This is a genomic window from Alkalihalobacterium sp. APHAB7, assembly GCF_048323755.1.
Classification (GTDB): domain Bacteria; phylum Bacillota; class Bacilli; order Bacillales; family Bacillaceae_F; genus Alkalihalobacterium.
The window spans coordinates 57,672-173,014 of sequence record NZ_JBLWFS010000003.1 but is presented as its reverse complement, the minus strand read 5'-3'; the positions used below and the strand labels follow the sequence as shown (position 1 = coordinate 173,014).

General features: G+C 37.7%; 120 protein-coding genes and 1 other annotated feature (2 of these 121 cut by a window edge). Of the genes, 13 read left to right on the top strand and 107 right to left on the bottom strand.

Annotated features, from left to right (window positions below; all coding sequences use genetic code 11):
* The 14 genes from ACNSTQ_RS04900 to smc all read right to left on the bottom strand — a co-directional run.
* Nucleotides 1–344: the beginning of a hypothetical protein gene (locus ACNSTQ_RS04900; protein WP_418198726.1), read on the bottom strand. The gene continues 1,426 nt to the left of window position 1, outside the view; only the first 344 of its 1,770 coding nucleotides appear in the window; the start codon lies at nt 342–344; the stop codon falls past the left edge of the window.
* Between the two features lie 25 nt (nt 345–369).
* Nucleotides 370–1,149, bottom strand: coding sequence for a ribonuclease HII (locus ACNSTQ_RS04895; RefSeq protein ID WP_418198725.1), 780 nt, complete (start codon nt 1,147–1,149; stop codon nt 370–372).
* 254 nt (nt 1,150–1,403) lie between these two features.
* On the bottom strand, nt 1,404–2,258 hold the full coding sequence (gene ylqF, locus ACNSTQ_RS04890; RefSeq protein ID WP_418198724.1) for a ribosome biogenesis GTPase YlqF: 855 nt from the start codon (nt 2,256–2,258) through the stop codon (nt 1,404–1,406).
* 8 nt (nt 2,259–2,266) lie between these two features.
* Nucleotides 2,267–2,818 (bottom strand): signal peptidase I, encoded by a 552-nt coding sequence (lepB, locus tag ACNSTQ_RS04885; protein WP_418198723.1) that lies wholly within the window; start codon nt 2,816–2,818, stop codon nt 2,267–2,269.
* 125 nt (nt 2,819–2,943) lie between these two features.
* Entirely contained in the window at nt 2,944–3,288 is a 345-nt protein-coding gene (rplS, locus tag ACNSTQ_RS04880; RefSeq protein WP_275117615.1) for a 50S ribosomal protein L19, read from the bottom strand.
* Nucleotides 3,289–3,439: 151 nt separating this feature from the next.
* Complete coding sequence (gene trmD / locus ACNSTQ_RS04875; RefSeq protein ID WP_418198722.1) at nt 3,440–4,120, bottom strand: tRNA (guanosine(37)-N1)-methyltransferase TrmD; 681 nt, start codon at nt 4,118–4,120, stop codon at nt 3,440–3,442.
* A complete protein-coding gene (rimM, locus tag ACNSTQ_RS04870) occupies nt 4,121–4,639 on the bottom strand; it encodes a ribosome maturation factor RimM (RefSeq protein ID WP_418198721.1) in 519 nt (172 codons plus the stop codon).
* A gap of 7 nt (nt 4,640–4,646) precedes the next feature.
* A complete protein-coding gene (locus ACNSTQ_RS04865; RefSeq protein ID WP_418198720.1) occupies nt 4,647–5,045 on the bottom strand; it encodes a YlqD family protein in 399 nt (132 codons plus the stop codon).
* A 95-nt stretch (nt 5,046–5,140) separates the two neighbouring features.
* Nucleotides 5,141–5,383 (bottom strand): KH domain-containing protein, encoded by a 243-nt coding sequence (locus tag ACNSTQ_RS04860; RefSeq protein WP_216828097.1) that lies wholly within the window; start codon nt 5,381–5,383, stop codon nt 5,141–5,143.
* A 69-nt stretch (nt 5,384–5,452) separates the two neighbouring features.
* Nucleotides 5,453–5,725: a 30S ribosomal protein S16 gene (gene rpsP, locus ACNSTQ_RS04855; protein ID WP_216828013.1), complete on the bottom strand. Its 273-nt coding sequence runs from the start codon at nt 5,723–5,725 to the stop codon at nt 5,453–5,455.
* 89 nt (nt 5,726–5,814) lie between these two features.
* Nucleotides 5,815–7,161 (bottom strand): signal recognition particle protein, encoded by a 1,347-nt coding sequence (ffh, locus tag ACNSTQ_RS04850; protein ID WP_418198719.1) that lies wholly within the window; start codon nt 7,159–7,161, stop codon nt 5,815–5,817.
* Between the two features lie 13 nt (nt 7,162–7,174).
* A complete protein-coding gene (locus tag ACNSTQ_RS04845) occupies nt 7,175–7,507 on the bottom strand; it encodes a putative DNA-binding protein (protein ID WP_418198718.1) in 333 nt (110 codons plus the stop codon).
* 107 nt (nt 7,508–7,614) lie between these two features.
* Complete coding sequence (ftsY, locus tag ACNSTQ_RS04840) at nt 7,615–8,616, bottom strand: signal recognition particle-docking protein FtsY (RefSeq protein ID WP_418198717.1); 1,002 nt, start codon at nt 8,614–8,616, stop codon at nt 7,615–7,617.
* 14 nt (nt 8,617–8,630) lie between these two features.
* Nucleotides 8,631–12,197: a chromosome segregation protein SMC gene (gene smc, locus ACNSTQ_RS04835; RefSeq protein WP_418198716.1), complete on the bottom strand. Its 3,567-nt coding sequence runs from the start codon at nt 12,195–12,197 to the stop codon at nt 8,631–8,633.
* A gap of 315 nt (nt 12,198–12,512) precedes the next feature.
* Here smc and ACNSTQ_RS04830 point away from each other — a divergent pair, with 315 nt between their 5' ends.
* The gene (locus ACNSTQ_RS04830; RefSeq protein ID WP_275117622.1) at nt 12,513–12,734 is read left to right on the top strand and encodes a DUF1128 domain-containing protein; all 222 of its coding nucleotides are present in this window, start codon (nt 12,513–12,515) and stop codon (nt 12,732–12,734) included.
* 40 nt (nt 12,735–12,774) lie between these two features.
* Here the strand turns inward: ACNSTQ_RS04830 and rnc are convergent, their stop codons facing one another.
* The 11 genes from rnc to ACNSTQ_RS04775 form a co-directional block, all read right to left on the bottom strand.
* Nucleotides 12,775–13,563: a ribonuclease III gene (rnc, locus tag ACNSTQ_RS04825; RefSeq protein WP_418198715.1), complete on the bottom strand. Its 789-nt coding sequence runs from the start codon at nt 13,561–13,563 to the stop codon at nt 12,775–12,777.
* Nucleotides 13,564–13,708: 145 nt separating this feature from the next.
* On the bottom strand, nt 13,709–13,942 hold the full coding sequence (gene acpP / locus ACNSTQ_RS04820; protein ID WP_418198714.1) for an acyl carrier protein: 234 nt from the start codon (nt 13,940–13,942) through the stop codon (nt 13,709–13,711).
* A 122-nt stretch (nt 13,943–14,064) separates the two neighbouring features.
* Nucleotides 14,065–14,808 carry a 3-oxoacyl-[acyl-carrier-protein] reductase gene (gene fabG / locus ACNSTQ_RS04815; RefSeq protein WP_418198713.1) on the bottom strand — a complete coding sequence of 248 codons (744 nt, stop codon included), beginning with the start codon at nt 14,806–14,808 and terminating at the stop codon, nt 14,065–14,067.
* Nucleotides 14,809–14,815: 7 nt separating this feature from the next.
* The gene (gene fabD / locus ACNSTQ_RS04810) at nt 14,816–15,757 is read right to left on the bottom strand and encodes an ACP S-malonyltransferase (protein WP_418198712.1); all 942 of its coding nucleotides are present in this window, start codon (nt 15,755–15,757) and stop codon (nt 14,816–14,818) included.
* Nucleotides 15,758–15,771: 14 nt separating this feature from the next.
* Nucleotides 15,772–16,770, bottom strand: coding sequence for a phosphate acyltransferase PlsX (plsX, locus tag ACNSTQ_RS04805; RefSeq protein WP_418198711.1), 999 nt, complete (start codon nt 16,768–16,770; stop codon nt 15,772–15,774).
* Nucleotides 16,771–16,898: 128 nt separating this feature from the next.
* Nucleotides 16,899–17,456, bottom strand: a complete 558-nt coding sequence (gene fapR, locus ACNSTQ_RS04800; RefSeq protein WP_418198710.1) for a transcription factor FapR — start codon at nt 17,454–17,456, stop codon at nt 16,899–16,901.
* A gap of 72 nt (nt 17,457–17,528) precedes the next feature.
* Nucleotides 17,529–19,571, bottom strand: a complete 2,043-nt coding sequence (recG, locus tag ACNSTQ_RS04795) for an ATP-dependent DNA helicase RecG (protein WP_418198709.1) — start codon at nt 19,569–19,571, stop codon at nt 17,529–17,531.
* Nucleotides 19,568–20,455 carry an L-serine ammonia-lyase, iron-sulfur-dependent, subunit alpha gene (sdaAA, locus tag ACNSTQ_RS04790; RefSeq protein ID WP_418198708.1) on the bottom strand — a complete coding sequence of 296 codons (888 nt, stop codon included), beginning with the start codon at nt 20,453–20,455 and terminating at the stop codon, nt 19,568–19,570. The genes recG and sdaAA overlap by 4 nt, the downstream gene beginning before the upstream one ends.
* Nucleotides 20,456–20,472: 17 nt before the next feature.
* A complete protein-coding gene (sdaAB, locus tag ACNSTQ_RS04785) occupies nt 20,473–21,135 on the bottom strand; it encodes an L-serine ammonia-lyase, iron-sulfur-dependent subunit beta (RefSeq protein WP_418198707.1) in 663 nt (220 codons plus the stop codon).
* A 280-nt stretch (nt 21,136–21,415) separates the two neighbouring features.
* Nucleotides 21,416–23,098: a DAK2 domain-containing protein gene (locus ACNSTQ_RS04780; RefSeq protein WP_418198706.1), complete on the bottom strand. Its 1,683-nt coding sequence runs from the start codon at nt 23,096–23,098 to the stop codon at nt 21,416–21,418.
* 21 nt (nt 23,099–23,119) lie between these two features.
* Nucleotides 23,120–23,482 carry an Asp23/Gls24 family envelope stress response protein gene (locus ACNSTQ_RS04775; protein ID WP_418198705.1) on the bottom strand — a complete coding sequence of 121 codons (363 nt, stop codon included), beginning with the start codon at nt 23,480–23,482 and terminating at the stop codon, nt 23,120–23,122.
* A 229-nt stretch (nt 23,483–23,711) separates the two neighbouring features.
* Between ACNSTQ_RS04775 and rpmB the strand changes: the two genes are divergently transcribed.
* Nucleotides 23,712–23,900 (top strand): 50S ribosomal protein L28, encoded by a 189-nt coding sequence (gene rpmB / locus ACNSTQ_RS04770; RefSeq protein WP_275117633.1) that lies wholly within the window; start codon nt 23,712–23,714, stop codon nt 23,898–23,900.
* A 219-nt stretch (nt 23,901–24,119) separates the two neighbouring features.
* Here rpmB and spoVM read toward each other — a convergent pair whose 3' ends face one another.
* The 15 genes from spoVM to ACNSTQ_RS04695 form a co-directional block, all read right to left on the bottom strand.
* Nucleotides 24,120–24,200 carry a stage V sporulation protein SpoVM gene (gene spoVM, locus ACNSTQ_RS04765; protein ID WP_075385605.1) on the bottom strand — a complete coding sequence of 27 codons (81 nt, stop codon included), beginning with the start codon at nt 24,198–24,200 and terminating at the stop codon, nt 24,120–24,122.
* 273 nt (nt 24,201–24,473) lie between these two features.
* Entirely contained in the window at nt 24,474–25,118 is a 645-nt protein-coding gene (gene rpe, locus ACNSTQ_RS04760) for a ribulose-phosphate 3-epimerase (protein ID WP_418198704.1), read from the bottom strand.
* Nucleotides 25,119–25,120: 2 nt separating this feature from the next.
* The gene (rsgA, locus tag ACNSTQ_RS04755) at nt 25,121–26,002 is read right to left on the bottom strand and encodes a ribosome small subunit-dependent GTPase A (RefSeq protein ID WP_418198703.1); all 882 of its coding nucleotides are present in this window, start codon (nt 26,000–26,002) and stop codon (nt 25,121–25,123) included.
* An 87-nt stretch (nt 26,003–26,089) separates the two neighbouring features.
* Complete coding sequence (gene pknB, locus ACNSTQ_RS04750; RefSeq protein WP_418198702.1) at nt 26,090–28,075, bottom strand: Stk1 family PASTA domain-containing Ser/Thr kinase; 1,986 nt, start codon at nt 28,073–28,075, stop codon at nt 26,090–26,092.
* Between the two features lie 5 nt (nt 28,076–28,080).
* Nucleotides 28,081–28,833, bottom strand: a complete 753-nt coding sequence (locus tag ACNSTQ_RS04745) for a Stp1/IreP family PP2C-type Ser/Thr phosphatase (RefSeq protein WP_418198701.1) — start codon at nt 28,831–28,833, stop codon at nt 28,081–28,083.
* Nucleotides 28,834–28,840: 7 nt separating this feature from the next.
* The gene (gene rlmN / locus ACNSTQ_RS04740; protein ID WP_418198700.1) at nt 28,841–29,929 is read right to left on the bottom strand and encodes a 23S rRNA (adenine(2503)-C(2))-methyltransferase RlmN; all 1,089 of its coding nucleotides are present in this window, start codon (nt 29,927–29,929) and stop codon (nt 28,841–28,843) included.
* 23 nt (nt 29,930–29,952) lie between these two features.
* Complete coding sequence (gene rsmB / locus ACNSTQ_RS04735; RefSeq protein ID WP_418198699.1) at nt 29,953–31,302, bottom strand: 16S rRNA (cytosine(967)-C(5))-methyltransferase RsmB; 1,350 nt, start codon at nt 31,300–31,302, stop codon at nt 29,953–29,955.
* Nucleotide 31,303: 1 nt separating this feature from the next.
* Entirely contained in the window at nt 31,304–32,239 is a 936-nt protein-coding gene (gene fmt / locus ACNSTQ_RS04730; protein ID WP_418198698.1) for a methionyl-tRNA formyltransferase, read from the bottom strand.
* 45 nt (nt 32,240–32,284) lie between these two features.
* Nucleotides 32,285–34,696 carry a primosomal protein N' gene (priA, locus tag ACNSTQ_RS04725; RefSeq protein WP_418198697.1) on the bottom strand — a complete coding sequence of 804 codons (2,412 nt, stop codon included), beginning with the start codon at nt 34,694–34,696 and terminating at the stop codon, nt 32,285–32,287.
* Complete coding sequence (gene coaBC / locus ACNSTQ_RS04720) at nt 34,693–35,907, bottom strand: bifunctional phosphopantothenoylcysteine decarboxylase/phosphopantothenate--cysteine ligase CoaBC (RefSeq protein ID WP_418198696.1); 1,215 nt, start codon at nt 35,905–35,907, stop codon at nt 34,693–34,695. Before coaBC ends, priA begins: the two co-directional genes overlap by 4 nt.
* A 235-nt stretch (nt 35,908–36,142) precedes the next feature.
* The gene (gene rpoZ, locus ACNSTQ_RS04715; protein WP_418198695.1) at nt 36,143–36,349 is read right to left on the bottom strand and encodes a DNA-directed RNA polymerase subunit omega; all 207 of its coding nucleotides are present in this window, start codon (nt 36,347–36,349) and stop codon (nt 36,143–36,145) included.
* A gap of 1 nt (nt 36,350) precedes the next feature.
* Nucleotides 36,351–36,965: a guanylate kinase gene (gmk, locus tag ACNSTQ_RS04710; RefSeq protein ID WP_418198694.1), complete on the bottom strand. Its 615-nt coding sequence runs from the start codon at nt 36,963–36,965 to the stop codon at nt 36,351–36,353.
* 104 nt (nt 36,966–37,069) lie between these two features.
* Nucleotides 37,070–37,330: an extracellular matrix/biofilm regulator RemA gene (gene remA / locus ACNSTQ_RS04705; protein WP_075385592.1), complete on the bottom strand. Its 261-nt coding sequence runs from the start codon at nt 37,328–37,330 to the stop codon at nt 37,070–37,072.
* Between the two features lie 160 nt (nt 37,331–37,490).
* Nucleotides 37,491–38,372, bottom strand: a complete 882-nt coding sequence (locus tag ACNSTQ_RS04700; RefSeq protein ID WP_418198693.1) for a YicC/YloC family endoribonuclease — start codon at nt 38,370–38,372, stop codon at nt 37,491–37,493.
* A 133-nt stretch (nt 38,373–38,505) separates the two neighbouring features.
* The gene (locus tag ACNSTQ_RS04695; RefSeq protein ID WP_418198692.1) at nt 38,506–41,214 is read right to left on the bottom strand and encodes a cation-translocating P-type ATPase; all 2,709 of its coding nucleotides are present in this window, start codon (nt 41,212–41,214) and stop codon (nt 38,506–38,508) included.
* 147 nt (nt 41,215–41,361) lie between these two features.
* Between ACNSTQ_RS04695 and ACNSTQ_RS04690 the strand changes: the two genes are divergently transcribed.
* Entirely contained in the window at nt 41,362–43,071 is a 1,710-nt protein-coding gene (locus ACNSTQ_RS04690) for an Rqc2 family fibronectin-binding protein (RefSeq protein WP_418198691.1), read from the top strand.
* Between the two features lie 152 nt (nt 43,072–43,223).
* On the opposite strand, the gene ACNSTQ_RS04685 is transcribed toward ACNSTQ_RS04690, so the two are convergent.
* The 46 genes from ACNSTQ_RS04685 to ACNSTQ_RS04460 form a co-directional block, all read right to left on the bottom strand.
* A complete protein-coding gene (locus ACNSTQ_RS04685) occupies nt 43,224–43,880 on the bottom strand; it encodes a class I SAM-dependent methyltransferase (protein WP_418198690.1) in 657 nt (218 codons plus the stop codon).
* A gap of 265 nt (nt 43,881–44,145) precedes the next feature.
* A complete protein-coding gene (gene pyrE, locus ACNSTQ_RS04680; RefSeq protein WP_418198689.1) occupies nt 44,146–44,778 on the bottom strand; it encodes an orotate phosphoribosyltransferase in 633 nt (210 codons plus the stop codon).
* Nucleotides 44,775–45,488 (bottom strand): orotidine-5'-phosphate decarboxylase, encoded by a 714-nt coding sequence (gene pyrF, locus ACNSTQ_RS04675; RefSeq protein WP_418198688.1) that lies wholly within the window; start codon nt 45,486–45,488, stop codon nt 44,775–44,777. The genes pyrE and pyrF overlap by 4 nt, the downstream gene beginning before the upstream one ends.
* Complete coding sequence (locus ACNSTQ_RS04670; protein ID WP_418198687.1) at nt 45,488–46,399, bottom strand: dihydroorotate dehydrogenase; 912 nt, start codon at nt 46,397–46,399, stop codon at nt 45,488–45,490. Before ACNSTQ_RS04670 ends, pyrF begins: the two co-directional genes overlap by 1 nt.
* Complete coding sequence (locus tag ACNSTQ_RS04665; RefSeq protein WP_418198686.1) at nt 46,396–47,172, bottom strand: dihydroorotate dehydrogenase electron transfer subunit; 777 nt, start codon at nt 47,170–47,172, stop codon at nt 46,396–46,398. The genes ACNSTQ_RS04670 and ACNSTQ_RS04665 overlap by 4 nt, the downstream gene beginning before the upstream one ends.
* A gap of 198 nt (nt 47,173–47,370) precedes the next feature.
* Complete coding sequence (carB, locus tag ACNSTQ_RS04660) at nt 47,371–50,559, bottom strand: carbamoyl-phosphate synthase large subunit (RefSeq protein ID WP_418198685.1); 3,189 nt, start codon at nt 50,557–50,559, stop codon at nt 47,371–47,373.
* 19 nt (nt 50,560–50,578) lie between these two features.
* Nucleotides 50,579–51,667: a carbamoyl phosphate synthase small subunit gene (locus tag ACNSTQ_RS04655; RefSeq protein ID WP_418198684.1), complete on the bottom strand. Its 1,089-nt coding sequence runs from the start codon at nt 51,665–51,667 to the stop codon at nt 50,579–50,581.
* Nucleotides 51,664–52,947, bottom strand: coding sequence for a dihydroorotase (locus ACNSTQ_RS04650; RefSeq protein WP_418198683.1), 1,284 nt, complete (start codon nt 52,945–52,947; stop codon nt 51,664–51,666). The genes ACNSTQ_RS04655 and ACNSTQ_RS04650 overlap by 4 nt, the downstream gene beginning before the upstream one ends.
* Nucleotides 52,948–53,838 carry an aspartate carbamoyltransferase catalytic subunit gene (locus tag ACNSTQ_RS04645; RefSeq protein WP_418198847.1) on the bottom strand — a complete coding sequence of 297 codons (891 nt, stop codon included), beginning with the start codon at nt 53,836–53,838 and terminating at the stop codon, nt 52,948–52,950.
* A gap of 195 nt (nt 53,839–54,033) precedes the next feature.
* Nucleotides 54,034–55,332 carry a solute carrier family 23 protein gene (locus ACNSTQ_RS04640; RefSeq protein WP_418198682.1) on the bottom strand — a complete coding sequence of 433 codons (1,299 nt, stop codon included), beginning with the start codon at nt 55,330–55,332 and terminating at the stop codon, nt 54,034–54,036.
* A 177-nt stretch (nt 55,333–55,509) separates the two neighbouring features.
* The gene (gene pyrR / locus ACNSTQ_RS04635; RefSeq protein WP_418198681.1) at nt 55,510–56,058 is read right to left on the bottom strand and encodes a bifunctional pyr operon transcriptional regulator/uracil phosphoribosyltransferase PyrR; all 549 of its coding nucleotides are present in this window, start codon (nt 56,056–56,058) and stop codon (nt 55,510–55,512) included.
* 263 nt (nt 56,059–56,321) lie between these two features.
* A complete protein-coding gene (locus tag ACNSTQ_RS04630) occupies nt 56,322–57,227 on the bottom strand; it encodes an RluA family pseudouridine synthase (RefSeq protein ID WP_418198680.1) in 906 nt (301 codons plus the stop codon).
* Complete coding sequence (lspA, locus tag ACNSTQ_RS04625) at nt 57,227–57,712, bottom strand: signal peptidase II (protein ID WP_418198846.1); 486 nt, start codon at nt 57,710–57,712, stop codon at nt 57,227–57,229. Before lspA ends, ACNSTQ_RS04630 begins: the two co-directional genes overlap by 1 nt.
* A 156-nt stretch (nt 57,713–57,868) precedes the next feature.
* Nucleotides 57,869–58,519 carry a TraR/DksA C4-type zinc finger protein gene (locus tag ACNSTQ_RS04620; RefSeq protein ID WP_418198679.1) on the bottom strand — a complete coding sequence of 217 codons (651 nt, stop codon included), beginning with the start codon at nt 58,517–58,519 and terminating at the stop codon, nt 57,869–57,871.
* Between the two features lie 153 nt (nt 58,520–58,672).
* Nucleotides 58,673–61,435: an isoleucine--tRNA ligase gene (gene ileS, locus ACNSTQ_RS04615; protein ID WP_418198678.1), complete on the bottom strand. Its 2,763-nt coding sequence runs from the start codon at nt 61,433–61,435 to the stop codon at nt 58,673–58,675.
* Between the two features lie 450 nt (nt 61,436–61,885).
* Nucleotides 61,886–62,117, bottom strand: a binding site (T-box leader).
* Between the two features lie 56 nt (nt 62,118–62,173).
* Entirely contained in the window at nt 62,174–62,668 is a 495-nt protein-coding gene (locus tag ACNSTQ_RS04610) for a DivIVA domain-containing protein (RefSeq protein WP_418198677.1), read from the bottom strand.
* A 91-nt stretch (nt 62,669–62,759) separates the two neighbouring features.
* Nucleotides 62,760–63,533 (bottom strand): RNA-binding protein, encoded by a 774-nt coding sequence (locus tag ACNSTQ_RS04605; RefSeq protein WP_418198676.1) that lies wholly within the window; start codon nt 63,531–63,533, stop codon nt 62,760–62,762.
* Nucleotides 63,534–63,546: 13 nt separating this feature from the next.
* Nucleotides 63,547–63,804 (bottom strand): YggT family protein, encoded by a 258-nt coding sequence (locus ACNSTQ_RS04600; protein ID WP_216830856.1) that lies wholly within the window; start codon nt 63,802–63,804, stop codon nt 63,547–63,549.
* Between the two features lie 19 nt (nt 63,805–63,823).
* Nucleotides 63,824–64,270 (bottom strand): cell division protein SepF, encoded by a 447-nt coding sequence (locus ACNSTQ_RS04595; protein ID WP_418198675.1) that lies wholly within the window; start codon nt 64,268–64,270, stop codon nt 63,824–63,826.
* 27 nt (nt 64,271–64,297) lie between these two features.
* Complete coding sequence (locus tag ACNSTQ_RS04590) at nt 64,298–64,972, bottom strand: YggS family pyridoxal phosphate-dependent enzyme (RefSeq protein WP_418198674.1); 675 nt, start codon at nt 64,970–64,972, stop codon at nt 64,298–64,300.
* A gap of 29 nt (nt 64,973–65,001) precedes the next feature.
* Nucleotides 65,002–65,823: a peptidoglycan editing factor PgeF gene (gene pgeF / locus ACNSTQ_RS04585; protein WP_418198673.1), complete on the bottom strand. Its 822-nt coding sequence runs from the start codon at nt 65,821–65,823 to the stop codon at nt 65,002–65,004.
* Between the two features lie 148 nt (nt 65,824–65,971).
* Nucleotides 65,972–66,226, bottom strand: a complete 255-nt coding sequence (locus ACNSTQ_RS04580) for a YlmC/YmxH family sporulation protein (RefSeq protein ID WP_418198672.1) — start codon at nt 66,224–66,226, stop codon at nt 65,972–65,974.
* Between the two features lie 168 nt (nt 66,227–66,394).
* Nucleotides 66,395–67,213: an RNA polymerase sporulation sigma factor SigG gene (gene sigG, locus ACNSTQ_RS04575; RefSeq protein WP_236035179.1), complete on the bottom strand. Its 819-nt coding sequence runs from the start codon at nt 67,211–67,213 to the stop codon at nt 66,395–66,397.
* A 122-nt stretch (nt 67,214–67,335) separates the two neighbouring features.
* Entirely contained in the window at nt 67,336–68,049 is a 714-nt protein-coding gene (gene sigE / locus ACNSTQ_RS04570; protein ID WP_418198671.1) for an RNA polymerase sporulation sigma factor SigE, read from the bottom strand.
* 27 nt (nt 68,050–68,076) lie between these two features.
* On the bottom strand, nt 68,077–69,000 hold the full coding sequence (gene spoIIGA / locus ACNSTQ_RS04565; RefSeq protein ID WP_418198670.1) for a sigma-E processing peptidase SpoIIGA: 924 nt from the start codon (nt 68,998–69,000) through the stop codon (nt 68,077–68,079).
* A gap of 199 nt (nt 69,001–69,199) precedes the next feature.
* The gene (ftsZ, locus tag ACNSTQ_RS04560) at nt 69,200–70,342 is read right to left on the bottom strand and encodes a cell division protein FtsZ (protein ID WP_418198669.1); all 1,143 of its coding nucleotides are present in this window, start codon (nt 70,340–70,342) and stop codon (nt 69,200–69,202) included.
* A 191-nt stretch (nt 70,343–70,533) separates the two neighbouring features.
* Nucleotides 70,534–71,811, bottom strand: coding sequence for a cell division protein FtsA (ftsA, locus tag ACNSTQ_RS04555; protein ID WP_418198668.1), 1,278 nt, complete (start codon nt 71,809–71,811; stop codon nt 70,534–70,536).
* 265 nt (nt 71,812–72,076) lie between these two features.
* On the bottom strand, nt 72,077–72,436 hold the full coding sequence (locus ACNSTQ_RS04550; protein ID WP_418198667.1) for a small basic family protein: 360 nt from the start codon (nt 72,434–72,436) through the stop codon (nt 72,077–72,079).
* Between the two features lie 7 nt (nt 72,437–72,443).
* Complete coding sequence (locus ACNSTQ_RS04545; protein WP_418198666.1) at nt 72,444–73,151, bottom strand: DUF881 domain-containing protein; 708 nt, start codon at nt 73,149–73,151, stop codon at nt 72,444–72,446.
* Nucleotides 73,152–73,155: 4 nt separating this feature from the next.
* The gene (locus tag ACNSTQ_RS04540; RefSeq protein ID WP_418198665.1) at nt 73,156–73,869 is read right to left on the bottom strand and encodes a DUF881 domain-containing protein; all 714 of its coding nucleotides are present in this window, start codon (nt 73,867–73,869) and stop codon (nt 73,156–73,158) included.
* A complete protein-coding gene (locus ACNSTQ_RS04535) occupies nt 73,853–74,632 on the bottom strand; it encodes a cell division protein FtsQ/DivIB (protein ID WP_418198664.1) in 780 nt (259 codons plus the stop codon). Before ACNSTQ_RS04535 ends, ACNSTQ_RS04540 begins: the two co-directional genes overlap by 17 nt.
* Nucleotides 74,633–74,745: 113 nt before the next feature.
* Nucleotides 74,746–75,663: a UDP-N-acetylmuramate dehydrogenase gene (gene murB / locus ACNSTQ_RS04530; RefSeq protein ID WP_418198663.1), complete on the bottom strand. Its 918-nt coding sequence runs from the start codon at nt 75,661–75,663 to the stop codon at nt 74,746–74,748.
* Between the two features lie 236 nt (nt 75,664–75,899).
* Nucleotides 75,900–77,000, bottom strand: a complete 1,101-nt coding sequence (murG, locus tag ACNSTQ_RS04525) for an undecaprenyldiphospho-muramoylpentapeptide beta-N-acetylglucosaminyltransferase (protein ID WP_418198662.1) — start codon at nt 76,998–77,000, stop codon at nt 75,900–75,902.
* Nucleotides 77,001–77,309: 309 nt separating this feature from the next.
* Nucleotides 77,310–78,410 carry a stage V sporulation protein E gene (spoVE, locus tag ACNSTQ_RS04520; protein WP_418198661.1) on the bottom strand — a complete coding sequence of 367 codons (1,101 nt, stop codon included), beginning with the start codon at nt 78,408–78,410 and terminating at the stop codon, nt 77,310–77,312.
* A 101-nt stretch (nt 78,411–78,511) separates the two neighbouring features.
* Entirely contained in the window at nt 78,512–79,870 is a 1,359-nt protein-coding gene (murD, locus tag ACNSTQ_RS04515; RefSeq protein ID WP_418198660.1) for a UDP-N-acetylmuramoyl-L-alanine--D-glutamate ligase, read from the bottom strand.
* Nucleotides 79,871–80,848: a phospho-N-acetylmuramoyl-pentapeptide-transferase gene (gene mraY / locus ACNSTQ_RS04510; protein ID WP_418198659.1), complete on the bottom strand. Its 978-nt coding sequence runs from the start codon at nt 80,846–80,848 to the stop codon at nt 79,871–79,873. It abuts the gene before it with no gap.
* 19 nt (nt 80,849–80,867) lie between these two features.
* Entirely contained in the window at nt 80,868–82,226 is a 1,359-nt protein-coding gene (locus ACNSTQ_RS04505; protein WP_418198658.1) for a UDP-N-acetylmuramoyl-tripeptide--D-alanyl-D-alanine ligase, read from the bottom strand.
* Entirely contained in the window at nt 82,223–83,692 is a 1,470-nt protein-coding gene (locus ACNSTQ_RS04500) for a UDP-N-acetylmuramoyl-L-alanyl-D-glutamate--2,6-diaminopimelate ligase (RefSeq protein ID WP_418198657.1), read from the bottom strand. Before ACNSTQ_RS04500 ends, ACNSTQ_RS04505 begins: the two co-directional genes overlap by 4 nt.
* A gap of 211 nt (nt 83,693–83,903) precedes the next feature.
* Nucleotides 83,904–85,838 carry a stage V sporulation protein D gene (locus ACNSTQ_RS04495; protein WP_418198656.1) on the bottom strand — a complete coding sequence of 645 codons (1,935 nt, stop codon included), beginning with the start codon at nt 85,836–85,838 and terminating at the stop codon, nt 83,904–83,906.
* 108 nt (nt 85,839–85,946) lie between these two features.
* Nucleotides 85,947–88,121, bottom strand: a complete 2,175-nt coding sequence (locus ACNSTQ_RS04490) for a penicillin-binding protein (protein ID WP_418198655.1) — start codon at nt 88,119–88,121, stop codon at nt 85,947–85,949.
* A 131-nt stretch (nt 88,122–88,252) separates the two neighbouring features.
* Nucleotides 88,253–88,627: a cell division protein FtsL gene (gene ftsL, locus ACNSTQ_RS04485; protein ID WP_418198654.1), complete on the bottom strand. Its 375-nt coding sequence runs from the start codon at nt 88,625–88,627 to the stop codon at nt 88,253–88,255.
* Nucleotides 88,628–88,640: 13 nt separating this feature from the next.
* Nucleotides 88,641–89,573 carry a 16S rRNA (cytosine(1402)-N(4))-methyltransferase RsmH gene (rsmH, locus tag ACNSTQ_RS04480; RefSeq protein ID WP_418198653.1) on the bottom strand — a complete coding sequence of 311 codons (933 nt, stop codon included), beginning with the start codon at nt 89,571–89,573 and terminating at the stop codon, nt 88,641–88,643.
* Between the two features lie 39 nt (nt 89,574–89,612).
* Nucleotides 89,613–90,044 (bottom strand): division/cell wall cluster transcriptional repressor MraZ, encoded by a 432-nt coding sequence (mraZ, locus tag ACNSTQ_RS04475; protein ID WP_418198845.1) that lies wholly within the window; start codon nt 90,042–90,044, stop codon nt 89,613–89,615.
* A gap of 193 nt (nt 90,045–90,237) precedes the next feature.
* Entirely contained in the window at nt 90,238–91,860 is a 1,623-nt protein-coding gene (bshC, locus tag ACNSTQ_RS04470) for a bacillithiol biosynthesis cysteine-adding enzyme BshC (RefSeq protein ID WP_418198652.1), read from the bottom strand.
* Between the two features lie 91 nt (nt 91,861–91,951).
* Entirely contained in the window at nt 91,952–92,335 is a 384-nt protein-coding gene (locus ACNSTQ_RS04465) for a DUF3397 domain-containing protein (protein WP_418198651.1), read from the bottom strand.
* Nucleotides 92,328–93,242: a 2-dehydropantoate 2-reductase gene (locus ACNSTQ_RS04460; RefSeq protein WP_418198650.1), complete on the bottom strand. Its 915-nt coding sequence runs from the start codon at nt 93,240–93,242 to the stop codon at nt 92,328–92,330. Before ACNSTQ_RS04460 ends, ACNSTQ_RS04465 begins: the two co-directional genes overlap by 8 nt.
* 240 nt (nt 93,243–93,482) lie before the next feature.
* Between ACNSTQ_RS04460 and ACNSTQ_RS04455 the strand changes: the two genes are divergently transcribed.
* The gene (locus tag ACNSTQ_RS04455) at nt 93,483–93,968 is read left to right on the top strand and encodes an N-acetyltransferase (RefSeq protein ID WP_418198649.1); all 486 of its coding nucleotides are present in this window, start codon (nt 93,483–93,485) and stop codon (nt 93,966–93,968) included.
* 46 nt (nt 93,969–94,014) lie between these two features.
* On the opposite strand, the gene ACNSTQ_RS04450 is transcribed toward ACNSTQ_RS04455, so the two are convergent.
* The 4 genes from ACNSTQ_RS04450 to ACNSTQ_RS04435 all read right to left on the bottom strand — a co-directional run bounded on the left by ACNSTQ_RS04450 (nt 94,015) and on the right by ACNSTQ_RS04435 (nt 96,506).
* Nucleotides 94,015–94,641: an RsfA family transcriptional regulator gene (locus ACNSTQ_RS04450; protein WP_418198648.1), complete on the bottom strand. Its 627-nt coding sequence runs from the start codon at nt 94,639–94,641 to the stop codon at nt 94,015–94,017.
* A gap of 168 nt (nt 94,642–94,809) precedes the next feature.
* Nucleotides 94,810–95,571, bottom strand: coding sequence for an enoyl-CoA hydratase/isomerase family protein (locus tag ACNSTQ_RS04445; RefSeq protein ID WP_418198647.1), 762 nt, complete (start codon nt 95,569–95,571; stop codon nt 94,810–94,812).
* 121 nt (nt 95,572–95,692) lie between these two features.
* On the bottom strand, nt 95,693–95,866 hold the full coding sequence (rpmF, locus tag ACNSTQ_RS04440; RefSeq protein WP_075385538.1) for a 50S ribosomal protein L32: 174 nt from the start codon (nt 95,864–95,866) through the stop codon (nt 95,693–95,695).
* Nucleotides 95,867–95,984: 118 nt separating this feature from the next.
* Entirely contained in the window at nt 95,985–96,506 is a 522-nt protein-coding gene (locus tag ACNSTQ_RS04435; protein ID WP_418198646.1) for a YceD family protein, read from the bottom strand.
* A 245-nt stretch (nt 96,507–96,751) separates the two neighbouring features.
* Here ACNSTQ_RS04435 and ACNSTQ_RS04430 point away from each other — a divergent pair, with 245 nt between their 5' ends.
* Nucleotides 96,752–97,990: a nucleotidyltransferase gene (locus ACNSTQ_RS04430; RefSeq protein WP_418198645.1), complete on the top strand. Its 1,239-nt coding sequence runs from the start codon at nt 96,752–96,754 to the stop codon at nt 97,988–97,990.
* Nucleotides 97,991–98,069: 79 nt separating this feature from the next.
* On the opposite strand, the gene ACNSTQ_RS04425 is transcribed toward ACNSTQ_RS04430, so the two are convergent.
* Both ACNSTQ_RS04425 and ACNSTQ_RS04420 read right to left on the bottom strand, forming a co-directional pair.
* Nucleotides 98,070–99,128 (bottom strand): SepM family pheromone-processing serine protease, encoded by a 1,059-nt coding sequence (locus ACNSTQ_RS04425; RefSeq protein WP_418198644.1) that lies wholly within the window; start codon nt 99,126–99,128, stop codon nt 98,070–98,072.
* Entirely contained in the window at nt 99,118–99,915 is a 798-nt protein-coding gene (locus ACNSTQ_RS04420; RefSeq protein ID WP_418198643.1) for a patatin-like phospholipase family protein, read from the bottom strand. The genes ACNSTQ_RS04425 and ACNSTQ_RS04420 overlap by 11 nt, the downstream gene beginning before the upstream one ends.
* A 135-nt stretch (nt 99,916–100,050) precedes the next feature.
* Between ACNSTQ_RS04420 and ylbJ the strand changes: the two genes are divergently transcribed.
* Nucleotides 100,051–101,268 carry a sporulation integral membrane protein YlbJ gene (gene ylbJ, locus ACNSTQ_RS04415; RefSeq protein ID WP_418198642.1) on the top strand — a complete coding sequence of 406 codons (1,218 nt, stop codon included), beginning with the start codon at nt 100,051–100,053 and terminating at the stop codon, nt 101,266–101,268.
* Nucleotides 101,269–101,293: 25 nt separating this feature from the next.
* On the opposite strand, the gene coaD is transcribed toward ylbJ, so the two are convergent.
* Nucleotides 101,294–101,782, bottom strand: a complete 489-nt coding sequence (gene coaD / locus ACNSTQ_RS04410; protein WP_418198641.1) for a pantetheine-phosphate adenylyltransferase — start codon at nt 101,780–101,782, stop codon at nt 101,294–101,296.
* 26 nt (nt 101,783–101,808) lie between these two features.
* Entirely contained in the window at nt 101,809–102,360 is a 552-nt protein-coding gene (gene rsmD / locus ACNSTQ_RS04405) for a 16S rRNA (guanine(966)-N(2))-methyltransferase RsmD (protein WP_418198640.1), read from the bottom strand.
* 580 nt (nt 102,361–102,940) lie between these two features.
* On the opposite strand from rsmD, the gene ACNSTQ_RS04400 reads away from it, so the two are divergent.
* The gene (locus tag ACNSTQ_RS04400; RefSeq protein WP_418198639.1) at nt 102,941–103,333 is read left to right on the top strand and encodes a DUF7147 family protein; all 393 of its coding nucleotides are present in this window, start codon (nt 102,941–102,943) and stop codon (nt 103,331–103,333) included.
* Between the two features lie 47 nt (nt 103,334–103,380).
* On the opposite strand, the gene ACNSTQ_RS04395 is transcribed toward ACNSTQ_RS04400, so the two are convergent.
* Nucleotides 103,381–103,659 carry a YlbG family protein gene (locus ACNSTQ_RS04395; RefSeq protein ID WP_418198638.1) on the bottom strand — a complete coding sequence of 93 codons (279 nt, stop codon included), beginning with the start codon at nt 103,657–103,659 and terminating at the stop codon, nt 103,381–103,383.
* 152 nt (nt 103,660–103,811) lie between these two features.
* Between ACNSTQ_RS04395 and ACNSTQ_RS04390 the strand changes: the two genes are divergently transcribed.
* Both ACNSTQ_RS04390 and ACNSTQ_RS04385 read left to right on the top strand, forming a co-directional pair.
* The gene (locus ACNSTQ_RS04390) at nt 103,812–105,299 is read left to right on the top strand and encodes an FAD-dependent oxidoreductase (protein ID WP_418198637.1); all 1,488 of its coding nucleotides are present in this window, start codon (nt 103,812–103,814) and stop codon (nt 105,297–105,299) included.
* 11 nt (nt 105,300–105,310) lie between these two features.
* Nucleotides 105,311–105,625, top strand: a complete 315-nt coding sequence (locus tag ACNSTQ_RS04385; RefSeq protein WP_418198636.1) for a hypothetical protein — start codon at nt 105,311–105,313, stop codon at nt 105,623–105,625.
* A 63-nt stretch (nt 105,626–105,688) separates the two neighbouring features.
* Here ACNSTQ_RS04385 and ACNSTQ_RS04380 read toward each other — a convergent pair whose 3' ends face one another.
* The 5 genes from ACNSTQ_RS04380 to ACNSTQ_RS04360 form a co-directional block, all read right to left on the bottom strand.
* A complete protein-coding gene (locus ACNSTQ_RS04380; protein WP_418198635.1) occupies nt 105,689–106,129 on the bottom strand; it encodes a YlbF family regulator in 441 nt (146 codons plus the stop codon).
* A gap of 53 nt (nt 106,130–106,182) precedes the next feature.
* A complete protein-coding gene (gene uvsE, locus ACNSTQ_RS04375; protein WP_418198634.1) occupies nt 106,183–107,151 on the bottom strand; it encodes a UV DNA damage repair endonuclease UvsE in 969 nt (322 codons plus the stop codon).
* 22 nt (nt 107,152–107,173) lie between these two features.
* On the bottom strand, nt 107,174–107,602 hold the full coding sequence (locus ACNSTQ_RS04370) for a hypothetical protein (protein WP_418198633.1): 429 nt from the start codon (nt 107,600–107,602) through the stop codon (nt 107,174–107,176).
* 147 nt (nt 107,603–107,749) lie between these two features.
* Complete coding sequence (locus ACNSTQ_RS04365; RefSeq protein ID WP_418198632.1) at nt 107,750–108,016, bottom strand: YlbE-like family protein; 267 nt, start codon at nt 108,014–108,016, stop codon at nt 107,750–107,752.
* An 86-nt stretch (nt 108,017–108,102) separates the two neighbouring features.
* Complete coding sequence (locus ACNSTQ_RS04360) at nt 108,103–108,549, bottom strand: YlbD family protein (protein WP_418198631.1); 447 nt, start codon at nt 108,547–108,549, stop codon at nt 108,103–108,105.
* Between the two features lie 154 nt (nt 108,550–108,703).
* On the opposite strand from ACNSTQ_RS04360, the gene ACNSTQ_RS04355 reads away from it, so the two are divergent.
* Together ACNSTQ_RS04355 and ACNSTQ_RS04350 are read left to right on the top strand one after the other, a co-directional pair.
* On the top strand, nt 108,704–109,195 hold the full coding sequence (locus tag ACNSTQ_RS04355; RefSeq protein WP_418198630.1) for a PaaI family thioesterase: 492 nt from the start codon (nt 108,704–108,706) through the stop codon (nt 109,193–109,195).
* 21 nt (nt 109,196–109,216) lie between these two features.
* The gene (locus ACNSTQ_RS04350; protein WP_418198629.1) at nt 109,217–109,573 is read left to right on the top strand and encodes a hypothetical protein; all 357 of its coding nucleotides are present in this window, start codon (nt 109,217–109,219) and stop codon (nt 109,571–109,573) included.
* 116 nt (nt 109,574–109,689) lie between these two features.
* Here ACNSTQ_RS04350 and ACNSTQ_RS04345 read toward each other — a convergent pair whose 3' ends face one another.
* The 3 genes from ACNSTQ_RS04345 to ACNSTQ_RS04335 form a co-directional block, all read right to left on the bottom strand.
* Entirely contained in the window at nt 109,690–109,917 is a 228-nt protein-coding gene (locus tag ACNSTQ_RS04345; protein ID WP_418198628.1) for a hypothetical protein, read from the bottom strand.
* A 117-nt stretch (nt 109,918–110,034) separates the two neighbouring features.
* A complete protein-coding gene (locus ACNSTQ_RS04340) occupies nt 110,035–111,132 on the bottom strand; it encodes a CAP domain-containing protein (RefSeq protein WP_418198627.1) in 1,098 nt (365 codons plus the stop codon).
* A 218-nt stretch (nt 111,133–111,350) separates the two neighbouring features.
* Nucleotides 111,351–111,779, bottom strand: coding sequence for a CBS domain-containing protein (locus tag ACNSTQ_RS04335; RefSeq protein WP_418198626.1), 429 nt, complete (start codon nt 111,777–111,779; stop codon nt 111,351–111,353).
* Nucleotides 111,780–111,953: 174 nt separating this feature from the next.
* Here ACNSTQ_RS04335 and ACNSTQ_RS04330 point away from each other — a divergent pair, with 174 nt between their 5' ends.
* Nucleotides 111,954–112,304, top strand: coding sequence for a YugN family protein (locus tag ACNSTQ_RS04330; protein WP_418198625.1), 351 nt, complete (start codon nt 111,954–111,956; stop codon nt 112,302–112,304).
* 29 nt (nt 112,305–112,333) lie between these two features.
* Here ACNSTQ_RS04330 and ACNSTQ_RS04325 read toward each other — a convergent pair whose 3' ends face one another.
* Both ACNSTQ_RS04325 and ACNSTQ_RS04320 read right to left on the bottom strand, forming a co-directional pair.
* Nucleotides 112,334–112,792, bottom strand: coding sequence for a TcaA NTF2-like domain-containing protein (locus ACNSTQ_RS04325; RefSeq protein WP_418198624.1), 459 nt, complete (start codon nt 112,790–112,792; stop codon nt 112,334–112,336).
* A gap of 80 nt (nt 112,793–112,872) precedes the next feature.
* Entirely contained in the window at nt 112,873–113,220 is a 348-nt protein-coding gene (locus tag ACNSTQ_RS04320) for an Asp23/Gls24 family envelope stress response protein (protein WP_418198623.1), read from the bottom strand.
* A 124-nt stretch (nt 113,221–113,344) separates the two neighbouring features.
* On the opposite strand from ACNSTQ_RS04320, the gene ytvI reads away from it, so the two are divergent.
* Nucleotides 113,345–114,403: a sporulation integral membrane protein YtvI gene (ytvI, locus tag ACNSTQ_RS04315; protein ID WP_418198622.1), complete on the top strand. Its 1,059-nt coding sequence runs from the start codon at nt 113,345–113,347 to the stop codon at nt 114,401–114,403.
* Between the two features lie 71 nt (nt 114,404–114,474).
* Here ytvI and ACNSTQ_RS04310 read toward each other — a convergent pair whose 3' ends face one another.
* A complete protein-coding gene (locus tag ACNSTQ_RS04310; protein WP_418198621.1) occupies nt 114,475–115,035 on the bottom strand; it encodes a DUF420 domain-containing protein in 561 nt (186 codons plus the stop codon).
* Nucleotides 115,036–115,235: 200 nt separating this feature from the next.
* Nucleotides 115,236–115,343, bottom strand: the 3' end of a protein-coding gene (locus ACNSTQ_RS04305) for a cytochrome C oxidase subunit IV family protein (protein WP_418198620.1). Its footprint extends 237 nt past the window's final position; the window shows 108 of its 345 coding nt (coding positions 238–345); its start codon lies beyond the right edge, outside the window — the gene reads right to left on this strand; its stop codon occupies nt 115,236–115,238.

Sequence of the window (115,343 nt, the reverse complement as noted above, 5' to 3'; positions counted from 1 at the left end):
AAATGGCGAATTAATAAATCATTAACTTTGTTAGCAGGTAAACCTAACTGTTGAAGTACTTGAGCTTGTGTTTGCTGGCCATCTCGCCTTACAGCATTATCGTCAAGAATTTTGAGCTGTGGTACCCCTTCTGCACGAACAACTTCTAACCAATATTTTTGTCCAGCAGTAAGAGGTACTTCGAGTTTTGCCGTTACAGTCATATTTCCTAATTGAAGGGATGCCAAGTGATTTGGAAAAAATTTTAGAACTCTCCCTTGAAACAGTTGACCTTGGGAAAGATGCAGTGTTTGAGGTTTTCTTATCGTTGTTTTCTGGGTTGTTTCTTGAATTATACTAAACAAAACGTACATCCTCCCTTCACATTTACTATTTTGCTATACTCTCTTTTACTGGGCTAAAACTCATACGATGCTCTTCCAGAATAATTCCGTATCTTTCTATGGCTTGCAGATGCTCTTTTGTCCCATACCCCATATGCCGCTCAAATCCGTAATCAGGGTAGGTTTCACCTAACTCCTCCATATATCGATCTCTCGTTACTTTTGCAACAACAGAACTTGCCGCGATCGATATACTTGTTGCATCACCCTTAATGATTGATGTTTGTGGAATTGGAATTGAAAGTTTCATAGCATCTATAAGCAAGTGCTGCGGTTTTACTGTTAAACCTTCTATCGCCTCTTTCATTCCTAGTTTAGTTGCTTCATAAATATTTACTTTATCAATAACAGCAGCTGAAATAATACTAGTATGGACAGAAACCGCTTCTTGCAAGATTACATTATAAAAACTCTCTCGTTTTTCTTTCGATAGCTTTTTCGAGTCAGTAAGTCCTGGTAAATAAAAGTCTTTCGGCAAAATAACTGCACAACAAACAACAGGACCTGCTAACGGACCTCGCCCCACTTCATCAATACCTGCAATCCATTCTATACCTTTGTTTCTTAGATCAACCTCATAAGAGCTCATATCTATAAACATATCACGTAGTTGCTTTTCTTTTTGCAGTTGCTTTTCATATCGATTAACTAACTTTTGTACGCCTTTTCGGTCATCTGTCTTAATCTTCGTAAAAAGTTCCTCAGAAAGCTCAGTTTCATCTTTAAAAAGTAATTGTTCAACTTGTTTAATTGTTAGTTGGCTCATAATCACGTTTCTCCTCTAATGTCTTACTTATTATATCGGTCAAATTCTTTTTTGTTTTTACTAGTACTAGCATTGTGGAAGTATTTATTTTGGTTCTATGTTGAGGTACACTGCTTCTATTGACACAAAAAAAGCGCAAGGCGCCTGGCTTATCGGCGACAAGTGCTGGAGCTAGACACCTTAGAATTTTATACTCTATAAAAAAAACGCAGGTGGTCGTATCGAAGACCAACTGCGCTGCGCGAACACTAAATTTAGAGATATTCCTTAGGCGTCTCTAAAGTAATTCTACCTAATTTTCCAGAACGTAACTCACGTAGGATGACCTCTGCTGTTTTATCGTAATCAATATATCCACCGCTTTGTAAGAACCCACGTTTTTTACCAATTTCGTCAAACAGCTGGAGTCCTTCTGGTGGGATTTCATCTAGCTTAAAACGCTCTTTTACTTGGCCTTCATAACGTTCTTTAAGATAATTGAGTACAAACAAGGCTACATCTTGAAAATCAAGTAATTCGTCTTTTATAGCACCTGTAGCTGCTAAACGAAAACCGATCGCTTGGTCCTCAAATTTAGGCCATAGTATTCCCGGTGTATCTAAAAGCTCCATTTCGTTACCTACTTTAATCCATTGTTGCTGTTTCGTTACACCTGGGCGATCTCCAGTCTTAGCAATCTTTTTAACAGCAAGGCGGTTGATTAAAGTGCTTTTGCCGACATTAGGTATACCTAAAATCATTGCACGAATCGCTCTTGGTTTCATTCCACGTGCTTTCATTTTTTCCAGTAAGGGAGTTGCAAGTTCTTTACAACTTGGGCTAATCGCCGAAACTCCTTTACCGGATTGACTATCGATGGATAGGACCTTTACATCTTGTTTTGTAAAGAAATTTTTCCATTCATCCGTTACTCTTTGATCAGCTAAATCAGCTTTGTTTAACAAAACCAATCGCGGCTTGTGAGCAACGATTTCATCTATCATTGGATTTCTTGATGACATCGGGACACGTGCATCAAGAAGCTCGATGACGACATCAATCAGCTTCAGCTTTTCCGTTACTTCTCGACGTGCTTTTGCCATATGACCTGGAAACCACTGTATCGTCACGTTAACACCTACTTTGCTATTCGAATATCTGTAAATGGCCAAAAAACAAAATTAGCCTTTCCTACTACCTCTTCATATGAGATAAATCCAATATCACGGCTGTCTAAGCTTCTTCGTCTGTTATCCCCCATAACGAAAAGATATCCATCAGGAACAACGACAGAGCTAGTCACTTCGTCTAAAGTAAAATCATATGTAAGGGTTGCACCATTAAGCTCTTGTTTTAATTCTTCTAAATAAGGCTCTTCATAAGCCATGCCGTTTATGTGAAGTGTATCATCAATAAATTCAACTGTATCGCCTGGTAAACCAATTACGCGTTTTATGTAGTCACTTTCTTCACTTGCATGAAAAACAATAATATCAAAACGATCAGGTTCTCCAATGGTATACCCTATTTTATTAACAATCATACGGTCACTATGATGCAAAGTAGGAACCATCGATTCTCCTTCAACAACGATCGGTGCAAATAAGAAATAGCGAATAAGAACAGCTAAAAGTAACGCAATTAATACTGCTTTTATCCACTCGTACGTTTCGCTTTTTCCGAAATTCATAAATCATCCTCCACAATATAAAGTTATCTATTATGAGGAATTGAGATCTTCCCTACTTTAGATCATATCACAACTAGTGTAAAAAAAGGAGCTTGATAACCAAGCCCCTTTCTTTTTTCATACAATTATCGAATTTCTTTAATACGCGCTGCTTTACCACGTAGTGCACGTAGGTAATATAGTTTGGCACGACGTACCTTACCGCGACGCTTCACTTCAATCGAATCGATTTTCGGTGAATGTAATGGGAATGTACGCTCAACACCTACGCCATAAGAAATTTTACGTACAGTAAAAGTTTCGCTGACACTTGTTCCACGGCGCTTGATTACTACACCTTCAAACACCTGAATACGCTCACGGTTACCCTCAACAACTTTAACGTGTACACGTAAAGTGTCTCCAGGACGGAACGCTGGAAGATCAGTGCGTAGTTGTTCTTTTGCGATTTCACGGATAATATTGCTCATCCTATTCCCCTCCTTCCATCCAAGATGCTCATAACAGTCTTTCTTCTGCAGCGGAACATCGTAATCACGGGCCTTAGCCACAACGAATATAATAACATATTTCTTTCTTCAGAACAAGAAGATAGAGAAAGTTTTCCTTTAAAATTATAAGCTAGTCATTTAACATGTCCGGACGGCGCTTCTTCGTCCGTTCTATTGATTGTTCGTGACGCCATTTTTTAATATTTTCATGATGACCAGATAACAAGACATCCGGTACTTTCATACCCCTAAAATCGGCAGGCCTTGTATAATGTGGATGCTCTAGTAGACCTATAGAAAACGAGTCAGTTACAGCACTCGTTTCATTCCCTAACACACCTGGCAATAACCGTGTAACACTATCCGTAATGACCATAGCACCAAGCTCGCCACCCGTTAGGACATAATCACCAATCGAAATTTCATCAGTGACGAGATGTTCACGAATACGTTCATCAAAACCTTCATAATGACCACACACTAAAATGAGGTGCTCTTCCTTTGCCAGTTCTTCAGCTTTTTTTTGTGTGTAGCGTTTACCTTGGGGACAGAGAAGAACCACTCTAGGCTTTGTCTGTTTATCTTTAACTAAATCTTCAACCGCATCGAAAATAGGTTGAGGCATTAAGACCATCCCTGCTCCACCACCATATGGATAGTCATCGACTTTTCTATGTTTATTTTCTGCGTAATTCCGAAAATCGACAACATTATAGGTAACTTGTCCTTTTTCTGCAGCATGCTTTAGAATGGAAGAACCAAATACACCAGTAAACATTTCTGGAAATAATGTCAGTATATCAACCTTCACTTAAATTAACCCCTCAAGTAATTCGATTGTAACTTTCTTTTCAGCGACATTCACTTCTTTTACGACATCATCAATGTATGGTATTAATATATCTTTTCCACCAGCCTTAGATTGTATCACCCATACATCATTTGCTCCTGGTGAAAGAACTTCTTTTATTTTGCCAAGTTCCATACCATCATTTGTGTAAACTTGACAACCGATAACTTCATGGTAATAAAATTCACCCTCATCTAATTCACCTAACGCATCTTCAGATACTTTTAAAGTGCCACCTTTAAATTTCTCAACTTGACTAATGTTCGTATATCCTTTAAATATTAATAAATCGAAGTTTTTATGCTTACGGTGAGACTCCACAATAACAGGGAGCATTTCCCTGAAGTCAGGATGTTCAATGTATAGCTCTGACCCGGGAGCATATCGCTCTTCTTCAAAATCTGTTGTTGAAATTATACGTAGTTCGCCACGAATTCCATGTGTATTCACTATTTTTCCTACTTTAAACCAATTTGTCATAATCGTTTCATCCTTTTCTTATTTCGTGAACAATGCCGTCCTTAATTATAATTTCTGCTTCTGAAAAAATATCATCCCAATTATCACCGATCTTTACTTCACAAATCGATTCAACCGTACCATCACGAAGTTCCGTTCCAATCTCCAATTTATTAAGCTGATGAACTTTAAAGTCGATACCCCTTAATTTTTCTTCACGCTGCTTAATTTCTTTTTGGAAATTACTCCTTAAAGTATGGTTTTGTTCATGACTTGTATGTTGCTTTATTTTTTTATGTAATTGAAACTTGAGTTGTTCTAGTTCTTTAACCGCTTGTTCTTTTTCGAAGTGGAGTTCATTTAACAGTTGATCTTTTCTTTTTTCGGTTAATACTTGCTTAATGGCAACTGACTTAATTACTTTCATAGTTCACCTCGTCTAATAGAAAAACACAATTTTCTCACTAGTATACCTTCTATTGTATAGAAGCTTATACAAAAATAAAAGGGCGAGGTTTCCCTCTACCCTTTTACTTCGTCAACAATATCAATGCGGACACGCTTATTTGTATTCGTAGCAGCCGCATGAACGACAGAGCGAATAGCTTTGGCTATGCGCCCTTGCTTTCCAATGACTTTGCCCATATCGTCAGGATGAACTGACAATGCAAGGTGAACAGATTGGTTGTCAGTCGTTTCTGTGACATGAACTCTTTCGGGATGGTCAACAAGAGCTTTTGCAATATGTTCAACTAACTCTTTCATTGCATTCCCTTTCGTTTCTTCAGACATAATAAAGTTGCTCAAATTTTGAACACATATTATAAATGCTGATTACTTGCTGTTTTTTTCGTTGTGTAGCTTTTCCATTAAACCAGCTTTAGAGAAAAGGTTACGAACTGTATCAGATGGCTTAGCACCTTTTAACATCCAGTCTAGAGCTTTCTCTTCTTTAATTTCTACTTTTGCTGGTTGAGTTAACGGATTGTAAGTACCGATCTCCTCAATGAAACGTCCATCACGCGGTGCGCGAGAATCTGCTACTACTACACGATAAAATGGGGCTTTTTTAGAACCCATACGTTTTAAACGAATTTTAACTGCCATTCGTTGTACACCTCCAAATAATTTAACACAATAATTTATATTATAGTAATTTTCACTAGCTTGCAACTAGGAAAAAATGAAAAACGACTTTAGAATGGGAATTTAAAAGGCATTTTCCCTTTTTTCTTCCCTTTACCCATATTCGTCATTTGCTTCATCATCTTTTTCATATCTTCAAACTGCTTTAATAGTCGGTTCACGTCTTGTATTGACGTCCCACTTCCTTTAGCAATTCTTCTGCGACGACTAGCATTAATGACACTAGGATCTTTCTTTTCTTGCTTTGTCATTGAACGGACAATCGCTTCTACACGTCCAATTTGCTTATCATCGACTTGTAGATTTTTCATACCCTTAACTTTATTCATCCCTGGCATCATACCTAGAATTTCATCTAGTGGTCCCATGCTTTTAACTTGGTCGAGCTGCTCAAGAAAATCGTCAAACGTAAAGTCCATCGTTCTCATTTTTCTTTCAAGCTCCCGCGCTTTCTCTTCATCAACGTTTGCTTGTGCTTTCTCGATTAAAGTTAAAACATCACCCATACCAAGAATTCTTGAAGCCATTCGTTCCGGGTGGAATGGTTCTAGTTGATCAACTTTTTCACCCATACCCGCAAACTTAATTGGTGTATTTGTTACTGACTTAACTGATAATGCAGCACCACCACGCGTATCCCCATCAAGCTTCGTTAAAACAACACCCGTAATGTCTAATTGTTCGTTAAAGCTTTCAGCAACATTAACTGCATCTTGGCCCGTCATTGCATCCACAACGAGGAGAATTTCATCAGGCTTAGCAATTTCTTTAACCTGTTTTAATTCATCCATCAACTCTTCGTCAATATGAAGACGACCCGCTGTATCGATGATGACATAGTCATTATGCTCTTCTTTCGCTTTCTTAATAGCTTCTTCAGCAATTTGAACTGGGCTTACTTGATCACCGAGTGAAAACACCGGCATATTAAGCTGTTTTCCGAGCGTTTCCAACTGCTTAATGGCTGCTGGACGGTAAATGTCGGCAGCTACTAGCATCGGAGTACGGTTATGTTTCTTTCGTAAGTGGTTGGCTAACTTTGCAGTGGTTGTTGTTTTACCAGCACCTTGTAAACCAACCATCATAACAACCGTCGGCGGTTTATTAGCAACTGCAATTTTACTTTGCTCTCCTCCCATTAAGGCCGTCAATTCTTCATTAACAACTTTAATAACTTGTTGACCAGGAGTTAAGCTTTGTAGTACTTCTTGTCCGACAGCACGTTCTTTTACACGTGCAATAAATTCTTTTACTACTTTAAAGTTAACGTCCGCTTCTAATAATGCAAGTCGAACTTCTCGCATCATTTCTTTTACATCAGCTTCAGATACTTTTCCTTTACCACGGATTTTCTGCATCGTACTTTGCAGTCGTTCCGCTAAACCTTCAAATGCCATTGGCCGTCGCCTCCTACTCTAATTTTTCAAGAGCTTCGATGACGCTCATGATCTCTTCAGGAGTCGCTTCTGGTTCTAAGATTGCCGATTTTAATTTCGCAATATAGTTGGAACGCTGCTCGAATTTTTCGAAAAGCGATAGTTTGGCTTCATATTCCTCTAGCATTGCCTCCGTCCGTTTTATGTTATCATAGACGGCTTGACGGCTAATCTCATATTCTTCGGCAATTTCACCTAGGGAGAAGTCATCTAAATAATAGAGTTCCATATATTGTCGTTGCTTAGATGTAAGTAAGGACTGATAGAAGTCAAATAAGTAGTTCATCCTTAATGTTTTATCGAGCAAACGGACCATCCCCTTGTTAAGTGAATTCCCTTTACAAGAGATCATACTACACGAAAAGAAAATGAGTGTCAAGTTTTTTTCTTGAATGACTAAATTCTAACTACAACTTACTGGTTTTCCTCTTCTTCTAGCTTTTCTTCTAATACATCTTTGAAAAGTCCATAGACAAACTGCTCTGCATTAAATGGTTGTAAATCATCCATTTTTTCGCCTAAACCAACAAACTTCACAGGAATATCTAATTCATGACGGATCGCGAGAACAATTCCACCTTTAGCTGTTCCATCAAGCTTTGTTAAAACAATACCGCTGACATCCGTTGTATCACTGAACTGTTTTGCCTGGCTCATTGCATTTTGACCTGTTGTCGCGTCAAGTACAAGAAGAACTTCATGTGGCGCGTTCGGTACTTCCCTTTCGATAACACGTTTTACTTTCTCTAACTCTTTCATTAAATTAACTTTATTTTGCAGTCGACCTGCTGTATCACATAATAAAACATCCGCCTTTCTTGATTTTGCAGCTTGAACGGCGTCAAACATAACAGCGGCTGGGTCACTTCCCGCTTGTTGTTTAATCACATCAACACCTACCCGCTCTCCCCAAACTTCGAGCTGTTCTATAGCTCCTGCTCGGAAAGTGTCACCTGCAGCTAAGAGAACCGATTTCCCTTGTTCCTTGAACATATGAGCCATTTTACCAATTGTCGTCGTTTTACCTACCCCATTGACTCCAACGAATAAGATAATTGTCATTGCCCCATCTTGAATATTAAGTGACACATCTTCCTCATCTTTTTGTAAAAGTTCTGCTAACTTTTCTGAGATGACAGGTTGAATTTCTGAAGTATCTTTAATGTTACGAAGACGAACTTCATTTTTTAGGTCATCAATTAATTCCATAACCGTTGCGACACCTACGTCTGAGCTAATTAGTAATTCTTCTAGTTCTTCAAAAAAATCTTCATCTACTTTACGGTAACGCGCAACTAATTCATTCATTTTACCAACGAATGAATCACGCGTTTTTTCTAAACCAGTTTTAAACTTTTCCGTTACTGTTTCTGTTTGACCTGTAATCTTTTCTTTTAATTTCTTAAAAAAACTCATGTTAATTCCTCCTTTTAGCTTTCAACTAATTCTTTTGTATCTTCTAGTTTTACGGAAACAAGTTTTGACACACCTGACTCTTGCATCGTTACTCCATAGAGGACATCTGCCTCTTCCATTGTTCCTTTTCGATGAGTAATAACGATAAATTGTGTTTGCCCACTAAATGCTTTTAAGTATGAGGCAAATCGATTAACATTCGCTTCATCTAAAGCTGCTTCAACTTCGTCTAGTACACAAAACGGTACAGGTCTAACTTTAAGAATAGAAAATAACAAAGCAATCGCTGTTAATGCTCGCTCACCACCGGACAGCAGGGCAAGATTTTGAAGTTTTTTTCCTGGTGGTCTCGCCATAATTTCCACTCCAGTCGTTAAAAGCTGTTCAGGATTGGTTAATACTAGGTCAGCCTGTCCACCGCCAAACAACTGCTTAAATACAACTTTAAAATGAGCACTTATTTGGTCAAACGTTTCCTTGAAGCGTTTGGTCATTTCTTCATCCATTTCCATAATAACATTAAAGAGGTTTTCTTTAGCCATCACTAAATCTTCTTTTTGTTCATGTAAAAATTGATGGCGCTCACTTACACGATCATATTCTTCAATCGCACCTAAATTCACTGTCCCTAACTCTTCAATGGCTAATTTTATAAGCTTTACTTTTGTCTTAGCTTCTTCAACTGGCATCGACAGTGGATGTTCCTTTTGAGCCGCTTCGTAACTTAGCTCATATTCTTCACGGAGATGTGATAAACGGTGATCTAACTGAACATCATAGCGGTTTTTTTGAACCTCAAATTGATGCAACTCATCAAGCACTAGCTTCAAATGACCTTTTTCAATTTTTAACATTGCTTCTAGGTCATCTAGTGACTGCTGTTTCTCTGTTCGATCCTGACGTATTTTACTTATGATAGTAATCGTATCGTCTTTCTTCTTTCGACTGGCTTCTATTTTTACCTCTAGATGACCTTCACCATTTGTACTGTCACTCATTTCATTTTCAAGTAGCCAGTACTGTTCTTCATTATCTTTTAACACTATGGTTAATTCTTCAACCTCATATACTAAGCGTTCTACTTTATCTCGCTGATTTGCCAATCGTTCTTCTTCTTTGGCAATATGGACCTTTAAGTCCGTTAATTCATCTTGCATCGTTTCTTTAGAAGATTGTTGCAGCTTTTGTTTCGCTTCAATTTCTTTGACTTGACTTTCAAGAAGAGCAGTTGTTGCTGTCGACTGCTTTAATTCTGTAGATAACGCCTCTAATCGACGTACCGCTGCGTCCTCATCTTTTGTTAGCATCGCTTGCTCTCGGTCAAATAAAGCCAGTCTATCATTGACGCTTTTCTCTTCTAATTCAACTTCACGTAAAAGATTTCTTGCTTCACGTTCTAGTTCACGGGCAGTTTCACCCTCTTCTCTTTGTTGTTGCAACATGGTTTCGTTTTGTTGCAACTGCTGCTTAAGCTCCTTAACATATTTTTCAAGCTTAATTGTTTTTTCTTCCATCCCACTAAGCTTTTCTGTTAAGTCTTCTAGTTCTCTCTGGCGCCCTAACAACGGGGTTGACTTTTGCTTAATAGCACCACCAGTCATCGAACCTCCAGGGTTAACTACATCTCCGTCTAGGGTTACTATACGATAGCTATAGCCAATTTTCCTCGCCAAATCATTAGCACCTTCTAGATTTTTTGCAATAATAACTTGTCCTAGAAGGTTACCAAGAACTTGATTATAACGCCCGTCATACCCTATTAATTGAGAAGCAATCCCGACAAATGCCTCATGGCTATTAATTTGCTGAATAAGGTCCCCTCTAACTGTCCGCGCTTTAATAACAGGTAATGGTAAAAATGTCGCTCGACCAAACCCATTCTTTTTTAAAAAGGTAATAGCTTGTCTAGCAGCTCCTTCTGTTTCTACCACTACATGTTGAGTTGCGCCTCCTAGGGCAATTTCAATTGCTGTTTCATACTGCTTTGGAACGTTTATTAATTCTGCTATCGCACCTACAATTCCTTGTAGATTTTTGTCTCGTGCTTTTAAAATTTCTTTAACTCCTTGGAAGAAGCCTGAAAAATCAGCTTGCATTTCTTCAATAACATCTTTTCTAGACTTCACTTGTTGAATTAAACGAAACGCTTCATAGAGTTGAGATTGTCTTGTATCATACTCTTTATTTAATTTTTCATTTTTTGCTTCTAACACTCGAAACTGATCTACTTTTTCATGAAGTTCTTTTTGTCGGGTATGAACAAGTAGTTCATACTCTTCTTTCTTGTCTAACACTTGTTTTCTTAATTGTAGAAGTTGGTCATTATCGTCAACTAGTATTTTCTTTTTCCGTTTCGTACCACCAACCTGATCTTCTAAATAACGAATTTCATTACGTATCGACGCTTGCTCATTCACAATTTCGATGTAATCCGATTTTAGACGATCAAGCTCACCCTCAAGATCTTCTTGGGCTAGCACTAACCGTTCTTGATGATCTAACAATTCTGTTGTATTTGTTTGATAATCTCTTTCCAATTTACGAAGTGTTTCTTTTTCACTTGCTAAAGTTTTATCAAGAAGCTGCTTTTTTTCTTTAAGCTCACTAACGGTTTTTAGAAGTTGGTCACGATTATAATGAAAATTCTTTTTTCGCTCTTTTAAAACTTCCTTCTGGCCTTCACTTTTTTCTAGCGCTTGACTTGCTTGAAGTAAGTCGTCCTGAAGTTCATTTAAAGACGTATCAAGTTGACGCATCTCGGATTGCAGTTTCTCAGTAGTTGTCTCTTTTTCTTTAATACTATATAAAAGCTCATCACGACGTTGCTCTAACGATTGCAATTGCTCCTGTACTTTCGTCCACTTTTCATGAAGATCCGTTATTTCATAAACCATAAGCGCAACTTCGACTTCTTTTAGTTCTTCTTTTTTCTGCAAGTAATCTTTAGCAATGGAAGATTGTATACGTAGTGGCTCAATCTGTCCTTCTAATTCGTGTAGAATGTCTTCCACACGGTTTAAATTTTCTTGTGTTTCCCAAAGTTTTTTCTCTGCCTTCAGCTTCCGGGTTTTATACTTTAATACACCCGCAGCTTCTTCAAAAATAACGCGACGATCTTCGGCTTTACTACTTAATATTTCTTCAACTTTTCCTTGTCCAATAATCGAAAAAGCTTCCTTACCAAGACCAGAATCCATGAATAAATCTACTATATCTTTTAATCTGCATGTTTGTTTGTTAAGTTGGTACTCACTTTCTCCAGAACGATACACTCGTCTTGTCACACTAACTTCAGTATAATCTATCGCTAAATGCTGATCTTGATTATCAAGAACTAACGTAATTTCTGCAAAATTCAATGGCTTTCTCGTATCACTACCGGCAAAGATAATATCTTCCATCTTTGAACCACGTAAAGATTTAGCCGATTGTTCACCAAGTACCCAACGGATTCCATCAGATATATTACTTTTTCCACTTCCATTTGGGCCGACTACTGCTGTAACTCCTGAGTCGAATTCAACTGTCATCCGATCTGCGAATGACTTAAAACCCATGACCTCGAAACGCTTGAGGAACATGCTCATCCCCCTCAATTCAATAAACTTGACTGACCATCCTATGTACGGGCTAGCCTTCATTCTTTTCGTATACTAGTAACACGAATATTATATTAACCACGATAACGATGTGCTTTCACACAACCTAGTATAAAAAAACAACAACTTTCCTATTTTATCATACCACTAATGGATGATGTTCAAAAAGTCTATGAAAAAATTGTTTCCTCAAGTATTACACTCTTCGTTCCTATACAATGAATGTTTTAAGACAAATGAGCTATTATATGATATGATTACGGCATTAATACTGTTTATAAGGAAGGGAGTTCTAGAATGGACTTATCTGTCTGCAACCGTGAAAATATCGAGTTTATGTTAGAGGAAATTAAGAAGAAATTACAAATTGTAAATGCAGGAGCTTTAAAGGCAAAAAGTTTTGAAACGGATAAATACGAAGATTTAAAAGATATCTACGACTTAGTTCAACGCCAGAACAATTTCAGTGTAAGTGAATTAGATGCAATTGTATCTGAATTAGGAAAGTTACGTAAATAACGCATTAAAGAGGACGACGATTTTGTCATCCTCTTTTTCATTATAACTGTTCACTTAATTTCAACAAAGCTTGCTGGGCAGCATGTTGCTCAGCTTCTTTCTTCGAACGACCTACTCCCACTCCAAGGATTTGCTCATTTAATAGTACTTCTGATACAAATTCACGGCTATGTGCCGGTCCTCGTTCTTGAACAATTTCATAGTGAATTTGACCAATATTATCTCGCTGGACAAATTCTTGTAACTGACTTTTGAAATCCATCATATGCGAAAAAGCACCGTCATTAATCTTAGGATAAATCGTCTTATCGAGAAAACAGTATACAGCATCAAGTCCTTGATCAAGATAAAGTGAACCAATAAAAGATTCGAAAACATCAGCAAGCAGCGCAGGTCGTTGTCTTCCACCTGTCATTTCTTCGCCCTTCCCTAACAAGACTAATTCACCAAATGATAACTCATTTGCTAGGTTAGCCAAGGAAGCTTCGCAGACAATGGCAGCACGCAGCTTGGTCATATCTCCTTCACTCATCGTCTCAAACTTTTTATATAGATATTGAGAAACTGCTAACTCTAAAACTGCATCTCCTAAAAATTCAAGTCGTTCATTATCATGACTTGAGCTAATTCGATGCTCATTCACATAGGATGAATGAGTGAAAGCTTGAATAAGCAATTTATTATTTTGAAACTCTAAACCGATTTTTTGAAGCAATGCATCAAACTTTTCTTTTTGTTTTAATGATAGTGTTAGTCTTCGAGGTGCTCTTTTGCGATCACCATGATGGTTTGAATATCTTTTTCGATAATGTCTTGAAGAATTTGGCATGTCTTACCTCCAAACTGCCTTAGCTGTGATGAAGTAAGAGGCTAACTTGCAGATGATGATTCCCTATGGTATGTATATATTTTAGGTCTCCAAACACGCCTGCGAAGCTAGCCTCTCAATATAGATTCTATAACCTTACTATGAACTACTGTTGACTTTGGATGTAGGTAACTACATCTTGTACAGTAGAAATTTTTTCAGCGTCCTCATCAGAAATCTCAAGGTCAAACTCGTCCTCAAGTTCCATAACAAGCTCAACAACATCTAATGAATCTGCACCAAGATCATCTTTGAATGAAGATTCAGGCTTTACCTCTGACTCTTCAACACCAAGACGGTCAACGATAATTTTAGTAATACGATCTAAAGTTTCTGCCATCTTCCGTTCACCTCCTCTCAAAAGCTAAGCAATCTTGTTTTATGTACAAAATAACATCGTATCTATTTTGCATGAAAGAATTGATAAAAGCAAATCCTTTCTGTATAAAAATAGAACATTTGTTATGGCATGTACATTCCGCCATCGACATGAAGTGTTTGGCCTGTCATATAGCTACTGTCTTCTGATGCTAAAAAGCGTACAACTCGAGCAATTTCTTGGGGTTGCCCAAGTTTAGATAGTGGAATTTGGTTTAACATGCTTTCTTTTATTTCCTCAGTCAATTGATCCGTCATATCCGTTTCGATGAAACCAGGTGCAACAGCATTTACGGTAATATTACGGTTAGCTAATTCACGTGCTAAAGATTTCGTTAAACCGATGACCCCTGCTTTTGCTGCAACATAGTTCGCTTGACCGGCATTTCCTAATACTCCAACTACGGATGAGATATTAATAATACGGCCTGAACGTTGCTTCATCATTTGACGAGTAACTGCTTTAGCACACAGGAATACGCCTTTGAGATTTGTATTGAGAACTGCATCCCAATCCTCATCCTTCATCCTCATAACGAGCGTATCACGTGTAATCCCAGCATTATTAACTAGAATATCTAGTGAACCATATGTAGAAATTACTTCTTTTACCATCGATTGAACGGCATCACTATCTGCTACATCCGCTTGAATAGCAAACGCTTCTCCGCCACTCGCGACTATTTCGCTGACTACAGCCTCAGCTTTGTCTTTGCTACCTGCATAATTAACTGCCACTTTAGCACCATTTTGAGCTAGTTCAAGAGCAATTGCTTTTCCTATCCCTCTAGAAGCGCCTGTTACAAGAGCTACTTTTCCGTTTAACATAGTTATACTACTCTCCTTTCATTTTTGTTACCATCGCTTCGATTGACTCGATGTCACTAATCGAATAAACATTAACTCGCCGTTGAACTTTTCTTACTAACCCGCTTAATACATTACCTGCACCAATTTCCACAAAAGTATCAACACCAAGATCAAGTAATCGACGAACAGTGTCTTCCCATAAAACTGGAGAATAGACTTGTTCAATTAATTTTTCTTTTATTTCTGCAGAATTTGTCACAACATCCGCAGTCACATTCGCAATTACTGGTACTTCCGCTTCTGATATTGTAATTTCGTCGAGAACTGTTGACAGCTTTTCAGCAGCTGGTTTCATTAAAGATGAATGAAACGGTCCACTTACTTGTAAAGGAATTACACGCTTTGCCCCTTTTTCTTTTGCTAATTCGGAAGCCTTGCCGACGCCTTCAGCTGTACCACTAATCACTATTTGACCTGGACAATTTAAGTTTGCCAACTGTACAGAACCACCATTATTTGAAACTTCTTCTGTAACTTCTAGTAACGCATGTCGATCCATACCGAGAATAGCAGCCATAGCTCCTTCCCCAGCTGGTACTGCTTCCTCCATAAACAATCCACGTTGCCTTACAGTATGGACAGCATCTTCAAATGATATGCTTTTCGCACATACCAGAGCACTGTACTCTCCTAAGCTGTGTCCTGCTACATAATCTGGAGTAATATCATATTCTTTCATAGCTTCTAAAACGGCAACACTCATTGTAAGCAACGCCGGTTGTGTATTTTCAGTACGCTTAAGCATATCTTCAGGGCCTTTTAACATAATGTCAGAAAGTGAATAGCCTAGTTTTTCATCAGCTATGTTAAAGACTCTTTGGAGATCCTGTTTATTTTCAATTAGAGATTGTCCCATCCCTACAAATTGTGATCCTTGTCCTGGAAAGATAAACGCTATTTTCCCCATCTTTTTTTCTCCTTTTACTCAGCTTGTCGATTATATTTTGCCACTTCGTTTTTTATGGTCGTTACCACTTGGTGTTCTACCATTTCCTTAGCTTGGACAATCGTATGATAAAATGCTACTTCATCAGAGGAACCGTGAGATTTAATTATTGGAGCCTTTAAACCAAATAATGCAGCCCCGCCGTATTCGGAGTAATCCATCGTCTTTTTAATTTTTAGGAAACTTGGTTTTAGCAGTCCTGCTACTAACTTATTGAATATATTACTAGTCAATTCTCTTCTCAAGATCGAGAATAAGGAACCGGCTGCTCCTTCAGTTGCTTTAAGAACAATATTTCCTGTGAAACCATCACAGACGACGACATCGACAGCTCCATTCAGTAAGTCCCTAGCTTCAACATTCCCTGTAAAATTAACATCTAATTCCTTTAATAATGGAAATGTTAATTTTGTTAACTCATTTCCTTTACCGTCTTCAGTTCCAACATTAAGTAAACCCACTCTTGGTCGATTGACTTTTCGTACCATTTGCATATAGATACTACCCATGATGGCATATTGGTTCAAGTGCTCAGGCTTAGCATCCATATTAGCCCCAACATCAAGAATTAAGAAACCTTTTCCAGACACTGTTGGTAACATCGGAGCTAATGCTGGTCGGTCAATCCCATTAATTCTTCCAACATATAGAAGTCCAGCAGCCATTAATGCACCTGTATTCCCCGCAGAAATACAAGCATCCGCTCGTCCTTCTTTAACTTCTTTTACAGCTAATACCATTGAGGCATCTCTTTTACGGCGAACAGCCGTTGCAGGCGAGTCGTCATCTTCTATTATTTCTTCCGTATGTAAGATCGTAATTCGATCGTTTGGTTGAATATGTTTTACTATTTCTTGTTCATTTCCTACTAATGTGATAGATAGGTCAGGAAATTCTTTTAACGCTTTTACGGCTGCATCTATAGAAGCTTTAGGTGCCTTATCTCCGCCCATAGCATCAATTGCGAGTTTCATATTTGATAACCCTCTTTTCCTTAGTCGGTCAATACTAGTTTATATATTGATTGCCGCTTTTCCTTCTTTTTATGAGGAAAACCTTACGACAAAGCTACCTATAATTGGTCAACAATCGATAGTCACACTTAAGATTGTGTTGACCTATACATAACAAACTCTCCTGAGAATACTTTCTCTTGGCCAACATAACTATTAACTTCTACAATCGTTCGATCCTTTTCATGCTTTAAAACTTTTGCTTTTGCGATCACCCGTTCGCTGACTTTTACTTGCCTTGTAAACCGAATTGTCGCCTTAGCTGTTAATGCAAGTTCATCATTAATGATTGCCACAGCTAATGAGTTTGCTTGGGCAAATAAGTGATGACCACGCGCAATCTTGGTTCTAGAAAAAACTTGTTCATTTCCAATTTGTAAGATCGAAATCGCACTTTCATCTAGTTGAAGATCAATAATATCACCAATTACTTCTTCAATCGGCAATGCTTTTACTTCATCGAGTTGCTGTTTAGCAACATCTTTAATTCTTTCCCTTAATTCGGGAATAGATAATTCCATCCTGTCTAATCTAATCGTTTGAACACTAACTAGAAATTTCTTTGCTAGCTCCTCATCTGTTACGAAAGGATTCGTTTCGATCGTTTCTTGTAACAGCTTTTGGCGTTCCTTCTTAGACTTTTTCATGTACGCCACCATCCAAAATATATGACTAGGTACTAATAGTAGTATATAATCGTAACTACTAAATAGCAATAGTTAATCTAGTTTTTCTCCACTTAAAATCCCTTGCTCTTCTAAATAAAAAACAAGCGGTTTGTACTCCTCTTCTTCCCAAAAACTAGAAGAGTTTACAAATTCAACAGCATCTTGTCTTGCTACTTCTAATGCTCGATAATCATGAACAACATCGGCGACTTTAAAGTTCGGAAGTCCACTTTGTTTATGACCAAAAAAATCACCCGGTCCACGTAGTTCCAGGTCTCTTTCAGAAAGAGTAAATCCATCGTTTGTTTCGGTCATGATCCTCATTCGCTCTTTTCCTACATCTGATTTAGGATCAGCTAATAAAATACAATAGGATTGGTGCTCTCCTCGACCTACACGACCCCTAAGCTGGTGTAACTGTGCTAGACCAAACCTTTCCGCATCATAGATAAGCATAACGGTTGAATTTGGGACATTGACACCCACTTCTACAACGGTTGTTGAGACGAGAATTTGTGTTTCATTTTTACTAAAAGCGTCCATCACTTCATCTTTTTCAGCTGGATGGAGTCTCCCATGCATTAATCCTACTTTGTAGTCTTTAAAATGCGCTTGTAATATCGCATGAACGTCAATTGCATTTTGGACATCTAGCTTTTCTGATTCTTCAATTAACGGACAAATCACATACGCTTGGTGCCCCTTTTTTATTTCTTTTTCAATAAATTGTAAGACTCGTTCCAACATATCATGTTTGACCCAATACGTTTCAATTGTCTTTCTGCCTGCTGGCATTTCATCTATAACTGATACATCCATATCACCAAATACAGATATTGCTAACGTTCGTGGTATAGGTGTTGCTGTCATAAACAACACATCAGGGTTTTCCCCTTTGTCACGAAGAATTCGGCGCTGCTCCACACCAAATCGATGTTGCTCATCTGTAATTACGAGACCTAGCTTATGGAAATGAACATCATCTTGTATTAGAGCATGTGTTCCAATTACGACATGAATTTCGCCAGCCTCTATTTTCTCAAGCTGTTCGCGCCGTTGCTTACCTTTAACAGAACCTGATAACAAGGCAACCTCTATACCTAAAGGAGATAATAGTTCCTTTATTGAACTAACATGCTGCTCAGCAAGTATTTCAGTCGGCACCATCAATGTCGCTTGAAAACCCGCATCTACAGCAGCATACATCGCAACCGCTGCCACTACCGTTTTACCTGAACCAACATCTCCTTGAAGGAGCCGATTCATCCTATAATCTGCACTTAAATCATTCATGATTTCATCAACAACTCGTTGTTGTGCTCCCGTCAAAGGAAAGGGCAAAGATTCGACAAACTGATCGACATTCTTTCGGTCCGTTGGCATCGGTAATCCTTTAGTTTGTTCACGCTTAAATTTTCGAAACGATTGCATTTTTAATTGGAAAAGGAGAAATTCCTCGTACACCATGCGTCTACGAGCTTGTTTCACAAGTTCTGTCGATTGAGGGTAATGAAGCCTTAATACAGCTTCTTTTTTAGGAAGTAGTTTATATTTTTCGAGTATAAACGGCGGGAGTAATTCTTGTATTTCATTTGCATACTCCTTTAACCCTTGATAGATAATTTTCTTTAATGTCGCGATCTTTAAGTTTCCGCCAACAGAGTATACGGGTGCAAGTTCATTTTGTCTCGTCACTTCACCGATTTTAAATTCACTGACTGTCAATGTAAGACGGTGGCGGTCCCACTTTCCTGTTAGTGTAATCGAACTGCCGATTTGCAATTGCTTTTTGATAAAACCTTGATTAAAGAAAACCGCTGTTATCAGAACATTACTTATTAAAACCCGAACAGAAAGCCTTGTCTTTTTTTTACCAAAATAGCGAACCGATGGCTCACTATGAATAACCCCAGCCACTGTAATTCGTTCATCATGATCCACTTCATGAATTTCTCTAATACGATAATCTTCGTAACGAAATGGATAATATTCAAGTAAGTCCCCTACTGTATATATACCTATGTTCCCCAACTGCTTTGCTGTTTCTTCGCCTACTCCCTTAATGATTGTTACTGGTTGTGCTAATTGACTCATTTTTTATCAAGTGATATTCCAAATATTTTTGCTTCTAACTCACGGCCAGTTGGGGTAGCCGCTAATCCGCCTTGTGCCGTTTCACGAAGAGCAACCGGCATCGTCTGCCCTATTTTGTACATCGCATCAATGACTTCATCGCATGGGATTCGGCTCGTAATACCAGCTAATGCCATATCAGCTGCAGTAATCGCAATGGCTGCACCCATTGCATTCCTTTTGACACACGGAACTTCGACTAAGCCTGCTACAGGATCACAAACGAGACCGAGCATATTCTTTAATGCAATCGCCATCGCTTCCGCTGATTGACTAGGTGGTCCACCAGCTAATTCTACAATAGCTGCAGCTGCCATACCTGTTGCAGAACCAACCTCCGCCTGACACCCACCTGCTGCTCCTGAAATGGAAGCATTATTCGCTACTACAAAACCGAATGCTCCTGCAGTAAAAAGAAAGCGTACCTTTTGTTCTTTTGTCGGGTTAAGCTTATTTTGCAAACCAAATAATGTACCTGGGACAACACCAGCCGACCCTGCAGTTGGCGTTGCACAAATTGTGCCCATTGCCGCATTAACTTCATTGGTCGCAATTGCCTTACTTACCGCGTCAAGAAGGATATCACCTGTTAAGGACTTACCAGATTTAATATATTCCTGTAGGAGAAGTGCATCTCCGCCCGTTAAACCTGATACAGATTTAATATTCTCTTTGATGCCTCGGTTTACCGCTTCTTCCATAATGTCGAGATTTTTTTCCATCATGGAATAAACCTCTTCTCGACTTCTATCTGTAACTTCCATCTCTTGCTGAATCATTACCTCAGAAATGGGAATTTGATTTGATTCTGCTAATTCAACTAATTCTGCAACATTACGAAACATAATTAACCTCCAAGTTATCAGTCATGGATTTTCGTTACTTTATTGATATTAGGTAGAGCTTCCATTTCTTTAAGTAAAGTTTCATCCACATTTTGGTCAACTTCAATAACCATTAAAGCTTCTTGACCTTTTTCTTTTCTCGATACTTCCATATGACCAATGTTGATTTGATATTTGGCTAATATATTTGAAACATTTGCAATAACTCCATAACGATCGTTATGAACGACTAGTATTGCCGGGTGGTTACCCGAAAGCTTTAAATCAAAACCGTTCAATTCGATAATTTCAATTTTTCCACCGCCAATAGAAATCCCTACTAATTCTAATTTGTCATTTTCATCTCCGAGAATAATCTTTGCCGTATTCGGATGGTCGGTAACCGCTTCTTCTTCATAAAAATTAATTTCAATTCCTTTTTTTTCCGCAATGTTGATAGCACTAGTAATTCGCTTATCAAATGTATCAAAATCTAATAAACCACCAACGATGGCCACGTCTGTTCCATGTCCTTTATACGTTTTCGAGAAGGAACCGTAGAAATATATATTAGCCCATTTTGGCTCTTTTCCAAATAAGGTCCTAGCAACACGACCAATTCTTGCCGCACCTGCTGTGTGTGAACTTGATGGACCAATCATAATGGGTCCGATAATGTCAAAAACTGTGCGATACTTCAATATTTCCACCTCTTCTTAAGAAAAGCGCAAGGCGCCCGCTTATCGGCGACAAGCGCTGCAGGGCCAGCAATACGTGGCTTGCTCTTTAGACACGTTTGATGGACCAAAGCGACCTCGAGCCGATGGCGCCTGGAGCTAGACATCTTCGAATTTTATGCTTTCTTATCTCTTAAAAATGAGGTTGACCCAAAGCAAAGTGTCCAAGCTTCTCACTCACAAATGACCTCGTGAAAAAGCGAGAAGCACAGACACTTAGAGTCAGCCTCATCAAAAATTATCTTTATTCAACTGAGAAAATAAACGAATATAGTGGCTGTTTACCTTCATGAACTTCTACCTCAATCTCATCGAAGTTCTCTTCAACATATGAAGTAATATCAGCTACTGTTTCTTCTGTCGTTTCCTCTCCCCAAATAATCGTTAGGATTTCAGAATTTTCATCTAACATATTTTCTAACAATTTCTTTGTTACCTCAACTAGCTCAGGACCAGACGAGATGATCGTTTTTTCGGCGATCCCCATATAGTCGTCTTTTTTAATTTCAATACCGTCCATGTTCGTATCTCGAACTGCATACGTTACTTGTCCGGTTTTTACAAAAGACATCGCATCCTTCATAGTTGAACTGTTATTCTCAAGTGACGTCAATGGATTAAAGGCAAGCAGTGCAGCTAACCCTTGAGGTACTGTTTTGGTTGGAACAACAATGACTTCAGCATCAGCAACTTGCGCAGCTTGTTCAGCAGCCATAATTATATTTCCATTATTAGGCAATACAAGAACTTTATGAGCATTTGTTTTATGTATAGCAGTAACGATATCTTCAGTACTTGGGTTCATCGTTTGACCGCCTGGAATTACAACAGATGCTCCTAATCCTTTAAATAGCTCTTCAATGCCTTCACCCATGGAAACTGTTACTACACCATATTCACTCTTTTCTTTTGGAGTCTCAGCTGGAATATCTTCACCATACACGGCTTTTGTCTCATCTAATAAATGAGTATGTTGTTCTCTCATATTTTCAATCTTAATATTGATTAAATTACCGTAACGTTGAGCTCGGTTTAATATTTCACCAGGTGACTCAGCATGAATATGTACTTTTAATAAATCCTCATCAGATACAACTAGTAAGGAATCCCCTAATTGATCTAATTCTTTACGGAAGTCATTTTCCGTAAATGGAGAGACTTTTAATTTTTCCTCGTCAAATTTAACCATCACTTCTGTACAATAGCCAAATTCAATATCTTCTGTCGCTAACATACTTTGAGCGCTATGATGTTCAAGTTTAACGAGGTCTTCCATTGAAGGCGTTTCCACATCTTGACTTACAATTGTTTCTCCTTTTAAGACCGCAAGGAACCCTTCATAAATATAAACAAGACCTTGACCGCCTGAATCGACCACACCAACCTCTTTTAAAACAGGTAATAAATCTGGTGTGCGCTTTAGCGAAGCCTTTGCCTCTGTCAATACTACTTCCATCATTGCAAGAGCATCGTCGCTCTTTTTAGCAAATTTTCCAGCCGCTCTTGCACTATCTTTAGCAACTGTTAAAATCGTACCTTCTACAGGTTTCATAACCGCTTTATATGCAGTCGTTACCCCTAATTCAAAAGCTGTTGCTAATTCTTTACCATCAATAGAACTTTTTCCTTCGACACCCTTAGCAAAACCTCTAAACAACTGAGATAAGATAACCCCTGAATTTCCTCTTGCACCCATTAGCAAACCTTTTGAGAAAGCTTGGGCAACAGCTGATACTTTTTGAACCGGGGCTTGTCTTACTTCTTTAACTCCAGAAGTAATCGTCAAGTTCATATTCGTACCTGTATCACCGTCTGGTACAGGGAATACATTCAACGCATCTACGATTTTTGCGTGTTTTGTTAAATTAGCGCCACCTTGAATAAACATATGCGCTAATTGACTAGAATCAATCACTTTTCTTGACACAAATCTTTCCTCCTAACTCACTTAAGGGTTGATTACACGCACCCCTTGAACAAAAATGTTCACTGAGTCTACAACCAAACCTAACATTTTCTCTAGTTGATACTTAACTTTCGTTTGTACGTTATGAGCTACTTCAGAAATTTTTGTACCATAACTTACAATGATGTACATATCGATATGAATTTCATCTTCTTCTTCTCGAATGACAACACCACGTTGAAAGTTTTCTTTACCTAAGATCTCACTTAAGCCATCTTTGAGTTGTTTTTGTGAAGCCATGCCAACAATTCCATAACAGTCAACAGCAGCTCCACCAGCGATAGTGGCTACTACATCTTTAGAAACATCAATAATTCCCATATGCGTTTTTAACTCTACAGGCATTTACAGTCTCCCCCTTTTAATAAAATGTTTGGGTATCGTCATTTTACTATACTATATCTTATTTTAAAAGCTATCTCTATCACCTTTTGCTGTCAAGCATGATTACTTGATAAAATTTATTGGAAACTGTTGCATTCTAAAAAGCCCTATGCTAAGATATTCAAGTATGAATTAAAGATCGAACAGCTGATTCGATTGGATTAATTGGGTTTAAGGAGGTGCGTATATAATGGCACGTACATGTTATATTACTGGTAGAAAAGCACGCACAGGGAACCAACGTTCACACGCGATGAATAAAACTAAGCGCAAATGGGGCGCTAACGTTCAAAAAGTTCGCATTTTAGTTGACGGTAAACCAAAACGAGTTTATGTTTCTGCTCGTGCGTTAAAGTCTGGTAAAGTAGAGCGCGTATAAGACAAAGTCTACTCTAAGTGTAGACGAAACGAAGTCATTTCATGCTTCGTTTAAGAAACAAGAGGCTGACAATTGTCGACCTCTTGTTTTTTTTGAAATTTTTAACTTTTTTCATTTCGGTACCAGGCACCTTTAGCGCGATAGCGTATTAAAGGTGCCTGGTACCGTTAACCAAATAATGCACCGTCTTTAGGCAATTACGGTGCACTTTTGGGATTTTTAATTTTTTTTGAATGAACCTAGAATTGCTCTGACAAACCCGCCAATAAACTTAGGCAGCTTGATCGTATAAAATTTCATAGCTCCTCCTCCTCAACATGAATTGCCACCGACTTACGAATAAATGAAGGATGATGACATGAAGAATGCTCATTTATACTAGTATATTCATCACTGACAAAATAGTACCCATTTTTTTCATGTGAGAACTATATGAGTTCTACCCTTTCTATCTACCCTACAATCATTCATATGCAAAACTACCTCTGTTATGCAACTTGGTTTTAAAAAATAGGACAAACAGGCTTCATTTTTTTTAGGACGGAACAATTCATGTGCTAAAGAAGAATACCATTACCCTCTAATGGCTTGAATGGCCGCCGCGCGGTCATCTTTACTATAAACCGCAGAACCTGCTACAAGTACGTTAGCACCAGCTTCAATACATAAACGCGCTGTTTCTTCATTCACTCCACCATCTACCTCTATATCAATGTTAAGCTTCTTTGATTTAGCCATTTCTGATACAGCTGTAATTTTAGGCAGGACGCTATGTATAAACTTCTGACCGCCAAAACCAGGGTTTACAGTCATTAAAAGTACCATATCTAAATCATTGATAACATGTTGAATCGTATCCACTGGTGTTGCTGGATTTAGAACAACACCCGCTTTTACACCTTGTTCTTTTATGAGGTGGATCGTTCGGTGAAGATGTGGACAGGCTTCAACATGAACAGTAATAATATCTGCTCCAGCCTTAGCGAACTGGGGGATATATAAATCAGGATTTTCAATCATCAAATGAACATCTAAAGGAAGCTTTGTAACTGGACGAATAGCTTCGACAATTAAAGGACCAATGGTAATATTCGGTACGAAATGGCCGTCCATTACATCGACATGGATATAATCGGCACCACCTCGTTCCACATCTTGGATTTCTTCACCAAGTTTTGAAAAATCTGCAGATAAGATGGATGGGGCAATTTTAATCATGATTAGTACCTCCGTTTTTGACTTTTAATTTCTTCTAAAAATTGTAGATAATGTTCATAACGATATTTCAGGATTTCTTCTGCCTCCAAAGCTGCTTTTATTGCACATTTGGGCTCACTTGTATGAGTACACCCACGAAACTTACACGCACCCATTCTTTCTTTCATTTCAGGAAAATAAAGCGATAAATCTTCAGCTTCAATACCAATAAAATCTAACGAACTAAATCCTGGTGTATCTGCGACTAACCCTTCACCAACAGCTAAAAGCTCAACATGCCTTGTTGTATGTTTCCCTCGTCCTAAATGAGTAGATATTGCATTCGTCTCAATATCAAGGTCGGGATGGAGCGTGTTGAGAAGTGAAGATTTTCCCACTCCAGATTGTCCAGCAATCACAGTCACTTTGTCTTTTAGATAAGGGATCAGTGTTTCCATTCCTGCTTTCGTTTCAATCGACGTCATAATGACGGTATACCCAATTTTTTCATAATCTTTTTTATACTGCTCAATTTTCCGTTGTTTCGCTTCGTCTAATAAGTCGACTTTGCTAATGCAAATAATGGGCTCGATATAATGAGCTTCTATATGAACTAAAAACCGATTTAGAAGTAATGGGCTAAAATCGGGTTCTAATGCAGAGAACACCAAAATGGCTTGATTAATATTTGCAATAGGAGGTCGTATCATTTCATTTTCCCGTTTATAAATATCTAAAATATATCCATCTGTTCGATTTTCAGCTTCAAAATGAACAAAATCACCTACGAGCGGTTTTATATTTTGATTACGAAAAACCCCTCGACCACGACATTGAAACATACCATCCTCATTATGGACGTAATAGAAGCCACTTAAGGCTTTGACTATTCTTCCTTCTGGCATGAAATCCTCCTGATTATTTGAGGCTGTAACATCCTACCGGTCGAAACCATTTAATTGAAACAGCCTCATTATTAATTTTCTTAATACTTAATAAGTGTAAGTATAATCCTTATAATGTTCCCCATTAATATAAAGCTTGACAATCGCATCTTTTCTTGGAGAAACGACTAAGTCAATGCGAAATGTTCTTGACTCTAACAACCTATCATCAAAATGGACTATTTCACCATCGGTCGTAGCATCTTCATACCGAATTAAAATATGTGGGTCGTCCCCTTCATCTACTTGGATAGGAATAGTACTTATCATAGGTCTACGTTGTTCTGTTTCAGGTTCAGGTTCTCTCTCTTCTTTCTTTTCTTCTGGTTTCTTCGGCTCAGGTCCTTTGGAGATTGTCAGAGCGACTTCAGAACCTTTTTTAACCTGTGTAAAAGCACTTGGTGATTGAGAGATAACATGATCTTTTTGAACATCATTAGAGTGTGCATACGTTACTTTAGCTAACAATCCTACACCATCTAAATAATTATAAGCTTCTCGCTCTGTTAACCCGCGTAAATTGTTTAAACTTACTGTCTGTTCAACACTGTACGTTAAATAGACCGTTGTTTCCTCAACAATTACTGCTTTACCCGGTTCTGGTACTTGGGTAAGAATGGTCCCTGGCGTTTCATCTGATTGCCGTTCAGCCAATTCAATATTTTTAAAGTCACCAAGAATTCGTTCTGCTCGTTCTCTTTGCATTCCAATGACTTCAGGCATTTCAAACATCTCTTGACCTTCACTAACAGTCAACTTCACTCTACTTCCCACTTTTACGACCGAACCACCAGCTGGGTCTTGACGAATGATATGATCTTCTGGCACCTCTTCATGTATCATTCTCTCGATCTCTACTACTAATCCAAGATCTTTTAACAGCGCTTCAGATTCTTCAACTTCTTCGCCAACGACATTAATTACTTCGACTTCATCAACTTTTAAGAGACTAGGAAAAAGTGCAAATGCTGCTACACCTGAGCCGATGATCAGGAAAAATAACACAAAGATGAACGTCAACCATCGACTTTTCTTCTTTTTCTTTTTTGGTTTTTCTTCTAGTTCAGCTTCTTCTTTCTCAACTTTATTAACTGATGGCTTCGCCTCAATTGTGGCATCTAAATCTTTTATAGTATTATCGTTTTTGATAATAGGAATCGCTTTTGTAATATCTTCTTCCTCACTAGGAATGACAAATTTTGGTTCATTAGCTCGGGCTGGATCTAAAGATGTTTCTATATCCTCCCCCATCTCCAATGCACTTTCATACCGATGGAATGCATCTTTTGCCGTTGAGCGTAGAATAATATTCTCAAGGCTTTGTGGAATAAGACGATTGATTTTCTTTGGTGAGGGAACATCTTCTTGCAAGTGCTTTAATGCAATCGTAACTGCTGTGTCTCCTGAGAATGGAACTTCACCGGTTACCATCTCATACAGAACAATTCCGAGAGAATAAATATCAGACCTATACGTAACAACTCCACCTCTAGCTTGTTCAGGCGAAAGATAATGGACAGATCCCATCACAGAGTTCGTATGGGTAATCGTTGCACTAGACATCGCACGCGCAATTCCAAAATCAGTTACTTTTGCTTCCCCGTCAGAACTAATTAAAATATTATGAGGTTTTATATCCCTGTGTACAATTTGATTCGCATGGGCGTGTGCAATAGCCGATGTCACTTGCATCATAATATCGACTGTTTCATCAAGTGAAAGTGCCCCACGGTCTTGTATTAACTCTTTTAACGTTGGTCCTTCGACATATTCCATTACAATGTAATAAACATCTTCTTCTTCACCAACATCAAAAATGCTAACAACATTCGGGTGGGCTAAGCTTGTAGCTGCTTGCGCTTCACGCCGAAAACGTTTGATGAACTGCTCATCTCTTGAAAACTGTGGTTGTAATACTTTGACGGCAACGATGCGATCAAGGATAACATCACGTGCTTTGTACACATATGCCATTCCACCGCCGCCAATAGTGTCTAATATATGATAACGACCGTTAATACGTGTACCTATCATTAGCGTCACTCCTGTTCCTGACGGTCATGAGAATAGCGGACAATAGCAACAGTTATATTATCTTCTCCTCCACGATCATTGGCTAACTCAATGAGTTTGTCCACTTTTTGATTAACGGTATCACTTAACCGAAGTATTTCCTCTATTTCATTATCCGTTACTTTATTCGACAAACCGTCTGAACAAAGAATGATCGTGTTATCCTCTTCCCAATCAATCGTTTCAATGTCAATCTTGATCGTCGGTTCTGTTCCTAGCGCACGTAATAAAACATTTTTTCTTGGGTGATGCTCAGCTTGTTCGGCTGTAATCTGCCCCGTACGTACTAGTTCATTTACTAAAGAATGATCGGACGTCTTCTGTTGAAATCCACAGCTATTAAGTAAATAACCACGACTATCTCCTACATGGCCAATGGATACAAACTCTTTTGTACATAACGCAATTACTACAGTAGTACCCATCCCTTGGCATTCTCGATGTTCTTTCGAATGTAAAAACAGCTTTTCATTTACTTCTTGAATTGCTTCATTAAGCCATTGCTCAATATCCGTTGGTTTTGACAGCTCAGCAGTACGCAACCATTTTTCCTTTAATAAGTCACTTGTCATTTGACTTGCTACATCACCAGCCTGATGACCACCCATACCATCAGCAACAACTGCCAAGACAGCCCCATTCGGGTGTTGAAAAATACCGCCATTATCTTCGTTATGTGGTCTTACCCTGCCAACATTTGAATTAAATGCAAATTCCACTTATTACTCACCTCGTCTCCTCTTTACGCTCCTTAGCACGGAGCTGACCACAAGCAGCATCAATGTCATGTCCTTGCTCTCTTCGAATCGTGACATTAATCCCCCGATTTTTCAAGATTTTTTCAAATGCAAAGATTTGATCTTTTGGTGTGCGCTTATAATCTCTTTCTAATACAAAATTTACTGGGATTAAATTGACATGACATTTTACATTTTTAATTAAATCAGCCAACTCTTCAGCGTGTTCATCTTGGTCGTTTACTCCTCCAAATAAACCATACTCAAACGTCACTCGACGCCCGGTTTTATTAGTGTAGTAATTAATAGACTCCATTAATTTAGATAACGAATATGCACGGTTAATTGGCATGAGTTTCGATCGTATTTCCGTATTCGGTGCATGCAACGAAATGGCAAAATTGATTTGTAGTCCTTCATCTGCGAACTTGTAAATGTAAGGAACAATACCACTTGTGGAAACTGTAATATGTCTAGCCCCAATATTTAACCCTTTATCATGGTTAATCGTTCTTAGGAAAGAAACGAGCGCATCATAATTATCAAACGGCTCTCCAATTCCCATAACCACTACGGAACTTACTCGTTCGTCGACTTCATCCATTGCTCGTTGTGCCTCTAATACCTGGGCAACAATTTCTCCAGCTTCTAAGTTACGTTTCAAACCACCTAAAGTAGAGGCACAAAACGTACAGCCAATCCGGCAGCCCACTTGAGTGGTTACACAAACACTATTCCCATAATTATGTCGCATAATAACAGTTTCAATCGAATAGCCATCATGAAGTTCAAACAAAAATTTCACTGTGCCATCACTAGATTCTTGTTTCGTCACTGTCTTTAACGTAGTCAATGTAAATTGATGGGCAAGCTTATGACGAAGTTCTTTTGACAAATTCGTCATCGCCTCAAACGAGTCCACTCGTTTACTATAAAGCCATTCATACACTTGCCCCGCTCTAAATGCAGGTTCATTATTTTCTTTTAACCACTGTTTTAATTCATTAAATTGAAGCGAATAAATAGAAGGTAATTTTTCTGTATCCATCAGTATTGTATTTTTGTTTTGATCCTCCATAAGAACTCCCTTCATTTCCACTGTTATCGTTTAATCATCGCTGTTATAAAAAATCCATCTGTATTAAAGTGATGGGGTAATATCGTTAAGCTGCCCTCTTCAAATTTCGCTTTTTCAGAAATATGTTGAGGTAGACGTTCACTTAAGGATAAATCGAGTTGGAAATCATTGTGGTTCTCTAAAAACCATTGTACCATTTCTTCATTTTCAGTGCGGTCGATCGTACAAGTACTGTACACAAGTCTTCCACCTGGTTTTAAAAGTGGTACAACAGCTGTTAAGATTTCCTTTTGAATGTTTTGAATAGCTTCAATATCTTTGAGACTCTTGGTCCATTTTATATCTGGTTTTCTGCGGATTACACCTAGACCTGAACAAGGTGCATCCACTAAGATTGCATCAAAGGTAGCTTCTTCAAAAGAATCCTTTGCAAGCCTTGCATCCATTGTCTTGCCTTCAACTGACTTTAACTGCAGGCGCTCACTTAATTGCTGAATGAGTTTCACTTTATGATCATGCAGATCAAGTGCGGTCACTCGACCCTGATCATTCATTTGTTCTGCCAGATGCGTGGATTTGCCACCTGGTGCAGCACAACAATCTAATACATGCATTTCTTCATCCGGAGCAAGCGCTCTAGCAACAAGCATTGAACTTTCATCTTGTATTGTAATGACACCATTCTTAAATGCTTCCGTATGTGTAACATTTCCTTTTTCAATAATAAGAGCATCATTAGAAAGGTATCCTCGTATCGTACCTATTCCTTCCTGACGTAGAAGCTCAATCGCTTCGTCTACTGATGCTTTCGTCTTGTTAACTCGTACCGTTACTTGAGGAGGCTCTAAATTAGTCAGGCACATTTGTCTTGCCTCTTCAAATCCATACTGCGCAACTAGACGCTTTACTAACCATAATGGATGGCTAGTTTCGATTGCTAGGCGAGTTAGATCATCCTTAATTTCATCGAACGATCGTAGTTCTTGTCTTCTTACATTACGTAAAACACCATTAACCATTCCAGATATCCCTTGGTGTCCTCTTCGTTTTGCGATCGTTACCGCTTCATGAACAATTGCCCGATCGGGAACACGATCCAAATAAATCATTTGATATAAGGATAACCTCAATAACACTCGCACCCAGTCATCTAGCTTTTTAACACCTTTTTTTATAAATGGCTCTAAATAAAAGTCAAGCGTATCACGGCGTTGAACAGTACCGTAGACAATTTCGGTTAATAATCCTACATCCCGTTGGTCTAAGTTTGCTTTTTTCACCGTTTGATTTAATAGCAAATTACTATAGGCCTGATTTTTTTCAATTTGAAGTAAAACATCTAGTGCAACATCACGAATTGTTTTTTGTTTCATACTAATCTCCTAGCTTATCTCCTGTTGTAATGCCTGCACCACGCAGAAATTGGCCGGCAAGCATTCGTTTTTTTCCTGCTGGTTGCAAGTCTGTTACCTTAATAGCTGTTTTGTTTCCTGTTGCAACGAGAAAACCATCTTCTTCGACGGCTATTACCGTTCCTGGTTCAGCGTTTTGAGTTGCTGCCATTTTTTGACCCCACCAAATCTTCATCGGTTGGCCGGCAAAAGTGGTGAAAGCAACCGGCCACGGGTGAAGCCCTCGAATTTGGTTATAAATTTCTTCACCGGTTTTAATCCAATCAATCATCTCTTGGTCCCTAGTAATGTTCCAAGCATAAGTAACTTCTTCCTCGTTTTGTACAATAGGCTGAATTTCACCACGAATAAGAGATGGGATCGTTTCCGATAATAACTTAGCCCCTGCTGCGCTTAACGTATTATGGAGCGAGCCAACATGGTCTTCCTCTTCAATCGGGACGACAGCTTGCGTTAGTATATCACCTGCATCTAACTTTTCAACCATATACATTATCGTAATTCCAGTTTCTTTTTGTCCGTCTATTATTGATTTGTGGATTGGTGCTCCGCCACGATATTTAGGTAACAAAGAAGCGTGGACGTTAATACAACCATACTTTGGTGTTTCTAATATTTCTTTGGGCAAAATTTGTCCAAATGCTGCGGTAACAATTAATTCTGGACTTAGCGCAAGAACCTTATCTAACTCTTCTTTTTCTTTTATTTTTTCCGGTTGCAAGACAGTTAATCCATGTTTTTCTGCTTCTACTTTGACAGGAGGAGGAGTTAACACTCTTTTTCTACCTTTTGGACGGTCAGGTTGTGTTACAACACCTACAACTTCATATCCATCCTCAATCAATTGGCGTAATACTGGAACGGAAAAATCGGGTGTACCCATAAAAACTATTCTCATTCGTCTATAGACCTACCTTTCTATATAAACACTGCTCCAACAACCTTACATAAACATCTGTGGATTCATATCGATTGAAATCTGCAAGTCTCCTCGTGCAGTTTCTCTACTGTAGTGCTGTTGAATTTCACGTAATATTTTTCCAAGCATCGGTTCATTTTTGTATTTTATCATGCATTGATAGCGATATCTATTTTTTAACCGCGCAATAGGTGAAGCTACTGGGCCTAAAATATTAGCTTCGTTGGTGAGTTGTTGTTTTAAAAATTGTGTGATTTTTTCTGTAACATGAATGACTTTAGGCAGTTCTTGGTGTGACACATTAATGAGTGCAATATGATAGTAAGGGGGGTAGCCACTGCCTTTTCTAATCAATATTTCTCGCTGAAAAAAGGTAACGAAATCATGTTCTTTTACAAGTTCAATACTATAGTGCTCTGGCGTATATGTTTGAACGACCACTTCTCCCGGCAATTTGTGTCGCCCTGCTCTCCCACTTACTTGCGTTAATAGTTGAAATGTTCTTTCAGACGAGCGAAAATCTGGTAGATGAAGCATCGTGTCTGCAGTAAGAACACCGACGAGTGTAATGTTCGGGAAATCCAGTCCTTTGGCAATCATTTGAGTACCTAGTAAAATATCTGCTTTTCCTTCACCAAAGTCTTTTAATAACTTTTGGTGAGAGCCTTTTCTCCTGGTCGTGTCAACATCCATTCGAATAACACGTGCCTCTGGCAATACTTTTCCTAATTCTTCTTCCACCCGTTGCGTCCCCGTTCCAAAAAAACGAACATGTTCGCTTGAACAAGACGGACAAGTTGTAATCATTCGTTCTTCGTGTCCGCAATAATGACATTTAAGCGAGTGATTTGTTTTATGATATGTAAATGAGATGTCACAGTGCTCACAATTAGCAACGTACCCACAATCTCGACACATCACAAAAGTAGAAAACCCGCGTCGATTTAACAGTAATACCATTTGTTCTTTTTTATCGATGCGGTCTTTCATTTTTTCAAATAATGAACTCGAAAACATAGACCGGTTCCCGTCTCTTAGTTCTTCACGCATATCAACTATTTCTACGGTCGGAAGCGGCCCTTGATTAACTCGTTCCCCCAATGTCAGTAGTTCATATCTACCTACTTTTGCCCTCGCATACGTTTCTAAAGAAGGTGTTGCACTACCTAGTACTACAGGACAACAATAATAATGCCCCCGAAAAATGGCCACATCTCTAGCATGATATTTAGGCATTTCATCTTGCTTGTAGCTGCCTTCATGCTCTTCATCTATTATAATAATTCCTAAATTTTCAAAAGGAGCGAAAACTGCAGATCTTGCTCCTACGGCAACTCGTACTTCTTTGCGGTGAATTTTACGCCACTCATCATACTTCTCACCTAGTGAAAGTCCACTATGAAGAACCGCGACTTGAGAACCAAACCGCCCTTTAAACCTATCAACCATTTGTGGCGTTAAAGAGATCTCAGGTACGAGAACAATGGCTTCTTTACCTTCAGATAGGACTCGATCAATCACTTGTAAGTAAATTTCTGTTTTTCCACTGCCAGTGACACCATGTAATAAAAATGTTTTATGCACATTTTCTTCAATTGAATCGAGGATGGGTATTGTCACTTGTTGCTGTTGATCAGTTAACTGTAATGGTTTCGTTTGCGCAAATGTTTCATTTATAAAAGGATCTCTATAAAATTCTTTTTCTTTTTCAACAAGTACACCTTTATCGATTAATGATTTAACCGATTGACGACTGCTTTGCGTCAATTCGATTAAACGAATTAAGGGAACTTGTTCACCATTTTCAATAAAGTAGTGAACGATCGCTAGCTGCTTTTCTGCTCGTTGCGGCAGACCCACAAGTAAATCCTTTAATTGGTCTTTCGATAACAAGCTTTCAATCATTCGGTGAGTTTGCTTTTTACCTTTATCCTTAACTGCATATTGGACTTCTAGTAAACCACACTTTACTGCATCCTTAATCGAAGTCAACAAACTAGGGTCAGTATCAACAATCTCATTCCACTTAACTAACGGTTGCTTATTAAAGAACGGCTGTAGTGATATAGGTAACAATTGAATTTCTTGCAAACAAAGGAGTTGCTTTTCAACTTTTGTTTTTAATGCAGCAGGCAACATAACCTGGTAGGCGGAAATCTTATATGATAATGTTTGTTCGGTTAGCCAATTACCTAACTCTAGTAGTTCTTCTGTTAAGACAGGAGTAACATCTAGTATCTCTTTTATTTCTTTCAGCTTTTCAACAGTAGAGCTTTCGGTTATTTCCACTACAAAACCTTGGATTGAGCGTGGACCAAAAGGAACAACGACCCTCATTCCTTTTTCTAGAACGTCATACCACTTACTTGGAATTTTATAATCAAACAGGCGATCTGTCTGTCCACTTGGGACATCGACTATTACCCTAGCAATCATTCGCGAGAACTTCCTTGTTCATATTTAATTATTTCGGTAAGAAGCTGTTCAGCTACTTCTCGTTTCGTCATAATCGGGAGCTCAACGGTTTCACCACTTTTTTTATAGATAGTTACTCTGTTTGTATCTCCCTTAAATCCGGCACCAGCTTCAGTTATGTTATTTGCAACGATCAAGTCTAAATTTTTACGATCTAATTTACCTTTGGCATACTCTTCTACTTTTTCAGTTTCTGCTGCAAACCCGACTAATGTTTGGTGTGTTTTTAATTCACCTAATGTTGCTAAAATGTCGGTAGTTCGTTCTAATTCGATAACCGCATCCCCAGGCTTTTTCTTCATTTTCTCAGCATGAACAACTTTTGGCCGGTAATCTGCAACAGCAGCTGTCTTAACAACAACATCAGTTGAGACATAATGCTCCATGACGGCTTCATACATGTCCTGTGCCGACTCGACATTAATTCGTATGACTCCTTTAGGTGCATCTAGTTGTGTTGGACCTGAAATAAGAATAACTTTAGCCCCTAGTTGAGCTGCTACTTCAGCAACTTGGTAGCCCATTTTTCCTGAAGAATGGTTTGTAATGTAGCGAACTGGGTCGATCTTTTCTTGCGTAGGCCCTGCTGTAATGAGAAACTGTTTTCCTACAAGCGGTTGATACAACTCTTCGTCAAAAAACTGATCAAGTTGTTCAATAATTTGTTCCGGCTCTGGTAGTCGTCCTTTTCCAACATAGCCACATGCAAGAAAACCTTCATTTGGTTCAATAAAATGATAGCCATATCCATTGAGTGTTTGTAGGTTGTTAATAACCGCTGGATGTGCATACATATGTACATTCATTGCAGGAGCAACAAATACAGGAGCTGTTGTTGCAAGTAAAGTTGTAGATATCATATCATCTGCAATTCCATTTGCTAACTTTCCAATCATATTAGCTGTTGCTGGTGCAATCAAAATAACGTCAGGCCAATCGGCCAAATCAATATGCGCAACACCACTTGGGTCCTTTTCATCAAACGTGTCATTATACACAGGTTGCCTCGAAAGTGTTTGAAACGTTAACGGAGACACAAATTGCTCAGCAGATTTGGTCATCATCACTTTTACTGTCGCACCTGCTTGTGACAGCTTACTTGTTAATGCTGCGGCTTTAAAAACAGCAACACCACCAGTAACACATAGTAATATTTTCTTTCCCTTTAACATATCTCTTCCCCCCATATACATAGAAAAGTGTAAGGCGCTCGTTCATCGGCGACTAGCGCTGGAGGGCCATCAATAAGTGTCATAGACCTTTAGACACGGTTGATGGACCGAAGCGACCTCGAGCCGATAGCGCCTGCAACTAGACATAGAAAAGTGTAAGCGACTGTTCAGCCGCTTACAGCTGTGAGAACTCGAATTTTTTTATGAAAAAACAACCTATTGTAAGAATAGGTTGTTATTTTTCAAGGCGCTCATATTGAAGTTGATCTGATACAATTTCCTCTAAAGCAACCCCTACTGGTTTATAAGAAACAGGTTTAACTACTAGAGGACCACGTTTTGAATCTTCTTTAATTTCACGAGCACGTTTAGATGATACCGTGACTAACGTATACTTTGAGTCTAACTTATCTAATAAAGAATCGATTGATGGATATAACAAATTACTCAACCTCCACTAATTGTTTATACTTCTCAATTAATCGTTCACGCTTACAATGCTCAGCTGTGACAATCGCCTTAATACGGTTAACAGCTGCTTGGACTTCATCGTTTTCTACGACGTAGTCATATTTTTTCATCATATCAATTTCTTCTTTGGCAACTGTCATGCGCTTGTTAATGACTTCAGCCGTTTCAGTGCCTCGACCTTCAATCCGCTTTCTTAATTCAGCTAAGCTTGGTGGCATTAAAAAGATAAACACACCTTCAGGTAAGCGTTCTTTAACTTTTAAAGCACCTTGTACTTCAATTTCTAAAATGATGTCATTACCTTCATCAATTGTTTTTTTGACGTAATCAATCGGTGTACCATAGTAATTACCAACGTATTCAGCCCATTCTAATAGCGCATCATTTTTTATCATTTCTTCAAATTCATCTCTTGATTTAAAGAAGTAATTGACACCATCTACTTCCCCTTCACGTGGAGCACGAGTGGTTGCCGACACTGAGTATTGAATGTCTGTGTTCTCTTGACGAAGAGCTGAACAAACCGTTCCTTTCCCGACACCCGCAGGACCTGAGAGCACGATCAACAACCCTTTTTCCTTCTTCATAAATACCTCCGTTTAACTTGTCATTCTTTTTTTATTCAATAGACAAGTCATTGTTAAAAAGTGTAAGAAACTCGGCGTTAGCCGAGCAACTCTTGTATGTATGTCTAAGCGTCTTCTGATTCATCTTTGTTCGTTAGACGCTGTGCAACCGTTTCTGGTTGAACTGCACTTAAAATGACATGGTCGCTATCTGCGATGATTACAGCTCGAGTACGTCTACCATATGTTGCATCGATTAACATGTTACGTTCTCTCGCTTCCTGTATAATCCTTTTTATAGGCGCAGACTCTGGACTTACAATTGAAATAATACGATTTGCAGATACGATGTTACCAAAGCCAATATTAATTAACTTAATGTTCATCTTTTCTCCCTCGCTTTTTGAGAGGAGTGAAATAATGACTATTAGGCTAAACCCGATTTAAGGTAAGCACATGTCTTATCGTCAAAAAAGAAAACTCACTCTCGATATTTTTCCCATCCTAAAATTACTATATACGAAGAACGGGCGTTTTTCTATAAAATCATTCAATATTTTGCACTTGTTCTTTAATTTTTTCAATTTCGCTCTTTAATTCTACCACTTGTTGGCTTATATGTATGTCATTTGCTTTTGAGCCAATCGTATTTATTTCACGATTCATCTCTTGAATGAGGAAATCTAACTTTCTCCCAACAACTCCACCCTCTTCAATGATCTTTAGGAATTGGACGGTATGAGAGTCTAACCGAATTAACTCCTCATCGACATTTGACTTATCCGCAAAGAAAGCTACTTCATTTAAAAGTCTATTCTCATCATACTCAACTTGCCCTTGTAAAAATTCTTCTACACGCTTTTGTAACTTAGTGCGATAGTGATCGGCTACTTTAGGAGCATATTGTTTTAACTCCGTTGCTATTTTATTAACAAATTCAACTCTTGTTTTTAAATCAACATATAAGGAATGTCCTTCTCGCTTTCTCATTTCGGCAAGCTTTGATACGGCCTCTTCAGTAGCTTTAATAAGTATGGTGAACAGTCCTTCATCGGTTTGTTCCTGCTCGTGAACACTTACAATCTTTTCGTGTAAAAGTAATGCGTCTACTGACGGTTTCCCCTTGACATCCGCTCGTTTTTTCATATCAGCTGCTGCATGAATATATTCCTGAAAAAGGTCCCAATCTATATCTAAGCGCTTTTTGACGAGACCTTCACCCTCTATATTAATAAAAACATCCACTTTACCGCGATTCACTTGTTTTTGGACGGCTTTCTTTAACTGTTCTTCAATTGGTAAAAGCTGTCTAGGCATACGAAGCATTACTTCAAAAAAACGATGATTATAGGAACGCATTTCAACTGAAACTTTAAAGCGTTCATTTTCTAAGACCGCTTGCCCGTATCCTGTCATACTTGTAATCATCTTATCACATCCACTTTTTCTATTCTATCTAATATTAACACCTTCAACAAAAAAAAGGAAAGAAAGGCCGTTACAGGTAAAAAGTTACCTATAACAGCCTAACGAAACTTTTTTAAAATAGCAAGTAATAAACTTAACGCTTTTTACCAAATAGTTGACCTGCTCCTAATACAACCGTCGGTATAGCAGCCATACCGAGGATAAGTAGCCAATCACGTGCATCCATGAAGGTCGTATGGAAGACCGTTTGTAATGGCGGGTAGTAGATAACGGCAAGCATAAGTAAAACAGAAGAAATAACCGCAACTACAAGATACATATTTTCAAAAGGATTGCGGTGATATACAGAGTACTCACTTCGACAGTCGAATACATGAATGAGTTGTGCCATAACGAGTGTTACAAACGCTACCGTCTGCGCCTTTGTTAAATCATCTGGGTTAGCATTTAAAGTCACCATAAATGCGACTAATGTTACGACCCCAATCATTAAACCTCTGCTCACAATTTTCCAAGCAAGGCCTCTAGCAAATACTCCTTCATGAGGACTTCGTGGTGGTCGCTTCATAACATCGCCTTCCGCTTTATCCATTCCAAGAGCCATCGCTGGTAAACCATCCGTTACGAGGTTAATCCATAAGATTTGAATCGCTACGAGTGGTAAAGGTAACCCTAAAATCATCGCAAACAACATGACTAAAATTTCCCCAACATTGGATGCGAGCATATACCGAATAAACTTTCGGATATTCTCATAGATATTCCTTCCTTCTTTAATCGCTGCTTTAATTGTTGCAAAATTATCATCACTTAATATGAGAGATGATGCTTCTTTAGCCACATCTGTACCTGTAATTCCCATTGCAATCCCAATGTTAGCCGCCTTAATTGCAGGAGCATCATTAACACCATCACCAGTCATTGCAACAATGTGCCCTCGTGCTTGGAGCGCTTTAACGATCTTTAATTTATGTTCAGGAGAAACACGAGCAAATACGTACACATCATCAACGACTTCTTCAAGCTGTTCGACACTTATTCTAGAAAGCGTTTGTCCATCAAGTACTTTCCCATTTTCAGGAAGTATGTCGAGTTGCTTAGCTATTGCTCGCGCCGTAATGGCATGGTCTCCAGTGATCATAATGGTTTTAATACCCGCCTCACGACACTCACGAATGGAGTCTCTCACCTCTGGTCTAGGAGGATCAATCATTCCTTCGAGGCCAATGAACGTTAAATCTTTTTCTATATCTAATGGATAATCCACTTTATCAGAAGTCGATAGTGGACGATACGCGATAGCAATTGTTCGGAGCGCTTGACTAGCTAATGTTGTTATCGCATCCTCTACTAACGTTCGACTCCTATTCGTCATCGCTTCTTCTCTGGAATTGAAGAAGATATTTTTACTATTTGCTAATACGACATCCGGTGCACCTTTAGTGACCGCAAACCTTTTACCATTTTTATCTTCAACGATCACTGTCATCATTTTTCTCGTTGATTCAAACGGAAATTCTTTAATAATTCTAAATTGCTTTTTAAGGGCCTCTGAAGTAATTCCTGCTTTCATCGCAGCAACCACCAGTGCTCCTTCTGTAGGATCGCCATCTATTACAAATTCTGTTTTCTTCTTTTTTAGTAGACCTTCCTTGACAGGTTTTTCATTGATTTTAGCATGATTACATAAGTACCCAAAAGCTAACATCTGTTGCAGGGCTCGTTCTTTTTGAATGTTTACTTTTTCACCACTAGCTAAAAAATCACCTTTTGGCTCATAGCCTGTTCCTGTTACATGCCACGTCTTACCACCAATCCACAGGTGGGTAACTGTCATCTTATTTTGCGTTAAAGTTCCAGTTTTGTCAGAACAAATGACAGACGCACATCCTAAAGTTTCAACGGCAGGGAGTTTACGAACAATCGCCTTTCGTTTAATCATTCGTTGAACACCTAGAGCTAATGCTACGGTTACTATCGCTGGTAAACCTTCAGGAATGGCTGCAACTGCTAAAGAAACCCCAGCGAGGAACATCGTGTAAACGTCATGCCCTTGATAAACCCCAATTAAAACGACAAGAGCTGTAAGAAGAAGTGCAACACCGATTAAAATCTTCCCCAACTGTTCTAACTTTCTTTGTAAAGGGGTTACTAATGTTTCTGTTGATTGAAGCAAATGAGCAATCTTTCCCATTTCTGTTTTCATACCGGTTGCAATAATAACACCAATTCCATTTCCTTGTGTGACGAGTGTACCCATAAATGCCATATTAGCTTGATCACCAAGTTCAAGGGCTTCACCTATTAAAACCTGTTCACTTTTTTGTACAGGAACAGATTCTCCTGTAAGTGACGATTCTTCGATTTGAAGACCATTGACTTTTAAAAGCCTCATATCAGCACCAATTCGGTCACCGCTCGTGATCTTAACGATATCACCAACAACCGCCAAACTAGACGGAATTTTTATCCACTCTCCATTACGAAGGACGACTAGTTGCGGAGCAGACAATTCTTTTAAAGCTGTCAATGATTTTTCTGCTTTTCGTTCTTGTACGAATCCTAATACACCATTTAGTAAAATAATAATCATAATTGTAATCGCATCGATGTATTCACCCAATAACCCGGAAATGAGTGTCGCAGCTAGTAGAACGAGCACCATAAAATCTTTAAACTGACTTAAGAAGACTAATAGCGCTGAAGGTTTTTCTCCTTCGTCCAATTTGTTTTCACCATATTGCTTTAACCGTTTTTGTGCCTCCTTATCTGACAAACCAGATATTCCGTTTGTACCTGTCGATCTTTCAACTTCATTTACCTCCATCTCATACCATTTCATGAAGACACCCCACATCTTGTACACTTTATACAAGCATCATATTCAGGCACGTCCTAAAAAATGCTATACTGATGATAGTAATGATTTTATAAATATTAAAAATTGATTTTTTCTCAAAAGTTGAACGTTAAGGAAGTTGGTGAATGTATGTCATTTGATGGACTAATGACTAGAGCAATAACAAGAGAATTACAAGAAAAATTAGAAACAGGGAGAATATCCCGTGTCTTTCAACCTTATAAAACTGAGTTATTATTAACAATCCGTGCAAAAGGAACAAATCATTCCTTGCTATTATCAGCAAACCCTTCATTTGCTCGTGCTCATTTAACGACGGAAAAATATGATAACCCTCAAGAGCCGCCGATGTTTTGCATGCTACTTCGTAAACATTTAGAAGGTAGTTTTATTGAAAAAATTGAGCAAGTCGATATGGAACGCATCATTACAATTGATATAAAAGGAAAGGACGAATTAGGCGATACTACATACAAAACATTAGTTATTGAAATTATGGGACGGCATAGTAACATTACACTGATCGATAAAGAGAGCAAAAGAATTATTGACAGCATCAAACATATTACTCCGTCGCAAAGCAGTGTAAGAACCGTTTTACCAGGTCATACGTACGAGTTTCCACCAGGGCAAGGAAAGACCGATCCCTTTTCTGTAGATGAGGAAGGATTGTTACGTAAGCTAGATTTCAATCAAGGAAAATTAGATAAACAGCTTCTTGAAGCTTTTTCGGGCATTTCACCACAAGTAACAAAAGAAATCGTTCACCGTGCCAAGTTATCACAACAAAAAGCCATAGTATCTGCTTTTTTTGAAGTGATCGCCCCATTAAAAGCTAATCGATTTGAACCACAGATGGTAGTAGTAAATGGAAAAGAAGCATTCTCTTTATTCTCATTAACACATATACAAGGTGATGTGCGCTATTTCTCTTCAGTAAGTCAACTACTTGATCGCTTTTTCTACGGAAAAGGAGAGCGTGACCGGGTAAAACAACAAGCCCATGATCTTGAACGCTTTTTACGAAATGAACTTTCAAAAAATGAAAAGAAAATTAAAAAGCTCGAAAAAACATTAGTTGATGCTGAAAAAGCACAAAAGTACCAGCGCTTCGGAGAACTATTAACCGTTAATCTTCATATAGTCAAACGCGGTGACAAAGCAGTCGACGTCATCGATTATTACGATGAGTTTTGGGGAACTGTAACGATCACATTAGACCCACAGAAAAGTCCATCAGACAATGCTCAAAACTACTTCCGTAAATATAATAAAGCAAAAAAATCAGTTGCGGTTGTAGAGGAACAAATTGAAAAAGCGAAACAAGAAATTCAATACCTTGATCAATTAATTCAGCAAATGGAATCGGCATCACCTAAAGATGTTGAAGAAATCCGTGAAGAGCTAGTTGAAGAAGGCTATGTGAGACGTCGCCAAAAAGATAGTAAGAAAAAGAAAAAGCCAATCAAACCACAAGTAGAATCGTATGTTTCATCAGCAGGTGTGGAATTTTTTGTCGGAAAAAATAACAAGCAAAACGAATTTCTAACGAATCGGTTTGCCCGCCAAGACGAAATCTGGCTTCATACAAAGGACATTCCTGGTTCTCACGTCGTGATCCGCCATACCAACCCTGACGAAACGACGTTAACAGAAGCAGCAACAGTTGCTGCCTTTTATAGTAAGGCACGCCAATCGAGTGGTGTACCTGTTGACTATACGAAAATTAGACATGTCAAAAAACCAAACGGCTCAAAACCAGGCTTTGTTATTTATGACAATCAAACAACGTTGTATGTAACACCTGATGAGGATCTAGTATTGAAGTTGAGAAAGTAATTCTCATTTAGTACAAGCCATACGGGTAAAGAGGTCGTTTTTTCTGCTCTTAGGAAACGATTGATGGACTAAATCAACAGATATCAACAGCATAATTTAACACAGCTATTATTAAAAAGAGGACAGCCAATTTAATTCGGCTGTCCTTCTTGTTATAGTTTGCAAATCGTAATTAATGCTAAGCCGTCAACAACCGGAAAGTGTTCAACTTCCTTTGCTCCACAGTTTTTTAGAAATGTAGAGAGTTCCACCGAATTATAGCGATGACGTAACGTTGAAATATTAGACCACTTTAACAAAGTCGTTTCCTCAAACTGTGTAATGTTATGTCGTTTACAATACTCGGCAGCTGTTTGTTGATTCATATGTTCAGATGGATTTAACATCGCAATCATTCCACCCTCTTTTACGACACGGATCATTTCCTTCATACCTTTAGCAGGCTCCGGTAAGAGAAAAAGCACACATGTAGAAATCGCAACGTCAAATTCATGATTAGCAAATGGTAAGTTATACGCATCTCCTACTTGAAATGTTGCTTTATCTTTTTTACCTTTTTCTTCGTAAAGTTCATTTGCAGCTTGAATCATTCCTTCAGAAAGATCTATACCTACAACATGATCGGCTTCTTCTACTCCTCTAAATAATAAACGTCCTGTCCCACAGCCCACATCCAATACGCGTTTGCCGCTCCAGGTTCCTGTTGCTTGTTTTAGTTGATCATGTACAGCCCCTAACCACCTAGTACATGCCATCCCATCAAAAAAAGGCACTAACTGATCAAACTCTTCCCCATTCATCTTTCGCATATGTACTCCCCCTTATTATTACTTTTCAAGCTCTCATTACTAGCCCATACACTTTAAATATCCCAATACCGAGCTGTAGGAATTACTTCGGCTTTTCTAACTCATATTCCTTTAACATCGTACTAAATTAGGGAAAGAACGAATAAAAGGTATATAAAAATAGAGATGAAAATCACAAATGATCTCCACCTCTATTTTATGCCTTTATTGTTCTTCTCTCGATAGCAAAACTCTTTGAACTGTTGCCAGTCCAACTCTTTATAGATTAACTGTTCATCCAATCTGTAGACGATGGATTTTGACGCCATTGCTTTAACTTTGATACTTCTTCTTCATTAATATCGTTTCTTTCTAATGAGACTTGAAGAAGCGTTTCATAATCTGTTAGTACTTGGAACGGTAATTTTGCTTCTTCGAGTTGAGTTATCCCTTTTTCTAAGCCGTATGTAAAAATGGCCACAACACCAACGACAATACCACCTACTTCACGAACAGCTTCTGCAGCGGTAATGACACTTCCCCCTGTTGAAACCAAATCTTCAACAATAACTACTTTATCGCCAGCTTCGATTTTTCCTTCAATTTGATTACCTTTTCCATGACCTTTTGCTTTGCTACGAATATAAGCCATCGGTTTTTCCATCAAATCACTGACCCAAGCCGCGTGAGGAATACCAGCTGTTGCTGTTCCTGCAATGACATCAACATCAGCATAATTCTCATCAATTAATTGCTTTAACCCTTTTGCAATATCCTTACGAATCGTAGGATATGAGAGTGTTAAACGATTATCACAATAAATAGGAGATTTCATCCCGGAGCTCCATGTAAATGGATCATTTGGACGTAAATATACAGCATTGATATCTAATAGGTGCGATGCAATTTGTTCTTTCATGCTAATTCCTCCCATTCTTTTACTACTCTTTCAAAAGCCTTTGTAGGATCTTCACTTGCAGTTATACTTCTTCCAACAACAATTCCCCAACTGCCAAGTGTTCTAGCATCACTCGGTGTTGTCACCCGTTTTTGATCCCCTACAGCATCTCCAGCTAAACGAATCCCAGGTGTGACTGTTAAAAACTGTTCTCCACAAGCCTCATGAATAAGTGGTACTTCTAGTGGTGATGAAACTACTCCATCTAATCCACTTTCACTGGCTAACTTCGCATAGACTTGAACAGTTTCTTTCATCGTTCCGTTAATTCTCAATTCTTCTTGCATGACCTGTTCACTCGTACTCGTTAATTGAGTGACAGCGATAAGCTTCGGACGCTCTATTCCAGATGGAGTTCCAGCATAAAGACCTTCCATCGCTTGTTTCATCATTTCTGAACCACCTGCTGCATGAACATTAACAATATCAACATTTAATCGAGCAAGAGCTTTCATTCCTTGCTGTACGGTATTTGGGATGTCATGTAACTTTAAATCTAAAAAAATTTGATGCCCTTTTTCTTTTAAACTATGAATAAGTTGTGTACCTGAACTATAAAAAAGTTCCATACCGACTTTTAAAAATAACGGTTCCTTTGGCATTTTCGTTAGAAACTCTTCAACCGCTTCGGTGCTGGAAAAATCTAAGGCAATAATAACAGGTCTTTTCATTACTTCCAGCTCCCTCCCGTTAATTCAGAAATGTGATCAACACCGAGCTGATCTAACCATTCAGGCAGTTCATCAATAATTTCCGGACAAATAAATGGATCAACAAAGTTTGCTGTACCAACTGCAACAGCATCGGCACCTGCTAAGAAAAATTCAATAACATCTTCAGCTGATTGTATGCCACCCATTCCGATAATTGGGATCGAAACGGCTTGACTTACTTGATGGATCATACGGATCGCTACCGGCTTTACTGCAGGCCCAGAAAGTCCACCTGCACCATTGGCTAAGATCGGTTTTCGAGATTTTAAATCTATCCGCATCCCTAATAATGTATTAATCATAGATAGTCCATCGGCACCGGCTTCTTCTACTGCCCTAGCCATTCCAACAATATCAGCAACATTAGGTGACAACTTCACATAAACAGGAACTGAAGATACTCGTTTCACTTCTTTTGTCAATTCTGCTGCTACTTCTGGGATCGTACCGAAAGCAATCCCACCCTTTTTAACGTTTGGACAAGAAATATTTAACTCTAGTGCAGTCACATTGGGTGCTTTAGATACACGTTCTGCTACTTCAATATAATCTTCCGTTTCTGATCCAGCTACGTTCGCAATAATAGGAACATCATACTTTTCTAGCCATGGTAATTCCTCGTTGACGACTTTTTCTAGGCCTGGGTTTTGTAATCCGATTGCGTTTAGCATTCCAGCTGCTGTTTCGGCAACACGTGGTGTTGGATTTCCGTAGCGCGGTTCAGCTGTAGTAGCTTTAACTGCAATCGCACCCAGCTTACTTAAATCGTAAAATTTTGCATACTCTTTTCCAAATCCAAAGCAACCGGAAGCTGGCATAATTGGATTTTTCATAGATAATCCTGGTAGTTCTATTTGTAAACGGCTCATAGTATCACCTCTCCGATTGGGAATACAGGACCGTCTGTACATATCTTTTTATATGAAGTGCCTGTTGGATCGTCTTGAAGATGACATACACACGCAAGGCAAGCACCAATACCACAGCCCATTCGCTCTTCAAGAGATAAATACGCTCTTCGATCATGAAAACGAACTTCTAATGCTTTCAACATAGGGTTAGGGCCACAAGAATATAACACATCAAAATCAATACCTTCTTGCTCTATAACATCAGTGACAAACCCTTTTGAACCATATGTTCCATCAACTGTTGCGACATACGTATCCCCAAGTTGTGCAAATTTCTCTTCATAAAAAACATCTTTGGCTGAAGCAAATCCGAGCACGTGAACCACTGTTACTCCTCTTGCTTTCAGTTGCTGTGAGAGGTAGTACAGTGGAGGAACACCAATCCCACCACCTACTAATAGTGCTACTTCTCCCTCTTTTGCTTCTTCTACAGGAAAGCCTGTGCCAAGGGGACCCATGACATCCACAAGTTCCCCTTTCACACGTTGCGATAAAAGTGACGTTCCTTTTCCACCAGCACGATATAACATCGTTAGCTGTTTTTTGTTTAGATCGACGTTACAGATGCTAATTGGGCGGCGTAACAGTGGATCAATTCCACGATCAATTTTGACATGAACAAATTGACCTGGTGTTGTCATATTAGAAACGAGTTCACCTTCAATTACTAACTCAAATATTTGATCCGCAATTTTCTCCTGGTGAACGATCGTTAAATTATCCTTAAGCACAAGCACATCCCCCTTTGTAAGATAAGTTAGTATATATTCGAAGATGTCTAGCTGCAGCGCCCAGCAACTCGCGAGACTTCGCTCCCCTCCTTACGATAAGTCAACATCGGCTCACTAGCGTTCACCGTGTTTCCTTTATCTCATACGGGTAAGCTCCAGTCCGTACGTCGCTGAACGGGCGCTTTCGCTTTTCTTTTCTTATTGCATGGCTGGCATACTTTCTGAGGCAAATGTAATCGACTCAATAACTTTTAATAGTGCTTCTGCTGTATCAAGTGACGTTAAACATACCACACCGTTTTCGACTGCTTCACGACGAATTCGGAAACCATCACGAGCAGGTTGTTTTCCTTTTGAGAATGTATTGATTACAAATTGTGCTTGTCCTTGGCGAATGACATCTAATAAATTCGGCTTTTCAGCACCTATTTTATTCACAGTTGTCACTGGAATTTGTAGATCTTTGATCAAACCAGCGGTTCCTTCAGTAGCTAAAATGTTATAGCCAATACGGTGGAAGCGCTGAACAAGTGCTAATCCTTCTTCTTTATCCTTATCTGCAATAGTGAAAAGGACAGATCCGTACTTCGGAATCTTCATTCCAGATGCAATTAGCCCTTTATATAACGCTTTTTCTAACGTATAATCGCGTCCCATAACTTCACCGGTTGATTTCATTTCCGGACCGAGAGAAATATCGACACGGCGTAACTTAGCAAATGAGAATACTGGTACTTTTACTGATACTTCTTTGCCTTCAGGGTGATAGCCTGTTTCATATCCTAATTCAGGAAGCTTTTTACCTAGGATCGCTTTCGTTGCAAGGTTAGCCATAGCCACACCTGTTATTTTACTTAAGAACGGTACCGTACGACTTGAACGAGGATTTACTTCTAGCACGTAAACCTCATCCTCGTGTAATACGAACTGGATGTTTAAAAGTCCAATAATATTTAATCCGCGAGCTAATGAAATCGTACGCTCAATAACTTTTTCTTTAATTTCAGCAGATAGTGTTTGTGGTGGATAGACCGCAATCGAGTCTCCTGAGTGAACCCCAGCACGTTCAATATGTTCCATAATTCCTGGGATATAAACGTTTTCACCATCTGATATAGCATCCACTTCAATTTCTTTTCCTGTTAAATAACGGTCAATTAATACCGGATGCTTCGGGTTGATCTTAACTGCATTTTCCATATAGTTTAGTAACTCAGCTTCTTTATAGACGATCTCCATTGCTCTACCACCTAGTACATAAGATGGACGTACTAAAACAGGGTAGCCAATTTCAGTTGCAATTTTGACTGCTTGATCTACTGACGTTGCTGTTTTACCTAATGGTTGTAAGATACCTAATTCTTGTAATGTATTTTCAAACTTATCGCGATCTTCTGCGCGGTCCATATCCTCTAATGCTGTTCCTAAAATTTTAACTCCACGAGCTGCCAAGCCTTCCGCTAAGTTAATCGCCGTTTGACCACCAAATTGAACAATTACACCTTCTGGTTGCTCCTGTTTAATGACATGCAATACGTCTTCAAGGGTTAATGGCTCAAAGTACAACTTGTCAGATGTACTGAAATCTGTAGAAACCGTTTCTGGATTATTGTTAATAATAATTGCTTCATATCCAGCTTCTTTAATTGCCCAAACCGTATGAACTGTCGCGTAATCAAACTCAATTCCTTGACCGATACGAATTGGACCAGAACCTAATACGAGAATACTCTTTTTATCTGAAATGAACGACTCGTTTTCATCTTCATACGTTCCGTAGAAATAAGGAGTTGCAGATTCAAATTCTGCTGCACATGTATCGACCATTTTATATACTGGCATTATTCCTTCTTGCTCACGCAGGTCGAAAATTTCTCCTTCTTCCATTTCCCACAGGTTTGCGATAGTTACATCAGCAAAACCTTTTTCTTTCGCTTCAGTTAATAGTTCGATGTTGCCTTTGCTATCTTTTAATAATTTTTCTAACTTCACGATACCTTCCATTTTATGAAGGAAGAAACGGTCAATTTTACTTAGTTCCCAAAGTTGTTCTACCGTGTAACCACGACGGTAAGCTTCACCGATTACAAACAAACGCTCATCATCTGCTACAGCTATACGCTTTTCTAATTCAACATTTTCAAGTGTCTCAAGACCACTTCTTTCTAAGTGGAACACACTTGCTTCTAGTGAACGAATGGCTTTTAAAAGTGACTCTTCTAAGTTACGACCGATCGCCATAACTTCCCCTGTAGCTTTCATTTGTGTACCTAATGTACGGTTCGCTGACTCGAACTTATCAAATGGCCAACGTGGAATTTTACTTACTACGTAGTCAAGCGCTGGCTCAAAGCTAGCATACGTTGTTTTCGTAATTGGGTTCATAATCTCATCTAATGCATAGCCAACTGCAATTTTTGCTGCAATCTTTGCAATTGGATAACCTGTTGCTTTTGACGCAAGTGCTGATGATCGGCTTACCCTTGGATTTACTTCAATAATGTAGTATTGATAGCTATCTGGATCAAGTGCGAACTGAACGTTACATCCGCCTTCAATTCCTAATGCACGAATTATTTTTAATGAAGAATTACGAAGCATTTGATATTCCCGATCAGAAAGCGTTTGGCTTGGTGCTACAACAATGGAGTCTCCTGTGTGTACCCCGACTGGATCTATATTTTCCATGTTACAAACAACGATGGCTTGGTCTTTACTATCGCGCATTACTTCGTATTCTACTTCTTTAAATCCAGCAATACTTTTCTCTAAAAGACATTGCGTTACTGGGCTATACTTTAGACCGCTCGTTACGATTTCAATAAGATCTTCCTCGTTATAAACAAGTCCGCCCCCAGTTCCTCCAAGTGTATATGCCGGACGAACAATAATTGGATAACCGACACGCTCAACAAAACGATAAGCCTCTTCAAGATTATGAACAATATCACTATCTGGAACTGGCTCATTTAATTCATTCATAAGTGTCCTGAACAAGTCACGATCTTCAGCACGCTTAATTGCGTCTAGATGTGTTCCTAACAGTTCAATATCGTACTCTTTTAAGATACCTGACTCTTCTAATTCAACAGCCATGTTAAGACCAGTTTGCCCACCTAAAGTTGCTAGAAGACCATCTGGGCGCTCTTGACGAATGATACGGCTAACAAATTCATACGTTATCGGCTCAATATATACTCGGTCAGCCATCGTTGTATCTGTCATAATGGTTGCTGGGTTAGAGTTAATAAGGATAACCTCATATCCTTCTTCTTTTAATGCTTGACATGCTTGTGTGCCTGCATAATCAAATTCAGCTGCTTGTCCAATAACGATAGGTCCTGATCCTATCACTAAAATTTTATTAATATCCGTACGTTTTGGCATGTTGTCTCCCCCTTATTTGTTAAACGCGCACTCGGCTTTGTTTATATTCTTCAATTAACTTAATAAACTTAGTAAACAAATGATTTGAGTCTTCTGGTCCAGGTGATGCTTCTGGGTGATATTGAACACTAAATGCAGGGTAATCTAAGTGAGCAACACCTTCAACTGTTCCGTCATTGACTGCTTTATGTGTAATGATTAAACGAGTATCTTCAAGTGAATCTTCTTCGATGGTATATCCATGATTTTGCGAAGTGATATCAATTTTCCCAGTTTCTAATTCTTTAACTGGGTGGTTTGATCCTCGATGTCCAAACGTTAATTTAGCTGATTTTGCTCCACATGCTAATGCGAGTAATTGATGCCCTAGGCAAATTCCAAAGATCGGTACTTTTCCTAATAAATTTTGGATCATTTCAATTGCTTCTGGAACATCTACTGGATTTCCTGGGCCATTGGATAGCATAATACCATCTGGATATAAACGAAGAATTTCATCAGCCGTTGTATTATACGGTACAACAATTACATCACAATCTCGTTGAATTAAGTTTTGAATGATACCGTGTTTTGCACCGTAATCAACTAAGACAACACGATGTCCTCTTCCTGGACAGTGATATGGATCTTTAGTTGAAACTCGTTTTACTTGGTCGTTTGGCTCTTCTATTGAATTAAGTTGTTTTACAACTTCCTCAACATTAACTTCCATGCTACATAATTTACCTCTTAACGTGCCATGCTTACGAATAAGACGAGTTAATTTTCTTGTATCAATTCCTTCTAAGCCTGGAATTCCTTTAGCTTTTAATAAATCATCAATTGACTCTTCGCATCTCCAGTTGCTCGGATGGATCGCCGCTTCTTTAACAATTAGTCCGTGGATAGCCGGTTCAATTGACTCAAAGTCATCTCTATTTATCCCGTAATTTCCTACTAACGGATAAGTTAATGTTACAATTTGAGCACAATACGAAGGATCTGATAAAATCTCTTGATACCCTGTCATCCCCGTATTAAAAACGACTTCGCCTTCTTTTTCATTCTCACTTCCGAATGCTCTTCCAACAAATACTGTTCCATCTTCTAAAATTAATTGTCTTTTCATTGCTGCTCCCCCTTTTTCCATACAAGCTTTCCAGCTACGAAAGTATGTGTCGGCCAACCTTTACAATTCCAGTTTGCAAATGGTGTATTTTTCCCTTTTGATACAAAGGTTTCAGGATTGATCGCCTCTTCTGAATTTAAATCAATGACTGTAATGTCAGCCTCAACACCTTCAGAAAGAGTTCCGTATGGTAACCCAAACGTTTCTGCTGGTTTCATTGTAAACCAATCGACTAATTGCTTTAATGTAATCGTTCCTTTTTCTACCATGTTTGTATATAACAATGGAAATGCTGTTTCTAACCCGACAATTCCAAATGGTGCTTTTTCCATACCTAATGCTTTTTCATCTGCACTATGAGGTGCATGGTCTGTAGCGATGAAATCAATTGTCCCATCTAGTAAACCTTCGATTAAAGCTTTAAGGTCTTCTTTACCTCTTAATGGCGGGTTCATTTTATAATTTGAGTCTAACCCTGGAATATCTTCATCGCAAAGTAATAAATGATGTGGTGTTACTTCAGCTGTTACTTTAATACCTGCTCTTTTTGCATCACGCACAACACGTACGGATTCTTTCGTACTAATATGACAGACGTGGTAGTGAGCATCTGTAGCTTCCGCAAGTAACACATCACGTGCGATATGTACTGATTCACACACTGATGGTATACCGTTAATTCCATGTTCTGCTGAAAATGTTCCCTCATGAACTGCGCCTTTATGGATGAGTGTATTTTCTTCACAGTGTGCAACAATTGCTTTCTTAATTTTTGCAGCTGCTTTCATCGCTTGAAGCATCATGTCTGCACTTTGTACCCCAACTCCATCATCTGTAAAAGCAAACGCTCCGCTTTCTGCAAGTTCTTCGAAATTCGTTAATTCTTGACCTAATTCACGAATAGTAATTGATGCATAAGGCAGTACTCGAACATGTGCTGTTTCTTTAATTCGATTTTGCAACCAATCTAATTGTTCTTTCGTATCTGGAACTGGTCTCGTATTTGGCATTGGTGCAACTGTTGTAAATCCACCTTTTGCAGCAGCCAATGTTCCAGTTTCGATCGTTTCTTTATGTTCTCCACCCGGTTCTCTTAAGTGGACATGCAAATCAATCATTCCTGGAATTACTAAGTTTCCGTTAACATTAATTACCTCATCTACTTGTTCTTCTAACTCGTTTCCAATCCTTACAATTTTACTATCCTCTATTAGGATATCACTAGTAATAAGTTCACCATTTTCACTTAGTCGTTTACCGTTTTTAATTAGTGTTTTCATTTATTTAATTCCTCCCTTTTCGATCGCACGTTTTAACACTGCCATTCGGACAGCAACACCATTTGTCATTTGCTTAAATATTCTTGACCGTTGACATTCAACAAGCTCACTCGCAATTTCAACGTCCCTATTAATTGGGGCCGGATGCATAATGATACTGTCTTTTTTCATTCGTTGTTCTCTCTCGATTGTAAGTCCATATTGATGGTGATAATCACTCTTAGTTGTTACCATTTTCACTGCATGACGTTCATGTTGTATGCGTAGCATCATCATCACATCAGCCATTTCAACTGCATCATCTATATCAATGAAATTACCATATGGTATACTTTCATCAATCCATGAGCGCGGACCTGAAAACCATACACTAGCTCCAAGACGATGAAGTACTTCTGCATTGGATCTAGCCACTCGACTGTGTCTTATGTCTCCTACGATTACGATCTTTAATCCTTCAAATGTTCCAAATTCCTGCTTAATGGTTAATAAATCAAGTAAAGATTGAGTAGGATGATGTCCACAACCGTCCCCACCATTAATGATCGGAATAGAAATTCTTCCTACAAGGTCATCAAAATAATGATCTTGTTGATGACGGATAACCACAATATTGGTGCCAATCGCCTCTAACGTTTTGACCGTGTCGTACAATGTTTCCCCTTTTGTTACACTCGACGTTTGAGCTTCGAAATTTAAAACTTGAAGGCCTAATTTCTTTTCTGCTACTTCAAAGCTAAATTTTGTTCGCGTACTCGGTTCAAAGAAAAGATTGGCTACAAATGTCTCTCGATTTGGCATCCAACGGTCACCATTCAGGAAAGCTTGAGCATCATGTAAGATTTGATGAATTTCATTCGTCTCGAGTAAGGGCATCGTTAATACGTGCATAATCATCGTCCTCTCCTTAATATTCGCTTCATTTATTATAAGAAAAGAGGATGGCTCATTTATGTTTCACATCTAATTGATGTTTACACCTAGTTTCTGAGTCATCCCCTTCGAAGAGAGGCAGCAAAATAACTGCCTATGATATCTAACCCTTCAAGGCCTCTCTGGACCCCTATTAAAGGATGATTATATGATTTAATTATTATCGTCTTCAAACATTGATTTTGTGCCATAACTTACTTCTTTATCTGGAAGAATTAAGTGTAAGACAATCCCGATAATTGTTGCCAGCGCCATACCTGCAATTTGGATTTCATCTGAAACTTGGATGAATGCTCCACCAATACCGATAACAAGTATAGTTGAAGAAATGATTAAGTTACGCTTTAATCCCATATTGATACCATTTTCAATTAACATACGTAAACCTGATGAAGCGATAACCCCAAAGAGTAGGATAGATACCCCACCCATAACCGCAGTTGGGATCGTTTGAATTAGTGCTGCGAATTTCCCAAAGAAAGCAAGTGTCATAGCGAGTACAGCTGCTCCCCCGATAACGAATACACTAAATACTCGAGTAATCGCAAGTACACCAATGTTTTCTCCATACGTTGTATTTGGAGGCCCCCCAAGGACAGATGCGATCATTGTTGCAACCCCATCTCCTAAGAGTGAACGGTGTAAACCTGGCTTTTTAATGAAATTCTTTCCTACTACTTTACTTAGAACCATTTGATCTCCAATATGTTCTGAGATCGTTACGACTGCAATAGGCACCATAATTGCTGCAATTTGCCAGTTGAAGCTCGGTGTATAAGTAACAAACGGTATGATGAAATCTGGTACAGCAAAAATAGGTGCTTCACTTATAGGTGTTAAATCTATAACCCCCATGAAGTATGCATAAACATATCCACCGATAATCCCAAATAGGAAAGGAATAAGACCGAAGAACCCTTTTAGGAAGAACGCTGATAAAATGGTAATCCCTAAAGTCACAATCGCAACTGAAAATAGGGTGACACTATATTCCGATGTACCTGGAACATACATGGCCATATTAATTGCCACTCCAGCTAAACCTAGACCGATAACCATAATAACTGGGCCAACTACGATGGGTGGTAAGATTTTTAATAGCCAGCTTACACCACTCGCTTTAATTAGTAGTGCTACTATCCCGTAAATGATACCTGCTAGAAAACTTCCGATCATTGCACCTTCTGGACCACCGATCGTCGTGGCTGCTATAATCGGTGCGATAAATGCAAAGGATGAACCTAAGTAAGCTGGAACTTGTCCTCGCGTTATTAACAAGTACGCTAGAGTACCTAATCCACTTGAAAATAGTGCAACTGCTGGACTCAAGTCAACTAAATATGGAACTAAGATTGTTGCACCAAACATGGCAAATAAGTGCTGAATACTAAATGTTAACCACTTATCAATTCTAGGTACTTCATTTATACCAATTTCTTTTTGTTGTGACATTTTATTTTCCTCCCTTAATGTTTCTCTTGTTAGTAAGCTTTGTTGAAATGATGGATCTTATTAAAAAAACCTCTAGTCCATTTGTTGACGAGAGGCAAGTTTACACTCTAAAAGAACATAGTCCTAGTAGGTGCTAATTGTCTCTTGTCAGCCTCACTGGACTGAATTAAAGAGATATTATTTAATTTCTTCATTTTGAATGATGCTCACTTCATCGATTTGATCGACTTCTTTTAATTTTGCCGTAATGATTTCACTTTTCGATGTTGGTACATTTTTACCAACATAATCTGGACGAATTGGCAGTTCACGATGGCCTCTATCAATTAATACAGCTAGTTGGATTTGTGATGGTCTTCCTAAATCCATTAATGCATCTAGAGCTGCTCGAACTGTTCGCCCTGTGTAAAGAACATCATCAATTAAGATCACTTTTCGATCAGTGATATCGGATGGCACGTGAGACCCTTTTAAAAGTGGATCTTGATCTTCTGTTTTAACAGTCAAATCATCCCTATAAAGAGTGATATCGACTTCACCAACTGGAATTTTTTCACCCTCAATTTGTTCAATTCGCTCTGCTAACCTTTTGGCAACATAAATACCGCGAGTTTTAATTCCAACTAAAATACAGTTATCAATTCCTTTATTACGTTCAATTATTTCATGTGCAATCCTAGTTGTTGCACGTCGTATTGCTTGTTCGTCTAAAATTACTCTCGCCATACTTCAACACCTCCACCTGAATAGTATGTCCTAACGTGAAAGCGGTGGTTATACAAAAAACCTCTCACCGTTATGATGAGAGGTTTAGTGAACGTTCAGTAAAAGGGCATACTCCACCCATTATTACCTTAATCCGCTTCCTTCTCAGCCTCACGGGACTGTAGTTAAAGGATCTATATTGTTGTTAACGTTATTATTCCACTTTTCGACAATAAAGTCAATCGGTTTTTATCATTTGAAAATAGTTAGATACTTCTAACTATTTATCTTCTTAACTCTTCTAATAATTTAACCATCTCCTGTGGGAGAGGTGCTTCAAATACAAGCTCTTCTTTCGTACGTGGATGTACAAATCCTAAAACAGATGCATGTAAGGCTTGTCCGTCGATATCAAGAGTCTTTTTTGGTCCATATTTAGGGTCTCCAGCTAATGGAAAATCAATATATTTCATATGAACACGAATTTGATGTGTTCTGCCTGTTTCAAGTTCACACTGAACATACGTAAAGTTTTCAAATCTTTCAAGTACTGTAAAATGAGTAACCGCATCACGACCATCTTCTGTAACTGTCATGCTTTGCCGGTCCTTCTTATCTCTACCAATGGGCGCTTCAATTGTACCAACATCATGGGCGATAACGCCGTGAGCAATTGCTTTATATATTCGCTTCGTCGTCTTAGCTTTAAGTTGTTCTACTAATGATTCATGGGCTACATCATTTTTTGCCACCATCAATAAACCGGACGTGTCTTTATCAATTCGGTGTACGATTCCTGGTCGGATCACACCATTAATTCCTGATAAATCTTTACAGTGATACATTAATCCATTAACTAGTGTTCCTGTATAATGGCCAGGTGCAGGATGAACGACCATTCCACGTGGTTTATTAACGACTATGACATCCTCATCCTCATACACAATATCTAAATCGATTGGTTCTGGCTCAACTTCAAGTAGTTCAGGTTCTGGGATTTCTAACTCTAATGTATCGTTTAATTGCACTTTGTAATTTGTTTTAACAGTATCACCATTAACGGTAACATTTCCGTCTTTAATCCATTGCTGAACTTGGGTTCTAGACCATTCTGGATTAAAGGTCGTCATTAATTTATCAATTCGTTCGCTTACTTGTTCTTCGTTAATCTTAAATTCATATTGCTCCATTATTTCTTCCCCTTTGCTATTCTTTCGTCGTTAATAATTTTAATGAAGATCAAAGCTACCCCAACACAAAGAGCAGAATCAGCCACATTAAAAATAGGGAAATTGTATGTAAAGATAAAAGTATCAATAAAATCTACAACCTCACCTCTGAAAACTCGGTCGATAAAGTTTCCAATAGCTCCACCTAAAATTAAACCTAAAGACACTCCAAGTAGAACACTTTTTTTGGCTTCCTTTTGAATGTAATATACGATAAATCCTACAACGAAAACTGTAACGATATAGAAAAACCACATCTGTCCTTGTAGAATACCAAAAGCCGCTCCTTGATTACGATGAGAAGTAAAATAAAGGACGTTCTCGATTAATGGAATACGTTCACCTAATTCCATCGAATGTACGACAATCCATTTTGTCCATTGATCAAACAAAATAATGATTAATGCAATAATATAATATAACCAAATCAAAGTCATTTCCTCCATCTCATTATGCATACGTAAGCATTTTAGCATAAAATGATGAAAGTGTCTTTTTTTACTTATTTTTTACCCTATGCTTCTACTAGTTTAACCACAAATGGTTTAGCTGACTCACAAGTGTCAGTCGCTCTGACGCTCGTGAGTCATCTTCTTATCTTTTTATTTTTCGTTTAAATATTGATCGTAATGGATATTTCGTTGGAAATCGACTGAGTCATCTCCTTGATAACCATTAATATCAGTTGAAGCAAAAGCTTCCAATTCTTCTACATACCCAATTAACTCTCCGGTACGGTCTAGTGAAGAATCTTCAAAGACCATACTATTTTCGTTAAAAGAAGCGACAGATTGATAAGCATCTTCAGCGTCAAATTCAGTTTCATCATCACGGTTGTCAAAGTTATATTCATCAAAGTTTCCTAATACGGCTTCTTCCACTGGACGATGATTAGCTAATAGACCTTTTGAGTGCTCAACGACAGTTCGTGCAGTTGGGTTTGCTTGCAAGCGATCATAAGGAATTTGCTGTCCAGTGACTTCACAGACACCATATGAACCATTTTGCATTTTATTTAACGCATAGTCGACATCTTCCAGTTCTTTTTCCAACTTTTCGTAGATGGCAATGTCCTTTTCGCGTTCATATAAGTCAGTAGCAGTATCAGCTGGGTGATTATCATATTGTGACAACTCTCCTGTTGAAAAGCTTGAAGTAACTGCTAACCCATAGCGATCGGCTTCTTTAATACGTTCTTCTATGCTTGCTTTCCGCTGCTCAAGCTCTCGTCTTAAATTATCATATTGTCGCATTTCTTCTCCCCCTTTTTGTACAGTCTCTAACTAAAGAATGAACTTGTACATCTTTAGTGTGACCGAAATGATTGTTGTTAGCCGAAACAACATTTGTAATGTATGACAAATAAAGAAGAGGTTATCCGTTTCAGAATAACCTCTTCTTGATAATTAGCCACTATAATTTTCAGTAACAATGGTTGCACAAGAAGTACATAATGTCGGATGATTTTCATTTTGTCCTACAGTTTTAGAAACGACCCAACAACGTTCACACGTTTCACCTTCTGCTTTATCAACAACGATTGCTAAATCATCATATACATCGGCATGTTCTGGAGCCGTTGCTTTTTCGCCGCCAACCACTGCTTGCGAAACGATAAATAATTTTTGTAAGTCTACATTTTCAAACGTCTGCATTAACTCTTGTGAAGGATATAATACAATTTGTGCAGTTAGAGATTTACCAATTTTCTTCTCATTTCTGGCATTTTCAAGTGCTTTTAATACATCATTACGAACATTCATAATTCGATCCCATTTTTGCACAAGCTCATCAACATTTGTAAAGGTTTCAGCTTTAGGCATATCCGTTAATTGAACACTTTCACCTTCAGCTCCTGGAATATGAGGCCAAACTTCATCAGCTGTATGAGATAAGATTGGTGAAACAAGTTTTGCAAGTGCTACAACTGTCTCATACATTACCGTTTGAATTGAACGACGAGCATGACTATTAGGTGCATCAATATATAATGTATCTTTGGCAACATCCATATAGAAAGAACTTAGCTCTACTGTACAGAAATTATTTAATGCATGATATACATTAGAGAATTGGTAATGTTCATAACCTTTAGTTACTTTGTTAATTACATCATGTAATTTAACAAGCATGTACTTATCTAATTCTGGTAAATCTTCAACAGCTACAGCATCCGTAGCAGGATCAAATCCATTTAGATTTCCTAGAAGGAAACGGAATGTGTTTCTAATTTTACGATATACTTCAGAAACTTGTTTTAAAATATTATCTGAAACACGTACATCGGCTTGATAATCAACCGAAGCTACCCATAAACGAAGAATATCTGCACCTAATTGCTTCATAACATCATTAGGAACAACAACATTTCCTAGAGATTTACTCATTTTACGACCTTCACCATCAAGAGCAAACCCATGACTTAATACACCTTTATAAGGAGCTTTACCTGAAACAGCAACACTCGTTGATAACGACGAGTTAAACCAACCACGATATTGGTCTGATCCTTCAAGATATAAGTCTGCAGGGCGTTGCAGGTCATCTCGTTCTACAAGAACAGCTTGGTGCGATGACCCCGAGTCAAACCAGACATCCATAATATCCATTTCACGAGTGAATGTCCCATTTGGGCTATGAGATGAAGTAAAGCCTTCAGGTAATAATTGTTGTGTCTCCCACTCAAACCAAATATTTGAACCATGCTCTCTAAATAATTGAGAAACGTGATCGATTGTCTCATCAGTAATAATAGGCTCCTCGTCTTCACCATAGAAGATTGGAATTGGAACACCCCATGCACGTTGACGTGAAATACACCAATCTCCACGATCTCGTACCATATTATAAAGACGTGTTTCTCCCCAAGATGGGATCCACTTTACTTCATTAATGGCTTGAAGTAACTCTTCTCTAAAATCCTTAATTGAAGCAAACCATTGTGCAGTCGCTCTAAAGATAACTGGCTTTTTTGTTCTCCAATCATGTGGATACGAATGAGTGATAAAAGAAAGCTTTAAAAGAGCTCCTACTTCAGTTAATTTTTCAGTGATTGGTTTATTCGCTTCGTCATAAAATAACCCTTCAAATCCTTCAGCTTCTTTCGTCATTACACCTTTATCATCAACTGGACATAAAACGTCTAAATTGTATTTTTGTCCTACAATATAATCATCTTCCCCATGACCTGGTGCAGTATGAACGCAACCTGTACCTGCATCAAGAGTAACATGGTCACCACACATTACCAGTGATTCACGGTCATAAATAGGGTGTTTAGCAATGACATGTTCTAATTGCTCACCTTTAATTGTTTTTACAACACTGTGAGTTTCCCATTCTAATTCAGTTACTAGGGTTTCTAACAGCCCTGAAGCAACAACAAATTTATCATTTTCAACTTGAACAACGCTATATTCAAGATCAGGGTGTACCGTAATCCCTAGGTTAGCTGGAATCGTCCAAGGAGTTGTCGTCCAGATGACAATCTTTTCGTCTCCATCTAATACATCTTTTCCGTCTGTTACTGGAAAAGCAACGTAAATCGAAGGAGAACGTTTGTCATGATATTCAATTTCCGCTTCCGCAAGAGCCGACTCGGATGAAGGTGACCAATAAACTGGCTTGAGTCCTTTGTAAATATATCCTTTTTTTGCCATATCTCCAAATACTTTAATTTGTTGAGCTTCATACTCTTTGTTTAAAGTAATATATGGATTTTCCCAGTCACCACGAACACCTAAACGTTTAAATTGCTCACGTTGACGATCGACTTGCTCAAGAGCATATTCTTCACAGCGCTTTCTGAAATCTGCAACGCTCATTTCTTTACGCTTTACTTTTTTATTTTTTGTAAGTGCGGTCTCAATTGGAAGTCCATGCGTATCCCAGCCTGGAACGTACGGTGCATGATAACCACTCATTGATTTAAAACGGACAATAATATCCTTTAATACTTTATTTAAAGCGTGGCCCATATGAATATCACCATTCGCATACGGTGGTCCATCATGAAGAACAAATAAAGGACGTCCTTCTGTACGCTGTTGAACTTTTTGGTAAATGTTCATTTCATCCCATTTTTTTTGCATTTCAGGTTCACGATTTGGCAAGTTTCCGCGCATCGGAAACTCAGTTTTAGGCATTAATAAAGTGTCTTTATATTCCATTCCTGTTCCTCCTAGTTAATATGTAAAAAGAAAAGCGGAAGACGCCTGCTTATCGGCGACAAGCGCTGCAGGGCCAGCAGTATGTGACCCGTCTTTTGGTCACATTTGATGGACCGAAGCGACCTCGAGCCGATGGCGTCTGTAGCTAGACAAAAGAAAAGCGGAAGCGTCCGGTTAGCGGCGTATGGACTGGAGTCTCTCCGTATGAGATATAGAAAACACGTATAGCGTGAGCGTTACGATGTTGCCTTATCGTAAGGAGGAGAGCGAAGTCCACTAGACGCTGGACGCTGTAGCTAGACATCAAGAAAAGCGGAAGACGCCTGCTTATCGGCGACAAGCGCTCAGGGCCAGTAGTATGTGACCCGTCTTTTGGTCACATTTGATGGACCGAAGCGACCTCGAGCCGATGGCGTCTGTAGCTAGACAACAAAAAAAACCTTCTCGTCTTATAGGGACGAGAAGGTTACCCGTGGTACCACCCTACTAAATAATAGCAATATTCATTGCTATCATTCACTCTCATTCGTATCGGGAATAAACCGCTATAGCCTACTTGAACTTAACTTTCGGTATAGAACTCAAGGGCGATTTTCCCATTATCCTTCATATCAGGCTTCCACCAACCCTGATTCGCTATTATGAAGCACGATAAAGGTACTCTCCCTATCATAGTTTTTAACTCTTTTCAATTTGAGAGGTATTATAATACATAAATATGAACTGTGTCAAGAAGCGTTACTCAACTGTTTCTTTTTCAAGTGATTCATTAACTTTTGTTATTTCATCCCAATCGTCTGTTTGAAGCATTTCTAATTGTGCTTCAACTAACATTTTGAAACGCATACGATAGACAGATGCTTGTTTCTTTAACTCTTCAATTTCCATCATAACTTTTCTTGATTTCGTTAAAGCGTCGTTAATGATACGATCAGCATTTTTTTCTGCTTCCTTAACAATTAGTTGTGCTTCTTTCTGAGCACTACGACGAACCTCTTCTGCAGATTCTTGAGCAACTAAAATTGATTTATTTAATGTTTCTTCAATTTTGTTATAATGCTCTAACTTTCCATCAAGGTCCTGTACTCGTTCAAACATTTCCTTTTTTTCCCGTAGTACAGCTTCATAATCTTTTATGATTTGGTCAAGAAACTCATTAACCTCATCTTCATCGTAACCACGGAATCCGCGAGTGAACTCTTTATTATGAATATCAAGCGGTGTTAAAGGCACGAACTCCACCTCCAAATCTTGTCGTTAAATTCTTAGTTATAATGTTATATTCGACAGAAAAAGAGCATTTCCTTCTTTTTCTATTAGTAAATTATTTTTTTCTACCAAATAATATTCTGATTTTTCCTTTTTTTGTAGAACCCGCAACCGACATCAACTTACTTCTACCAAATCCTCTTACAGATAAATAATCGCCTTCCTGTACTTGAAATGCCCCATCTTCAATCAGCTTCCAATTGACCTTAACCAACCCTCTTTCAATATACAAAGAAGATTTAGTACGCGGTATGTTGTACATTCCTGATAATAATGTATCTAACCTTAAGGAGGAGATCGTTGTAGATTCTTCTGTCCACTCTTCATTGGTAGGGACGATATCTTCATCACTTATTGGTACAATTTTAACTTTAGCTTGTCCAACCTTTTGTAAATTTAAATCAAGAAAGCTAGCGACTTCTTTAGCCACAATTAATTGAATAATTTCTTCATTTATTAAGATATCACCAAATTTTTCACGCTTCATCCCTAAACCCATTAGTGATCCCAACACGTCCCTATGTTCTAAAGTTATAAACTTTCTAGGATAACGCAATTCAAAAGCTTGTACTTGAAAATCATTTTTAGAAAGTTCAAAATAGGATGGGTAAAGCATTGCACGTTTGCGCTCGGTATAAGAAGTGCCTCCCCAAAAGGAGAGGCTTATTTCCTCATCTTTACCTATAATAATTTTTAAAATGTCTTGTTGCCTTGGGTCGAGAAAATCAGTAAGTTTATAGGTATATTGAACAGTCACTTCCTGTTTCCAGTCCAATACTTGATCTACAAATGCTCGTTCTTCATTTCTAAAATGTTCGTAAATACTCATTCTACTCTAACCGTTACATCCCAAATAATGCAGCAACTCCATATCGTGCAAATGATAAGGCAAAAATAGCTACAATTGGGGAAATGTCAATCATACCTAAAGGAGGAATGAATTTACGAAACGGTGCTAAATAAGGTTCAACCACTGAACCTAGAAATTGACCGATTGAAGATTCCTTCGCATTTGGAAACCATGACATTAAGATGTAAGCAATAATCATGTATGAATAAACCATAATTGCTAAATTTAGTAAAGCTCCAATTCCTTGCATTTAATTATCCACCACCATTCTAACGTTGTTCAAATCTTTCTTGCATCATTTCTGAGATTGAGCCGGATACGTCTACATTATCTGGAGTACAAAGGAATATACTTATCCCAAGCTTTTGAATGTCTCCTCCTATAGCATACACCGTTCCACTTAAAAAATCGACAATTCGCTTTCCTTGGTCATTTGAAATTCGCTGTAAATTAATAATTACAGCTTTACGGTTTTTTAAATGGTCTGCAATATCCTGAACTTCATCATACGTCCTCGGTTCAATCAACATAACTTTTGCCGCTGATTTTTGTACACTTTGTAAACTTACGACATTTTGATTTTTTGCTTGCTTTTCACTTCTACGATACTGCGGTACTTCTTCTTGTGCAGCAGCTACTTCCTCATTGTATGGTTCATAATCTTGTCCATCTTCTTCTAATTCAAAAAAACGTTTAAATCTCGATTTCATTCCCAATTAAATTCCTCCTTTGAGCTCAACTATTTACCCAACAAGCGAAGATCCAATACGAATAAAAGTAGCCCCTTCTTCTACTGCAACTATGTAATCGTTTGACATTCCCATTGACAATTCTGTACAAGGTGCATTCTTAAGAGATAAGGCTTGTACTTCTTGTTGCAATATACGAAGTTTCTTAAAAACAGGTCTTGTTTCTTCTGAGTTTTCTACAAACGGCGCCATTGTCATAAGTCCTACGACTTGAATCGCTGAAAATTGAGTGAGTTCTTGAATGAAGGGGATCGTTTCACCAGGATTAAGTCCTGATTTAGATTCTTCTCCAGAAACATTCACTTGTACAAAACATTTCAAAGGATCTGATGATTGCCATCTTTTTTGTATTTCTTCAGCTAACGATAAACGGTCTAGAGAGTGTAGGTAACTTATATGTTCTACTATATTCTTTACTTTTTTGGATTGAAGAGAACCGATGAAGTGCAAAATCGGTTCATTTTCAACTGACTGTGCTTTTTTTATTAACCCTTCGGATCTATTTTCTCCAATATGATTAATTCCCGCATCCAATGCTTCCTGAGTTCTCTCAACAGTTACATATTTGGTAACTGCGATTATCTTTACATCATCCGAGTTGCGCCCCGACCGTTGACAGGCTGCGTTAATTTCTTTTTGAATTTTATGTAAGTTATCTTTTACTGTCAATCGAGCGTCCTCCTTTTTGCAAATCTTAATTAGCTTTTCATACCTATAAAGCTCATCATTCTTCCTGTTTTCCCCTGTTCTTTGCGATGAGAAAAAAATAAGTCGGTTCTTCGAGCTGTACAATATTGACTAGTTTTTACACAATTACTTGGAAGACCAGCCTCAATAAGCAATTGTTTATTTAATGTCTTTAAATCTAAGAGGAAATGACCAGGTCTAGATTCAATATAAGGTGGAGCTTCCGTTTGAGGCAAGGCTTGATCAACTGCCCTTATAACATTCGCATCCACTTCATACTCTTCTTGACCAATTGATGGTCCTATTATGACCAAAATATCATTTATATCGATACCTTCATTCTTCCACATTTCAATCATTTTCGGACCAATTTTACCAACGGTTCCCTTCCAGCCAGCATGTGCTAACCCTATCATTTCGTGCTTAGGTGCAAAAAAGTATAATGGAACACAATCTGCATACAAACTGACAAGGAGAGTATCTTTATCTTTTGTGTATAATCCATCGACACCATTAATAGCTGAATTTAAGGAAAGTGCACCTTTTCCCCAATCGCTTCTGGACACCTTTTTTATGTTTGAGTCATGGATTTGTTCACCTATTACCCATTGCTCCACTGGAAAATCAAGTTTAACCGAAACCAATTGACGGTTTTTTATAACAATAGAGTCGTCATCAGAAACATGTAATCCTACATTTAAGGAATGGTATGGAGTTTGACCTATCCCTCCCAGACGCGTCGTAAATCCTGCAATTATATGACGACCATGTTTTTCCCATTCAGGTATTAATAATAGGTCATCTTCCGTCTGGATAAACGGTTCATGGACCAAAAAATCACTTCCTATCCATGTTTTACTTAAATGTCCAATCAACAAAAACTGATATAATATTGATTGTTTTTATCTATTTTAGCATATTTTTCATGCAAAGAGTATTAAGATTCATTGTTCAAGCCCATTTTTCAAAATATCCAACCCTTTAATAAGACTGATATGACTCTGGAACTTGCACTAGTATAACATCGTTTCCAATTTTCAAGATATTGCTCCATGGAATAACAACCTCTTCAGTCTCTCTATTGAAAAAACTCATCATCTTTCCTGTACCATTAATAATAATTGCATCAATTTGACCTGTTGTTAAATTAATATCCAGATCTGATAAATTTCCTAAGCGCTTGCCATTTTCCATATTGACGATGTCTTTAGATTGTAAGTCAGATATTTTCATCATCTTGTAGTCCACCTTTCTTTTGACCATGCTGTATTACTTCATTTATATGTTAAATCCACCAATAATATCTCAAAAATAAGGAAAACAGGTGAGACCTATTCGTTCTAATATGAAAAGTTAGCATAGAAAAAGACTGAGTAACATACCTCCTGTTACTCAGTCTTTTAATTAGCTTTGTGCGTGTTTATTCATTTGTTGGATGGCGGCTTTTTCCAGCCTTGATACTTGAGCTTGTGAGATCCCGATTTCATCAGCAACTTCCATTTGTGTTTTCCCTTGGAAAAACCTCATATTTAAGATTAGTTTCTCTCTGTCATTTAATCGAATCATCGCCTCACGCAGCGCGATTTCTTCGACCCAATTAACATCTTTTTGCTTGTCATCACTTATTTGGTCCATTACATAAATCGGATCTCCACCATCATTGTAAATCGGCTCAAAAAGGGATACCGGATCCTGAATAGCGTCCAAAGCGAAAACAACATCCTCCTTTGGAACATCCAGTACTTTAGAAATTTCTTGTACCGTCGGCTCTCGGTCTCGGTTCTTTTCAGCCATTAGCTGATCACGAACTTGTAATGCTTTATAAGCAATATCACGTAAAGACCTCGATACTCGAATAGGGTTATTGTCTCTTAAGTACCTTCTAATTTCACCGATGATCATAGGGACAGCATATGTAGAAAACTTTACATTTTGGCTTAGATCAAAGTTATCAATTGATTTCATTAACCCGATACAACCTACCTGAAAAAGATCATCTACATACTCACCACGGTTATTAAAGCGTTGGATTACGCTTAGGACAAGCCGAAGATTACCATTAACCAACTTCTCACGGGCACTAATGTCACCGCTTTGCATTTGCGTAAATAATTCACGCATTTCCTTATTCGTCAGAACTGGCAATTTCGCTGTGTCAACTCCACAAATTTCAACCTTATTTCGTGTCAATTCTTTCCCTCCCAACAGGAGAATGATGTTCATGTAAAGTATCTCCTTGAGAGGGAAAAATATGCATGTGTACTCTTTGACTATCTCCAAATAAAATTGAATGAGTTCATGGTATTACAACGCTCATAAGCAATTAAATATTTTTTTTGTGGAATTTACACCATTTTATTAAATTCTTTTCTTAACCGCTTTATAATGCGCTTTTCAAGACGTGAAATGTAAGACTGTGATATACCGAGTAAATCAGCCACATCCTTCTGTGTTTTCTCCTCATCACCTGCTAATCCAAAGCGAAGCTCCATAATTTGTTTCTCTCGAGCATTTAGGGTGTGTAATGCTTTGACTAACAATTTACGATCAACTTTTTCCTCAATCCCTTTTGTAATGATATCATCCTCTGTTCCAAGGACATCGGATAGTAATAATTCATTTCCATCCCAGTCAATGTTAAGAGGCTCATCGAAAGAAACTTCTGATCTAATTTTATTATTACGACGTAAATACATAAGAATTTCATTTTCAATACAACGTGAAGCGTATGTTGCTAATTTAATTTTCTTTTCTGGATTAAATGTATTAACGGCTTTAATAAGTCCAATTGTACCAATACTAATTAAATCCTCAATATTAATTCCCGTATTTTCAAATTTACGTGCAATATAAACGACAAGCCTTAAGTTTCGTTCAATTAACATCGCACGAACAGCTTTATCTCCACTAGGAAGTTTACTTAATAAATGCGCTTCTTCTTCCTTAGATAAAGGTGGCGGCAATGCTTCACTACCACCTATATAATAAATTTCGTCCGGTTTCATTCCTAATCGATATAAAATTTTTTGCCACATCAACGTAAACTTCAACTTTAGCATGTCATTGCCTCCTCAATAAAAGTGAAACTAAGCTAATTTTTTTCCTTCTCCTGCAACAAGCATCTTTGGATGAACAATACATTGATAGTCTCCATCGTTTGATAGTTTCATATCGTTAATCCCAATCAGTACCTTCTTAACGAGATGTTGTTCATCGGCCGTCGTCACTCTAACACGATCCGGCTTGATGGCGATCATAAATTGTTGGTCTTTTCCTACTACTCGGTATGGAATGATTCGGATTCTCTCAGCAAAAGGATGATTCCCCTCATAGATTTTCTCGATATTTTCATAATCGAGAAGTAGTTCAATTTCTTCCTTGTTCAGCATAGAATGTAATGCGTCCTTTTCTAAGACCATAACTGGTGCCCTTGAAATTGGATCATGTAATTGGTTTCCACTATCGACTAGACCCTTCACATATAACAGTTCATGACCAATGGAGATTTCGACACTTACCACTTGTTCATAATGAATTTTCCTTGCTTCCACTTGTTTTAATTGGTGTTTGGAGAAAAGCCATACGAGAGGAAAACCAACTAAAACAAATAACCAGCTAAATGTACTACCGAATCCCGATGTCTTCGTAAACATAACCCCATCCAAAACTTCAAACTCGGTTTGCCAAAAGAAATGAAGTGCGAACAAGCCTCCTCCCGTCATAAAAGTGACGAAGTAAAACATAAATAAATTCTGAATAAAGTACGTCAACCGGTTAAACCCAAAAGCAATCCAAACAATTGCCATTGAGTATAATATTTTCATCCAAGGTTGGTAAAACAAATGGCCAATAGGTGTAAACATAAAAAATACTATAAGTGACGCGAAAAGGGCTGATAAGAATAACCGCCATTTATGTATCGTTCTTTTTAGTGTAATTGCAGTTATCCAGATTAAGAGAAAATCAATACATAAATTAAGAAACCAAATAACATCCAAATAAATGGTCATTGCATGTCCTCTCAATCACAATTTGGTATGTTTTAGCCAAGTATATATCAGATTCTATTTATAAGTCTGTCAGTTTATGACGAGATTAAATAGTTATTTTGATAGATTTACACTTATACTGTCAAAGGAACCTGGTAATTGATTGACAATTTTTTGCATAAAAAAAAGAACTGACTCATAGTGGTCAGTTCTTCGTTTTTTACTTTGAACGTCTACGTCGATTACGTAAGAACGTTGGAATATCTAAAGTTTCTGCTTGTTCTGGCTGTTGTTGAACTTGAGAATTTAATCTAGGCTCTTTTACTTCCTCTTGCTTGGGTGCCTGATTTCCTACTTTCATCTGTACAGACGGTCGTTGCACTTGTGGTTTTCCCATCGTATTACTTTCACTGTCTTCAAATCCTGTCGCGATGACAGTTACTACAATCTCATCTTTAAGATTTTCATTGATAACAGAACCGAAGATCATGTTTACTTCATCATCTGAAGCAGCGGATACTATTTCAGCAGCTTCATGAACTTCGTATAGACTTAAGTTCGCACCACCAGTAATATTCATTAAAACACCTTGTGCACCATCTACTGAAGTTTCAAGTAAAGGACTAGAAATAGCTTTTTTAGCAGCTTCTGCCGCGCGATTTTCACCAGTTGCAATTCCAATTCCCATTAGTGCAGAACCTTTATCAACCATGATCGTCTTTACATCAGCAAAGTCTAGGTTAATTAAACCTGGAACCGCAATTAGATCTGAAATACCTTGTACACCTTGACGTAGAACGTTATCTGCTTCACGGAACGCTTCTAGCATTGGTGTATTTTTATCAACGATCTCTAGAAGACGATCGTTAGGAATGACGATTAATGTATCAACTTTTTCTTTTAATGCATCAATTCCACCACCAGCTTGCGTCGAACGCTTACGACCTTCAAACGTAAATGGTCGAGTAACAACACCAACTGTTAATGCGCCTAGTTCTTTTGCGATTTCAGCTATTACAGGTGCAGCTCCAGTTCCAGTTCCTCCACCCATTCCTGCTGTAATAAAAACCATGTCAGCGCCTTGTAAAGCCTCTTGAAGTTGTTCCTTACTTTCTTCTGCTGCTTTTTTTCCGATGTCAGGGTTAGCACCTGCACCTAATCCACGTGTAAGTTTACCGCCCAATTGCAGTTTAATTTCTGCTTTCGACAAATGTAATGCTTGAGCATCTGTATTTACAGCGATAAACTCAACGCCTTGTAAACCATTTTCAATCATACGGTTAACAGCGTTACTTCCGCCACCACCAACGCCGATGACTTTTATTGTCGCTAGTTGATCCATATCCATTTCAAACTCTAACATGTAAGGTCCTCCTAATTCATCATGTATGCCAAAATCACTAGTTGAGGTTCAAAAAGTCCGTGAAAAATATTTGTCTAATTTTTCGTTTTCGTGCGCTTGGTTCTGCGTACCTCACGTATCAAAAGTATACGCTCGCTACTGCAAGCCTCAAACTACTCGGATCTTTTTGCCTTCCTCTTAAACACGAATTATTATTCAAAGAAAACTTTAAACCAACTTTTCACTTTTTTCATACCTTCTTTATCCTCTTTCGCCTTAGGAGCTGCTTTTTCCTTCTTAGATGGAGTCTTTTCTCCTGGGTTTAAGTTAGAAACTGAAGCAGCTACTTCTTTTCCTTGGATTTTAACATTACGGTATGCAAATTGTATCAAGCCAACCCCAGTTGTATATTGAGGTTCACGAACACCTATATAATCTGGAATAGCAATCCGGACGTTACTACGAAGTACTTCACGAGCTAATTCTAATACCCCTGGAACCATTACAGCTCCTCCTGTTAAGACATAGCCCCCTGGTAAACCTCCATAGCCTAAGCGCTGAACTTCTTTTTCAATGAGCTCAAACATTTCATCCATCCGAGCTTCAATAATATGAGCAATATCATATTGAGAAAATTCATCTTGATCGTTACTACCAATGACTGAAACTTTAAAGACTTCTGAATCAGAAGCTTCATCAATGTAGGCATGTCCATGCTTTATTTTAATCCGTTCAGCTTCTTCAGTAGAAGTCCGTAAACCAATCGCAATATCATTTGTAATATGATCTCCACCGATTGGTATTACAGATGTCGTTTTAAGTGTTCCTTGCTCAAAGATCGAAACTGTTGTTGAACCACCGCCGATATCTACAAGACCTACACCAAGACTTTTTTCGTCTTTTGAGATGGCTACTGCACCACCAGCTAGAGGTTGCAGACAAATATCAGCGATTTGTAATCCCGCACGTTCTACACATCTCAATAAATTATGTAAGATAGTCTTAGAGCCAGTGATAATTGTTCCTTCCATTTCTAAACGAACACCTATCATCCCACGAGGGTCATTGATTTCATCTAATCCATCCACGATAAATTGACGAGGGATCACATCAATAATTTCACGTTCTGGTGGAATAGAAACCACCTGAGCAGCATCGATAACACGAGCGATATCTTCATCACCTATTTCACGGTCAGGGCTAGAAACTGCAACTACACCATGACAAGGTTGTAATTGAACATGATTTCCGTTTACACCTACAATAACTTGCTTTATTGATAAACCGATCATTCGTTCTGCTTGATCGACAGCTCTCTTAATTGATTTTACCGTTTCATCAATATCCACAATGGAGCCTTTCTTAATTCCAAGGGACTTCGTATTTCCAACACCAATGATGTTTAGTGATCCATTGGTCATTTCTCCAATGATTACTCTTACATTGGATGTACCGATGTCTAAGCTAACATAAATATCATTGTTGTTCATCTGTGGCACCTCCTTTTGTTCTGTATAGCATATATAGCTGCTATATTTTTAACTGCAATTCCTAAGATCATCAAATAAAATACCAACAATGTAAAAACTCTAGCGAGAAAATAAGAAGGGAAAATTTATTTAACTATAAAATAATTCAACATTAAATCTCTTTTCCCTTTTAATTTTTTTGATTTTCTTTACAAATCTCACTTTTTTTTCAAAAATCTACTTGTTTCACAACTTAAGAGTCTATTTTTATAGTTCTATAAGCTTCCTAAGCTTTGTTCTCATTCCTTCTCTCTTTCCAATTCGACAGCAACATTCGACGGATAACTGCAATATTATTAAAGAGTCGTACACCGAATGCAAAAATTGCTGCTAAATATAAGTCTACACCAAGATGGACACCTAGAAAAGCTAAACCTGCAGCAAGTAGGATATTAAAAAAGAAACCGGTTAGAAAGACATTCCCGTCAAAACTATTTTGTAAATGTGCACGTATTCCACCAAATAATGTATCTAATGCAGCCAATACTGCAATTGATAGATAATTGGAATATTCATCAGGAATACGAAATTCTGTAAAAAAACCTAATATTACCCCTAAAATTAAACCAATAATTGGCAACCACATCGGTTGGTTAATCCTCCTTCACTTGCTCCATATACCGCACCCTTGGTGTATCATCAAAAGCTGGCAACTCAATATAATTAATCGGTGTAGACGTTAATTTTAAATTATCAATTTCAAAATACTCAACAGACTCTGAAACGACCATTTCATTGTGTAATTTTTGGGCATCATTCGTTAAGACCTTAATCTCTATCGGTAATGGTGGTAACCTTCTGTTATTGACACGAGTGACACCATTTACTTCACGAAAGGCCGTTGTTGAAATAATTCGTTGGTTTCCTATAGCAATCTCCTCGGCACCATTGAAATTTAATTCGTTTACTAAGAACCGTAATAAAACGGGAGAAACTGAATGCCTTTGATGGCCAAAAAATTGATCATGATAAAGTGGTTCAATCGTAAGGATAACCCCTTCCCCTGATACTTCTGTTAAGCCAGCTTCTTTTCTTAAATTTTCTATTTGCTCTTCCATTACGGTTTCAACGTTTTCCTTATGATCACTTAATGATGTTTCGTACTGAGCTATTAAAGTGGCATATTTATCTATTTCTTGGGAGAGCTGCTGATGTCTATCCTGCTCTGCTCTTAATTCTTTACGTAGCTCTCTAATATCTCTCGTGTCTCGAACGACCGGTTCTTTTGTAGACTGAAATTGAATAGCTAACATAAAACCAATGATAAGAGTAACAATCATAAAAATTACTTGTTTATTCATTATGTCACCTACTTTCAGATAAGTAAGGTTCCATGATTATTTCGTTTTTTTGTTGCATCCTTACTTCTATAAGGTCATTTAATAATTGGTCTCTTACTCCACCTGGTAATGTCATTGAACCTTCTAAATTTAATGGGTCACCGATTGCTGTTATAACGAATGGAGCGTAAGAGGTATGACCGTCAATATATATTACAGGTCCAATACATTGTATATATGAATTGCTAGATAGACGGTAGCCATTAATGGCTACTGCTTCAGCCCCAGCAACTAACAATTCTTGGATGACTTTTTGAATTTGTTCTTCGTGGACGATATAATCATTCGGGTTAGCACCATCTGGAACATATGAACTGTCAGATAGCATAACTTCAATTCCTGGACCTTTGACTTTAACAGTACCAACTAGCTTTCTTAACCGCTCTAAGTCTTCTATTAACGAAGCCACCCTTACTTCTTGTTCTTCTGTTAAATCTGTAATTTGTTCTTCAATCTCTCTAAGTTGAGATTGGTACCCACGTAAGTCCTCTTGTAAATTTCGATTTACTGCTTGTTCTAAAATAATATTGTTACGAAGTTCATCCTCATGTCTCCATTGGCGCTGAGAGACCGGATTTGTATCTTGATGCTCTTTAGCAAATTGATAAGATAAAGCCAAAATAAAACCGGTTACCAACAGGACAAGTGAAAGAATAACGTGTTTACCATTCACCTTCACCTTCCTCTTCCTCCTCACCAATAAACTCCTCAAAATAAGGTGTCATTCTCATATGAATAATCCCTGTTTTATTCGGATCAATTTCTTTAACAATGGAAGGGTACGGTGCGATTCTCTCTGAAAAATTTCGAACAGTTGAATGCACTTCATATCCATCATTCATATATACAATAACTCTTAACGGGTCAGTTTCTGTAGGCGTATAATAAATCTCTGAAATTCTATTAAACAACCCATCGGATAACTTGGTTATTTCTGCTGCTAATTCTTGTGCTACTGGCCCAGACTCCCAGTCCTTTAGTATAGGTGCATCAACTGGCATTTCGTTTGGTGGTAATTCATCCAAAAAAACACCCGTACTTAGAATAGGATAGTACTTGCCTTCCTGGAACATATATGCGACTCGTTGATATTCAACAACATGAATTTCAATCGTATTAGGGAACTTTCGTGAAAGGTTTGCTTTTTCAATCTCATCTAGATTAATTATCCTTTCTTTCACTTCTTCTTGATTTAGTTTCCAGAGGCTTGTCCCACTGTTCAACTTTGACGCTTTAACGATTGTCTCAGCAGGCAAGTAATAATTTCCATGGACTTCAATCATTTTAATATGACTTAAAGGAGATTGAAAATAAATGACTAAGAGGATAAGGAAAAAGAAAAAAGATAGAAAGAATGTTAATCTACGATTTGCTCTCTGCTTTCTTTGTTCCTTTAACTTAGGTATTCTGTCGTTGATGGTAATAACTTTTTCATCAACCATATTTCAACCTCCATTATAAGTACCTATATTTCGAAAACGGCATAAACTATTTATGCCGTTCAATAAAATTTAATGCTACATTATTGAATTATAACACAAATTGAAGGCTATGCTCAGTCGTTGTTTTGTTTTTTTCCGACAATCTCAACTTCTGTTTCAATTTCCACTTCAAATTTTTCCCGAACTGTAGATTGGATGTGTTGAATGAGATTTAACACATCATCTGCCTTAGCATCAGCGACATTTACAATAAAATTACCATGCATTTCTGATACTTGCGCACCACCTAATTGGAACCCTTTTAAGCCAGCTTTTTCAATTAATTGGCCTGCATAGTTCGGAAGCGGGTTTCTGAATACACTTCCTGCACATGGATAATTCCACGGTTGAGATACTCGTCGGTAATCCTTATTTTTTTGCATAACCTTTACAATTTCATCACGGTCTCCTGCTTTTAACTGGAAAACAGCCTCTACACATATTGCCTTTTCCTTTTGTAATCTTGAAGTCCGATATGAAAATCCCAATTCTTCATTTGTCAGCCACTTCATAGTCCCATCTTCAAAAAGAATGTGTGCCTTCGTTAATATTTGCGATATGTCAGAACCATGTGCACCAGCGTTCATAAATACAGCGCCACCGACAGAACCCGGAATTCCACTTGCAAACTCTAACCCTGAAAGTCCTTTCTTACTAATAATCATTGCTAACTTAATTACTGAAAAGCCACCACCGACTTTAATTTCTTCACCATCAATTTCAAGATGACTAATATCGTCCCCTAATTTTATGACAACACCCTCAATACCACTGTCACTTACAAGTAAATTTGAACCTCTTCCAATAACACGCCAAGGAATATTTTTTTGACGAATTAAGCTCATTAATACTTTTAATGCTTCAACGTCTTTTGGCTCTACTAATATTTCAGCAGGCCCGCCAATTTTCCATGTTGTATGATTTGCTAATGGTTCTTGGACGAGGACTTTACCTATATTTTTTTCTCTGAGTTGTTGAATAAATTGTTCCATCGTCTTAAATCTCCTCACTTCTTGAAAAGGTCGGTCTGTTTCAAAAGATGTACAAACCACAAGCCTTTCTATACTTTTCTCCATTAAAGAAGTAAATTCCCTTATAATCTTTTAATACAGTTCCTCATCATTTTATTGTATTATATGCTCTTGCCCACTTCACCGTGTTTGTTTACAAGGTGTTAAAAGTTTCAAGTTTCACTAGTTGTCAAAGTCTTATAAAGGTCAATGGTTTGTTACTTTTTATTCTTCGTTAGTTCAGCAAGTAAATCCACAAAGTGAGTTGCAGCTTTTGGCATTCCTAGTGAAAGAGCTGCATTATGCATTTCTTCCCATTTTCCATCCTTTTTAAAAATAGTATCAATATCTTCGAGCAATACTTTTCCACTCATTTCCTTTTCAAGGCGAACAATAGCAGCACCTTTCACACTGAGTGAACGTGCATTTTTTTCTTGATGATTATTCGTTACATACGGACTTGGAATAAGAATACTAGGCAATCCTAACGCTGTAATTTCAGCTAGAGTTGTAGCCCCCGCTCTCGCCACAATTAAGTCTACACCAGCTAACACTTCAGGCATGTTATGAATAAATGGTTTAATAATGACATTGTCTGGGTTCCCTTTTGCTTTTACTTCTTCCATCACTTTTTCATAATGTACTTGACCAGTTACATATAAGAACTGATAATCGAAATTTTTCATGTCAGGTAAAACTTCTAAGAAAGCGTCATTAATCGGTCTAGCTCCTCGGCTTCCCCCTACAATTAACACAGACTTTTTCCCATCCTTAAGACCAACAGACTGCCTGCCACGCTCAGCATTCGTTGATATGACTTCTGAAGCTCGCGGGTTTCCTAGATATACAGTTTTAGACTCAGGAAAGAAGGTTTTCGATTCAGGGAATGACAATACAATCTTATCTACATAACGACTTAAAAATTTATTCGTAAGTCCAGGAACACTATTCTGTTCATGAATAACCGTTGGAATGTTCAATTGCGAAGCTGCAAAAACAACGGGACCACAAACATATCCCCCCGTCCCAACTACGACATCCGGTTTAAACTCTCTAATCATCTTTTTGGAGTCACTCGTTCCCTTTAGGAAACGGTAGATCGTTTTTACATTATCAAAAGAAATTTTTCTACGGAACCCCGTAATCTTTATTGTTTTAAATGGAATTTCTTCTCTAGTAACCAGTTCACTCTCTAATCCGTTTTCAGTACCTATGTACAGTATTTCAGCAAACTCATATTGCTGTTTTATTTCTTGAATTAATGACAAGGCAGGATATATATGTCCTCCAGTTCCTCCACCACTAACAACTACTCTCATTGAAATCCTCCATAAACTCTGTCTTAAAATTCCATACTTAACTACCTATTAGAACATTCTCTACTATTACCATTTTATCAGAACGATAACTTGTATTATACATAATGCTTTTAAAGGATTGTGTAAAATTATAAAGATTTTGATTGTAAACCATGTTGTTAGCCAAAAGTTTTAGCAAGTGGTTAGGGTAACGTATTGTTCATATCTGTTGATCTTGGGATGAAACAAAATCAACAATCCTCTTAACAGCGCTAAAAACATAAATATCCCTCTAGTTAAGTTTCACCTTACTTAGAGGGACTTCTTTTATTATATCCTTGAAAACCTGCTAATGTTAAGTAAAACACCAATTGCAACCAACATTAGGGTGAGTGAGGACCCGCCATAACTAAGGAACGGTAGTGTAATCCCTGTAACAGGCATCAGTCCAGTGACTACTCCGATGTTGATCATAACTTGAATAGCTACCATCGATATAATACCTACAGCTAAGAAGCTACCAAACAAATCTGGTGCACCTAATGCCACTCTTATCCCTCGCCATAGGAGAATACCGAACAAAAAGATAACAATGGCCCCTCCAATAAACCCTAACTCTTCGGTTAGTATGGCAAATATAAAATCAGTTTGCGGTTCAGGTAAGTAGAAGTATTTTTGCCGACTTTCTCCTAACCCTAACCCAAGTAATCCACCTGGGCCAATTGCATAAAGCGATTGAATAATTTGAAATCCACTTCCTAATGGATCTGACCACGGATCTAAAAAAGAAGTAATTCGCTTTATCCGATACGGCGCGGAAGCAATTAGTGCTACAAAGCCCACAACGCCAATCAGGGCCAAGCCAACAAAATGAGCAATTCTGGCACCAGAAACAAAAATCATAACAACGCACGTTCCAACCATTACTGCCCCTGTACCAAGATCTGGTTGCAACATGATGAGACCGAATGCCAATAAAACTATAGATAATGAAGGAATTAACCCTTGTTTTAACGATGTGATCTTCTTTTGATTTTCTGATAAGTATTTTGCTAAAAAAGCGATCATGGCCATCTTCATAAACTCGGATGGTTGAATAGAAAATGCCCCTACACCTAACCAACTTCGTGCCCCACCACGAACGAGCCCTACTCCAGGAATTAAAACAACAATAAGAAGTATAAAACAAATAATGAGCAAAACCTTGGACCATTTTCGCCACGTCCAATAATCAACGGTCATGACGAAAAACATAGCTGCAACTCCTGCACCAGCAAAGAATATCTGGCGTTTTGCAAAGAAAAATGAATCGTCAAACTTATATTGAGCCCATACTGCACTAGCACTATATACCATAATAACACCTATCGTTAATAGTGCGATTGTTGCAATCATCAAAAGAAAATCTGGTGCCGTTTTTGTTTTAGGCAACTGTAACACCTCACTAACTAAAAAGTGTTCGTACAATCAACTATCAATTGTACAACCTCTATTACCTAAACATATGCACCAGACTATTAGAACATGTCCTTTTATCTTTGGATTAACTGCTCAACGGCATAAATAAATTTGTCGCCGCGTTCTTCAAACGTTTTGTACTGATCCCAGCTCGCACAAGCAGGTGAAAGTAAGATAATATCACCAGCTTCAGAAAGATGATAAGCGACTGGTACAGCTTCTTCTACATTTAATACTTCTTTAATGATCTCTACCCCTGCTTCTTTGGCAGCAGACTTCATCTTCTCTTTTGTTTCTCCGAAAGTCACGACTGCTTTAACTTTTTCTAACGAAGGTATAAAAGCATCAAAAGAGTTGCCTCGATCTAAACCGCCAGCTAAAAGAATGACAGGCTCTGTAAAAGCCGAAACAGCAGCTTGAGCTGCTAAAATATTCGTCGCTTTTGAATCATTAAAGAACTTACGATCATTATAAGTCGTTACATATTGAACTCTATGTTTAACACCCGTAAACGACTTTAACACATTGACGATTTGATCTGTACGTGCCCCCATCGTTTTTGCTGCAGCGATAGCGGCTAATATATTTTCTAGGTTATGTTTACCAGGAAGAGTAATCTCTGCTTGATCGATGATTTTTTCATCTTTAAAGAAAACAACATGATCTTTTACATATGCACCGTCCGCAACCTCTGTCGTCGTTGAAAACGGTATTTTTGTGCCTTTTACTCCTTCTGCCAGCTTAACAACAAAATCGTCATCAACATTAATTACATAAAAGTCATTTTCTTCTTGATTAGCAAATATTTTGGCTTTAGCATGTCCATATGCTTCTTTTGTTCCATGATAGTCTAGATGGGCATCAAACAGATTTAATAATACTGCCACTTTTGGATGGAAATTTTTTGTTCCTTGTAGTTGAAAACTGGAAACTTCTGTAACAATAATGTTTTCCGCAGTCGCTTTTTCTGCAACTTCGCATGCTACTGTTCCAATATTTCCAGCCACTAAGGGCTCCTTGCCACTATTTTTTAACATTTCAACCACTAATGTTGTGGTCGTCGTTTTTCCATTCGAACCAGTAATCGCAATCATATCAGCTTCTGATAGCATAGAAGCTAATTCCACTTCTGTAACCACAGTTATTCCACGCTTTATCGCTTCAGAAATTATTGGATTACTATAAGGAATCCCTGGGTTTTTAACGATAAAGTCAATTGGCTCATCCAATAATGTTAATGGATGAGCACCACAAACAACTTTAATCCCTAAACCTTCTAGTTCCTTCGCTTTGGGATTTTCTTCAATTGGCTTAGCATCATTGACAGTTACGTGAGCACCTAGTCGGAACAAAAGACGGCTCGCAGCTTCCCCGCTTTTTGCTAAACCTAAGACGAGTACATATTGATCTTTAAACTGTTGTTCATTTTTCATCTAAATCCACACCTCTAAGTAAATTCCTAATATTGCAAAAAGCATACCTACTAACCAAAATGTAACAACAACTCGCCATTCCGACCAGCCTGATAGCTCATAGTGATGGTGAAGAGGACTCATTTTAAACACCCTCTTACCTCTCGTTTTAAATGAAATTACTTGGATAATAACCGAAAGAGTTTCTATAACAAAAACCCCGCCGATAATAACAAGTAAAATTTCTAACTTGGTTAAGATCGCAACTGCTGCAATTGCTCCACCTAAAGCAAGCGAACCCGTATCACCCATAAATACTTTTGCAGGGTGTGCATTAAAAACTAAAAAGCCTAATACCGCTCCAACAACTGCTCCACAGAAAATAGCGACATCAAACATTTCTGCATTCCATGCTAAAATGGCAAATGCTCCAAATGCGATTGCACCTGTTCCAGCTAATAAACCGTCTAAACCATCGGTTAAATTTACCGCATTTGATGCACCTACTAACATAACAATGATAAGTGGGAAATAAAGCCAACCAAAATCAATTGAAATGTTAGTTGCTGGTATCGCGATTTCTGTTGAAAAGTCAAGCATGCGTAATCCTAGATAAAAAATAATAGCAATAACGAGTTGACCAACTAACTTTTGCTTTGATGTAAGCCCTAAATTCCTCTTCATCACAACTTTAATAAAGTCATCTAGAAAGCCTAATAAACCGTAACCTAAAGTTACAAATAATAGTAACCAAATTTCTGTCGTAAACGTTAAAAATTTTGAAATAATAATGACTGTTGTAAGAAGGATCGATAATAAAATCATAACCCCGCCCATTGTAGGTGTACCGCTTTTCTTTTGATGGGACTTGGGCCCTTCATCTCGAATACTTTGTCCAAATTTTAACCTTCTAAGAAATGGAATTATAATTGGGGATAGTATTACGGCAATGAGGAAAGATGCGATTAATGTAAATAATAATGTGATCTGTTCAAACATTGTCATTGCCTCCTTTCTATTACATTAAATATTTAGTGATTGTTTCTAATTGGAGTCCCCTTGATGCTTTTATCAATACAACCGTTTCACTATCTAAAAGTTTTATGGTGCTGGCGATGAGATCTTCTTTATCTAAAAAGCTTTGTACTATAAGCCTATGGTCGTTTTTTTCATTAAATGCGTCAAAAATCCATTGTCCTTTTTCCCCTACAGTGAATAGGTGTGTAACAGGCTCTTCAATCACAGCGGCAACTGAACGATGAAGTTCTTTTTCATCTGGCCCAAGTTCGTACATATCCCCAAGAATTACTACCCTTTTTGAATAGGCAGGTAATTCTTTTACTGCTTCTATCGCGGCTTTCATGGAAGTTGGGCTAGCATTATACGCATCGTTAATGATAGTTGATCCATTTAAGCCTTTCATACGTTCAAGTCTCATCCCTGTTAAGTTTACTTGTTTTAACCCTGTCTGTATACTTTTTTCCGATAATCCAAGCTCGCGCCCCACCATGATGGCATAGGCTGCATTTTTTATGTTGTGGCGACCAAGCAGCGGCAGTTCATAAACCGTTTCGTCACCTTTCAGAGAGAATGTAAAACCGTAATCACTAGTAGAGACATTTAAAATTTGTACGTCACACGTGTCCGTGAAACCACAGGTACTTACATTTTTATGATAAAAAGGCTTAAGTAATGGCTCGTCACCATCAATAAACACTTTACCATTTTCCCGTAACCCTTTTACAATCTCCATTTTTGCTTGGGCAATACCTTCCCGGCTGCCAAGCTGTTCAATATGTGATTCGCCGATGTTTGTAACGACCGCATAATGAGGTTCACCGATCAAACTGAGTAACTCAATTTCACCAAACCCACTCATCCCCATCTCTAAAATGAGTAGTTCACAATCGCTTTCCATTCCTAGTATCGTTAACGGCAATCCAATATGATTGTTATAGTTTCCTTGCGTTTTGTAGGTCTTATATGAAGTTGACAGAACAGCATCTAAAATATCTTTTGTCGTTGTCTTACCGTTACTGCCTGTTACACCAACGACTATCGGGTTGATGTGCTTTAAATATCTTTTAGATAATTGTTGTAGACCTTGGATCGTTTCTTTTACATAAAATAATTGAAAGTCTTCAGGTAAACTTTCCGGAACTGCCTTATCTACTTGCCACAGAGAAGCTATTGCTCCTTTTTCAATTGCTGTATGAATAAAATCATGTCCGTCAAAACGTTCTCCTACAATCGGAATGAACAACCCATCAACCATTGGTTGGCGACTATCGGTATATATACCAGTAAACGAAAGATTAACGTTATGCTGTCGTACCCCTTCTGATATTTCTTCAACTAGTTTCCCAGAAAACTTCATTGCATTCTCTCCTCAATGATCGCTCTTGCTACTTGTCTGTCATCAAAATCAATGACTTCTTTACCTATTACCTGATACGTTTCATGTCCTTTTCCGGCAATAAGTACAACATCGTCAGGTTTAGCAAGAGAAATCGCGTGTTCGATTGCTTCTTTGCGATCGACGATCGAAACATAATTATCACTTTCAATTCCTGCTTCCATATCTTTTAAAATCATCTCAGGTTGTTCACTTCTCGGATTATCTGCTGTAAAAATTGCTTTATGAGAATATTTCACAGCAATTTGCGCCATAATAGGGCGCTTCGTTCGGTCACGATCCCCACCGCATCCAACTACACAGTAAATCTTACCTTTAGCTAAATCTTTAACAGTAGTAAGTACATTTTCTAAACTGTCAGCCGTATGCGCGTAATCAACGATAACAGTGAACTGTTGACCTGCATCTACTGTCTCAAACCTGCCAGAAACGCCTTCTACACTTTCTAAACTTTGTTTAATATCATTTAATTTGACCCCATGTGCTAAACAAGCGGCAGCAGCAGCTAAAGCATTATACACACTAAACTTCCCGATCAACTTTAACTCAATTTCTGTCTCCCCTACAGGACTAGATAATGTAAATGATGTTCCGCCTGCTGTCATTTTAATGTTTTTCGCTCTCACATCGCTCGTTTCATTAATTCCATATGTTAAGACTTGGGCTGCTGTCATCTTCTTATATTCTACTGAAGCTTCATCATCATCATTTAATATAGCAATTTTTTTACTCGTTTGATCATATGTATTTCCTAGTTGTGAAAAAAGCAGACCTTTAGCATATTTATAGGCTTCCATCGTTTGATGGTAGTCCAAATGATCTGGCGTTAAATTCGTAAAAACAGCAATATTAAAGTCGCATCCTCTTACTCTCCCAAGATGAAGTGCATGAGATGATACTTCCATAATAGCTGTCTTAACTTGATGATCAACCATTTGCTTAAACGTTTTTTGTAACGTAAGTGATTCAGGTGTTGTATTTTTCGTCTCATACGTTTGATCACCTATTTTTGTATACATCGTACCTATTAAGCCTGTTCGTTCCCCTGCATCATTTAGTACTTTTTCAATTAAATGAGTAACCGTAGTTTTACCATTTGTTCCTGTAATTCCAATTAGTGATATTTTTTTGGTTGGATGTTCATAAAAGTAATTTGAAAGTATAGCCATCGCTCTCTTTGTATCATTAACTAAAATAACAGGAATCGAAGCATCCACTGTTCTTTCTGCTACTATCGCACTTGCGCCGTTACTTATCGCTTGATTAACAAAATCATGACCATCAACCGTGTAACCTTTAATACAAATAAACAAACTACCTTTTTGAACTTCCCGTGAATCCATATCAATCGACGAAATCACCGGATTGATTTGATCATTTAAAATGTGAACATATTGTAATTTTTCAACCAGTTGATTTAATTTCATAGTCAATACCCTCTCTATTACTTACATTTAATATCTATCGTAGGAAAAAGATGCGTCCTTTAATCATAAATCCTATTTTTATTAGGAATTTCTCTTTCAAGTGTATGTTGGAAAAACCTGAAGAAGTCCCTTTTCCTACAATGCATTCCTATAACAAAATGAATCCCTCCGAAGCATGTACCGGAGGGAATTAAAGTGTTACAGAACTATTTTAGTCTGTTGTGTCTGATTTGTCACCCATATAAAGTCGTATCGTTGAACCTGCCTTTACTTTCACACCAGGTTCTGGTGCTTGGGCTAACACTTTGGACCCACTTCCAGAAGCGTCAATTTTCAGATCGTAATAAGCTTGATTAATTTCTCGAATAGAAAGGCCGACTAGATCTGGAGTTTCTATAATAGGCTCATCATTCCATGCTTTTTCTTTTTCGATCTGGTCTGTTCGTTTTTTAACTCCCATGGCAGCTAGACTATCACCAATAATCTTTCCAACAATCGGCGCTGCAACGACACCACCGAATTGAACGGTACCTTTTGGATTATCAATGGCTACATAGACTACAATTTCTGGGTTATCTGCTGGTGCCATCCCAATAAATGAGACAATGTGATTATTTTCTAAATAGCGACCGTCTTTTGCTTTTTGTGCGGTACCCGTTTTTCCTCCCACTCGATATCCATCTACAAACGCACCTTTACCAGTTCCAAGTGCTACTACACTTTCTAATGCATGGCGAATTTCTTTAGATGTATCTCCAGAAATGACTCTTCTTTTTAAAATTGGAGCTTGAGAACTTACCACCTGTCCTGTTACTGGGTCAATCCACTCTTTCGCGATAAAAGGTTGATACAAATACCCGCCATTGATTGCTGCAGACACCGCCGCTACTTGTTGAATTGGCGTAACAGAAACCCCTTGACCAAAGGCAGTAGTTGCTAACTCTAATGGGCCGACTCTATCTCGATTAAAGAGGATTCCTTTTCCTTCACCTTGCAGGTCAATCCCTGTTTTTTGGCCAAATCCAAATTTTTCAATGTAATCAAATAGACGATCTTTCCCTAATCGTTCACCTAAAACAACAAATCCCGGGTTACAAGAGTTCTGAACGACTTCTAAGAACGTTTGGTGTCCATGTCCACCTTTTTTCCAACAGCGCAACCGATGTCCAGATACTTCAATAAAGCCAGGGTCATTAAATGTCTCTTTGTGCAGATCAACTTCGCCTTCCTCTAGGGCAGCTGCGATTGTTATGATCTTAAAGGTTGAACCCGGCTCGTATTGCATCCAAACCGGCTTGTTCTGGTTATAAATTTCTGGTGGAACTTCACGGAAATTTTCAGGGTTATAATGTGGTCGACTTGACATTCCAAGAATTTCACCTGTATTTGGGTCCATTGCAATTGCAATTGCACCATCTGGGTTATATGTGGCTTCCGCTATATCTAACTCCCGTTCGATGATCGTCTGAACCTTACTATCTATTGTAAGCTTTAAATTAAGACCATCTACTGGAGGCGTATACTCATCTGCTAAATCTGGTAATCTCTTACCCTTAGCATCTGAGAAGAAGGATACATGTCCTTTTTTTCCACTCAAATGTTCGTCATATGTTAACTCCAAACCTGTTAACCCTTGATTGTCAATTCCAGCAAAACCTAATACATGTGCTAAAAACCTTCCGTTCGGGTAATGCCTCTTACTATCTTCTGCGACATAAACCCCCGGTAAATCTAGCGCTCGTACTTCATTTGCTTTATCTTTCGAGATTTTTCTTCCTTCTGGATTAATCCTAACAGATGATGCACTTTTCGTGATAAGCTCATACGCCTTTTTTCTATCCATATTTAGAACGTTTGCTAATTTCTCAGCTGTCTCAGCAGGCTCTTTCACTTGACGAGGAACTACTAATATTGACGGTGCACTAACATTAGTAGCTAGAATTTCATCATTTCGATCTAGAATTTCTCCTCGTTTTGCTTCAAACGGAATATCACGACTCCAAGAATCTTCTGCTCTTTCAGTTAACCAGTTTCCCATTCCAAATTGTACATAGCCGAGACGAATCGCGATAATCGAGAAAATAATTAAACCAATTATTAATACAAATACTAGACGTTTTCGTACGGTTACATTGGACACTCGCACTACCTGTACCCCCAATTTCCAACCTAGATTTCACATATACTAAGGCTTGTCATCCTTGTTTTACTTATATGCGGAATACTAGACAATTAGAACAATAAGGGGGATTACTTATTGTTCTTCATTGATCACTTCCTCGAGGTCTACTTCATCCAGGACACCTTCATAATTTGGCAATTCTAGTTCAACAGTTATATGCTCTTCTATTCTTATCGGACTTCCTGCACTAACACTTTGGCTTGTTACAAAACCCGTTCCAAATATATTCATATTAAGATCAAGTGCTTTTGATAGCTTCATAACATCACGGAACGACCAACCTTCAATATTTGGCATCGTGTAAGAATCACCGTTTGTAACAAGGACAACCTTTTCATTATCAATCACATACCGCCCTGCTACCGGCTGCTGTCCTTCCACCTTGTTTCCATCACCTAAAACGATTACTTGTAATCCTTCACTTTCTAGTTCATTCTTTACAGTCTCTACTGCTTTTCCTTTATAGGCTTTCAATTCAAACCCTATTTCTTCACTTTCAACCATCTCTTGGTAACCTGGATTTATATTTAAATATTGTAAACTATGTTTCATTACTGTATTAAAAATTTGTGAAACTGGTGCAGATCCAGATTCTGTTTCTTTTAACTTCGGTTGATCTACCGCTACGTATACGATTACGCGAGGGTCATCTTTAGGCGCCATTCCTAAAAATGAAAAGATATTTTTTCCGTGTCCACGTAAGTATCCTCCATTGGGATTGGGTACTTGGGCGGTTCCTGTTTTACCGATAACATCAAACCCTTCGATAAAGTATGGCGTTCCTGTTCCAGCCGAGGAGGTAACAACGGTCTCTAGTATATCGATTACTTCCTTTGCAGTAGCCTCTGTGATCGGTTGTCCTACTTCGGTTGGCTCATTCTTTTCTACCACTTTTCCAGTTTCTTGATCAACAATTCGGTCGATCACATAAGGCTTCATCATCTTTCCTTTATTAGCAATTGCTGTTGCAGCTTGGACTTGTTGGATTGGAGTTACAGCTGTCGCCTGTCCAAAAGCTGTAGAAATAGCATTCGACGCATTTTTTGCTGCAATTAAACTCGTAGCTTCATTTGGCAGGTCGATACCTGTTACTTCCGTAAACCCGAATTTTCCAAGATAGTCATAGACTCTATCTGTTCCTAACTTTTCATTAGCAATCTTCGAAAAAGCTACATTGGAAGATCGTTGCATACCTTCATTGTAGGAAATCTGTCCCCAACCTCTTCCTTGGTTATGATCTGAAACAATCCTATTTCCTATTCGATATGTCCCCGATTGAAATTGTTCATTACCATTATAAACCCCTTCCTCAATAGCTGCTGCTAACGTAAAAATCTTCATCGTAGATCCTGGTTCAAATCGATACGAGATTCCAAAATTAATAAAGTTCGTAATATCTTCATATTGATTCGGGTTGAAGCTAGGACGATTACTCATTGCTAATATTTGTCCGGTTTTCGGATCAGCAACGATAGCTATCAATCTTTCAGGGTCATAATCCTCTTCAACTTTCGTCATCACTTGTTCTAAAGCTGTTTGAATATTAGAGTCTAGGGTTAAATACACATTCTGACCATTCTTAGGCGCTTCAACTGTTTCCTTCGGATCAGGAAGCCTAATCCCTTTACGGTCCCTTTGATAGACGACAGAACCGTGTTCGGCACGGAGAATTTCATCAAGACTAAGTTCAAGACCCATTCTCGACTTTTCCATATCCCTTTCTGTGTAGCCAATGACATGAGAAGCATAAGTTTGTTTCGGGTAGTAGCGACGAGGTTCTTCTTTAAATTCTATACCTGGCAGGTCATATTCTTTAATAGCCTTCATCTTTTCATGACTCATATTTTTAGCCGCAGCACCCAATTCAACTTGGAATCGATCGCTAGAGAGCAATCGCTCAAGATTTTCAATAGACATATTAATATAAGGTGATAAAATTTCTGCTGTCTCTCTCGGGTCTTTCACATAACGATTTTGTCCCTTATCTAAAACAGCAAACATCGTATACGAGGTGATTTCTTGAGCTAATGGGCTCCCATCTCGGTCAAAGATAGTTCCACGGTTACCTTCTAGAACATTTTTGGATGTCCACCTTTGTTCGGCCATTTGCTTTAAGTCATGTCCGCCTATTTCTTTTGTCGTTTGGATCATAATTATTCTTCCGATGAGTATAACGAAACAAATAAGAAAAATCGCCATAACTAAAACGGCTCTCTTATTTGTAACAGGTCTTTTCTGAACTTCCATTATAATCACATCCTATTCCTGTGTGCGTTAAGTGTCTGATCGGTTGCGACAGTTATTTATCCTTGGGTTGCAGGGCATAAAGCTAAATATTACACGTTTTTACCTAAAAAGAAAACTAGCCCACAGCGGAACTAGTTTTGTATCACTTTCACCTTATTGTCGTCTAAAGACATACCAAGTTTTTCCGTTGCAATATGTAAGATTCTATCAGGTGCACTTAATTCGATTACTTGTAATTGAAGTCCCTCATTAACCTGAGACTGTTGTTGAATATCACGTTGTAAATTATGAATATCCCTATTCATAGAGTAAACCGAAGCGTAATTCGCAAGGATGAAGGTAACCGCTACAGATAACGCAACAACCGCAAGTAAAGCTATTCCTTTTTCACCTCTTGAAACGGAGAACTTTTTTTGTTTCGGCGCCTTCGTTTGCTTTGGCTGTTGACCTTGATTTTCTTTTGGTTGCTGTTGTTGTTGCTGATACTGACGAGCCAAATTACTCATAATAAAACCTCCTTCAATTTTTTTCTGCTATTCTCAGCTTTGCTGAGCGTGCTCGGTTATTCATTTCAAGTTCATCTGCACTTGCGATGATAGGTTTCCTTGTAATTAATGTAAGTTTCGGTTCGTACCCTTGAGGAACCATTGGCATTCCTGGAGGAAGTTCTGGCCCTCTACTTTCCTTTTTAAAGATATCTTTGCAAATACGATCTTCAAGTGAATGGAACGTAATGACACAGATCCTTCCTTTAGGAGCAGTAATTTCAATTGAATCGGCCAGTGCTTGTTCAAATGCCCCTAATTCATCATTTACTGCAATACGTATCGCTTGAAAGGTTCGTTTTGCAGGATGCCCCCCTGTCCTTCTAGCTGGAGCGGGAATGGCAGACTTTATTATTTCAACTAGTTCTCCTGTTGTTTCAATGCTCTTCTTTTCTCTTGCAGCCTCAATCTTTCTAGCAATTTGCTTTGCGAATTTTTCTTCGCCATATCTTGAAATAGTCGAAACCAATTTTCCAAACTCCCAGTCATTGACGACTTCATATGCACTTAATGGAGCGGTTTGATCCATCCTCATATCAAGAGGTGCATCTTGGTGGTAACTAAACCCACGGTCTGCTTCATCTAATTGAGGTGAAGACACTCCAAGGTCAAAGAGTATTCCATCCACTTCTTCTATCCCTCTTGCCTGAAGTTCTTCTTTCATAAATCGAAAGTTACTTTTAATTAATGTAAATTTCCCTTCGTAGTGGCTTAATTTTTCTTTTGCATTGGCAATAGCAATATCATCTTGGTCAAAGGCATAAAGATGACCTTCTGAACTAAGTCGAGAAATGATTAATTCGCTATGACCCGCACCACCGAGAGTGCAATCTACATAAATTCCATCTTTTTTAATATTCAGCCCTTCGACTGACTCATCTCTTAAAACCGTAATATGATTAAACATTAGCTACCACCTCTTATATGCTTTTCTTAGTTGCAATGACTAAAGGTCGAAATCAACGATATTTTCAGCAATCTCACTAAACGATTCTTCCGACTCCATGAAATAGTCTTCCCAGATTGCTTTACTCCAAATTTCCACCCGGTTTGATACCCCAATAATGACACATTCCTTTTCAATATGTGCATATTCCCTAAGGGGTGAGGCAATATTTACTCTACCCTGTTTATCAAGCTCACATTCAGTAGCACCGGAAAAGAAAAATCGAGTAAAGGCTCTGGCATCTTTTTTTGTAAATGGGAGAGATTTTAATTTAGCTTCTAAAATTTTCCACTCGTCCTGAGGATAGACGAATAACGACCGGTCAAGCCCACGAGTTACAACAAAAGAGTCACCAAGTTCTTCACGAAACTTAGCAGGAATAATGAGCCTTCCCTTTTCATCGACATTGTGCCGATACTCCCCCATGAACATAGTCGTTTCACCATCCCCCACTTTATACCTCTAAGTTACCACATCCCCCCACTTTATACCACTAGATTTTCTAATTCTCCCCATAAAAAAAAAATCCTGCTAAAATGCGGGATTTTTTTTAAAAAGGTAAGTTTCAGTTCATATTCCGAGCTGTACTTTGTAGCTTTCATATCTTTTATTCAGCTAAAATTATTTATAACTCAATAATTTTATGGTGGCCGTTTATGTCTAAGTCTTGTTCTTTAATATTGTCTATAAACAAGTGACCAAATTGGTTGATGATCTGGAAAATATTATAAATGCGCTCCTGCGGCTTATGGTTAGGTAATACAATTTGTTCAATCTCATCATATTTCATTAATTCATACTTATATTTTTCTTTTTGTTGTCGTTCTAACTTTTGATGAAGAAACTCTACTTGATCTAAAAGAATATTTAGGTTTTTTGTAGCCAGCTTTTCTGATGTTGCATCTAGTTGTTCAGCGATTTGCCGAAGTGGGGCATGTATTCGTTCAATTTCGTCTTTCACTTGTTCCGTCGTTGACTGAATATCCCACTTCTTTTGTTGCGTATACCATTCATCCCTTATTTCTGACAGTGATTTAGAAAGTGCATCTTCCAACGTTATTTCTTTGCTCTTCAACCAATCGTTGTATTTCTGTTCTAATAACGTCAGTGAAAGTCTAGGAACAATAGGTGGCATTCTCATTCCCGCTACTTCAAATACCGTTTTCAGCGTTGACCAATAAGCGATTTCACCCGGACCGCCAACAAAGGCAAGTACAGGCAACAGATACTCTTGCATTAATGGTCGGGTTACCACATTATTACTTAGACGTTCAGGAGACAATTCAGCAATCGATAGTAAATCTTGTTTTGTATACTTCATGTCGTTAGCAATAAAAAGCGTTTCATTAACACGGTCAATTCTTTGCCTTTGACCGTCTTCTAAAATAAAGAGATTAGCATTCTCTTCATTTCGTTCAATTGGTGTTCCATAATTACATTTTGCAACTTCCTCTGCCTGTGTAAGAAATGCCGTATTTATAGCTTCATTTTCTTCAATTAGTAAAGAAAACATTGAAGATTCTATATTACGAATTTGCGGGTCAGCAGAATCAAGTAATACGAGACCTTCTTCTTTAAAAATCCATGCCATTAATTGACTAAAAAAGTGAGAGTAATCGGTTGATTTTTTTAATAATACCGTTACAGTTTCAAGAAGCTCTTTGGTGTAATTCGTTTCCTCCAAAGAAGAAAAAACATCTTCTATCCACTTTTTTGTTTTTTCATAATCAAGCGGTCTTCCTGACAGTGGGTGTTTATTATCTTCTGTCTTATCGTACAATTGATGTTTAATTAATTTTTCGTTTTTTTGTAAAAACAAATGGTTAACCTCAAGAAAATCATGATCTTCTCCTGCTACCCAAAAAACAGGAATGACAGGAACTCCTAACATCTTCTCCTGTTGCTTCGACAACGTGATCGCTGTTAGTGCTTTATAAACCGTATATAAAGGGCCCGTCAATAAACCTGGTTGCTGCCCCGTGACAACTACCACACTGTTCGGATCTCGAAGACGCTCTATTTGTAATAATGTCTTTTCATTGTGAACAAGACGTTCATTATACTTTGTTAAAGCACTAGCTAAACTGTCTCTATTATACGTTCGATTTCTTAAATATTCATACCGGCTTCCGTAAGTAGATTGATTTCTATAGTCATATTCAAAAAACGAAAGAAGCTGAGGATCTTCTTCTAGATATGCCTTAGCTACTTTTGTTGTTGGTGAAAGTTGAATTTCTTTCACATTCATTATGTAACGCCCTTTCATAAAAAACTTAACACTCGAACGATTAGATTATAGCAAAATGATAAACATACACAAAATAAAATGCTTAGTATCCCTAACTACTAAAAATTCGCGTAATAAATCCAAAGGTACTTAATAAAATATAGGCTAAGAAAAATAAGATAAAATTAAAACGCCATATGCCCCTGAATAACCGGACAAGATGCACATCTTTCGCCACTTTCCAATGAATAATCGTAAAACAAATGGCGACCGCAAAAAAAACAATTAAAATGATCCATAAAAATGACTGCTTCCAAATTTCATAACTAATAAAATATACGGCAAGTATAAAAAACACTAATGAAATATCTGCTGCAAGACGAATTGAATAACTTTTCTTCTTCGTAATTTTCACAGTAATAATATAAACTAAGTACCATCCTACAATAGGCAACGTTACAACTGTAGCTATAAACCAAGCGAAAGCACTACTCACCCTTCTCCCTCTCTTCCTGTTCTAATCCTTTAATGCTTTCAAACAAAAAATTCGTTATTGGCATTTCCAATCTTTGCTCTTCCCCTTTTCGTAACGTATATCCTAAGATCGCTTCAATTTCTGTTTGATTTCCATTTTCAATATCACGTAGCATCGATGACCTGTTCTTCCCCGTTTTCTCACAAACTAATAAAACTTCTTCCCACAAGCCCTCTTTCGCGTCAAGGTTGAGACTTTTGACCGTCTCATCAAAAACACTACGCATTAAATTCAAGAAAAATATATTAGAAATTAATCGACCATTTGTTACTCTAAAAATTGCAGTCAATGGGTTGATACATGAGTTAACGACTAACTTTCTTTCCATAATGGCTAACCAATCGTTTAATATTACGACAGGAAAGTCTTCACTATTTAACGACTTCCATAAGTAACCTGATACACTTAAAGCTCCATGAATAGCTCCAATTTTAATCGTCCCTACACCAGTGTGACAAACTTCCGTGTCAGAAAGTCTCATCGCCCCATGTTCAACGATCCCAATTAACAACGTTTCAATCGAGAGTTTCTTAATTAAAGAAAGGTGACCCATTCCGTTTTGCATGAACACCATTGTTCTCGGTATCGAAGATTTGCGCTCAAGTTGTTCACATATAGTTTTAATATGAAATTGTTTAACAGTTACAAATATGATAGCATCACTTAAGTCACAAGCCTCATCCAATACCTTTGCGTGAACAGTAAAAACTTCACTTTGATTATTTCTATAAAGAGTAATCCCTGCCTCATTCAGTTGCCTTGCCTGCTGTTTACTACGTGTATATACATTTACATTAAAATTACTTTTTCTTAAATAGGCGGCTAAAAGAAGTCCAATTGAGCCCCCGCCAATTACTCCAATATTCACACACCATCACTCCGCAAAGTTTCTCTTAAAGTAAATAATATCACAATTATTTTGAAAGACGAATTGTCAAATCATTTTTTTCATTTAATTTTGAATTATTAACTAAAAATTATTACTTTTTTAATTCTAGTAGAATTTTTAGTTTTTTAACGATGTCCAATTCTTTTTGTAGTAAAATAGTATAAGGATGATTAATTTCTTTTACTTAAAAATACTACTATCAATTAGGGAGGTCATCTTATGGAGCAACCAGAAGTTAAGCGCTTACTTATTAATTATAAAACATTAGAGGAGTTTCAAAACTTTAGAGAATACGGAGCCCCTGAACTCTCAATGAAGGAAGACCTTCAAGCAAATATCATCGAGAATGACAGCGAATCACCATTTTACGGAATTTACTTCGGAAATAAGTTAATTGCAAGAATGAGCCTTTATCGAGTTAAAGGTAAGTTTGACCAATACTTTGAACCGCCACAAGACTACTTAGAACTATTTAAACTTGAGGTACTAGAGAAATACCAAAATAAAGGATACGGAAAAACTTTAGTAGATTTTGCAAAGAGCTTCAACTTACCAATAAAGACGAACGCGAGACAAAGATCAGATGATTTCTGGAATAAGATGGGTTTTGAGTCCGTTACCTACCAACCTATACGTGACCGTGGTGAAAACCCCTACGTTTGGTATCCAGAAGGAGTACAAGAACAAGTATTAACAGAGGATTAAGCTAAAAAAAGTCGACTCAAAGTGAGTCGACTTTTTTAAACCAAAATTAATTTGTTTTCTCTTCAGGTAAAACGGCCATCTTTCTTGCCCGATCCATTATATTAATTAACGTTCTATAATCTTCATTAATAGTTTCTTTTTCCTTTTTAATTAGCTTTATTTCTTTTTTCAGTTTGTCATTAGACTCTTTTAACTTTTCATTTTCTCTTTTTAACTTTTCGTTTTCATCTTCAAGTTGATTACTATGTCCTAACTTGCTAGCGTAAGTTTGTAAATAGTTAATGACGTCTTGGAGCGTCATGTCAGTCGTCGCTTCTCTTTGCTCTTTTGCAACTGGAGCTGCAGTTTCTTCTTGCACAACAGAATTTACAACAGGTGCTGCAACCATTTCCTCACTAGCTTCAACTTCATAGTTTGCTTGATCTTGATCGTCGTTTTCCATTAGTTTTCCTTTTTTACGTTGCTTCTTCGCTAATGTTATAGCTGCGTCATATTTTTTTCGAATAGCAGAGTTCCACCGAAACCCGCACGCAGCAGATGTTCGTTGCAACCTCTCACCGACTTCTTCAAATGCAGCTAGTTGTGTACTGCCTTCTCGTATATGACGTAAGACCACTTCAGCTAAGATCAAATCCTCATCATTCGTCCATGCGTCTTGCCGAATAATAGACATGTTATTATCCCTCCTAAAACATCTTTTGTCTATACTTATGCATCTACTAGATAAGATAGACTTTTATGTTCTATTAAAGGATTATGTCCTCGATTTTATTAAAGTATTCACAAGAGCGAATAAAGAGTTTTCTAGTTAGCTGAAAAAGCATTTTTCGTTAGACTTTGTTTACTTGGATAAAAAACGTTCAACAGCAGCATGGTGTTCGTCAGACTCCCATAATGTCGAACATTCATCAATTTCGTTTAAGAACCTGCTTTTTACACTCGCTTTATCGAAGCAGTCCGTCCAGCGTTTTTTATAGGCTTTCAACACAGGAGTTGATTGTTTTAAAAATGGAGCTAACCATTCCTTACAGCCAGAGTCAAAATGATTTGACTCAATAACCTGTTGAATAAAATTAAGATTAACAGCTTCATGCACATTAAATCGTTCAGCTGTCATAAGCATTTGTAGTGCGTTCGCTTGATCAATTCGCTCAAATAACATCGTAGAAGCACCCCACCCCGTCGTTATACCAAGCGTCCCTTGAACAAACCCTACTTTTGCATGTGGTGCAGCAAGTCTAAAATCACACGCAGTCGCTAATTCACAGCCCCCGCCAACTGCGGTACCATTAATTGCTGCAACGGTTGGCTTCGGAAAGAAAAAAAGTCGAAATAAAATTTCACCCATTTTTGAAAGCATTTCCTCTGCCTGCTTTTTCGTATGTAATAAATGAAAGATGGAAAGATCTCCACCAGAGCAAAAGGCTTGATCTCCTTTTCCCCTTATGACAACAATTTTATCTTGTTCATTAGTTTCAATCTCATCTAATTTTTCTGTTAGTAAGTTCATTACGTCATAATCAACCGCATTCCTTTTATCCTCACGATTAATAATTAACCACGCAATTCCATCTTCACGAACTAATTGTACCTTTTCCAACATCATTGCCCCCTTCATTTTTAATCTATTTCGACATTTTTCTTTTATCTCCTTCAATAAAAAGAGACTAAAAAAATAAGCAAAAGGATGATCCCTTTTGCTTATTATTTATGAAACTCATTTATTATTTGTTTAAAACGTCTTGTCCTTTGTATGATCCACACTCTTTACATACACGGTGTGCAATTTTTAACTCTCCACACTCAGGGCACTTTACCATACCTGGTACTGCTAATTTGTAGTGAGTACGACGTTTTCTTTTGCGAGTTTTTGAAGTTCTTCTAAAAGGTACTGCCATCATTCCCACCTCCTTAAAGGGCTGTCAATGTTACTAAAAATTTTACATTTATGATATTTATGCGGTTAGTCGTTGCTAACCAGAACAATTAAGGCCGAAAAAGCCGATGCTCCCAATATTACTGTTGATCGAAGAATTTAGCTAAGTCTGCAAGGCGAGGATCAATACGTTCTTTCTTATTTTCTTCCGTAATTAATTCCCAGTCTTGACCAGATTGGAGACCTTTTTCATTTGCTTCTTTGCTAATGAGCTGCAGTGGGATTTCTAGAAGGATATGTTCCATTATGTATGGAACAAGATCAATTGTGTCTCCATCTACGGAGTGAACATGTTCTTCTTCATCTTCACTTATCCATGCATGGTCATCCAAACTAAAGACTTCTTTCACTTGAAGGTGAAAGGGAAACTTTACATCTATTAACGATCTAGAACAAGGTAATGTCATTTCTCCCTTTATTTCAAGCGGAAACGAAATCAAATTCTTAGAAAATATCGCTTCACCAATCACTCGAACTGGTGTAATATCCCGTATCTGTGGGTCAAGCTTTTTAATATCACTAAGATCCACCGTCTCGTCAAACGTTAATCCCCTACTTTTTAAACCATTCAGTTGTTGAATTGTCCACTTCAAAAAAATCACCTCAAGGCAACAAGAGTAATTATAGCTGTGTAATTATTATTTGTCAACTTATTTTCTTTACACTATTTTCAAGTGTTTACTTTATCATTTTTCCCAATAGAATTGCAAGTTCTTTTATAAATGCTATACTTTTTATTAGTATAATTCACTATACCATTATGTATTTTTATTGGTACATTCGTCTATGACTGAAAAACAAAGCTTACCTTCATTTAAGTTGGTATTTTATGCTTGGAGGAGAGAATATGAAAGCTATCGGAGTTGTCGTTGAATATAACCCTTTTCATAATGGGCATTTATATCATTTAGAAGAGTCAAAACGTGTTACAGAAGGTGATGTTGTTATCGCTGTAATGAGTGGAAACTTTCTACAGCGTGGTGAGCCAGCGATTGTCTCAAAATGGCAAAGAACGAAAATGGCATTAGCCTCAGGTGTAGATATAGTCTTGGAACTTCCCTATGCTTATTCTACCCAAAAAGCAGAGATTTTTGCACTCGGTTCCATTTCCATATTACAAGCAATCGGTGTAGAAGAAGTTTGTTTCGGCAGCGAGGCTGGAAACATTGATCTTTTTCATGAGCTATATCATTTTATCAATGAAAACAAACAAAATTTTAATGAACAAATTCAGTTTTATATGAGTCAAGGAAATAGTTACCCTAAAGCGACATCTTTAGCTTTTTCTTCAATTAAAGGCGAACAGCAACTCTTAGACTTGTCACAACCTAATAATATACTAGGTTATCATTACGTTGAGGCAATCCATCGTCTAGGAAACAAAATGAAAGGTAAAACCATACAGCGAAAGTCCGCACAATATCATGATGAAGGCTTTGCATCTGAAACCATTGCTAGTGCTACAAGTATTAGAAAAGCGATTTTTAACAATTCAACAAACGAAAAAGGGACAATCGATAGAGTCATACCTAAAAGCACATTAGAGTTATTAACTGACTATGAAACATCTAATCATACACTCCATGATTGGGAACTTTATTTTCCGATGCTAAAGTATCAAATTCTTTCATCGACAGAAGCTGAACTTGCTGACATCTATGAGGGTGAAGAAGGCTTAGAGTATCGCTTAAAACGGTTTATTAGTGCTGCTAATAACTTTGCTGAGTTTATGCATTTGATCAAAACAAAGCGTTACACTTGGAATCGTCTTCAACGCTACTGCTTACACATTTTAACGAATACGAAAAAAGTGGACATGAAGTGGGCAAACGCTGGAAATCCTCCACCATACCTGCGTCTACTTGGCATGAGTTCTAAAGGACAAGCTTACTTAAACCAGAAAAAAAAGTCAGTTGATATCCCATTGGTGACAAAAGTAAATTCTTTTTATCACCCAGTTTTAGAATTAGAAAAAAAAGTTTCTAATATTTATACACTCGCTTTACCGAAGCGTTTACAAAACGTCCGCCTGAAAGAAGAATTCACTCAGGCCCCTATTCGCTTTACTGAACAGCTAAAAAAATAAGACATTGGCAGTAAGCTAATGTCTTATTTTCTCGTTAAAATTATTTGGTTGAAGCCACTTAAGCCATCGGCTAGCGACATTAACCTTCTTTTTCTTCTTTGGGTCCAAGACTTTCTAAATATTCAACAGCCTCTGCTAGTGTATTAACCCCTATCACTTTAGTTGATGTCCCTAGCTCTTTTGCTGTTGCGATTGCTTCTTTATAATTTGAGCCCTCTCGATCACCTTCCTTAGGAACAAAGAATATATCCGACCCAGCATTATGAGCAGCTACTACTTTTTGTTTAGCACCGCCTATACGGCCTACATTCCCTTGTTCATCAATCGTTCCCGTACCAGATATATGATACCCTTTCGTTAAATCTTCTGGAGTTAATTGATTAAGAACTTCTAAAGAGAACATAAACCCGGCAGATGGCCCCCCGATATTCCGAACATCAATTGTTACTTCAGGGGTGAATGAGAGTGTTCGATCTGCAACTGGATACATAATACCAATTCCAACTCTACCTTCCCCGCCTTCTATATCCTCTGGAAATGTTGATAAGGGAACTGCAATTTCGACTTCCTCACCATCTCGAAGAACCGTTAATACTGCCTCCTCCCCCAAATCTTTACCAGCAAGTCGTTTATTTAACTCATTAACCGTATGTACCCTATACCCATCTACTGCTAAAATCCGGTCTTCATGGGTTAGATACTCTTCTGCAGACATACCTTCGATGAATGAAGTAATCATAATTCCGTTATAAGATATATTGACTTCCTTGCCTGCATATTCGTAGGCTGCAATCTTTGCAGCGTCCTGAGAAGTATTCATCATCATTTGTTGTCGGTGAAGGTAATCTTCTTCTGTTTCTTCTGGGCGTTTTATTTGATCCTCAGGATAAATATCCCGGTAATCACTTAGGTGAGCCCATGCATAAAAATAAACATTTGTTTGTCCCATTAACACTGTAGTTAACATAAAGGACCCTTGTTCCTCCTTATAACCACCTTCTACTTCTACAAATGGGGCTAACTCTTTAGCATCTCCTGGTTGAGAGTAGTAAAAGGGCAGTTTATAAAAATGAAGTACAATTAAGATCGCTCCAATAATCCAAACTTTACTAATTTTTTTCTTTTTTTCAATGACCATCCGATTGTTTCTCCTTCCACCTGTCAATTTGTTCATGGATTAAATCGAGTTGCTTTTTAGCTTCTTCCTCTCCAAGCCGAATATATTCTTCTACATTTGTAAAAGCAATAGAGCTTGCTTGCTTTACCATTGGACGGATCATAACATCCGTATCAATCTCTCGGAGACGGACCATTTCACGCTCCATAATATCCATCGTTTGTAATATTACATCGTAGATCGAAGTAATTAGCGGATCCACTTGAAAATAAGAAACATCAACAGCAATCGTTATATCCGCTCCCATTTCTTTAACGACAGATACAGGTACCCGATCAATCACTCCACCATCAACAAGCAGACGCCCATCCCTTTTTTCGGGCACAAAGATACCGGGTATTGAAATACTTGCCCTGATAGCAGGAGCAGCAGGTCCATCTTTAAAAACAACTCGTTCTCCTTTTAATAAATCTGTTGCTACAACCCAGACTGGCGGCGATAACTCTTCAAGGTTTTTACCTTTGGCTAAAATATGAATAAGTTCTTTTACCTTTTTGCCTGCCACAAACCCCATCTTCGGTACGGTGAAATCTAAATAATACTTTCGTCGGAATAGTTTCGCAAATTTTTCAAGGGTTTCAGGTGATTGTCCTGCACCATATAAGACACCGGCAAGTGACCCGATACTGCTCCCCGCGATAAAATCAATTGGAATATTCGCTTCTTCTAACACTTTTAATACACCAATATGAGCAAACCCTCGTGCTCCACCAGAGCCAAGAGCTAATCCGATTTTAGGTCGATCCAAAAATATCCACTCCTATCTTACAGGTTACAACCCCTGTTTTCAATCATATGGTCTAAATTGACGAGCTATACGTATATTGATTAGTGGGACAGGTTGAATTGTTTCAAGTGTGTGTTCAAAAAGGAGGAAGCCCTCTTGAATTCTTCAATGGTTAAAACAATTGTACTTGCAATATTAGCGACTTCATTAACAGCTTCACTAATGATCTACCCTAAAGAATCATTCGAAGCTTCACTACGTGGCTTAACCATGTGGTGGGAAGTTGTGTTTCCTTCATTATTGCCTTTTTTTATCGTTTCAGAACTGTTGATCGGTTTCGGTGTCGTCACATTTATTGGCACACTTCTAAATCCATTTATGAGACCTGTTTTCAGAGTTCCCGGTGTCGGTGGCTTTGTTTGGGCTATGGGATTAGCATCCGGATTCCCAGCTGGGGCAAAATTAACAGCACGGTTACGTCAAGAAAAGAAACTTAGTAGGTTAGAAGCGGAGCGTCTCGTCACGTTCACGAATGCTTCTAATCCTCTCTTTATATTCGGTGCAGTAGCCGTCGGTTTTTTTCATAATCCAGCACTAGGTGTTGTTCTCGCCATTGCCCACTATCTAGGGAATTTTTGTGTTGGCTTCATCATGAGGTTTCATGGTGGTAAAGAAACGACACCTCAAACAAAAGAAGGACAGTCACCAAAAAGTTTTAAAGATGCTATTAAGTCCCTTCATGAAGAACGTCTAAAAGATGGTCGTCCAATTGGGAAACTACTAGGTGACGCTGTTCAATCTTCCATTAATACATTATTAATGATTGGTGGATTTATTATTTTATTTTCCGTATTAAACAAGCTTTTAAGTTTAATAGGTGTACTTACGTTATTATCATCCTTCATTTCAATTCTTTTTACTTTTTTAGCTTTACCCAGTGAATTAAGTATGCCTCTTATCGCCGGATTATTTGAAATAACGCTTGGCAGTCAATTGACTTCAGAAGCAAATGCTTCATTATTTCAACAAGTCATTATTGCTAGTTTTATTTTAGCCTTTAGTGGCTTTTCCGTCCAAGCTCAAGTTGCTAGTATATTAGCAGAAACCGATATTCGGTTTAAGCCGTACTTCATTGCTCGAATATTACACGGAATTTTCTCTTCAGTAATTGTAATCTTATTATGGAAGCCGTTATATCTTAGTCAAGTCGGAGTTGATCATGATGGAACTATTCCAGTGTTTCTTCAAGAGCAATCTTGGTCTTGGCTAATCACAGGTTGGAACGGACTAGTTCAGTTTGGATCTTTTATCACACTGTTCGGGCTTCTAATCTATATTGGAATTCATACAAAACGTGCCCTTACGGTAAAATAAAAACCATTTCATGTTGAAATGGTTTTTATTTCAGGTTCGTATATTTTGTACGTAGCGCTGCTTCTACGACATCTGGAACAATATCTGATACATTTGCACCGTACTTTGCAACTTCTTTTACAATACTTGAACTTAAGTATGAGAATTGATTGTTTGTCATCATAAAGAAAGTTTCAACTTCAGGGTCAAGTTTTCTGTTAATTGAAGCCGCTTGCATTTCATATTCAAAGTCAGAGACTGCTCGTAAGCCACGAATGATCGTTGTAGCTTTCTTTTGTTTCACATAATCTACTAATAATCCATTAAACGAGTCAATTTCCACATTTTCGATATGAGCAGTAACTTCTTGAAGTAGCTTTACACGCTCTTCTACCACAAATAATGGTGTTTTATTACGATTATTTAGAACTGCTACAATCACTTTGTCAAAAACTTTAGAACCCCTCGTAATAATATCTAGATGTCCATAAGTAACCGGATCGAAACTTCCTGGACAAACTGCAATACTAGCCATCCTTCTTCCCCCTTAGTATCAATAAATTATTCATAAAAATAAAATGAAATAGCTGTATCCCCATATACTTCACGCCTTTTACAGGAGAAAGATCCAATGTGCCCAGCTAGTTCGATGGATGCATCATGTTCAGCCACAATTATCCCGCCGCTTGCTAGTAAATTAAAATCGTGAATAATCCCGATTTCAGCCTCTATTTTTTGCTCTGCATACGGTGGGTCTAAAAAGATATATGTAAATGATACTTCTCTCTTAATAAGTGCTTTTAATGCTCGCTTCGCATCATTTCGGTAAACTTCCGCACGTTCTGTGTATGAACATACTTTTAAGTTCTCCTTAATAATATCTACAGCTTTTCGATTTTGGTCAACAAAAATCGCCTTTTCTACCCCTCTGCTGAGTGCTTCAATTCCTAAGTTACCACTCCCTCCGTATAAATCAAGCACCCATCCATGATCAAAATAAGGCCCGATAATATTAAATATCGATTCTTTTACTTTATCTGTAGTAGGTCTCGTTGTTGTTCCTGGAACGGCTTTTAATGGCTGTCCTTTTTTTTCACCTGAAATGACTCTCAATGTATACACCTTTCCTTCATTGCAGCTAGCATTCTTCTTTGTTTTTTATCCTATCATAAAAGGTTTAAAAACTAAAGAATAGGATAATTTACAATGTAAATTGAAAAAAATTACGAAACGATGTATTAGCGAAAATTATTGTGGTCATAATAAGATTAGCAACATTGAGAGATGTTGCAACAACCGCGGAGAAGACTTACGTTTCCCCATAAGTTCTTCCTCCGGTTTCTCCTCTCCCATAGCCTTGTACATACATTGTATGTTGTAGGGCACCTCGCAAGGAAATCCTTGCGAGGATTTTTTTTCGATGCTACATTATTTAATAGTGCGTGTTCAAAAAGGAGGACCAAAAGAGCCGAGAAGATCAAGGAAGCGTAGTCTCCGAGTACCGGAACGTATGGGTTAATACGTTAGGAGTGAAGGAGCAAGCTGACGAGCTACCACAGGTTGTGGTGACTTCGACGTTCCCACAGGACGTGGGGCTCTTAGTCGAAGATCTTCTATCGACAGCTATTTTCCCCCGACTTTTTGAACTTCCTCTAATAGGACATTACTAAGGACGGATAAGGAGAGACCTACTATGCTACAACGCTTCATTGAATTAGGAGAAGGCTACTCAGACCTATATGAATTAATGGAAATTGCCAAAAGCAATCATCACCGCATACATCATCTTGTGCGCTTAAATACGACGACTAACAATAGAAAAATGACCTCACTCGTCGTTGTGTTGAAACCAATCGAACCCGGAAATTATATGCCCTTATATATTTGCCGAGAAGGTATTCCTCAACCAGAGTGGAAAGAAAATAAACGCTTTTCCCTTTTTCAATCATTAGCCAATGAGCTAAACCAAGAAATTTTTCAACTAGAAGTTAAACCTTCTGACATTTTTAACGAAAAGCAATTATATTACCAATACTTAATTGGCGTACTACGATTAAATCACTTCATTCCAGAACTCAAGTTCTAAAAGAAGGTTTCGTATAAAAAAGGAGACTGAATTCCAGCCTCCTTTTTTTATATACCCATTTTATAATCATACTCTTTTGCTTTATCAGGCTTTGCGTTTTGGTATTGTGTTTTAACAAAAGGTCTCATCGAAACTTCTACCTTTTTAACAAAGTGAAGCGATTGGAGGCGATCAACCATAGCATCAATATCCTCTTGGTCACAGTATAACACAACGTATTTCATTTTTTTTGAAACATAATGAACGTTGCCGAATTTTCGTAATTGTCTGGCATATTTCAACGAGTGTAGCCATACTGCCAAGCCTTGTCTGTGACTAGCAAGCATAAATATTTCCCCTTTTCACGTATCATATAACTTCTTCAGTCTAGCAGAATTAATGTTATCGAGCAATAGAATGGCGATTTATTTTTGTAAGCACTCTCTTTTTTTATAATGTATAATGTTTGTATAATATTTTTACAAGAAAGGGATCTGATATGGGGGAAAAGATAATTGTTGTTGGCGGCGGAATAGGTGGTTTAACTGCAGCTGCTTTATTAGCGAATAACGGATATGATATTACCGTACTCGAAGCTTCTAATGAATGGGGAGGTTGTGCTGGAAAGTTTAACCGTAAGGAGTTTATATTTCCAGTTGGGGCAACATTAGGTATGGGGTTTGAAAAAGACGGAATTCATAAACGAGTAATGAATTATTTAAATAAACCTGTTTCTTATCAACAGTTAGACCATATAATGGACGTTCATTTTGAAAGTGGTGAACATATACGTGTACAACAAGATCGTCAAGCACATCTTGAAGCTTTAAAATCAATGTTCCCTAAAAAAAGCGCAGCAATTGAAACATTCTATACTAAAGTCTGGATGATTTCATCAGAAGTAAGGAAGCTATTGAGAACATTGCCAAGCTTGCCTCCAAGCACATTTAACGAATGGGCTTTTTTACTTCAATCGTTGTCACCTTCCTCTCTGAAGTTACTACCTTTTATGAATAGAACAGTTTTGGAGCTATTAAGGAGCTGTACAATTAATGAAAACGATTTGTTTTCACACTATATTGACGGACAATTGATCGACAGTATGCAAACAACGAGTAAACAATGCCAAAGTATACTGGGTGCTCTAGCACTTGATATTTATCACGAAGGTGCTTTCTATGTTGACGGTGGCTTATATGTCGTTGCCGAACAACTAGCTCAGCATATCGAGGAGAAAAATGGCTGTCTATTGAAAAAGAAAAAAGTTGTCCATGTTAAAAAACAAGGAAATGAATGGATTGTCACAGATCAAAAAGGTCAACAATGGCAAGGAACTCATGTCATATTTAATGTACCTATCCATTCATTACAAAAAATCCTTGAACCGACACTTTTTCACCAGTTACCTATTCGTTATAAAAAGAAAGCAAACCTTCCTACTTGGGGAGCATTTACGATGTACTTTGCATTAAAAGAAGATGATTACTTTGAACAGCTTCCATTATTTCAACAAGTAATCTCAAAAGATCATAATATGATCGACGGTGATCATATCTTTTTGTCACTATCTAAGGAAGGTGATACATTAAGAGCACCTGAAGGATACAGAACATTAACTGTTTCAACCCATACTGACACTAATAAATGGTTTAACATGGAAAAATATAAGACAAATAAGTTACAATTGGAAAGTAAGATAATAGAAAAAACAAAAATCGCTTTTCCGACGATTGAGAACCAAATTATTTTACAGTTGTCTGGTACTCCTAAAACATGGGAACGGTTCACCCATCGACCAGAAGGAATGGTTGGCGGGTTTCCACAAACGACTCGTGATAGTTTATTCTATAGTTTATCGCACCGCTCTCCCCTGAAAAACGCTTGGATGTGTGGTGATTCTATATTTCCAGGCGCTGGAACAATCGGTGCATCAATTAGCGGATACCATGTGTTTCGTTCAATCACAAACTACAATATTCAACTATAAGGAAGGTTATCATGTCGCTAGAAACCGTTTGGGATCAATTCATGGAACTTTTAAAAAGTAATCCTCTTATTACTTCTGTGACAAAAAAGAAATTTACAAGTCTCCCCTTTCTTTATGTCCAGACGAAAGTCAGTCATGTTGAGCTCGAAAATATGTTAAAGTCAGCAGCCATGACAGTTATGAAAGGAAAACGATTAACACTCGAAATGGCTTATGTCAGAAAAACTGAAGATACATATATTTACCGACTCCGTTTCTTAGTTCCTAGCGAAAAAATGTTTTGTTGTGGGAATGGATGTATGGACTGTATTCGTTTTAAAACGTAGGCAAATTGACCTTAGAAGTAAGAAAGAGGTTGACACTTAGTCAACCTCTTTCTTATACCTACCTTATTTACAACCACAACCTCCACCAGTACCACAGCTACCACCACACGCAATCTGATCAAAGTATGGGTTTCCTGAAGGAACTTTAATATGTGGTGAAACAGTCTTTGCAATGATACCACTAATTTCAATCAATAACTGATCTAGCTCTGTTTCTGCTTTCTTATACGCCGATATTACAGGATGTAAATCTAGTTCACGTTTTAATTCACGGACCTTTTTAGATGTCTCATGAAAGTTAGGATGATACTTTCCAAAACGTTGGACTTCCTCGTAATCTTCTTTTATTTGAACAAAGCTTTTAATCAAAGTTTGTGCTTCTTTATCATGATCCAATTTATACTTACACTCTTTAAAGTGATAAAACACTTCAGAGGATAAAATGACTTGAGATAATTGGTGCGTTTCTTCTAAAATATCAAATGACGTCATTGACGTTATCATTTAGCCACCTCCTGTTATGTATTATAACATGAGAGATACGTCTAAGCGAATGTCTAAGTTTGTTCAAACTCAATAGTTGCTTGGGAAATAAATTTACATCTCTTTTCAGTTTTTAATTCTTCCATTAATTGAAATAAGGCCTGATCCTTTTTTTTAGCTTCAATCATAACGTCAATTCTTTCACAACTCCCATTGATCAGTTGCAGAAATTCGATTAAACGATCTTTATTAATATAATCATGGTGACTCTTATCATCAGGAGAGGTCTTTGGACTAGATATATGAATTTTAACTGGTAATGGACTACCTTCCCATGTTTTTAAGACTCGGGGCCATAATTCAGTTAAATGATGCTCACCAGAATTGACATCGTGGTGATGAAGATCAAGTATAACAGGGATATCTAATTTTTCACCTAAATATAACGTATCTTCTAAAGTGTAGACTGTATCATCGTTTTCAAGCATAATCATTTTTCCAAGTGTAGTTGGGATATTAGAGTAATTCTCAACAAACGCCTCTAACCCTTGAACCTTACCCTCTTTCTTACCTCCAATGTGCAGTACACATCGGTGCGTCGGATCCACGTTCATCCCTTTTAATAACTTATAATGATATAACAATGTTTGAAGTGAACGGTTTAGTATTTCTTCATCCGTACTATTTAGTACAACAAAGTGATCTGGATGAAAGTCCACTCTCATTTGATGTAAATGTACAAACTCACCAACTTCTCTCAGAAACGGTAAGATCGCACGTTCATATTTCCAACCTTCAGTGTATGGGTGATTAACTAATGGCACGATCCTTGAGGAAAAGCGAAAAAAAGAAATATCGTGAGCTTCATTATGTTTTAATAATCTTAAGCAGTTTTCAATATTATTCATTGCAATACGTTCTAACTTCTTTAATCCAGCTTCTTTATCTTTTATCTTAGAAAACTGCTGAGCTGTCATCGTTTGAGAAGGAGATGCGTTTGTTAAAACCTCGCTCATAGCAACGTATCCAAAATTCACAATCATTTCTACACCTCCTTCAACATACTTAAGGAATTCGAACAGTAAATTCCTCTGATATTTCGTACAAATCATAATTATTTTTAACTAATTCTATTTTGATCGTATGTTCTCCACTTGGAAGCCCTTTAATTATAAACGCTGCTTGATAAATTGAATCTACTCTTTGTCCATCGACAAACAATTGTATATGACCTTCTCCATCTACGTGATTTTTCCCGGCCTTTTCCTTTGCAAATGTGAACTGGTCGATAATACATTCTACATATACATCGGTTCCTTTTTCTTCATGATTTACGGTTAACAAGCGCTTGTCCTTACTTACGGATACCTGAACAATTCCATTACCGTGCATGGGAATGACTTGAACCTCTTGAAGTTCATCCACAGTAACCTGTCCCACAGGACTAAGCAAGCCAACTATAGTGGAAAGTAAAATAAGTATAGATTTAAACATTTAGACGAACCCCCTTTTTCAAACATATCTTTACCAACAGAAAGTGAAAATATCCTGTAAACATGTCTAATAATAAAAAGAGCTAACTCGATGGAGTGTCAGGCACCTCATACTGAGGAGCGCAGACACTATTGAGTCAGCTCTGAACTATTCCATAGGAGGTGGTTGGTCTTGATTTCCTCCAAACGGGTTCATTTGTAACATTTGAATTAGCATCATTGCTAATTGCAAGTTATTTTGTATTTTTTCCATTCGCTGTGGAAATGTTCTGCCATAAAATTGATTGACCTCGACTTGAAGTTGTTGCAGTTGGTATGGGTCACGGCTTAATTTACGATACCAATACGGATGTTGGCGAATAAACTGCTTAATCTCTGGCTGACTTCTTAATACCATATTAATATCGTTTCGCATTTTAGTCCCCTTTCCTTTTTAGAGAGACACAAAGTCATCTAGCCACTTTTTTGGTGTTGGAACCGATGCATAACCATTTTGAAGTATTAATGTCGTCTAAAAGAAAAAGGATCGTCCTGAGGTGGTGGCTGATTGGGCTGGTTCTTCCCTTGGAATGTTTGCATTAACCCTTGAACATTTGAAATGACACTGCTTACTTGTGCCATATGATGCTGTAAATCGTTAAAATTAATGTTCTTTAACATACCTAAAATATTTGCTGCTGTAATTGAAGAAGAAGCTTCTTCATTGCCACTTTTTTCGTTGCTAGTATGATCCTTCTCCTGACTCTCAGATTCGTAAGTATTCGATTTTCCTGCTTTTCGATACTTTTCCCAATCAGGGTGTTCTGAGCCAAGAAGCGTCCATTCTTCATAATATTCTTGCCATGTCTTATTGCCACTTCTCACTTCCCTAATGAGTAACGGATGCTCTTTCACAAACTGCTTAAACTGTTGAACTGAAGGATGTAAATTGTTTGATTCAGAAGGCATGCTACGTTTCCTCCTTTGCCTAATAATCATCTCTCTACATCATATCGTTTTGCCCAGTTTAGCGTTCGCCCATTTTTGTAATAAAGATAAATTGCCACTATTTCATCAAATTGCTAAAATGAATGGAGAACACTAATGGAAAGAGGAACTGAGAATGGAAGAAAATCAACTGATTGCTGAAATCAAAACAATAATTGAGACTGGTTCAGAAGACGATCGAAACGTACTTACTTCTGTAGTACAAGGTATACGAAAAAAACAAAACGGTGAACATAGAACGTATCTATCTGGCATTACTCATGTAAATCATCGATTTTTAGATGATGGTACCTTTGAAGTGACTATTCCCATTCAGCCACTGATCGAAAATCCACTTAAAATGGCGCATGGAGGAATAACTGCTACGTTACTAGATACAGCTATGGGGTCAATGCTAAATTTAAAAGCTCCTGAAAATATGGCTTACGTAACGGCTGAGTTAAAAGTAAATTATATTCAACCTGGCCGTGGAAAACATTTACGTTGTATAGCAACGATATTGCACCAAGGAAAACAACTGAGTTTTTCTGAGGCTAAAGTTTATAATGATGAAAATAAATTAATCGCTACTGGTTCAGGAACATTTTTTGCCATTCCTCTTTCATAATAATTAGAAAGGAGGGATAGTTTGTTGGTTGCTGCTATTGTAATACCTATCCTGTTTTTTGTTTTTTATATTATAGTAAAGAGAAACAATGCATCTTACGAAAAGAAGTGGAAAGAAGTTGGTGAGATTAAGGAGCAACTAATCATTTCTGGGAAATTAGAAAGATACTTTGTAGAAAAAAAGAGGTTTTATCAACACCGTTACATATGGCATATTCAATTATTCTTAAAAAAAGATCAAAAGGTTATCAAAGTTATTTTTGAAAAACCAGCGGAAACAGACAGCGTCCCATTCAAGTTTTTAACAAATGATCAAATTAAATGTTACGGCCAGTGGGATCGTAAAACGTTTCTAGCTAACCGAGTGTTAAAAGATTAGTTATGCATAAAAAGAGAGGTGCTAATCATCATAATGTGATCTGCACCCCTCTTTTGTATACTACTTAAAAATCTCCTCGCAAACTGAACCGCGTAACTAGTCAGCCATGTCTTTTATTATTCCGTATGGCCTGCATTCATTCGTTCTGCGGATCGATAAGCATCTACCATTCCCCATATCCAAAGTATAGGTGTTGTAATAAATCCTATAAGAACTAACATTAATAATCCAGAAATAAAGTAAGCAATAATAAATGCAATCCCTTTTGCAATTTCACCATTGTATATCTGCCCCAAACCAGCAAAGAAAAAACTTAACACTGCAGCTAACCCTGGATTTTTCATTCACTCCTCCTTCGACGTTTTATCTTTATGATGTTTGTGAGGTGTTACTATAGTAAATGTTCCAGGTAGCTAGTTTAGAACTAATTAATGATAGCTTAATTTTAAAAATAAAAAACACTAATGTATTGCCCATGGTGTCATAAAGTTTTGTGTGTAGTATCTTTCATACACTCCCACACCTAAATGTGTAAACTCCTCATTCAATAAATTCACTCGATGTCCTTCACTGTTTAACCAGCCTTCAACCGCTTCAATGCTATCTACATACTGCGCAGCAATGTTTTCTCCTGCAAAGTAAAAGGAGACATCTTCACGCTCCAATCGATCTTTTAACTCGCCGTAAGTAGGTGAGGTATGAGAGAAATAATGATTTTGAGACATATCTTTACTATGTCCATAAGCCACTTTTGAAACTTCGGTAGCCCACGTTAACATAGGAAGATTGTGTCTAATTCTTATTACATTGGTAATATCCAAAATTTGCAATTCCGCACCTACTTCAATCTCTCTCCATTCTTCCTTTGAAAGCTCTTTTTCTAGTGGTAATTCTCCACGATAAGTAACAGAATAGGGTCTCTGCTTTAATAATATATCATCAGATAAATACCTGACACTTGAGAGCCTACTTGTGAACGTATCAAAATAGAGCTGGATCCAAGTACCTTCATCTATTTGAATGAGGGGACGACTCAGTAATTCTCCTTCAGTTAAATCAAATCGATATGAACCAGATCCATTATTCACTGATACATTTTCAGAAAACGGGTGCGCAGCAGCTATTTGTTCATAGGATTTACCTGATACGAAAGGTTTGGACACTTCCCCTACATCCATAGCAAAGATAGTGACGACTTGCTCCCGTTCTACTCCTACTTGAAGATAACCGTCACTGTCTTCATTATAGATCCACCAATCATAACCATAGGAAGTAGGGTCTATGCGGTCTGGGCTTCCAAATTGAGTTTCAATAATACTAGAGGATTCTCCAATTAGACCGTGTAGTCCCTCATCTATTGATAAAGGAAACTCTCGCCCCTCTTCTACTTCAACATCTGAAGATATCTGCTCACGTTCTGTTTCTTCACGATCTTCAATGGTTGGTGCAGGGACATTTACTTTTGATAACATAGCTGAAAACTCATCTGGAAAATATTCAAAAAGAATGATTATAAGGATACCTAAAAAAATAAATAGGCCACAGCCTAACCTTTTCATTTAATCCTCTCCCTGTTTTATTGTACATATCATTTTCTCTGTTCTATGCGATAATCCTGCTAATTTATGCATGAATGCTGCGATTTAATTCATATATAAAGTAAAGCAGTAAATAAAATGTTAACAATCTAACGAGCTTTATGTCAACGAGGAAGCAGCTTACATTTAAAAAGAGCAACCCTAAAAAGGGATGCCCTTATCGATAAATTACTTTTATCTTAATGGTGAACTTCTGGACTTTCAGAAATTTCACTAAGTGCAAAACTAGCTTCATCCATTGTACCTCTGTGGACAGCAATATCACCTAAAGCGACAATACCAACTAGCTTATTATTATCTACTATTGGTAATCGACGGATTTGCTTTTCAGCCATCATTTTAGCAGCATCATCAACTGTCATATCTGGAGTAGCTGTAATTAACTTTTCACTCATAATTTCTGTTACTTGTGTTGAGTTCGGGCGTTTTTCCGCTACACCACGAATAACAATATCACGGTCTGTAATCATTCCAAGTAATTGACCATTTTCACAAATTGGGATTGCACCACAATCTTCTTGCTTCATTTTAACTGCCACTTCAAATACATTGTCAACTGGAGTACAATATTCTACATCAGTAGTCATAATATCTCTTAAGTGTTCCATCAGGCAGGCCTCCTTTTCAGAATATCAAGCAATAGTTTACCCAATAAAAATGGAAGCATACGATTTGCTAATAAATCATTTCTTTCATGAAATATTCAACAATATTCGTTGCATCTTCGGTCTTTTCGTACTATGATTAGTTAAGTATAGGGTATTTGTCTAGGAGGGAATATAATGAAATTCGAAAACTTACAGTTTGAAGGAAAAGAAATAAAATTTTCAACGCTACAGTTCGCAGCAGAATCTGCTGGTTTAGTACATGCAGGCCAATGGGATTACGAGCGAGTCACTTTCGATTATAAAATCGAAACACATGAAACAAATGTTACATATTATTTAAGAGTCCCTGCATACGCAATTGAAGGGGATATCCCGTCACCTGACGCGAAAGTAAAACTACTTACACCAATTCTTGGTAAACATTATTATCCACATGGTGTCGAGTATGATGAAGATTTCCCGAAAAATATTGTAGATAAATGTAATAAAAAGCTACAACTATTTAGTGAGAAATTAGGAAAATAATAAAAAGGAGGGGAACATTCCCCTCCTTTTTATCTTTTCATAATTGATAAAATTCTAAAGCTCTCATTATACTCTACTAACTCATACACAATGTTCATCTCTTCAGTCGTTTTTTCACCGCGGCGGTCGGTCTTTTCTGTTACTTCATATACATGAGCTAGAAGAACTCCTTGTTCATTGTCGAGAACATCACCTACAGTATGTTCAATTAATGTTAAAGTACTTCCTTCTTGTTGAAGATCATTCACATGGCGTCTTATTAAATGATAAAATGTCGAGTTTGGAATTAGATATGGTTCCAATTCACTAAAATTCCCTTCATTTACATGAAAGACCATATCTTGTTTATAATGATTAACAAATTCAATAGCTGATTGTTTTAATTCTTCTGAAGCTGGAACGAATGTCTCTTCTTCACCATTACCACATCCAGTAATTAAAAATGTTATGGCTAAACTAATAAATAGATAAGTTATGATTTTTTTCATTTGAGTACTCCTTTTATCTAATCTTTAACAAGAGTACTTCAAAACTAAAGAAACTTCAACAAAATCATATAGACATTCGCTTAATCGTCAAAATGTATGTCTTCAATTCTTATCCTAACCTGTTTTACTGTAAATCCTGTGCAAAGTTCAATTTCACTTCTTATGATATTTTGAATTGTTTTAGTCAATTCTCTAATATCTGAACCATATAATACAGAAAGACTCACATCTAGTTCTAATGAGTTTTCTTCAACTACCACAATTATTCCATATTTTTCATTACGATTTAATGAGTTCCTTACTCGTTTCATCCATTCATTATATGGTTTAATAAAAGGATAATGCTTTTGTAAGGAAAAGTAGATAAGATCAATGAGTACCTTTTCTTTAATATGAAGCTGACCATCTTCAAGCAATTGAATGGGCATAATATCATTCTCCTTTTCGAATGATTTATTAATATTTAAAGAAAGCCTTTACAAAGCCTGTTCAATGTTTTCCGTTCATACTATAATATAACTACATGCCTTTAAGATAGAAAGGGGTTTGAAATTGTCCGCCATTTTCACTAAACGAAACATTATTTTAACAGTTACGATCATACTAGTTATCGTTGCAGGTTATTTCATTTTACCTGTATCTCTACCGCTGATATTAGCGTTATTTACAGCACTCATACTGACACCTGCTGTAAAGGCTCTTTGTGAGAAAACAAAAATGAAAAGAAACTTAGCCGTTATGATTGTTTTTACGATATTTGTATGCTTTATTGGGCTAAGTGGTTACTTTATAGTGACTAAAGCAGTTACACAAGGCGTACAGTTGGCTGAAAACTTACCTACCTATATTAATGATATTAATCGGGCTTGGTTTTCATTTCAAAGAGATTTAGAATATAAATATGCAGATTTACCTCCAGATTTTATCCGTGAAGTAAATAACCAAGTTACTCACACTTTAAATAACTTAAGGACAGAATTTGGCAATAGAGATTTAATTAGTGATATAACCTCATTAATTACGACGATACCAGCATTTTTAGTAAATTTCTTAGTCTATTTGATCGCTTTATTTTTATTTCTATTAGAACTACCGAGACTTAAACAGCAGCTATATTCCTACTTTTCAGATAAAACTGCTGATAAAGTGAATTTTATGGTCTCTCGTTTATCTTATGTTATCGCTGGTTTTTTTAAAGCACAATTTTTGGTGAGTATAATTATTTTCATTGTATCTCTAATTGGGCTCTTAATCATTGTCCCAGAAGTTGCTTTATTGATGGCCTTTATTATTTGGATCATCGACTTTGTCCCCATTATTGGGTCTATCGCCATTTTAGGGCCATGGGCATTATTTTATCTATTTACGGGTGATGTTGGATTAGGAACTCAACTATTAATTCTAGCAGGTGTGTTATTAATCATTCGTAGGACAGTCGAACCAAAAGTAATGGGACAACATATTGGTCTTTCCCCACTCGCTACACTAATTGCCATGTATATCGGTTTAATGCTTTTCGGCGTCGCAGGATTTATTATCGGTCCATTAATTGTCATTGCCTTTACTTCTGCAAAGGAAGCTGGGATCATCAAATTAAATGTAAAAATATAAGGTAAGTAAGTTGAAGAAACAGTCAACAGCAATCAAAATAAAAAAACTCCTGCTATAAAGCAGGAGTTTTTTTAATAGTACGGTGAGATTAAAATATACACTAGAACACCAGTTAAACTTACATATAACCATAATGGCATCGTCCATCTTGCAATTCTACGATGTCTTTCATTCTCCATATTCCAAGCTCTAGCAACTGTAGTTAATGCTAACGGAACAATAGCTGCAGCTAAAATGATATGAGTGATGAGGATAAAGTAATAAATAAATTTTAAAATTCCGTCTCCACCATAAGTTGTCGATGCGGAAAGAAAATGATGCCCTACGTATGTGACTAAGAATAATGTCGTTGTCGTAAATGCTAAATATATGAAACGCTTATGCCATGTAATGTTTTTCTTTATTATTGCAATTAAAGCAAATAACAGGAATAAGAACGTGAAACTGTTAAAAATAGCGTTCATCAATGGCAATATCTTTACATCAAATAAATCAAAATTTTCGACACCTGATAATCCTGAAAGAATGATAACTAAACCATTGATTACAATGGTAATCGCTATGATCCACGGCTTATAATTTCTCTTTTTAAATGATGATTCATTAATCGTCTCTTGACCGTGTTCCTTCATCGTTTTCACTCCTAACTATAAAATACTAAACCACTTCTTATTATACACAAATTCAGACAAAATAACTGATTTTTTGTAAGAGGTAATATTACAAAACATTGAACAATAATGTTGGGGTTTTTGTTATTACACCTAAGCCTTCGTGGTCTTATGCAGAAAAAAGCCGACTGTAAATAATTACAGCCGACTTTTGTCCAAAATTAATACTTCGTGATACCTAGTAAAAGCATTAACGCAGCGATTGCAGGAATTGCAATTACAAATCCTGATGCCATAAATGAGCTGGCCCATCCATGGTCTTTATCCTT

Coding starts and splice junctions, on each gene's coding strand:
- ACNSTQ_RS04895 (WP_418198725.1), bottom strand. CDS start 1,149: ATGAGCCAACTAACAATTAAACAAGTTGAACAATTACTTTTTAAAGAT.
- lepB (WP_418198723.1), bottom strand. CDS start 2,818: ATGAATTTCGGAAAAAGCGAAACGTACGAGTGGATAAAAGCAGTATTA.
- rplS (WP_275117615.1), bottom strand. CDS start 3,288: ATGAGCAATATTATCCGTGAAATCGCAAAAGAACAACTACGCACTGAT.
- rimM (WP_418198721.1), bottom strand. CDS start 4,639: ATGACAAATTGGTTTAAAGTAGGAAAAATAGTGAATACACATGGAATT.
- ACNSTQ_RS04865 (WP_418198720.1), bottom strand. CDS start 5,045: ATGAAAGTAATTAAGTCAGTTGCCATTAAGCAAGTATTAACCGAAAAA.
- ACNSTQ_RS04860 (WP_216828097.1), bottom strand. CDS start 5,383: ATGAAAGAGTTAGTTGAACATATTGCAAAAGCTCTTGTTGACCATCCC.
- rpsP (WP_216828013.1), bottom strand. CDS start 5,725: ATGGCAGTTAAAATTCGTTTAAAACGTATGGGTTCTAAAAAAGCCCCA.
- ffh (WP_418198719.1), bottom strand. CDS start 7,161: ATGGCATTTGAAGGTTTAGCGGAACGACTGCAAAGTACGATGCAGAAA.
- ftsY (WP_418198717.1), bottom strand. CDS start 8,616: ATGAGTTTTTTTAAGAAATTAAAAGAAAAGATTACAGGTCAAACAGAA.
- smc (WP_418198716.1), bottom strand. CDS start 12,197: ATGTTCCTCAAGCGTTTCGAGGTCATGGGTTTTAAGTCATTCGCAGAT.
- ACNSTQ_RS04830 (WP_275117622.1), top strand. CDS start 12,513: ATGGACTTATCTGTCTGCAACCGTGAAAATATCGAGTTTATGTTAGAG.
- rnc (WP_418198715.1), bottom strand. CDS start 13,563: ATGCCAAATTCTTCAAGACATTATCGAAAAAGATATTCAAACCATCAT.
- acpP (WP_418198714.1), bottom strand. CDS start 13,942: ATGGCAGAAACTTTAGATCGTATTACTAAAATTATCGTTGACCGTCTT.
- fabG (WP_418198713.1), bottom strand. CDS start 14,808: ATGTTAAACGGAAAAGTAGCTCTTGTAACAGGCGCTTCTAGAGGGATA.
- fabD (WP_418198712.1), bottom strand. CDS start 15,757: ATGGGGAAAATAGCGTTTATCTTTCCAGGACAAGGATCACAATTTGTA.
- plsX (WP_418198711.1), bottom strand. CDS start 16,770: ATGAAACTCGCAATTGATGCTATGGGCGGAGATAAGGCACCTAAAGCT.
- fapR (WP_418198710.1), bottom strand. CDS start 17,456: ATGAAAAAGTCTAAGAAGGAACGCCAAAAGCTGTTACAAGAAACGATC.
- recG (WP_418198709.1), bottom strand. CDS start 19,571: ATGAGTCAATTAGCACAACCAGTAACAATCATTAAGGGAGTAGGCGAA.
- sdaAA (WP_418198708.1), bottom strand. CDS start 20,455: ATGTTTCGTAATGTTGCAGAATTAGTTGAATTAGCAGAATCAAATCAA.
- ACNSTQ_RS04775 (WP_418198705.1), bottom strand. CDS start 23,482: ATGCCTGTAGAGTTAAAAACGCATATGGGAATTATTGATGTTTCTAAA.
- rpmB (WP_275117633.1), top strand. CDS start 23,712: ATGGCACGTACATGTTATATTACTGGTAGAAAAGCACGCACAGGGAAC.
- spoVM (WP_075385605.1), bottom strand. CDS start 24,200: ATGAAATTTTATACGATCAAGCTGCCTAAGTTTATTGGCGGGTTTGTC.
- rpe (WP_418198704.1), bottom strand. CDS start 25,118: ATGATTAAAATTGCCCCATCCATCTTATCTGCAGATTTTTCAAAACTT.
- rsgA (WP_418198703.1), bottom strand. CDS start 26,002: ATGCCAGAAGGAAGAATAGTCAAAGCCTTAAGTGGCTTCTATTACGTC.
- pknB (WP_418198702.1), bottom strand. CDS start 28,075: ATGATAGGTACACGTATTAACGGTCGTTATCATATATTAGACACTATT.
- rlmN (WP_418198700.1), bottom strand. CDS start 29,929: ATGGAGGATCAAAACAAAAATACAATACTGATGGATACAGAAAAATTA.
- rsmB (WP_418198699.1), bottom strand. CDS start 31,302: ATGAAACAAAAAACAATTCGTGATGTTGCACTAGATGTTTTACTTCAA.
- fmt (WP_418198698.1), bottom strand. CDS start 32,239: ATGAGAATAGTTTTTATGGGTACACCCGATTTTTCCGTTCCAGTATTA.
- priA (WP_418198697.1), bottom strand. CDS start 34,696: ATGATTGCTAGGGTAATAGTCGATGTCCCAAGTGGACAGACAGATCGC.
- coaBC (WP_418198696.1), bottom strand. CDS start 35,907: ATGTTAAAGGGAAAGAAAATATTACTATGTGTTACTGGTGGTGTTGCT.
- gmk (WP_418198694.1), bottom strand. CDS start 36,965: ATGAAGAAGGAAAAAGGGTTGTTGATCGTGCTCTCAGGTCCTGCGGGT.
- remA (WP_075385592.1), bottom strand. CDS start 37,330: ATGAACATTAAGTTAATTAATATTGGCTTTGGTAACATCGTATCTGCA.
- ACNSTQ_RS04700 (WP_418198693.1), bottom strand. CDS start 38,372: ATGATTACAAGTATGACAGGATACGGGCAAGCGGTCTTAGAAAATGAA.
- ACNSTQ_RS04695 (WP_418198692.1), bottom strand. CDS start 41,214: ATGAAATGGTATGAGATGGAGGTAAATGAAGTTGAAAGATCGACAGGT.
- ACNSTQ_RS04690 (WP_418198691.1), top strand. CDS start 41,362: ATGTCATTTGATGGACTAATGACTAGAGCAATAACAAGAGAATTACAA.
- ACNSTQ_RS04685 (WP_418198690.1), bottom strand. CDS start 43,880: ATGCGAAAGATGAATGGGGAAGAGTTTGATCAGTTAGTGCCTTTTTTT.
- pyrE (WP_418198689.1), bottom strand. CDS start 44,778: ATGAAAGAACAAATTGCATCGCACCTATTAGATATCAATGCTGTATAT.
- pyrF (WP_418198688.1), bottom strand. CDS start 45,488: ATGAAAAGACCTGTTATTATTGCCTTAGATTTTTCCAGCACCGAAGCG.
- ACNSTQ_RS04670 (WP_418198687.1), bottom strand. CDS start 46,399: ATGAGCCGTTTACAAATAGAACTACCAGGATTATCTATGAAAAATCCA.
- carB (WP_418198685.1), bottom strand. CDS start 50,559: ATGCCAAAACGTACGGATATTAATAAAATTTTAGTGATAGGATCAGGA.
- ACNSTQ_RS04655 (WP_418198684.1), bottom strand. CDS start 51,667: ATGAAAAGACAATTAATTTTAGAAGATGGAACAGTATTTGTTGGAAGA.
- ACNSTQ_RS04650 (WP_418198683.1), bottom strand. CDS start 52,947: ATGAAAACACTAATTAAAAACGGTAAACGACTAAGTGAAAATGGTGAA.
- ACNSTQ_RS04645 (WP_418198847.1), bottom strand. CDS start 53,838: ATGCACGTATTAACGATGCCCTTACTCGAGACGAATGAAATTCATCAA.
- ACNSTQ_RS04640 (WP_418198682.1), bottom strand. CDS start 55,332: ATGTCACAACAAAAAGAAATTGGTATAAATGAAGTACCTAGAATTGAT.
- pyrR (WP_418198681.1), bottom strand. CDS start 56,058: ATGGCGAGAGTAATTTTAGACGAACAAGCAATACGACGTGCAACAACT.
- ACNSTQ_RS04630 (WP_418198680.1), bottom strand. CDS start 57,227: ATGGAGCAATATGAATTTAAGATTAACGAAGAACAAGTAAGCGAACGA.
- lspA (WP_418198846.1), bottom strand. CDS start 57,712: ATGGAGGAAATGACTTTGATTTGGTTATATTATATTATTGCATTAATC.
- ACNSTQ_RS04620 (WP_418198679.1), bottom strand. CDS start 58,519: ATGCGACAATATGATAATTTAAGACGAGAGCTTGAGCAGCGGAAAGCA.
- ileS (WP_418198678.1), bottom strand. CDS start 61,435: ATGGAATATAAAGACACTTTATTAATGCCTAAAACTGAGTTTCCGATG.
- ACNSTQ_RS04605 (WP_418198676.1), bottom strand. CDS start 63,533: ATGAGTATTTACGAACATTTTAGAAATGAAGAACGAGCATTTGTAGAT.
- ACNSTQ_RS04600 (WP_216830856.1), bottom strand. CDS start 63,804: ATGCAAGGAATTGGAGCTTTACTAAATTTAGCAATTATGGTTTATTCA.
- ACNSTQ_RS04580 (WP_418198672.1), bottom strand. CDS start 66,226: ATGATGAAAATATCTGACTTACAATCTAAAGACATCGTCAATATGGAA.
- sigG (WP_236035179.1), bottom strand. CDS start 67,213: ATGAACATCATTCTCCTGTTGGGAGGGAAAGAATTGACACGAAATAAG.
- sigE (WP_418198671.1), bottom strand. CDS start 68,049: ATGCTAAAGTTGAAGTTTACGTTGATGTGGCAAAAAATTTTATATCGA.
- spoIIGA (WP_418198670.1), bottom strand. CDS start 69,000: ATGACCATTTATTTGGATGTTATTTGGTTTCTTAATTTATGTATTGAT.
- ftsZ (WP_418198669.1), bottom strand. CDS start 70,342: ATGTTAGAGTTTGAAATGGATATGGATCAACTAGCGACAATAAAAGTC.
- ftsA (WP_418198668.1), bottom strand. CDS start 71,811: ATGAACAACAATGATATTTATGTTAGCTTAGACATCGGTACATCCAAT.
- ACNSTQ_RS04550 (WP_418198667.1), bottom strand. CDS start 72,436: ATGTGGTTGCCAATTATTGGTTTAATTTTAGGGGTAATATTAGGTTTT.
- ACNSTQ_RS04545 (WP_418198666.1), bottom strand. CDS start 73,151: ATGAATAAACAAGTAATTTTTATGATTGTTACTCTTATCATTGGTTTT.
- ACNSTQ_RS04535 (WP_418198664.1), bottom strand. CDS start 74,632: ATGGTTGATGAAAAAGTTATTACCATCAACGACAGAATACCTAAGTTA.
- murB (WP_418198663.1), bottom strand. CDS start 75,663: ATGGAACAATTTATTCAACAACTCAGAGAAAAAAATATAGGTAAAGTC.
- murG (WP_418198662.1), bottom strand. CDS start 77,000: ATGAGAGTAGTTGTTAGTGGTGGAGGAACTGGAGGACATATATATCCT.
- murD (WP_418198660.1), bottom strand. CDS start 79,870: ATGAAAAATGAACAACAGTTTAAAGATCAATATGTACTCGTCTTAGGT.
- mraY (WP_418198659.1), bottom strand. CDS start 80,848: ATGTTTGAACAGATCACATTATTATTTACATTAATCGCATCTTTCCTC.
- ACNSTQ_RS04505 (WP_418198658.1), bottom strand. CDS start 82,226: ATGAAGTTTTCTGGGAAACTAGTTGAAGAAATATCAGAAGGGGTACGA.
- ACNSTQ_RS04500 (WP_418198657.1), bottom strand. CDS start 83,692: ATGAAATTAAATCAACTGGTTGAAAAATTACAATATGTTCACATTTTA.
- ACNSTQ_RS04490 (WP_418198655.1), bottom strand. CDS start 88,121: ATGGAAGTTCAGAAAAGACCTGTTACAAATAAGAGAGCCGTTTTAGTT.
- ftsL (WP_418198654.1), bottom strand. CDS start 88,627: ATGAGTAATTTGGCTCGTCAGTATCAGCAACAACAACAGCAACCAAAA.
- rsmH (WP_418198653.1), bottom strand. CDS start 89,573: ATGTTTAATCATATTACGGTTTTAAGAGATGAGTCAGTCGAAGGGCTG.
- mraZ (WP_418198845.1), bottom strand. CDS start 90,044: ATGTTCATGGGGGAGTATCGGCACAATGTCGATGAAAAGGGAAGGCTC.
- bshC (WP_418198652.1), bottom strand. CDS start 91,860: ATGAATGTGAAAGAAATTCAACTTTCACCAACAACAAAAGTAGCTAAG.
- ACNSTQ_RS04455 (WP_418198649.1), top strand. CDS start 93,483: ATGGAGCAACCAGAAGTTAAGCGCTTACTTATTAATTATAAAACATTA.
- ACNSTQ_RS04450 (WP_418198648.1), bottom strand. CDS start 94,641: ATGTCTATTATTCGGCAAGACGCATGGACGAATGATGAGGATTTGATC.
- ACNSTQ_RS04445 (WP_418198647.1), bottom strand. CDS start 95,571: ATGTTGGAAAAGGTACAATTAGTTCGTGAAGATGGAATTGCGTGGTTA.
- rpmF (WP_075385538.1), bottom strand. CDS start 95,866: ATGGCAGTACCTTTTAGAAGAACTTCAAAAACTCGCAAAAGAAAACGT.
- ACNSTQ_RS04430 (WP_418198645.1), top strand. CDS start 96,752: ATGAAAGCTATCGGAGTTGTCGTTGAATATAACCCTTTTCATAATGGG.
- ACNSTQ_RS04425 (WP_418198644.1), bottom strand. CDS start 99,128: ATGGTCATTGAAAAAAAGAAAAAAATTAGTAAAGTTTGGATTATTGGA.
- coaD (WP_418198641.1), bottom strand. CDS start 101,782: ATGGCTAGTATTGCAGTTTGTCCAGGAAGTTTCGATCCGGTTACTTAT.
- ACNSTQ_RS04400 (WP_418198639.1), top strand. CDS start 102,941: ATGCTACAACGCTTCATTGAATTAGGAGAAGGCTACTCAGACCTATAT.
- ACNSTQ_RS04395 (WP_418198638.1), bottom strand. CDS start 103,659: ATGCTTGCTAGTCACAGACAAGGCTTGGCAGTATGGCTACACTCGTTG.
- ACNSTQ_RS04390 (WP_418198637.1), top strand. CDS start 103,812: ATGGGGGAAAAGATAATTGTTGTTGGCGGCGGAATAGGTGGTTTAACT.
- ACNSTQ_RS04385 (WP_418198636.1), top strand. CDS start 105,311: ATGTCGCTAGAAACCGTTTGGGATCAATTCATGGAACTTTTAAAAAGT.
- ACNSTQ_RS04380 (WP_418198635.1), bottom strand. CDS start 106,129: ATGATAACGTCAATGACGTCATTTGATATTTTAGAAGAAACGCACCAA.
- uvsE (WP_418198634.1), bottom strand. CDS start 107,151: ATGATTGTGAATTTTGGATACGTTGCTATGAGCGAGGTTTTAACAAAC.
- ACNSTQ_RS04370 (WP_418198633.1), bottom strand. CDS start 107,602: ATGTTTAAATCTATACTTATTTTACTTTCCACTATAGTTGGCTTGCTT.
- ACNSTQ_RS04365 (WP_418198632.1), bottom strand. CDS start 108,016: ATGCGAAACGATATTAATATGGTATTAAGAAGTCAGCCAGAGATTAAG.
- ACNSTQ_RS04360 (WP_418198631.1), bottom strand. CDS start 108,549: ATGCCTTCTGAATCAAACAATTTACATCCTTCAGTTCAACAGTTTAAG.
- ACNSTQ_RS04355 (WP_418198630.1), top strand. CDS start 108,704: ATGGAAGAAAATCAACTGATTGCTGAAATCAAAACAATAATTGAGACT.
- ACNSTQ_RS04345 (WP_418198628.1), bottom strand. CDS start 109,917: ATGAAAAATCCAGGGTTAGCTGCAGTGTTAAGTTTTTTCTTTGCTGGT.
- ACNSTQ_RS04340 (WP_418198627.1), bottom strand. CDS start 111,132: ATGAAAAGGTTAGGCTGTGGCCTATTTATTTTTTTAGGTATCCTTATA.
- ACNSTQ_RS04335 (WP_418198626.1), bottom strand. CDS start 111,779: ATGGAACACTTAAGAGATATTATGACTACTGATGTAGAATATTGTACT.
- ACNSTQ_RS04330 (WP_418198625.1), top strand. CDS start 111,954: ATGAAATTCGAAAACTTACAGTTTGAAGGAAAAGAAATAAAATTTTCA.
- ACNSTQ_RS04325 (WP_418198624.1), bottom strand. CDS start 112,792: ATGAAAAAAATCATAACTTATCTATTTATTAGTTTAGCCATAACATTT.
- ACNSTQ_RS04320 (WP_418198623.1), bottom strand. CDS start 113,220: ATGCCCATTCAATTGCTTGAAGATGGTCAGCTTCATATTAAAGAAAAG.
- ACNSTQ_RS04310 (WP_418198621.1), bottom strand. CDS start 115,035: ATGAAGGAACACGGTCAAGAGACGATTAATGAATCATCATTTAAAAAG.